Annotated in this window: 91 protein-coding genes, 1 rRNA gene and 2 other RNA genes (1 of these 94 running past the window's edge); 8 read left to right on the forward strand and 86 right to left on the reverse strand. The window is 31.0% G+C overall.

Translation table 11 applies throughout. The features are described from left to right. Positions 1-228, reverse strand: a 16S ribosomal RNA gene (locus tag K8M07_RS02410); the annotation flags it as partial. Between the two features lie 342 nt (positions 229-570). On the opposite strand from K8M07_RS02410, the gene K8M07_RS02415 reads away from it, so the two are divergent. Then, complete coding sequence (locus K8M07_RS02415; RefSeq protein ID WP_223376295.1) at positions 571-1,482, forward strand: selenium metabolism-associated LysR family transcriptional regulator; 912 nt, start codon at positions 571-573, stop codon at positions 1,480-1,482. Between the two features lie 54 nt (positions 1,483-1,536). Here K8M07_RS02415 and K8M07_RS02420 read toward each other — a convergent pair whose 3' ends face one another. The 19 genes from K8M07_RS02420 to K8M07_RS02505 form a co-directional block, all read right to left on the reverse strand. Then, positions 1,537-2,202 (reverse strand): response regulator, encoded by a 666-nt coding sequence (locus K8M07_RS02420; RefSeq protein WP_223376296.1) that lies wholly within the window; start codon positions 2,200-2,202, stop codon positions 1,537-1,539. Beyond that, a complete protein-coding gene (locus K8M07_RS02425; protein WP_223376297.1) occupies positions 2,192-3,370 on the reverse strand; it encodes a sensor histidine kinase in 1,179 nt (392 codons plus the stop codon). Before K8M07_RS02425 ends, K8M07_RS02420 begins: the two co-directional genes overlap by 11 nt. Before the next feature lie 15 nt (positions 3,371-3,385). After that, a complete protein-coding gene (locus K8M07_RS02430) occupies positions 3,386-3,844 on the reverse strand; it encodes a chemotaxis protein CheW (RefSeq protein ID WP_223376298.1) in 459 nt (152 codons plus the stop codon). A gap of 276 nt (positions 3,845-4,120) precedes the next feature. Beyond that, a complete protein-coding gene (gene hutI / locus K8M07_RS02435) occupies positions 4,121-5,395 on the reverse strand; it encodes an imidazolonepropionase (protein ID WP_223376299.1) in 1,275 nt (424 codons plus the stop codon). A gap of 9 nt (positions 5,396-5,404) precedes the next feature. Next, positions 5,405-6,301 (reverse strand): glutamate formimidoyltransferase, encoded by an 897-nt coding sequence (gene ftcD / locus K8M07_RS02440; RefSeq protein ID WP_223376300.1) that lies wholly within the window; start codon positions 6,299-6,301, stop codon positions 5,405-5,407. A gap of 13 nt (positions 6,302-6,314) precedes the next feature. After that, positions 6,315-8,333, reverse strand: a complete 2,019-nt coding sequence (locus K8M07_RS02445; RefSeq protein WP_411741949.1) for a urocanate hydratase — start codon at positions 8,331-8,333, stop codon at positions 6,315-6,317. 43 nt (positions 8,334-8,376) lie between these two features. After that, a complete protein-coding gene (gene hutH / locus K8M07_RS02450; RefSeq protein ID WP_223376302.1) occupies positions 8,377-9,903 on the reverse strand; it encodes a histidine ammonia-lyase in 1,527 nt (508 codons plus the stop codon). A 74-nt stretch (positions 9,904-9,977) separates the two neighbouring features. Next, entirely contained in the window at positions 9,978-10,460 is a 483-nt protein-coding gene (thpR, locus tag K8M07_RS02455) for an RNA 2',3'-cyclic phosphodiesterase (RefSeq protein ID WP_223376303.1), read from the reverse strand. Then, on the reverse strand, positions 10,442-10,564 hold the full coding sequence (locus K8M07_RS12585) for a hypothetical protein (protein WP_263282423.1): 123 nt from the start codon (positions 10,562-10,564) through the stop codon (positions 10,442-10,444). Before K8M07_RS12585 ends, thpR begins: the two co-directional genes overlap by 19 nt. A gap of 30 nt (positions 10,565-10,594) precedes the next feature. After that, positions 10,595-11,608, reverse strand: a complete 1,014-nt coding sequence (locus K8M07_RS02460; protein ID WP_223376304.1) for a LacI family DNA-binding transcriptional regulator — start codon at positions 11,606-11,608, stop codon at positions 10,595-10,597. A gap of 203 nt (positions 11,609-11,811) precedes the next feature. Beyond that, the gene (locus K8M07_RS02465; protein ID WP_223376305.1) at positions 11,812-12,255 is read right to left on the reverse strand and encodes a MarR family transcriptional regulator; all 444 of its coding nucleotides are present in this window, start codon (positions 12,253-12,255) and stop codon (positions 11,812-11,814) included. 45 nt (positions 12,256-12,300) lie between these two features. Continuing rightward, on the reverse strand, positions 12,301-13,194 hold the full coding sequence (locus K8M07_RS02470; protein WP_223376306.1) for a YegS/Rv2252/BmrU family lipid kinase: 894 nt from the start codon (positions 13,192-13,194) through the stop codon (positions 12,301-12,303). Between the two features lie 239 nt (positions 13,195-13,433). After that, positions 13,434-13,886, reverse strand: coding sequence for a DUF948 domain-containing protein (locus K8M07_RS02475; protein ID WP_223376307.1), 453 nt, complete (start codon positions 13,884-13,886; stop codon positions 13,434-13,436). Between the two features lie 12 nt (positions 13,887-13,898). After that, positions 13,899-14,261, reverse strand: a complete 363-nt coding sequence (locus K8M07_RS02480) for a YtxH domain-containing protein (protein ID WP_223376308.1) — start codon at positions 14,259-14,261, stop codon at positions 13,899-13,901. 125 nt (positions 14,262-14,386) lie between these two features. Next, positions 14,387-14,578, reverse strand: a complete 192-nt coding sequence (locus K8M07_RS02485; RefSeq protein ID WP_223376309.1) for a hypothetical protein — start codon at positions 14,576-14,578, stop codon at positions 14,387-14,389. A gap of 145 nt (positions 14,579-14,723) precedes the next feature. Next, entirely contained in the window at positions 14,724-14,966 is a 243-nt protein-coding gene (locus K8M07_RS02490) for a hypothetical protein (RefSeq protein ID WP_223376310.1), read from the reverse strand. 102 nt (positions 14,967-15,068) lie between these two features. Then, a non-coding RNA gene (gene ssrS, locus K8M07_RS02495) (6S RNA) lies at positions 15,069-15,243 on the reverse strand. Between the two features lie 73 nt (positions 15,244-15,316). Then, complete coding sequence (locus K8M07_RS02500; RefSeq protein ID WP_223376311.1) at positions 15,317-17,071, reverse strand: ATP-dependent metallopeptidase FtsH/Yme1/Tma family protein; 1,755 nt, start codon at positions 17,069-17,071, stop codon at positions 15,317-15,319. Positions 17,072-17,667: 596 nt separating this feature from the next. Further along, positions 17,668-17,952 carry a hypothetical protein gene (locus tag K8M07_RS02505; RefSeq protein ID WP_223376312.1) on the reverse strand — a complete coding sequence of 95 codons (285 nt, stop codon included), beginning with the start codon at positions 17,950-17,952 and terminating at the stop codon, positions 17,668-17,670. A 135-nt stretch (positions 17,953-18,087) separates the two neighbouring features. On the opposite strand from K8M07_RS02505, the gene K8M07_RS02510 reads away from it, so the two are divergent. Then, entirely contained in the window at positions 18,088-18,696 is a 609-nt protein-coding gene (locus K8M07_RS02510; protein ID WP_223376313.1) for a hypothetical protein, read from the forward strand. Between the two features lie 16 nt (positions 18,697-18,712). On the opposite strand, the gene K8M07_RS02515 is transcribed toward K8M07_RS02510, so the two are convergent. Further along, on the reverse strand, positions 18,713-19,630 hold the full coding sequence (locus K8M07_RS02515; RefSeq protein WP_223376314.1) for an RluA family pseudouridine synthase: 918 nt from the start codon (positions 19,628-19,630) through the stop codon (positions 18,713-18,715). A gap of 116 nt (positions 19,631-19,746) precedes the next feature. Here K8M07_RS02515 and K8M07_RS02520 point away from each other — a divergent pair, with 116 nt between their 5' ends. Continuing rightward, entirely contained in the window at positions 19,747-20,559 is an 813-nt protein-coding gene (locus K8M07_RS02520; protein ID WP_223376315.1) for an NAD(+)/NADH kinase, read from the forward strand. A gap of 46 nt (positions 20,560-20,605) precedes the next feature. Here K8M07_RS02520 and pepF read toward each other — a convergent pair whose 3' ends face one another. From pepF to K8M07_RS02540, 4 genes are read right to left on the reverse strand one after another with little or no spacing between them, the layout of a single operon-like run. Then, positions 20,606-22,411 (reverse strand): oligoendopeptidase F, encoded by a 1,806-nt coding sequence (gene pepF / locus K8M07_RS02525; RefSeq protein WP_223376316.1) that lies wholly within the window; start codon positions 22,409-22,411, stop codon positions 20,606-20,608. 26 nt (positions 22,412-22,437) lie between these two features. Next, positions 22,438-23,841, reverse strand: a complete 1,404-nt coding sequence (locus tag K8M07_RS02530) for a peptidoglycan D,D-transpeptidase FtsI family protein (RefSeq protein ID WP_223376317.1) — start codon at positions 23,839-23,841, stop codon at positions 22,438-22,440. Between the two features lies 1 nt (position 23,842). Then, positions 23,843-25,072 (reverse strand): FtsW/RodA/SpoVE family cell cycle protein, encoded by a 1,230-nt coding sequence (locus K8M07_RS02535; protein ID WP_223376318.1) that lies wholly within the window; start codon positions 25,070-25,072, stop codon positions 23,843-23,845. Between the two features lie 11 nt (positions 25,073-25,083). Continuing rightward, positions 25,084-25,515 carry an FHA domain-containing protein gene (locus K8M07_RS02540; protein WP_223376319.1) on the reverse strand — a complete coding sequence of 144 codons (432 nt, stop codon included), beginning with the start codon at positions 25,513-25,515 and terminating at the stop codon, positions 25,084-25,086. 138 nt (positions 25,516-25,653) lie between these two features. Between K8M07_RS02540 and K8M07_RS02545 the strand changes: the two genes are divergently transcribed. The 4 genes from K8M07_RS02545 (at position 25,654) to sdaAA (ending at position 28,419) form a co-directional block, all read left to right on the forward strand. After that, complete coding sequence (locus K8M07_RS02545) at positions 25,654-26,049, forward strand: PspC domain-containing protein (RefSeq protein WP_223376320.1); 396 nt, start codon at positions 25,654-25,656, stop codon at positions 26,047-26,049. 115 nt (positions 26,050-26,164) lie between these two features. Continuing rightward, a complete protein-coding gene (locus K8M07_RS02550) occupies positions 26,165-26,809 on the forward strand; it encodes an undecaprenyl diphosphate synthase family protein (protein ID WP_223376321.1) in 645 nt (214 codons plus the stop codon). 70 nt (positions 26,810-26,879) lie between these two features. Continuing rightward, positions 26,880-27,548, forward strand: a complete 669-nt coding sequence (gene sdaAB / locus K8M07_RS02555) for an L-serine ammonia-lyase, iron-sulfur-dependent subunit beta (RefSeq protein WP_223376322.1) — start codon at positions 26,880-26,882, stop codon at positions 27,546-27,548. 4 nt (positions 27,549-27,552) lie between these two features. Next, positions 27,553-28,419, forward strand: coding sequence for an L-serine ammonia-lyase, iron-sulfur-dependent, subunit alpha (sdaAA, locus tag K8M07_RS02560; RefSeq protein WP_223376323.1), 867 nt, complete (start codon positions 27,553-27,555; stop codon positions 28,417-28,419). A gap of 89 nt (positions 28,420-28,508) precedes the next feature. Here the strand turns inward: sdaAA and K8M07_RS02565 are convergent, their stop codons facing one another. The 30 genes from K8M07_RS02565 to K8M07_RS02705 form a co-directional block, all read right to left on the reverse strand. Next, a complete protein-coding gene (locus tag K8M07_RS02565) occupies positions 28,509-29,705 on the reverse strand; it encodes an aconitase family protein (RefSeq protein WP_223376324.1) in 1,197 nt (398 codons plus the stop codon). 57 nt (positions 29,706-29,762) lie between these two features. After that, entirely contained in the window at positions 29,763-31,130 is a 1,368-nt protein-coding gene (locus K8M07_RS02570; RefSeq protein WP_223376325.1) for a GntP family permease, read from the reverse strand. A 207-nt stretch (positions 31,131-31,337) separates the two neighbouring features. Then, the gene (locus K8M07_RS02575; RefSeq protein ID WP_223376326.1) at positions 31,338-32,378 is read right to left on the reverse strand and encodes a threonine aldolase family protein; all 1,041 of its coding nucleotides are present in this window, start codon (positions 32,376-32,378) and stop codon (positions 31,338-31,340) included. Positions 32,379-32,601: 223 nt separating this feature from the next. After that, complete coding sequence (locus K8M07_RS02580; protein ID WP_223376327.1) at positions 32,602-33,243, reverse strand: hypothetical protein; 642 nt, start codon at positions 33,241-33,243, stop codon at positions 32,602-32,604. Beyond that, positions 33,244-33,972: a 4Fe-4S dicluster domain-containing protein gene (locus K8M07_RS02585; RefSeq protein ID WP_223376328.1), complete on the reverse strand. Its 729-nt coding sequence runs from the start codon at positions 33,970-33,972 to the stop codon at positions 33,244-33,246. It lies immediately after the preceding gene. A gap of 108 nt (positions 33,973-34,080) precedes the next feature. After that, entirely contained in the window at positions 34,081-35,160 is a 1,080-nt protein-coding gene (locus K8M07_RS02590) for an Ldh family oxidoreductase (protein ID WP_223376329.1), read from the reverse strand. A 73-nt stretch (positions 35,161-35,233) separates the two neighbouring features. Next, a complete protein-coding gene (locus K8M07_RS02595; protein ID WP_223376330.1) occupies positions 35,234-36,394 on the reverse strand; it encodes a pyridoxal-phosphate-dependent aminotransferase family protein in 1,161 nt (386 codons plus the stop codon). A 227-nt stretch (positions 36,395-36,621) separates the two neighbouring features. Next, positions 36,622-38,550 (reverse strand): sigma 54-interacting transcriptional regulator, encoded by a 1,929-nt coding sequence (locus K8M07_RS02600; protein WP_223376331.1) that lies wholly within the window; start codon positions 38,548-38,550, stop codon positions 36,622-36,624. 230 nt (positions 38,551-38,780) lie between these two features. Next, a complete protein-coding gene (gene gltA / locus K8M07_RS12745) occupies positions 38,781-40,184 on the reverse strand; it encodes an NADPH-dependent glutamate synthase (RefSeq protein WP_317845464.1) in 1,404 nt (467 codons plus the stop codon). Next, on the reverse strand, positions 40,184-41,068 hold the full coding sequence (locus tag K8M07_RS12750) for a sulfide/dihydroorotate dehydrogenase-like FAD/NAD-binding protein (RefSeq protein ID WP_317845465.1): 885 nt from the start codon (positions 41,066-41,068) through the stop codon (positions 40,184-40,186). Before K8M07_RS12750 ends, gltA begins: the two co-directional genes overlap by 1 nt. Positions 41,069-41,392: 324 nt before the next feature. Next, the gene (locus K8M07_RS02610; protein ID WP_223376332.1) at positions 41,393-49,417 is read right to left on the reverse strand and encodes a GH36-type glycosyl hydrolase domain-containing protein; all 8,025 of its coding nucleotides are present in this window, start codon (positions 49,415-49,417) and stop codon (positions 41,393-41,395) included. A 38-nt stretch (positions 49,418-49,455) separates the two neighbouring features. Next, positions 49,456-51,864, reverse strand: coding sequence for a sugar phosphate nucleotidyltransferase (locus K8M07_RS02615; RefSeq protein ID WP_223376333.1), 2,409 nt, complete (start codon positions 51,862-51,864; stop codon positions 49,456-49,458). A gap of 134 nt (positions 51,865-51,998) precedes the next feature. Then, positions 51,999-53,690 carry a phospho-sugar mutase gene (locus K8M07_RS02620; protein ID WP_223376334.1) on the reverse strand — a complete coding sequence of 564 codons (1,692 nt, stop codon included), beginning with the start codon at positions 53,688-53,690 and terminating at the stop codon, positions 51,999-52,001. Between the two features lie 19 nt (positions 53,691-53,709). Continuing rightward, positions 53,710-54,894 (reverse strand): M20 family metallopeptidase, encoded by a 1,185-nt coding sequence (locus tag K8M07_RS02625; RefSeq protein WP_223376335.1) that lies wholly within the window; start codon positions 54,892-54,894, stop codon positions 53,710-53,712. Positions 54,895-54,985: 91 nt separating this feature from the next. Then, entirely contained in the window at positions 54,986-56,194 is a 1,209-nt protein-coding gene (locus tag K8M07_RS02630; protein WP_223376336.1) for a pyridoxal phosphate-dependent aminotransferase, read from the reverse strand. Between the two features lie 216 nt (positions 56,195-56,410). Beyond that, the gene (locus K8M07_RS02635; RefSeq protein WP_223376337.1) at positions 56,411-57,556 is read right to left on the reverse strand and encodes a pyridoxal-phosphate-dependent aminotransferase family protein; all 1,146 of its coding nucleotides are present in this window, start codon (positions 57,554-57,556) and stop codon (positions 56,411-56,413) included. Between the two features lie 351 nt (positions 57,557-57,907). Next, a complete protein-coding gene (locus K8M07_RS02640) occupies positions 57,908-59,272 on the reverse strand; it encodes a GntP family permease (RefSeq protein WP_223376338.1) in 1,365 nt (454 codons plus the stop codon). A 140-nt stretch (positions 59,273-59,412) separates the two neighbouring features. After that, entirely contained in the window at positions 59,413-59,760 is a 348-nt protein-coding gene (locus K8M07_RS02645) for a cupin domain-containing protein (RefSeq protein ID WP_223376339.1), read from the reverse strand. 59 nt (positions 59,761-59,819) lie between these two features. Further along, positions 59,820-61,007: a pyridoxal-phosphate-dependent aminotransferase family protein gene (locus tag K8M07_RS02650; protein ID WP_223376340.1), complete on the reverse strand. Its 1,188-nt coding sequence runs from the start codon at positions 61,005-61,007 to the stop codon at positions 59,820-59,822. Positions 61,008-61,214: 207 nt separating this feature from the next. Next, a complete protein-coding gene (locus K8M07_RS12755; protein ID WP_223376341.1) occupies positions 61,215-62,000 on the reverse strand; it encodes an IclR family transcriptional regulator in 786 nt (261 codons plus the stop codon). Positions 62,001-62,312: 312 nt separating this feature from the next. Next, a complete protein-coding gene (locus tag K8M07_RS02660; protein ID WP_223376342.1) occupies positions 62,313-62,816 on the reverse strand; it encodes a gamma carbonic anhydrase family protein in 504 nt (167 codons plus the stop codon). Positions 62,817-62,893: 77 nt separating this feature from the next. After that, positions 62,894-63,790: a DMT family transporter gene (locus K8M07_RS02665; protein ID WP_223376343.1), complete on the reverse strand. Its 897-nt coding sequence runs from the start codon at positions 63,788-63,790 to the stop codon at positions 62,894-62,896. A gap of 89 nt (positions 63,791-63,879) precedes the next feature. After that, positions 63,880-65,217 carry an amino acid permease gene (locus K8M07_RS02670; protein ID WP_223376344.1) on the reverse strand — a complete coding sequence of 446 codons (1,338 nt, stop codon included), beginning with the start codon at positions 65,215-65,217 and terminating at the stop codon, positions 63,880-63,882. A gap of 123 nt (positions 65,218-65,340) precedes the next feature. Further along, the gene (locus K8M07_RS02675) at positions 65,341-65,853 is read right to left on the reverse strand and encodes a nitroreductase family protein (RefSeq protein WP_223376345.1); all 513 of its coding nucleotides are present in this window, start codon (positions 65,851-65,853) and stop codon (positions 65,341-65,343) included. A 248-nt stretch (positions 65,854-66,101) separates the two neighbouring features. Continuing rightward, positions 66,102-68,132, reverse strand: coding sequence for a protease Lon-related BREX system protein BrxL (gene brxL, locus K8M07_RS02680; protein ID WP_223376346.1), 2,031 nt, complete (start codon positions 68,130-68,132; stop codon positions 66,102-66,104). Positions 68,133-68,149: 17 nt separating this feature from the next. Then, on the reverse strand, positions 68,150-70,705 hold the full coding sequence (gene pglZ, locus K8M07_RS02685; RefSeq protein WP_223376347.1) for a BREX-1 system phosphatase PglZ type A: 2,556 nt from the start codon (positions 70,703-70,705) through the stop codon (positions 68,150-68,152). 16 nt (positions 70,706-70,721) lie between these two features. Beyond that, positions 70,722-74,309 (reverse strand): BREX-1 system adenine-specific DNA-methyltransferase PglX, encoded by a 3,588-nt coding sequence (gene pglX, locus K8M07_RS02690; protein ID WP_223376348.1) that lies wholly within the window; start codon positions 74,307-74,309, stop codon positions 70,722-70,724. A 16-nt stretch (positions 74,310-74,325) separates the two neighbouring features. Then, positions 74,326-77,880, reverse strand: a complete 3,555-nt coding sequence (brxC, locus tag K8M07_RS02695; RefSeq protein WP_223376349.1) for a BREX system P-loop protein BrxC — start codon at positions 77,878-77,880, stop codon at positions 74,326-74,328. Between the two features lie 24 nt (positions 77,881-77,904). Then, positions 77,905-78,480, reverse strand: coding sequence for a DUF1788 domain-containing protein (locus tag K8M07_RS02700; RefSeq protein ID WP_223376350.1), 576 nt, complete (start codon positions 78,478-78,480; stop codon positions 77,905-77,907). Position 78,481: 1 nt separating this feature from the next. Continuing rightward, the gene (locus K8M07_RS02705) at positions 78,482-79,078 is read right to left on the reverse strand and encodes a DUF1819 family protein (RefSeq protein WP_223376351.1); all 597 of its coding nucleotides are present in this window, start codon (positions 79,076-79,078) and stop codon (positions 78,482-78,484) included. A gap of 248 nt (positions 79,079-79,326) precedes the next feature. Between K8M07_RS02705 and K8M07_RS02710 the strand changes: the two genes are divergently transcribed. Further along, on the forward strand, positions 79,327-79,734 hold the full coding sequence (locus tag K8M07_RS02710) for an LAGLIDADG family homing endonuclease (protein ID WP_223376352.1): 408 nt from the start codon (positions 79,327-79,329) through the stop codon (positions 79,732-79,734). Positions 79,735-80,067: 333 nt separating this feature from the next. Here K8M07_RS02710 and ssrA read toward each other — a convergent pair. The 31 genes from ssrA to K8M07_RS02865 form a co-directional block, all read right to left on the reverse strand. Beyond that, positions 80,068-80,407, reverse strand: a transfer-messenger RNA (tmRNA) gene (gene ssrA, locus K8M07_RS02715). Positions 80,408-80,802: 395 nt separating this feature from the next. Next, the gene (locus K8M07_RS02720) at positions 80,803-82,209 is read right to left on the reverse strand and encodes an aldehyde dehydrogenase family protein (RefSeq protein ID WP_223376353.1); all 1,407 of its coding nucleotides are present in this window, start codon (positions 82,207-82,209) and stop codon (positions 80,803-80,805) included. Positions 82,210-82,331: 122 nt separating this feature from the next. Beyond that, positions 82,332-83,159: a 5-dehydro-4-deoxy-D-glucuronate isomerase gene (kduI, locus tag K8M07_RS02725; protein ID WP_223376354.1), complete on the reverse strand. Its 828-nt coding sequence runs from the start codon at positions 83,157-83,159 to the stop codon at positions 82,332-82,334. 139 nt (positions 83,160-83,298) lie between these two features. Continuing rightward, complete coding sequence (gene glyA / locus K8M07_RS02730; protein ID WP_223376355.1) at positions 83,299-84,522, reverse strand: serine hydroxymethyltransferase; 1,224 nt, start codon at positions 84,520-84,522, stop codon at positions 83,299-83,301. A gap of 74 nt (positions 84,523-84,596) precedes the next feature. Next, positions 84,597-84,794: a sulfur carrier protein ThiS gene (gene thiS, locus K8M07_RS02735; RefSeq protein ID WP_223376356.1), complete on the reverse strand. Its 198-nt coding sequence runs from the start codon at positions 84,792-84,794 to the stop codon at positions 84,597-84,599. A 26-nt stretch (positions 84,795-84,820) separates the two neighbouring features. Then, a complete protein-coding gene (locus K8M07_RS02740; protein WP_223376357.1) occupies positions 84,821-86,716 on the reverse strand; it encodes an aldehyde ferredoxin oxidoreductase family protein in 1,896 nt (631 codons plus the stop codon). A gap of 40 nt (positions 86,717-86,756) precedes the next feature. Next, the gene (locus K8M07_RS02745) at positions 86,757-87,815 is read right to left on the reverse strand and encodes a DctP family TRAP transporter solute-binding subunit (protein ID WP_223376358.1); all 1,059 of its coding nucleotides are present in this window, start codon (positions 87,813-87,815) and stop codon (positions 86,757-86,759) included. Between the two features lie 13 nt (positions 87,816-87,828). After that, a complete protein-coding gene (locus K8M07_RS02750; RefSeq protein WP_223376359.1) occupies positions 87,829-89,013 on the reverse strand; it encodes a M20 family metallopeptidase in 1,185 nt (394 codons plus the stop codon). A 19-nt stretch (positions 89,014-89,032) separates the two neighbouring features. Further along, positions 89,033-90,307 carry a TRAP transporter large permease gene (locus tag K8M07_RS02755; protein WP_223376360.1) on the reverse strand — a complete coding sequence of 425 codons (1,275 nt, stop codon included), beginning with the start codon at positions 90,305-90,307 and terminating at the stop codon, positions 89,033-89,035. Between the two features lie 3 nt (positions 90,308-90,310). After that, on the reverse strand, positions 90,311-90,868 hold the full coding sequence (locus K8M07_RS02760) for a TRAP transporter small permease (RefSeq protein WP_223376361.1): 558 nt from the start codon (positions 90,866-90,868) through the stop codon (positions 90,311-90,313). Positions 90,869-90,994: 126 nt separating this feature from the next. Then, on the reverse strand, positions 90,995-92,191 hold the full coding sequence (locus K8M07_RS02765; protein ID WP_223376362.1) for a M24 family metallopeptidase: 1,197 nt from the start codon (positions 92,189-92,191) through the stop codon (positions 90,995-90,997). 111 nt (positions 92,192-92,302) lie between these two features. Next, positions 92,303-92,995, reverse strand: coding sequence for a GntR family transcriptional regulator (locus K8M07_RS02770; protein ID WP_223376363.1), 693 nt, complete (start codon positions 92,993-92,995; stop codon positions 92,303-92,305). 144 nt (positions 92,996-93,139) lie between these two features. Beyond that, complete coding sequence (gene smpB, locus K8M07_RS02775) at positions 93,140-93,607, reverse strand: SsrA-binding protein SmpB (RefSeq protein ID WP_223376364.1); 468 nt, start codon at positions 93,605-93,607, stop codon at positions 93,140-93,142. A gap of 95 nt (positions 93,608-93,702) precedes the next feature. Next, positions 93,703-95,814: a ribonuclease R gene (gene rnr / locus K8M07_RS02780; RefSeq protein WP_223376365.1), complete on the reverse strand. Its 2,112-nt coding sequence runs from the start codon at positions 95,812-95,814 to the stop codon at positions 93,703-93,705. 49 nt (positions 95,815-95,863) lie between these two features. After that, complete coding sequence (locus K8M07_RS02785; RefSeq protein WP_223376366.1) at positions 95,864-97,045, reverse strand: D-alanine--D-alanine ligase family protein; 1,182 nt, start codon at positions 97,043-97,045, stop codon at positions 95,864-95,866. A 15-nt stretch (positions 97,046-97,060) separates the two neighbouring features. Next, complete coding sequence (locus K8M07_RS02790) at positions 97,061-98,710, reverse strand: UDP-N-acetylmuramoyl-tripeptide--D-alanyl-D-alanine ligase (protein WP_223376367.1); 1,650 nt, start codon at positions 98,708-98,710, stop codon at positions 97,061-97,063. 33 nt (positions 98,711-98,743) lie between these two features. Further along, complete coding sequence (locus K8M07_RS02795; protein WP_223376368.1) at positions 98,744-99,514, reverse strand: alpha/beta fold hydrolase; 771 nt, start codon at positions 99,512-99,514, stop codon at positions 98,744-98,746. Between the two features lie 164 nt (positions 99,515-99,678). Beyond that, positions 99,679-101,679: a sodium-translocating pyrophosphatase gene (locus K8M07_RS02800; protein ID WP_223376369.1), complete on the reverse strand. Its 2,001-nt coding sequence runs from the start codon at positions 101,677-101,679 to the stop codon at positions 99,679-99,681. Positions 101,680-101,703: 24 nt separating this feature from the next. Then, positions 101,704-101,931, reverse strand: a complete 228-nt coding sequence (gene secG, locus K8M07_RS02805; protein WP_223376370.1) for a preprotein translocase subunit SecG — start codon at positions 101,929-101,931, stop codon at positions 101,704-101,706. 139 nt (positions 101,932-102,070) lie between these two features. After that, the gene (gene eno, locus K8M07_RS02810) at positions 102,071-103,363 is read right to left on the reverse strand and encodes a phosphopyruvate hydratase (RefSeq protein WP_223376371.1); all 1,293 of its coding nucleotides are present in this window, start codon (positions 103,361-103,363) and stop codon (positions 102,071-102,073) included. Between the two features lie 88 nt (positions 103,364-103,451). After that, on the reverse strand, positions 103,452-104,984 hold the full coding sequence (gpmI, locus tag K8M07_RS02815) for a 2,3-bisphosphoglycerate-independent phosphoglycerate mutase (RefSeq protein WP_223376372.1): 1,533 nt from the start codon (positions 104,982-104,984) through the stop codon (positions 103,452-103,454). A 15-nt stretch (positions 104,985-104,999) separates the two neighbouring features. Next, positions 105,000-105,746, reverse strand: coding sequence for a triose-phosphate isomerase (gene tpiA, locus K8M07_RS02820; RefSeq protein WP_223376373.1), 747 nt, complete (start codon positions 105,744-105,746; stop codon positions 105,000-105,002). A gap of 12 nt (positions 105,747-105,758) precedes the next feature. Continuing rightward, positions 105,759-106,949 carry a phosphoglycerate kinase gene (locus tag K8M07_RS02825; RefSeq protein ID WP_223376590.1) on the reverse strand — a complete coding sequence of 397 codons (1,191 nt, stop codon included), beginning with the start codon at positions 106,947-106,949 and terminating at the stop codon, positions 105,759-105,761. Between the two features lie 147 nt (positions 106,950-107,096). After that, positions 107,097-108,104 carry a type I glyceraldehyde-3-phosphate dehydrogenase gene (gene gap / locus K8M07_RS02830; RefSeq protein ID WP_223376374.1) on the reverse strand — a complete coding sequence of 336 codons (1,008 nt, stop codon included), beginning with the start codon at positions 108,102-108,104 and terminating at the stop codon, positions 107,097-107,099. A 43-nt stretch (positions 108,105-108,147) separates the two neighbouring features. Next, on the reverse strand, positions 108,148-109,182 hold the full coding sequence (locus K8M07_RS02835; RefSeq protein WP_223376375.1) for a sugar-binding transcriptional regulator: 1,035 nt from the start codon (positions 109,180-109,182) through the stop codon (positions 108,148-108,150). A 247-nt stretch (positions 109,183-109,429) separates the two neighbouring features. Next, the gene (locus K8M07_RS02840) at positions 109,430-110,764 is read right to left on the reverse strand and encodes a TRAP transporter large permease subunit (RefSeq protein WP_223376376.1); all 1,335 of its coding nucleotides are present in this window, start codon (positions 110,762-110,764) and stop codon (positions 109,430-109,432) included. A gap of 62 nt (positions 110,765-110,826) precedes the next feature. Next, positions 110,827-111,918 (reverse strand): dipeptide epimerase, encoded by a 1,092-nt coding sequence (locus K8M07_RS02845; RefSeq protein WP_223376377.1) that lies wholly within the window; start codon positions 111,916-111,918, stop codon positions 110,827-110,829. Continuing rightward, positions 111,919-112,260, reverse strand: coding sequence for a DUF3870 domain-containing protein (locus tag K8M07_RS02850; protein ID WP_223376378.1), 342 nt, complete (start codon positions 112,258-112,260; stop codon positions 111,919-111,921). A gap of 24 nt (positions 112,261-112,284) precedes the next feature. Next, entirely contained in the window at positions 112,285-113,730 is a 1,446-nt protein-coding gene (locus K8M07_RS02855; RefSeq protein WP_223376379.1) for an SH3 domain-containing protein, read from the reverse strand. A gap of 238 nt (positions 113,731-113,968) precedes the next feature. Beyond that, positions 113,969-114,766, reverse strand: coding sequence for a serine hydrolase (locus K8M07_RS02860; protein WP_223376380.1), 798 nt, complete (start codon positions 114,764-114,766; stop codon positions 113,969-113,971). A 35-nt stretch (positions 114,767-114,801) separates the two neighbouring features. Then, positions 114,802-115,343, reverse strand: the 3' end of a protein-coding gene (locus K8M07_RS02865) for an SLC13 family permease (RefSeq protein WP_223376381.1). It continues 754 nt past the right edge of the window; only the last 542 of its 1,296 coding nucleotides appear in the window; its start codon lies beyond the right edge, outside the window; it ends in the stop codon at positions 114,802-114,804.

Raw genomic sequence — 115,343 nt, forward strand, 5'->3', positions numbered from 1 at the left:
CTTTAACTTAAATTTCATGCGGATTTTAAGTATCATAGGGTATTAATCCCGGTTTCCCGAGGCTATCCCCTTGTAGAAGGCAGGTTCCTCACGCGTTACTCACCCGTCCGCCGCTAAGATACTTGCATCTTCATCCCGAAGGAATCTGTCGCAAGCACTTCGCTCGACTTGCATGTGTTAGGCACGCCGCCAGCGTTCGTCCTGAGCCAGGATCAAACTCTCATTGAAAATCTTAAGTTTGTCGGCTCTCGCTGACTTTTTTCTTACTCAAAGTACTTCACACTGTTTAGTTTTCTAGGTTCTTTTTCGTCAGCTACTTTTTTTCACCGACTTATATAATATATCATAATTCAACACTGTTGTCAAGGAAATTTTTAAAGTTTTTCTAAAATAATCCTTTAAATAATTAATGTTTCATTTTCTACAGTCTTCCCTGACAGCTATTTTAATATACCAGGATTTTGATCATTTGTCAACAGTTTTTTAGTAAAATTTTTGTTTTCATTTTATCTATATCTCTGATAAAATAGAGTATACAAGTAAAATATTTTAAGAAAGGATTGTTTTTAATTGGATCTAAGACAACTAGAAACTTTTATTCAAGTATCAAATTTACAAAGCTTTTCTAAAGCTGCAAAAAAATTATATATAACTCAACCTACGGTGACTAACCATATCCAAAATTTAGAAAAAGAATTGGGTACTTTACTAATTAATCGTTCAGGCAAGAACATTTCTTTAACAGATGCAGGAAGTTTATTTTATAAATATGCTATTAATATAGTTAATTCCTGTGAGATGGCAAGGTTTGATTTAGAAGCCTATAAGGGACGTATCCAAGGTCATCTTCATATCTATTCTAGCTCAGTACCAAGAAAATATATATTGCCTAAAATATTGGATAATTTTCTACAAGAATATCCTGATGTAACCTTTACCTTATCTGATACAGACTCAAAAAGTGTAATTAATAGTATATTAGATGGTGATACTGACTTTGGTATTGTAGGAGCTAAATACCCCTCAAATAAATTGGATTATATTGAACTTATGATAGATAGATTAGTCACAATTACCCCTAATTCTTCTCATTTTTCAAAACCAAATTATTCGTATTTAACTAAAGACGAAATTGTTAAACAAAAGATATTGTTTAGAGAAAAAGGTTCTGGTACTAGAGATCTATTGGTCAGGGAGTTTGTGAAAAATAAAATTGATATAGACGATTTGAACATAGTAGCTTATATTGAGGATACTGAAGTTATTAAAAAGTTGGTATCTCTAAAAATGGGAATAAGCTTTATATCTCAAAAAGGTATAACTGACGATATCAAATTAGGCAAATATAAGGCTTATTATATTGATGGGATTGATTTAAGTAGAAAGTTTTATTTTGTATATCATAATAAAAGACAACTTTCTCCTTTAAATGAAACTTTTAAATCATTTATATTAAATTATATTAAAAAATATCCATTATAATATGATACTTAAAAATCATATATTTAAAGAAACCAAAGAGATAACCTTGGTTTCTTATATTTTCTTAATGTTATTTTTAAATGCAAATATTGCAGCTTGTATTCTATCATTCACTTCAATTTTCTTAAATATGCTTGAAACATGATTCTTTACAGTCTTTTCACTAATAAAGAGTTTACTCGCAATATCTTTATTGTTTAATCCTTCAGCTATTAACATTAACACCTCGTATTCTCTCTTTGTTAATGATTCAATTTTCTTTACTTCGTCATCTTGTTCGTTATCATCTTTATTCATTCCGTCAACTAACATGGATGCAATACTTGGTTGTATATAAGTTTTACCTTTTATAACATTTCTTATTGCTTTTATTAAACTGTCAGCATCTGAATCCTTTAATACATATCCATTTGCTCCTATTTTCATAGTTTCAAACAAGTATTCTCTATCATCATGAATAGTAAGCATTATAACCTTAGAATTTAATCCTAAATCTTTCATTCTTCTCAAAACATCGATACCAGTCATTTGAGGCATATTTATATCCAATAGTATTACATCTGGCTCATCTTGCAAAATTTTATCTAATGCTTCTTCGCCATTTCCAGCTTGGGATATAACTTCTATATCTTCTTCTAATTCAAGTAACTGTTTTAATCCTTCCCTCATTAAAATATGATCATCAACTACCATCACAAATATTTTATCTCTATTTCTCATTCTCATTTCCCTCCTCAGGTAATACTATATAGATAATTATTTTGGTGCCTTTACCTAAAGTAGATTTCACTTTTAGAACTCCTTCTAAAAGTTCCACCCTTTCCTTCATATTGATTAACCCATAACCCCCAGTATCAATACCTTGTTTTTTGTAAACTTCATTATAATCAAAGCCAATCCCATTGTCAATTATTGATATGTTTAGACGTCTAAAAGAAAATTCAATTATAATTTTAACTTCAGTCGCTTGAGAATGTTTGTTTATATTGCTTAAAGCTTCTTGTATTACCCTGAAAACAGCTATTTCTATTGTTGAATTTAAAGAAATCACCTTGCCTAACACTTCTAAATCAACATATATTCCAGTATATTCAATAAAATTATGTATATATCGTTCTAAAGTAGGAATTAAACCTAAATCATCTAAGGACATCGGCCGTAAATCATATATTATCTTTCTTATATCTTTTAATGTAATCTTGACTAAATCTTTTAAATTTCGTAACTCTTTTTTAGATTTATCCTTATCAATATCCATTAATTTTTCACATAATTCTGCCTTAATAACTAAACTTGCCATAGATTGAGCTGGTCCATCATGTATATCTCTAGCTAATCTTTGTCTTTCTTCTTCTTGTGCTTCAACTATTTTTATACCTAAAGCCTGTCTTTTATTCAAGTGATCTACAGTAAACAATATCTCATCTATATTTCCTCTTAAATATTCTGTGACTACATTTATTGATTTCCAAGCTTTTTCAGCCCTATTGCAAACTTCTATAGCAGATTTCAATCTTAACTCCTGGCTTCTACGTTTTGTTATCAGATTTTTTTCCTCTTCTCTTTTTACGAATAATTCAATTCTTGCGGCATTAGCTTTATCATAAGTTTCTTTTAAATCATCTTCAGAATATATATGAAAATTCTTATTTACATTTGATAGATAAGCTCTACTTTTTTTATCTTTAATTTCCAACATATCTACTTCTTTTATTGTCTTTTCAACTTGTTCGTTAATTTCATTAAGTTCATCCCGGGCTATTTTAACATCAGCTCTTGCCTTCTCAACAATATCAATTATTTCATCTTTACTACTTTCTATAGAAGAAATGGTATTTTGAAATATTTCATTTATCCTTTCAACACGTTGCTTAGTACTTTTTGTCATTTATCCACCCCATCTTTACATTTCCATTTCTCTTATTTTAGATTTTTCCTTATCCGTTAATACATTATGTAAATTTAATAGGATTAATAACCTTTCCTCATCTATCTTCCCTATAGCAGTTATAAACCTTTTATCAATTTGTGAAATTACACCTGGTGCAGGTTCTATATTATCATCATTTAATCTAATAGTTTGAGAAGCTTGATCTACAACAAAACCAATTTCTTTATCTTCTAAGTTGATTACTATTATTCTTGTTTCTTTTGTTATTTCAGTAGTATTCATATCAAATCTTTTCTTTAAATTAATTATCGGAATTACTCCTCCCCTATAGTTGATTATCCCATCAATAAAATCAGGAGTCTTAGGCACATTCGTAGATTCTTTATATGGAATGATTTCCTTTACTTTCATTATATCTATTCCAAATTCCTCTTTACCTAAATTGAAAACCACATATTGTTTTTCTGACATACCAAAACCGCCTCTCTCAATTTTTGTATACTTTATACTATTCTATAAAAGTAAAGTTTCTCCTTCTTTATTTTTATATTTCTGCAATATTTTCGAAAAAAAGTTAAATATATTTAACTTTTTATAAATTAATATAAGAAAAGCTTCTATTGACATATTTAATAATTGAAGATGTTTCTTTAATATAAGCCATAAAAAGACTTTTAGTTTAAAAGGTACCTTTTAAACTAAAAGTCCGTTTCTATATAATCTAATAGAAGTAAGTCAAATATAATTCTATAATATTTTACCAGATTTTTCAAATACTATTCTGCCGTTCTTTATAACTTTATCAGTATGATTTATTCCATAATGATATATTATATATTCAAAATTCGGTGCATCAAATATTACTAAATCTGCATTTTTACCACTTTCTATACTTCCTATTCTATCTTCCAATTTCAAAGAAGCAGCTCCATTAATAGTTGCCCCAGTTATAACCTCTTCAGGAGTCATCTTCATAATGATTGAAGCAAAACTCATAATAAGTTGCATATTTTCTGTAGGACAACTACCTGGATTATAATCTGTCGATAATGCAACTGGCACTCCTTCCTTGATCATCTTTTTAGATTCAGCAAATTTATTTGCTTGTAAGTTGAATGATGTTCCAGGAAGCAAATTAGCTATTACTCCTTTTTCAGCCATCATTTTAATACCTCTATCACTTGCTGCAACTAAATGGTCAGCTGTAACGCACCCTATTTCTGCTGCCAATTCTGCTCCACCAAGCGGTTCTATTTCATCCGCATGTACTTTGGGAAGCAATCCATATTTTAAACCTGTTTCTAATATTTCTCTTGTTTCTTCTATTGTAAAAACTCCTTTTTCACAAAAAACATCACAAAACTTAGCTAATTTTCTATTCGCTACCTCCGGTATCATATCATTGATTATTATATCAACAAATTCTCTTGAATTCTCCTTATATTTTGATGGTATAGCATGAGCTCCTAAAAATGTAGATATCACATCTATGTGATGATCTTTATTTAACTTATTGGCTACTTCTAACTGTTTTATTTCAGTATTAAAATCATCTAATCCATATCCACTTTTTGCTTCTACAGTTGTAACTCCAAATTCCAGCATAGTATCTAAACTCCTGCTGGCTTTTTCATATAACTGCTCAAATTTCGAATTTTTAGTAGCCTCTACAGTACTGTGTATTCCTCCCCCAGCTTCTAATATGTCTAAATATGGAACTCCTTTCAACTTCATAGCTAATTCATTCTCCCTTGAACCTCCATGCACAAGATGTGTATGAGAGTCTACTAAACCTGGAGTTACTATTTTACCTTTACCATCTATAAAAACAGTATTTTCGTGCCTTTTTATATCATCGGGTAATTCTCCTTTTCCTACATAAATTATCTTATCGTTTTTTATTGCAATTATTCCATTCTTTATTAATCCTACTTCCTTCATTTCTTCTTTAATTCTAGGTCTATTTGGTCCCTTTAAAGTCAATAAATTATCTATATTTTTAATTACTAAGTCAGCTTTCATATCATCACCTTATTCAAACATTCTTTTTTCAAGTATCTGATCGGAACTAAATTCTTCTAATCTCAAGTAATAATCAGCTACATCTATTAATGCTTGCATAGGAACTAATCCAATGATTTCACTCCCTATAACATTTACCCCATATCGTCTTGCCTCTCTTTCTATAGTATCGAATACTCTAAATAGAGAAGTTTTCGTATAGTCTACCATATTCATGGATACTTGAACAATATCTCTTTCAGTTATTTCTAATCCTAATGCCTTACAATACGTAAATCCGCCAGTTTTAGCTCTTACCACTTTGGCTATTTTCTTGGCAATTTTTATATTATTTGTATCTAAATTAACATTGAATGCTACCAATGGTGCTCTGGCTCCTACTGCTGTTACTCCTGCTTTTATATTTAATTCTATAGGCCCAAAATCTGGTGTCCATTCTTTTTGTTTTATTTTTTCTTTCATTCCTTCATATTGCCCTCTTCTAACATCAGCTAGATTTTCTCTTAAGACTGATGTTGCAGATTTCTCATATAAAAATACTGGAATATTTAATTGTTCACCTATTCTTTTAGCTAAACTTTTAGAGTAATTTATACATTCTTCTACAGTTACATCTGATATTGGTACTAGAGGTATAACATCCGTTGCTCCCATTCTCGGATGTTCACCAGTATGCTTTGACATATCTATCAACTCAGAAGCAACCTTGGCAGCATTAAACGCTGCCTCTATTACCTTTTCTGGTTCTCCAACAAAGGTCACTACTGAACGATTATGGTCCTTATCCATAGAATAATCCAACAATTTTACTTCATCTACTTTTCTTATTTCATCTACAATTTTTTCTACTACTTCTTTATTTCTTCCCTCACTAAAATTAGGTATACATTCAATTAATCTAGCCATTCGAATCCCCTTTCTATTTTTCTACATCTTCTTCGTATCTTTGATCAACCAATTTCTTAATTAAACCTTCATCAGGTATATATGGAATAGTAATATGGTCTGTATCTTTAAATTTCTTGTTATATTCAATAGACGTTTCTATTGAATTTTCATTTCTTGCCCAAGAACGTCTTGCTACTCCTACCATTACATCCCAAGGCATTGCTGTTCTTATAATGTTGTCCACTCTTTCGCTACCATCTAATGCTAAACCAAACCCACCATTTATGGCTTTTCCTATTCCTACTCCACCACCATTATGAAGAGATACTAAACTCATTCCTCTTGCTGCATTTCCAGCAAAACAGTGAGTTGCCATATCAGCCATAATATTACTACCATCACTTATATTTGCCGTTTCTCTAAATGGTGAATCTGTTCCTCCTGTATCATGATGATCTCTTCCTATCATTACAGGTCCTATTTCTCCATTTCTTACCATTTCATTAAACTTCAACGCTATATTCATTCTTCCTAATGCATCTTGATAGAGTATTCTTGCCTGAGTTCCTACTACCAATTTGTTTTTATCCGCATCTCTTATCCATACCCAATTATCTCTATCTTGGAATCTCCTGTTTGGATCTATACAGTCCATAGCAGCTTTATCTGTCTTCATTAAATCTTCATGTTTGCCACTTAAACATACCCATCTAAATGGTCCATATCCATAATCAAATAACATTGGTCCCATTATATCTTCTACATAGGATGGGAATATAAATCCTTCACTTTCATCTTTTCCATTCCTTGCTATATCCTTAGCTCCTGCATCATATACTGCTTTCATAAAACTATTGCCATAATCGAAGAAATATGTTCCTCTATTTACTAGTTCTTTTATTAACTCAAAGTGATGCACTAACGATCTGTCTACTAATTCTTTAAACTTTTTCTTATCCGTTTTTAACAATTCTGTTCTCTGTTCAAATGTAAGGCCTTGTGGGCAGTATCCTCCATCATATGGTACATGACAGGAGGTTTGATCTGATAATAATTCTATATGTTTGTCATTTTCTACCGCATATTCTAACAGATCTACTATATTGCCATGATATGCTATAGCTATTGGTTCCTCTTTTTCTTGATATTCTTTTGCTTTGTTAAATACTTCTTCTATATCTTCTATTACTGTATCTATCCAACCTTGTTCTAATCTTGTTTGTATTCTTGATGAATCTACTTCGGCAATAATTCCTACTCCTCTAGCAATTTTTACTGCCTTTCCTTGAGCTCCACTCATCCCTCCTAGTCCAGAGCTAACAAATATATGTCCCCTTAAATCTTGATCTCCCTTTATTCCTAATTTGATTCTTCCTGCATTTAATATAGTATTATATGTTCCATGTACTATTCCTTGTGGTCCAATATACATCCATCCACCAGCTGTCATCTGTCCATAGTTTGCTACTCCCATTGCTTGAGCTTTAATCCAATGTTCTTGATTATCAAACATTCCGACCATTAACGCATTTGTTATTATTACTCTTGGACTATTAGGTGTTGACTTAAATAGTCCTAACGGATGTCCAGATGCTACTACAAGTGTTTGTTCTTCTGTTAACTCTTCAAGATATTTTTTTAATAACCTATACTGCATCCAATTTTGACATACCTGCCCTGTTTCTCCATAGGTAACTAGTTCATAGGGATATAAGGCTACATCGAAGTCTAAATTATTATCTATCATCACCTGAAAGGCTTTTCCTTCTATACAATTTCCTTTGTATTCGTCAATTGATTTCCCTTTTATTCTTCCTTCTGGTCTAAATCTGTAGCCATATATCCTTCCTCTTGTAAGTAGTTCTTCTAGAAATTCTGGTGCTAATTTTTCATGCCATTCCTCTGGGATATATCTAAGCGCATTCTTCAGTGCAACTTCTGTCTCTTTCTTTGATAGATTGAACTCCCTTTTTGGAGCACGTCTTATTCCTTTCTCAAACTTTGGCATAGATGGTAATTCAGGAAATATTTCTGCTAGTTTTACTCGCATAGCATTAGAAACTTCAATGTTTTTAACCATAAAATCTCCTCCTTTATAATAATTTATTTAAATTATTTTCAACACTAACAAGTAATTGGTTTGATTTAATTATTTCTTCACATTTGTCTATTTCTTTGTACATTATTTTATCATCTTCAACAGTTGATACATGTTTTCTAACTATATTATAGGCTATTTCCGTACCTTTTCCTAGTTTTTTCTTACCCCTTAAATCAATTGCTTGACAGGCAGCAAAGAGTTCCATTGCAATTACCTTCCTAGTGTTTTGTAGTATTTCTCTAGCTTTTCTTGCGGCAATAGTTCCCATAGATACATGATCTTCTTGATTAGCTGAAGATGGTATTGAATCTACACTAGCTGGATGAGCTAATACTTTATTTTCCGATACTAAAGAAGCTGCTGAATATTGCACTATCATAAAACCTGAATTTAGTCCTCCTTTTTTGGTTAAAAATGCAGGTAGCTCACTTAATGCAGGATTTACTAGTCTTTCTATTCTCCTTTCAGATAAATTTGCTAATTCAGACAATGCAATACCTAAAAAATCAAAGCTTAATGCCATAGGTTGTCCATGGAAATTCCCCCCAGATATAACATCTTTAGAATCTAAGAATATTAATGGATTATCAGTTGCAGAATTAATTTCAATATTTACTTTTTCCAAAACATATTGGAAAGCATCTTTACTAGCCCCATGAATTTGTGGAATACATCTTAAAGAGTATGCATCCTGAACCCTCATCTCTCCTTGTTTAGTCGTCATTTTACTGTTCTGCAATAGTTTTAGTAAATTCTTAGCTGAATTCATTTGCCCTTGATGTGGTCTCACTTTATGAACCTTTTCATCAAATGCATCAACTACTCCATTTAATGCTTCTATGGTAAGAGATGCTGCTATATCTGCCACTCTGCTTAAACAAATACTATCATAGGTTGTTAATGCTCCAATGGCAGTCATTACTTGAGTACCATTTATTAAAGCCAGCCCTTCTTTTGAAGTTAATTCAATAATCGATATTCCAGCCCTCTCCATAGCTTGTTTCCCCGACATAAGCTCTCCGTTATAATTAGCTTCTCCTTCACCAATCATAACTAATACCATATGTGCTAAAGGTGCTAAGTCTCCACTAGAACCTAAAGAACCTTTCTCTGGAACTACTGGGTGAACTCTCTTATTGAGCATTTCTATTAATGTTTTTAATGTGGATAATCTTATGCCAGAATAACCTTTTGCTAATGCATTAGCTCTTAAAAGCATTATCCCCCTTACAATTTCTTCATCTAATGGTCTGCCTACTCCACAAGCATGACTCATTATTAAGTTTCTTTGTAAATCTTTGGTTTCCTCTTTTGAAATTGATACATCACTAAATTTACCAAATCCTGTAGTAATTCCATATACTACTTTTTCTTCTTCTACAAATTCGTCTACAAGTTCTCTTGATCTTTCCACCTTTTCCATTGCTCCTTTTGCCATCTCTACTTCATATCCAAACCTTACAATATTGATAAATTCCTCTAAACTTAAACTATTTCCATCAATTAAAACCTTGTTCATTATTATCTCCTCCATTCTTTAATTATATTTGATTTTATGCATTAACAAATTAAAGTGTAAAAAAACCACAGTGATTATCTGTGGTTATACTCATTATTATGACTATCATATTTGAAATTATAAGATTTTATTGGAGTATACACTCTTTTTCTCATAATTACCTCACTTTTCATAAGAACTAAATTATTTAATAAATAGTGATTACCTAATTCATTCTTAACAAGCTTTTTAAATTGATCGAAATCTAAATTGGATATCACCTTTCTACCTAAAGTTATATGAGGATTAAATCTTCTTTTTTCCATTGTAAAACCAATATCATTCATCTTGTTTTCTATTATATCATAAATTATATTTAATTTCTCTATCTCGCCTCCTAAACCTACCCATATCACATTATATTTATCTTTTCTTTTATTAAAACAACCTAATTTATTAAGATTAACAGTTATAGGTGTATTGTTTAATACTATATCCTTGAGAACTTTATCTATATGATATACATATTTATTATCTATTTCTCTTAAAAATTTTAATGTCAAATGAAAATTAGACATAGATGTCCAGCTTCCATTCTTTGAATTTTTTTTAGAATACTTTGGATCTTAAATAATTTATCTTTTAATTCATCCTCAAAATCAATGCCAATAAACGCTCTCATAAACACACCACCATGTTAAGTAAAAAATTATTATTTAATTTCTCTGCAGCTTTCCCTCTTTATTAGTTGAATTGGAAGATACGTATTTTCTTCCTCTGACTCATCTCCATCTGTTTTCTTTATTATTCTCCTAGCTGCAACAGCTCCTATATCATAATAAGGTTCTTTAATTGTTGTAAGTCTTGGACGATAAATTGATGCTATCTTTATGTCCCCATAACCACAAATAGAAATATCATTTGGCACTTTAATATCACTATCATAACAATAACTCATAAATCCTATAGCTAATTCATCCTGACTGCAAAATACTGCAGTAATATCATTCTCTTTAACAATATTGATTATTGAATCTCCCATATTATATCCATCTTTGATTGAAAATCCTGTTGTAGAATACAAATAATCTTTACATCCATTTTGGGCTTTAATAGCATTACTAAATCCATCTATTTTATACTTTTCTATGGAATTATCTTTATCGTCTTTTGCAGATACAAATAATATATTTTTATGTCCTAACTCTATTAGATATTTAGTCATCTTATTACTTGCTTCGTAATTATCTATAGATACAGAGGGTAAGTTTAAATTATCATAATATTTATTTATATATATGTGTGGAATATTAAAGTTTTTAATCTCATCTATAGCTTGATCATCGTTTTTTTCAGAAATTAATATTATTCCCTCTACTTGCTTACTCATTAAAAGATGTGCAAACTTTGTCTCAGTATCTGAATCTCCATAACTACTTGATAAAAGAATATCATATTTATACATTCTCCCTATTTCTTCTATTCCTCTAACCATTTCAGCTATATAGTGATTACCAATATCCGTTACTATTACTCCAATTAAGTTGGATTTTCTTGTAACAAGGCTCCTGGCTACTTGATTAGGTTTATAACCAAGTTCTTTTATAGCATCCAAGACTCTTTTTTTTGCTTCTGGACTTACTGGCTTAGAGTTATTAATAACTCTTGAAACTGTAGAGATAGATACTTCGGCAAGTCTAGCTACATCTTTTATCGTTACCGTCATGCTTTACCCTCCTCATTATTCACGCTAAGATATTTATATTATATCATATCTTTTTGAACTATAAAACGAAATGCGAAAAATCAACTACTTCATAAAAACTACTATGTTTATTACTTTTCAACATTCTATCTATTTTAAACCTATTATATACCAATTTCATGTTAATTTCTAACCTTTCCATTTTAGATCATAGAATAAATTTACTAATCATCTTTCATAGCATTATATAAAAATTTAAATCCTTCATTTAAAGATATCTTTTGTTCTTCTGTTAATCCTTGCATTTTTAGATCCAAAAATTTTACACGTTTCTCTAAAACTTTTTCTACTATTTTATGTCCTTTAGACAATACCACAACTCTGACTACTCTTTTGTCCTTTTCATCCTTTTTTCTGGCCACAAGTTGGTTTTTTTCCATTCTATCGACTAAATCGGTTATTGTACTACATGCTAATGCCATTCTTTGACTTAATTCTCCTACAGTCAATTCCCCATGACTAATAAGAATTTGTAATGCTGTAAATTGTGGAATTGTAATATTAAAATCACTTAATATCTCTCTTCCTTTTAAACGAATAATATTATCAACTTTTCTTAAATATTTCTCTATACTAATTATATTTTTTGATATATTGTTTTCTTTCAAAGTAACACCTCCTAATCCTATCTATTTAATATAATGGCTTATAATTTAAGGTACGAATATTTCAAAATTCTTTGGTAACACCTTATAAACTGCTGGTAATTTACCTCCATATTCTCCATCAACATCTATAGTAATATCTTCGCTATCAACAGTCTGTACAGATATTTCTTTCGTTTTAAAATACACTACATTAGGATGATTAATATGTTCTCCTTTGAATATATTAATAAATATCTGTGCTAAATCTTGTACTTCAGACTTTTTGATTACAATAACATCTAAGTATCCATCGGTTACCTCTGCATCAGGAGCAATTTTCTTAAATCCACCTATAGAAGCAGTATTGGAAATTAAAAACAATAATACATCATCTTCTTTCGTGTATTCTTTGCTTTTAAATTGTATTCTAATAGTTCTAAATTTATTTTTTGGAATTTCTCTCAGACCTTCCATGTAATAGGCCATCCTACCAAATATACTTTTTATTTCAGAAGACACTTTGTAACCAATATTTGTTAAAAGTCCACTTGCTGCTACATTTATGAAATATTCATCATTTACTTTTCCTAGATCCACATTAATTGTCTTTCCATTTTTTATCATCTTAAAAAAAACATCTATATTTCTAGGCAAGCCCATATAATTTGCAAAATCATTAACTGTTCCAGTTGAAAGAATCCCTACAGGTATTATTCTATTGCCTTTTACTATTCCTTTAGCAACTTCATTTATAGTGCCATCCCCTCCACAAACAATAATAGCATCCCAATCTTCTTGACAAGTTCTTATTGTTTCATACATTGCATCATCTTTTTTCTCTGTATTAAATTTACCGACAATATAACCTTCATTTATCAAAAGATTACATAGATAATCAATCCTTCTCTGCGTTATTTGCCTTCCAGAAGACGGATTATATATAATCTTAACCCTTCGCATCTATATCAACCTCTCCTAATCTATATAATTAATATACTTCCACGTTTATATAATGATTATTGTATGTTTACTCCTTATAGGTTATGAGTATACTATCATAATCTTATAAACCTACTATATATAGTATATCAATAGTAAGTTTTTTGGCAATATGCTAGAGTAAAAGAATACATATATATATTTATATCACTTTCGTTTTAAATTATTGAAGAGGACTCAGCTGAGTCCTCTTCAATAATTTAGTGTTTTTTGAATGCATTCTTAACTATCTCTATTATGTCCATAATTAATTCTACGTAATCACTTAAATTTCTAACATTATCTTCAATTGTAGAAGCTGTTATACTTAAACTATCACTTACTGTATCAATAGCATTAAAGACCTTACCACTGGTATCATCTAATCTCTCTGAAATTTTATTTGCATTGCCGACTAAGCCATTTATTTCTGAATATGTTGATTCAACAAGTTCTTTTGTATCATTGGTTATAGAATTTATATTTTTAGAAATTTCAGGAAGCTGCTTTAAGGTTGTATCAATTTCCTTTTCATTTTTTTGTAATAATCTTCTAGCTTGAGATATTAAACTATTTGCATTTTTTATCATTATTATTAAATAGCTTAATACTCCTATACCTAATAAACATAGAATGAAAATAAATAGGTCTTGAATTGTTAGAGTAGCTGTCATGTCTGTCACCTTCTACTCTTCTTCATCAGTATCAAGTTCTATTTCATCAATATCGACTTCTTTACTTTCTAATTCTACTTCAAACATATCTCTATCCTTTATTTCTTTCACCTTATCCTTTATATCTTCCATTACTTTTTCCTGTACATTTTTAATTGTATCTGCTGAATCCTTAATAGACTTCTTAGCAGTTTCTGCAGCCTCTTTAGTTTTATTTGATATATCTTCTCTAGTTTCCTTACCAGATTTAGGAGCCAAAAGAATTCCAGCTACAGCTCCAATTATAGTTCCTAAAGCTAATTTCCTTACAGTGTCTTTTTGTTGTTGTTTCCTTTCTCTCTTCTTTTTTTCTCTTAATAAATCAGATATCCTCATAAGACATCTCCCCTCTTCGTATTTTCTTTATTAAAGTTATTTTAACATAAAATACCCTAATAATCTTCTTTTAATTAAAATATAGTTCTGTTTTTACTTGGTTAAGGGGAAAAATTTTTAACTATTTAACTATGGTCTAGCTTTTTTAACATATCCTGTAGCTTTCTAGCCTGATACCCTGACTCCTCAGCAAAATTTCTGAATAAATCTGCAACTTCCGTATCTTGAACATTTTTTGCATACATTTCATAATCTCTAACCATTTCTTGAGCATCCAATATCTTCTTCTTTAATACTTCTTTTGCATCTAACTCCATCATAATACCTCCTATAATTCAATATTTAAGTATCCTTTATATTTTTGCCAATATTTTATACAACTATACTGTTGTTATATGAATGTATTTCAAATTTTATAAACATTATAATTATATACTTTAAAATTTCGCATTTTAGTATATATTAATATTCTTTTCTTTCTATGGAATAATTTCCCCTATGACCACAATTAGGACACTGAAATACATGAACACATTCATCTCTTCTAACTCCATCAACTTCATCAGATATTTCATCTAATAAATAGGGACTATAGTCATCATAGTAATTGACCTTAGCCCCTTTATCTTCCATTATTGTGTTACATTTAACGCATTTATATTCTATTTTATATAATCCATTACACAATGGACATACCAATTTCATATTACAACCACCTACTACTCTATAAATTTCTTTACATTTATTATTTCATTAAATAAAACTTAATATACAAAAGCTCCTCAGAATAATATCCCAAGGAGCTTTATTATTCCCGCAATGCCGCTTCCGAACTAATTCACACCCGCCTCTCACAAGGTGGGTGCCCTGTCAACAACTTTGAGCTTCCATCCTATGAAGGCCTGCCCTACACTGCTGAACTCGAACTCCCTTATCTACTATGTCGGTTGAATTAATCGGTCTACGTACATCGCAGAATTATTATCTATGTTTATTATACCCTTAATAAACATAATATTCAAGTTTCAATAATAATCCTAATTAAGAATTTATGGTCAATTAGCCAATATTTGATCTATTTGCTCTTCATTTAATGATTCTTTTACTATTAATTCATTTGCTATTAAATCTAAATATTTTTTATTCTCAATTAAAATATTTTTAGTTTCATTATAAAGATTTTCTAGCATTTCCTTTGCCCTTTCAATCAATGAAACATCTGTAGTTAAATTATTATTTACTACGACATCATAATTTATTAACCCTAATTTTTCATCCATGCCATAAGATCCAATCATTAATATAGTCATTTCCGTAGCTTTTTGAAGGTCAGATGACGCTCCTGTAGTTATATTATCGCTACCAAATATAATATCTTCTGCTACCCTTCCTCCTAATGCAATCATAATATTTGATAAAATATCTTTTTTTGTCTGATACATTCTATCTGGTGGTATATTTAAACTAAAACCACCCATCCCTTTAGTGCTTGGAATAATACTTACCTTTGTAACGCGATTTAGTTTGGATAACTTCTTTGAAACTAAAGCATGTCCAGCTTCATGATAAGCAGTAATTTTTTTATCTTCGATAGAAATACTGCTCCTGTCCTTCTTCTCTTCTCCTACTAATACATTAAAATAAGCTTTGTCTATATGTTTCATAGTTATTTTTTTATCGCGTTCTCTAGCTGCAATCATAGCAGATTCATTCATTAGATTCTCAAGTTTTGCTCCACTAAAATACACCGTTTCACAAGCTATCTTCTGTAAATCCACATCTTCTGACATGGGTTTATTTTGGCTATGAAGTCTTAAAATAGCAAGCCTTGCATTTATATCAGGAAGTCCTACTTCTATCTGTCTATCAAATCTTCCTGGCCTCAATAATGCTTCATCTAATGTATCAATTCTATTCGTTGCCGCTATTACTACTATTCCCTCATTACCTTTAAACCCTGACATTTCAGTTAATAAGGCATTTAAAGTTCTCTCTCCTTCTTCGCTATTACCATTGAAATTTCCGCCTTTTCTAGCTTTTCCTAAAGAATCAAGTTCGTCGATAAAAATTACACTTTTACCATTCGCTTTTGCTCTTTTAAATAGTTCTCTTATTCTACTTGCACCTAATCCAGCATAGACTTGAACAAAATCCGATCCAGATACTGCGTAATAAGGAACATTTGCTTCTGACGCCAACGCTCTAGCTAATAGAGTTTTTCCAGTTCCAGGAGGGCCGTACAATAATACGCCTTTTGGTAATCTGGCTCCATATTTAGCATATTTTTCTGGTTCTTTTATAAAATCAACTAATTCTTTCAAAGATTCTTTAGCTTCTTCATTCCCAGCAATATCATCAAAGGTAACCTTATCTATTGATGATGCTGGTGTATCTAAATTTGCCATATTAGCCATTTCCCTCTGAGCTAGTTTTGAACCATTGTTTACTAAATATGCTACAACCCCTATTCCTCCTATCATAAGAATAATTGGTATTATTTTGCTTGCAATTCCATTACTATCATCATCTTCTACCACATCAATATTATATAAAAGTAATTTTTCTTTAAAATTTTCTACACGAGGATTATCTGTCATAAATTTAGTTCCATCCTTTAATTCCCCGGTAAACTTTGATGAATCACTAATTTCAACTTTTGTAACTAACCCTTTTTCAACTTGATCTAAAAATAATTTATATGACATTTCCTTATATTCTTTATTTTGATTGATTAAAAAGTAAATACTTGAAAACAATACGATGGATATAAATAAAACTATTAATAGCTTTATTCTTCCATTTATTTTCATATCAATTTCCTCCTTAGTTTACATAATACTATCATAAATTATAACATCAATTATTTTGCTTGTCTATTTGATAAATTTTACAGTGAAAAATAAGAGATTCTACACTTTTAATTTTATTTTCAATATTAAATATAAAATTTAAGTGAAGAATCTCTTTTTTAAATTAAAAGCACTAGTAACTAATTATAGGTACAGAACTTAGACTCTTATATTATTTTTTAACCACTAGTGCATAAGTCCCCCATCTTCTAAAAATAGGAGATGTAAACACCGAAAAATTAATGATTCAATATCATTCATTTTATGATATAATAGTTCTTTGATAACTGGATATATAAGGTTGCAAGAAGAATCCAACAATAGCGAAAACCAAGCATTGCCTTTCTTGCGTAAAATATCTAATACACTAAAGAAACCGATAATATCGACATCTACCCTCGATCCGAGGGGAAGTTAAGCCTGTGGAGAGCCATATAAGACCTTGCTAATACAATATAGAAAGGCACAGCTCTAAAAAACAGGAAAAATTCTAGTACATGATATTAGAAGCTTCCACTTCTGCGTGAGTAAGTGGTAAGTAGTTCACTTATATATTATTAATCCCTACCTAACGCTTGTAATATTTTATCTAGCTTATCTTGTTGTTCTTCATTAAGCATTGGTCTTATAGCTTCCAATTTTTCGAAAATTGCCTCATATTCCTCAGGTTCCATTTCAGATTCTATTTTCTCATTGGCTTTAATTATTTCAATAAATATATCATCTTCAGATTTATTGGAGTATTTATCTGCTAATTCTTCAATTTTATCAATTTGTTCTTTCCCTGGTTCAAAATCTTTAAATCCTTCAACTACTTTTTTGATATTGTTTTCTTCATTCATACTTACTACCTCCTTAATACATTCTAATCTAATTTATGAATTAATATCGTTATATATTACAATAAAAACTTGTAACCTTTTTCACAACAAAAGCATAATATAAATTATATCTATTTGCTTTTAGGGGGATTTTAAATGAATAGTGGAATTATTTTATTTCTAATGACAACTCTAATCAATAATGACCAAAGAAAACCTCTTACACATTTAAACTATAATAGAGCTCTTATAGATGTAGATACATCGTATGCAATGGAAAAGATAAGAGTTATTAAGAAAATCGGTCCTTATTTTCCTGAAGAATACATACCAATTATAAACAAAGCTATAATTATTGTAGAGAAAATTATAAAAATGCATGAAACATTAGAATTTATGCAAGCTAAAGAATCCAATTATATTGAAAAGGTTCTTCCTGTTAAGAATAATCAAGAAAGAATAAGTTACATAGCAAATACAATAAAAAAAGATTTTCCCGAAGAAGATATCAAAAAAATGGGTTCAACAATAGAAACAATATTAAAGGTTGATAAATACAATAAATTATTTAACACGTTAAATACTCTATTATCCAATCTAGATAATTTGAATGATACAGATAATCTGATAAAATTAATGAAGCCATTTATGCACGATAAGGATGGAAAAGAATTAAGCAAAATTAAAGATATGAGCAAAATGTTTGAGATCTTGCAAACTTTAGATTCTCCAATAAAAGAAGAGAATAATGATAAAAATCTTTAAAACTTAGTACTAAGTTTTAAAAACCTTTATCATCACCATTTTTTCTCAAATGTTGGACAAGTTTTTTAATATCATCTGGAAGAGGTGCTTTAAATTCCTTTACTTTTTTAATTCTAGGGAGATTTACTTTTAAATAATATGAGTGTAATGCTTGTCTTTCTATATTATTGTCAGGTTTGTAATATAATGTATCTCCAATTATAGGATGTCCTATATGATTTAAATGTACTCTAATTTGATGATTTTTCCCTGTAAATATTTGTACCTCCAAAAGTGTTGCATTCAAATATCTTTCTATTACCTTATACTTAGTTATTGATTCCTTTCCATTTTCTGTTACAATATTTTTTATATTTTTTCCCCCTTTTTCTATAGGCAAATCTATAATATCCTCGTCTTTTTCTACTACTCCTGCTACTAATGCAATGTATTTTTTTTCAACTTCATTTCTTTCAAATTGTAATGCCATCTGTTGATGTGCAAAAGAAGATTTTGCTACAACTAATATTCCCGATGTATTCATGTCTAATCTATTCACAAATCTTATTTTCTTTTTAATTCCATTAGATTTAAAGTAGTAACTAATTCCATTGGCAATAGTATTGTTTTGATTGTTTTTGGTAGGATGGACTATAGTATAGGGATGTTTATTTATTAATATTAAATCAAAGTCTTCATATATAATATCCAAAGGAATAGGCTCTGGGTTTATACTTTCTTCTTCATCTTCCATGACTAATGATATTATATCTCCTTTTTTAAGGGATCTGTTTTTTTTAGCTAGATTTCCATTAACAAATATGTTCTTTTGTTTATATAATCTTCTAAATAGTCTCCCTGATATCTCTTTATTAGATAAGAACTCTTCTAATGATTTTTTATCATTTTTTACATTAAAAATGATTACACTTTCACTTTCTTTAAATAAATTCATAGAACCCTCCAAATATTAAAATTTTTAATGTATAATATATATGTGCATATAACTATAAATAATTATATCAGAATTAATATACATTTAAAGGACTTTACAATTTGGAGGATGATTTTTTGAATCTTGATGAGAAAAGAATTATAAATATAATATCAAATAATGATGAAGCTTCAATAAAAACTTCTAAGTTACTGATAAAGAAATTAAACAATAAAGGGTTTATAGTTCCTCAAAAATACGATAGAAATGCTGAACTGAATATTTGTATTGGTGGAGATGGGGCTTTTCTAAGAACTATACATAAATATAAATTTTCGGATATTCCCTTTACCGGAATTAATACTGGACATCTAGGTTTTTTTCAAGAAATACTTCCTAAAAACATCGATGAATTCATCAATAAATATATTGAACATGATTATGTAATTGAAAATATTTTTTTAGTAAATGCTAATATTTACACTAAAACTAATTGTTTTAAATTATTTGGTGTTAATGAAATAGTCCTTAAAGGAATCAAATCTAAGGTAGTACACTTAGAAATTTTTATTGATGATAATCATTTAGAGAAGTTTTCTGGTGATGGTATAATAATTTCTACTCCTGCAGGTAGTACTGCTTATAATTTTTCAAGTGGTGGCAGTATAGTATATCCTTCTTTAAAAACATTACAGATAACTCCACTATCTCCTATTAGTTCTAGAGTTTATCGTTCTTTACTTAATAGCATAATTGTGCCAGGAGGTTTTACAGTAACTATAAAACCTGAATATCGTTATGAAAATTCCATTTTAGCCGTTGTAGATGGAATAGAATTAAAATATGATGATATAATAAAAGTTGATTTCATTGTTCCCACAAAAACTATATCCAAGTTAAACTTTGATAAAAATATGTATTGGAATAATTTAAAAAGTAAATTTCTATAATGGTATTAGGGCAGGATTTGAATCCTACCCTAATAAAAATGCTCACCTATATTAGTTTATCCATTTCATCTACTAATTGTCTAAATAATTTTAATGCATTATCTACTGGCTCTTCTATTGTCATATCTACTCCTGCAGCTTTAAGTACATTTATTGGGTAATCAGAACTACCACTCTTTAAAAAGTTTAGATATCTTTGAACAGCATTATCCCCTTCTTTAAGAATCTGTTGTGACAAAGTTACTGCAGCTGAAAATCCTGTAGCATATTGGAATACATAAAAATTATAATAGAAATGAGGTATTCTTGCCCATTCTATAGCTATTTCTTCATCAATTTCAACATCTACTCCATAATATTTTTCATTTAATTCCTTATATACCTGGCTTAAATAATCGGCAGTTAATCCTCCACCTTTTTCAGCATATTCATAAATTATCTTCTCAAATTCAGCAAACATTGTTTGCCTAAATACAGTAGTTCTAAATTGTTCTAAATAATGATTTAGCAAATATAGTTTTTCCCTATCATTATTTGTATTCTTAAGCATATAATCTAGCAATAATGATTCATTAGCTGTTGAAGCTACTTCTGCCAAGAAAATACTATATCCACTATATACATACGGTTGCTTTTGTTTCGAAAAATAGCTATGTATTGAGTGTCCCATTTCATGTGCAACAGTAAACACACTATCTAAAGTATCGTGATAATTAGTCAATATGAAAGGTTTTGAATCATATGTACCACCAGAATATGCTCCAGATTTCTTTCCCTTGTTTTCATAAACATCAATCCAGCGATCACTAAAACCTTCTTTAACGACATTTATATATTCATCTTTTAATGGTTGTAACGCCTTTATAATTATATCTCTCCCTTCATCATAAGAAATATTAAAATCGACATCCTTGACTATTGGAGTATATAAATCATACATGTGAAGCTTATCTAGGCCTAGTGCTCTTTTCCTTATTTTCATATATTTATACATACTGTCTAAATTGCTATGAACGGATTTCAATAAATTTTCGTACACCCTTATTGGTATATTATTTTCATTTAAAGAAGCTTCTATAGCCGAATTGTATTTCCTCACTCTTGCATTAAATATATTTGCCTTAGTATTTCCATTTAAAGATTGAGCAAAGGTATTTTTTAAACTGTTATAAGTATTATAAAACCCCTTAAAAGCCTTTTCTCTTACATCTCTATCTTTGCTTTCCATAAGAGGGATAAAATTTCCCTGTGTTATTTCGACATCTGCTCCATTTTTATCTTCAATAGTTGGAAATTTTAAATCAGCATCATTTAACATAGCATAAATTTGTTGTGGAGAGTTGGCTAATTCCTCCATTTGTGCCAATAAATTTTCTTCTTGAGAAGAAAGTGTATGATCTTTCTTTCTTAATAAGTTCTTCAAATAATGTTCATATAGCTGTAAACCCTCATTTTCTTTCAAATAAGTGTCTAAAGTTTTTTTATCAATTTGAAGTATCTCTGGTACCATAAAAGAAGTTTTTTCTTGAATCTTAACATATGCTCCTAAACCCCTGTCAGCTAAAGCTTGAGAGCTACTAACTCTTGTATCTTCATCAAGCTTCATGCTTGCATAAGAATAGACATTGGATACTTTTCTATAAAGTTCTCCCATATCTTCTAAAGTATTCAATAATTTTTCACTGGATTGACTAATATTTCCTTTATGCTTCTTAAACTCCTCAGCCTGTTTTAATACATCTAATAAATCTTTTTCCCAAGTTTCTTCGTTCTCATACATTGACTCTATATCCCAAGTATTTTCAACTGGTACATCCTTTCTTTCTATTGTTTCTACTTTTTCTCTGCCCATAATATATAAGATTCTCCTTTCCATAATTAATTAATGGTATTTAAAGTTTCTAACATTATATTTCTTGCAATTGGTGCTGCAGCTTGCCCGCCTGATGAACCTTCCTCTTCTAGAATAACTGCTATGGCTATCTTAGGCTCTTCTGCTGGAGCAAATCCAATAAACCAAGCGTGGTCTTTTCCTGAAGAATTTTGTGCAGTTCCAGTTTTACCCGCAACTTCAACACTATCTATACTTGCATTTTTAGATGTACCTCTTTTTACCCCTTCTACCATCATATTTTTTATTTTACTGGCAATAGATATTTCAGTTCCTTTAGAAATAATTTGAGTTTTATTAGAATCTATTACTCTACCTTTTGGAGATATAGTTTCCTTAACTAAAATCGGTTTCACAACGTCCCCTCCATTTGCAATGCCTGAAGCTACCATTGCCATGTTTAAAGGAGTCATCAAAACTTCACCTTGCCCAATACTTGCAGCTGCAATATCTGTTTTACCAGCACTACCTTTATAAGGAAATGAAGATTTATCAACTTGAAGGTCAAATGGAATTTTCTTATTTATAAAAAACCTCTCTGCTACTTCTCCTAGTTTTTCCTTACCAATCTCCACTCCTCTTTCAGCAAAATAGGTATTACATGAATAAACTAAAGCATCTTCTAAATCTATATTGCCATGGCCTTTCTCGTTATAATCCTTAAAATTGTATCCATCAATTTTTGTACTTCCAGTACATTTATATTTTTCATCTACATTACCTTTTTCAATTGCCGCAATAGATGTCAATACTTTGAACGTAGAACCAGGCTGGTATAGCCCAGATATAGCTCTATTTAATAATGGACTATTCTCATCTTCTACAATATTATCCCAATCTTCTTTTAATGTAGATGGATTAAAGTCAGGCATACTCACCATAGAGTAAATTTCGCCTGTAGTTGGATTTATTGCCACTATAGAACCTTTCTTCCCCTTTAGAAAATTTCTTGAATATTCTTGTATGTGATGATCTATCGTTAATTGTAATGTATTCCCTTCAGTATTTGGAACTATTATATTCTTTAGCTCATTTAAAGTAGTGGATTCACTAATATTTAATAACGCATTATTGTACTCTAACTCCAATCCTGCCTTTCCGTACTCTCTATGATTATATCCTATAATATGACTGTATAAATTCTCATAATTATAAATCCTATTATAGCTTCCATCTCTTTTTTCACTATAAGCCAATATTTTTCCATTTCTGTCCATTATGGAACCTCTTAATATTTTTTCTTCACCTATCCATAATCTTTTATTATAACTATTCATCTTTACAGATTCAGCTTTAAATATTTGAAAATAGCTAATATAAATAACTAAACTAACAAAAAGGATGCAAATTCCAATCAATATAGTAATTATCCTTTTAACTTCTTTCTCCATACTATTCCTCCTCAAAATCTAACTCTTCTGAAGCAACCTGAAGAATGCCGAGTGCTATAAAACTAGACAGCATTGAACTACCACCATAACTAACAAAAGGTATAGTAATACCAGTAAGAGGAATCATCTTTAATACCCCACCAAATATTATAAATGACTGAATTCCAAATAATATGCTTATCCCTAAAGCCACTATCCTAAAAAACTCATTTCTTTGCTTTATGGATATTTTAAATCCTCTATATACAAGTATTAGAAATAATATGATAATACCTATTCCAGTAAATATACCCATTTCTTCACATATTGCTGAAAAAATAAAATCTGTATGAGCTTCCGGAATAAACTCTGGATGTCCTAAGCCGAGCCCAGTTCCAAAAAATCCTCCTTCTGCTATTGCAAATAATGATTGAGTTATCTGGTATCCTTTAGTATCTATAGTCTTCCATGGGTTTAACCAGATCTCAACTCTACTCATAACATGGGGAAATATAAAATATCCTATTACCGCACTTACTGATAAAATTAGTATATTTAATAATACTAGTTTCCTATTTTCTTCATATATGAATTGAAGGCAAAGAAATATTGCAGAAAATATCAAAACACTTCCCAAGTCCTTTTGTAAAAACAGAAACAAAGTGAATAAATACATTATTCCTATTAAATAATAACTTCCAAACTTCATTTTTTTAAATTTATCATAATTTGTATAATAAGAACTGATCGTAAAGATAGTTGCTATCTTTATGATTTCAGATGGTTGAATGCTAATTCCACCTATTGAAATCCAATTCACAGCTCCCTTTACTCTGCTTCCCAAAATCAAAGTTAAGATAAATAATAAAATAGAACTAATTACATATATTAGGAACCAATTCTCCCATCCTTTAATCTTTTTTATTAAAAAATAAGTAATAAAGAATAATATTATTCCTAATCCAATCCAAAATATCTGTTTCATACCTAAAGTCGAGTCTATTCTATATATCATAATGCCACCAATACTAACTAGCATTGTAACTATTAAGAATATAAAATTATCTCCCGTTGATATACGCAATAACATAAAATTAGAAATATATACTATAAAAACAAGCATTAATCCAGAAAATATAGTAAACTTATCCAAATCATGTCTATAATATATGAAAAGAAGAAATAAAGACATCAACTCAAATATAAATAAAAAATTTCGTGGTAATCTATAATTTATTTTTCTATTAAACATAACTTTTACTCCTATTCTTTATTTACAAATAAAAATTCAACTTGACCTACTCTAATTCTATCACCATTCTCTAATCGCACAACATCCATTATTTTATCTCCATTCAAATAAGTGCCATTAGCACTATTAAAATCCTCCAAATAATAATCTCCTTCATCTTTTACTATCTTTAAATGTCTCTTAGATATATATGGATCTTTTATTACAATTTGATTATTATTATCTCTGCCTAATAAAATTTCATCATCTAAAGGATAATATTCCTTTACTTTAAATGGCAAAGAATCTTTTCTGTTTATAAGCTTAAAATATGAGGTATTATCCAATGATGTTGGGTGTATTCCTCTTATATCAAGATATATCAATCTAATTACACTAAGAATAAATAAATAAAAGATAATAATAAAAACATATTTAAATATTATAGAAATTATATTAAACATATTTGCCTCCTGAGTTTATTCTATCCTTTAAATAATATTATCATAAACATCATCTATTGTGAATAATTTTAATTACAACTCCTATTCAACTTTAATCTTTTATTTGATAAAATAAATATGAGAGGAGGGACCTATTAAATGAGCAATAAATTGAAAAGATCAAAAGCTGATAGAATTATCGCTGGAGTTTGCGGTGGAATAGGCGAATATTTTAATATTGATCCAGTAATTATACGTATAATCTGGGTTGTATTCACTTTAATGCCTGGTACCCCTGGATTATTAGCTTATATAATCTGCATGTTTGTTATTCCTGAAGATGATGGAATAATTTATCATAATAATAATAGCTCTAACATAAACACTAGTAGTACATCAATATTTATAGGTATTGCCCTAGTAGTTATAGGAGGACTTATGTTGCTTAGGATTATATTTCCCAAATTCTATAATATCTTTAATATCTTTAGATATTGGCCAATACTCTTAATTATAGCAGGCATTTATATTATATATAATCAAAGAAAAAGATGACAAATAATTATAGGGAAATACAACTATGTAAATATAATAGTTTATTTGTGTATTTTTTACTTTCTACTGGAAATAATATGAACAACATTGTTAGCCAAAGGAAGGTAGTGATATAGTGAGAATACCTAAGCATATAGGTATCATCCCTGATGGAAATAGAAGATGGGCTGTAAATAAAGGGCTCTCAAAAGAAAAAGGCTATGATAAAGGCTTAAACCCAGGTTTACAATTATTTAAATTATGTGAAGAAATAGGTGTAGAAGAAATAACATATTATGGATTTACTATGGATAATACAAAACGACCGAAAATACAGAGATTATCCTTTACTAAAGCTTGTATAGATGCGGTCAAAATGTTAACATCTGAGAATGCTTCTCTATTAGTTGTAGGAAATACAGAATCTGAAATGTTTCCCAAATCTTTAATACCATTCACTTTAAAAAGACGAGATTTTGGGAAAGGTGGAATCAAAGTTAATTTTCTTGTTAATTATGGATGGCAATGGGATCTAAGAGACTATTTCACTTTAAATAATAAAAATACTAATATAACTAATATGATTAAATCAAGGGATATATCAAGAATTGATCTTGTAATTAGATGGGGAGGAAGAAGAAGATTAAGTGGATTTCCTCCTCTTCAAACAGTATATTCTGATATATATGTCATTGACGATTATTGGCCAGATTTTAAACCAGAACATTTCTACCAAGCACTTGAATGGTACGATAAACAGGATATAACTTTAGGAGGATGATCCTCCTTTTTTGTTGCTTTAATATAAACAAAGTGCTAAAATTAAAAGACATAGATTTAGGAGGTTAGGCATGAAAAATTATGGTGTATTTGACATTATTGGTCCAACTATGATTGGTCCATCTAGTTCTCATACAGCTGGTGCTGTCAGAATTGGGAAAATTGCAAGGAGCTTAGTTGACGATTCCTTTTTTAAAGTTTCATTTCATCTACATGGTTCCTTTGCGAAAACTTATAAAGGTCATGGTACTGATAGAGCCTTAGTAGGAGGAATACTTGGCATGAACCCTTATGACGAAAGAATAAAAAGTTCATTTGATATTGCTGAAAAGAACAATATTCAAATAGAGTTTATTGAAGATGATTTAGGGTATGTACATCCAAATACTGTAAAAATAGTTTTTCAATACAAAGAAAAAGATAATTATTATATAATAGGCTCGTCTATTGGTGGTGGAAATATTCTTATCACCAATATAAATGGAAATGAAGTTGAGTTTTCAGGAAATTATCCAACTATCCTAGTGAAGTATAATGATAGAAAAGGTTCAATAAGTAGAATTAGTTCCATACTTTCAAATAATGATATAAATATAGCTACAATGAAAGTATCAAGAAAAGAGAAGATAGCCACCATGTTAATTGAATTGGACAGTCCTATAGAAAACAAAATAATAAACAAAATATCTTTATTAGATGAAATTATATATATTACTGGAATTAACTCTATTGAGAGGTGAAAAAATGTTTAACAAAGGATCAGAACTTTTAAAATTATGCAAAGATAATGATAAAAAAATTTCTGAAATAGTAATAAAAAGTGAAATGGAAAGTTCCGATATTACGTATGATGAATTGATGAACAAAATGAAAGAAGTACTAAAAACTATGGACAAGTCTGCTAATTCTGCTTTGAATAAAGAAATCATTTCTGTTAGTAAAATTAGTGGTGGTAATGCTAAAAAAATAGAAAATTATAAAGATAATGGTAAAACAATCAGTGGAGATTTAATTAATTCAGCTATGGCAAAAGCATTATCAACTTCAGAAATTAATGCATCCATGGGAAAAATTGTAGCTGCACCAACTGCAGGAGCATCTGGAATACTACCAAGTGCTTTATTAACCGTTAAAGAAAAATTTAATCTTTCAGATGAAAACTTAATCCATGGACTATTTGCAGCAGCAGGAATAGGCGAAATAGTATCTAAAAATGCAACTGTATCGGGTGCAGAAGGAGGCTGTCAAGCAGAATGTGGAGTTGCAAGTGCTATGGCAGCTGCAGCTATTGTAGAATTAGTAGGCGGAGATGTAGAATCTTCTTTTCATGCTGCTTCATTTGCTTTAATTAATATTATGGGTTTGGTTTGTGATCCTATAGCTGGTCTAGTAGAATTTCCCTGTGCATTACGTAATGCTTCTGGAGTAGCGAATGCCTTAATATCCGCAGATTTAGCCATGGCAGGAATCAAATCTATAGTACCATTTGACGAAGTAGTAGATGCTATGTATAAAGTAGGAAAGGCAATGCCTGAATCTTTAAGAGAGACAGCCCTAGGTGGTATAGCAGCAACCTTTACAGGAAATGAGATTAAAAAAAGATTTGAATAAAATTAAAAAGCTGTCTAAAACCTTATAGAAATTCTCTATAAGGTTTTAGATTATGAACAAGATGAATAACCATGAAATCATCTTATTAATTATATTTTAGTTATCTTACCTTTTATTGCAAAGATAGCTGCTACCTTAGGAGAAGCTAGATATATTTGTCCTCGTCTATCACCCATTCTCCCCATCGTATTTCTAGGTGTAGTTGTTACTATAATATCTTCTTTGCTTATAACCCCTTGATGAATACCTGAACAAGCTCCACAGCCAGGGTTAATAATTACACCTCCACTGCTTCTAATTATTTGGCTATATCCTAGCCTATCCATGTCATTTGCTATTTTTCTTGATGCTGGACATATTATTAATGTTATATCGTGATGTATTTTCTTACTTAACAATACTTTTGCTACCTGTTCCATATCATCAAGCCTACCATTTGTACAGCCTCCAATATATACTTGAGATATCTTTACTTCTTCAACATCTTGTACGCTTACTATATTTTCTACAGAACCAGGTAATACAATAAAAGATGTTATTTCACTTACATCAAAACTATATACATCATCATCTATTCTATTCTCTTCAAAAAAATATACTGTTTTAGCCCCTATTTCTCCTAGCATATTTCCTATAACCATTTTTTGGCTCTCACTAAGCTGTTTTAAAACATCTCCACATAGTAGTATAGCATTGTTTTTTAATTCAATACTTCCTAATTTCTTAATTAAAAACAAGCTTATATCTTTTCCGCTAATTTTAGTCTTATTTTCATTATCATAATTAAAATTTCCAGTTAATCCAATCTTTATTACTTTAGGAACCGTAAGAGTATATTTCCCTGTTGTTAATACCGATACCATTTCATTAGCAGTAATAGAAAAAGGAATTGCACCTAATCCAGCTGATGTACACATATGACCATCTACTCCTACTATTATTCTATCTTTAAGTGTATTACCAAATTTCTCAACTATTACTTGATGCAATATCCCTTCACCGTTATCATATAAATGAATTTCGTATTTTTCACAGAATTTTTTTATCATTTGATAATTCTCTCTAGATTTAATATCAGGTGCAGGAAGAAAATGATCGACGGTTACATAAAGTTTATCCCAGCAGATTATATATTGATCAGAAGCTAAATTCTTAAATTCTTCTATAATTTTTAACATAGATCCATCATGAGCCAAACCTAAGTCTACATTAATTTTTATCTCTTGTCCACATTTTATTTTACCTAAGTTGGCCGAACTTGCCAGTAATTCATATATTATGTTCATAATTGTTCCTCCTAAAACATTATAGGGGATGGGTTTTATCCCCTATAATGTTTTACTTTATATAATTCCTATACCCCATAGAATCCAAGTAGCAACAAAGCATACAATTCCACCTACTAATGTAGCTCCACCATAAGATAGTAATGCCTCCTTTAATTTCATCTTAGACAAGGATGTACATACCCAAAAATAACTACTATTGACATATTTAATAATAATTGAACCTGATGCTCCAGCTAACATAGCAGCTTCTGGTGATAAACCTAATTTTGAAAGCATTGGAGCAACAAGTGATGCTGCTGTAATACATCCAACAGTAGTAGAACCTGTTATCATGTTACCGATGATGCCTATAATAAACGGTAATAAGATTGCAGGCATTCCGGTTGATGCAACCCAATTAACAATAGCATCAACCGCTGGAGTTCCCTTAAGAATTTCGCTTAATGAACCTCCCATTCCTGTTACTATTATAATCATTGCAGATGTTCGTAAGCCTTCTTCTACCCATTCATTTTTAGCTGATTCTTTATGAGATTTGCTTGTAATATTAATATAAGATAAACCTACTCCAATAGCTAAAGCAACTACTGGCCATCCGAGAAATTTCATAATTGTCTTAACCATTCCATCTCCTGGTAAGAATAAATCTATCACACTTTGGACAGCAATTAAAACTATTGGTACTATAATAGGTAGATAAGACCTTAATGTAGATGGTAATTTTATATCTTCTTCAGTTGTTGCTGCTTCCTCATCAAGGAAAGTTGTTCCAATAAATTCTTCTGAAGGAGGTGCATCTAGTCTTGGACCCACAACATATTGTCCCCAAGCCCATGATGCAATTGAACCAAATAGGCCACAAACACTTCCCCAAATTATGACTTTGCCAATATCCGCACCAATTAATGCTGCTGCAGCTATAGGTCCAGGTGTAGGAGGTACAATAGCGTGAGTTATTTGTAATGCACCTACTAATCCAGTTGACATAGTAGCCATAGACTCACCCATTGTTGCTGCTGCCGAATGTATCAATGGATTCAATATAACATACGCTACATCTGAAAATACAGCTATACCTAAAACAAATCCAGAAAAAGTTAAAGCCAATGGCATTCTTTTTCTTCCTACAAGATTAATCATAGATTTTGTTATCACTTGAATTGCACCAGTATATTTAAGAGCTTCAGCCATAATTGAGCCAAGCACTATAACAACTGCAATACTTTCTAATGTGCCACCAAAACCTGCTTCAAAAGCATTAATAAATTTATCAATATTAACCTCCGGTAAAAGTGCAAACGCCATTATTGGTAACAACATTGCAAAGAATACATGCCACTTGAATTTTGCTATAAAAAACATTAAGAAAAAGACTATGCCAAGAAAACCGACTAAAGTAATCGTAACATTATCAATAATCATATTTTTATCCCCCTTTATTTCTTTATTTTAAGTTAACCCATTCAATAAGATCCCATTTCTGATTAAACTATTACTTTCCAAACATATATTGTGGTTAATGTTGTATAAACCATTTGTACAACAACTATCATATAAACATCTCTATTATGAATAAACTTAAGTATATCTTATTATGGCGTTAAGAATTTTAGATAAAATTATTTCAAATTATAAATTGTTAATTATATCTTTTACAGATTCTATAACATAGTTAATATGAGATTCATCAATACCCCAATGTGTTACCATTCTGAATGACGTTTTTGAAATCCTTTTAGCCTTAATCCCTTTATTCAATAACTTTGATAAAAAATCTTCAATAGTAATAGGTAACATTTCAATTGAACCAGAAATAATATTAGTGTGTATTCGTGTTATATCCACTATTAATCCTTTTATGTTAGATAATCCATTTCCTAGTAATTTAGCATTATCGTGGTCTATGGAAATTCGTGGTATCATAGTCTTTAATGCAATTATTCCCGATGCTGCAACAAATCCTGCTTGTCTATATCCTCCACCAATACGTTGTTTAATCCATCTTGCCTTTTTAATAAATTTCTTATTACCTAACAATACAGCACCAAAAGGAGCAGCTAAACCTTTGGTTAGTGCAAACATAACTGCATCCACATTTTTAACAATCTCTTTTACATCAATATCTAAAGCTACTGCTGCATTAAATATTCTTGCACCATCCATATAAACAGGAATACCGTTCCCCTCAGCTAAATTACAAACTTCATTAATATTGTGCAAAGGTACTACTAAACCAGCATTTAAATTATTAGTGTTTTCTATACATATTAATCCAGTTTTCGGTGCTTGAATCCCTTCTTCCTGAATTAATTCTTCCATAAATTCTATATCATAAATGCCATTAGGAACAGATATAGGTCTAGTTTGAACTTGAGATAAAGCTGCAAGCCCTCCCACCTCTAAATTGTATATGTGGGATGTGTCTCCAACTATAACTTCTTCTCCCCTATTGGTAAAAGTCATAACTGCTATCTGATTAGCCATAGTTCCAGAGCTAACGAATAATCCATCTTCTTTACCTAACATTTCCGCTGCTAGAGATTCCAATTGCTTTACCGTAGGATCTTCCCCTAATATATCATCACCTACAACAGCATTATAAATTGCTTCTCTCATCTCTTGGGTTGGTTGAGTAACTGTATCTGACCGTAGATCAATAATCTGTTTCATTAAATCACCTCGCACCATTATTAATATTTTGAATATTATGAAAATTTTATGTATTGCTCTAGATGGTTTGTGTGTTTTTTAAATTTTATTAATATAAAATAAGAACCATACGAATGAATTAGCCTTAACTTATACATGATAATATCAACGTTATATTCCAATAATATAATTATTAATCATTATCCATCTTTCTATATGTTTTAATATGTGCGTCATGAATAATTCAGTCTCGTTCTGTAACGCTTAGCTTTGCCATCTCTTCTAAAATTGCAGCAACTCTAACAGGATTGACTATTCCACAATGGCATTGACTAGCTAACTCCTCTGCAGCTTCTTTCGCAGTCTTTTTTCCCATTTTTATCATTTCAGCCATATATTCAATCAAATTAAAAGCAATCATCCCGTGTCCACACATAGTATTGATTTGCAATACTTTTTCAGTAGGCAATTTTTTTGTATTTCCTAATATCCCTAAAGAATTTTCTACTGTATGTCTTTGAATACCCGCTTCACTACAACATTTATCTACGTGTTTTAAAATACCTGAAACTACAATTGAAAGACCTAAATTAGCTTCCTTCAAATCCTTTAATACTTTTACTACTGTTTCTACATCGGTAAATACAGCATGAAATATGGAATTATCCTTAGTACCATTTTCAATTACACTTTTTGATAATGAATACATATTTCCTGTAACCATGTCGCCTATATTTACAGGATCATACTTATTTACGATATTGTAAAAATCTTGAAACAATGGTGCTGTTCCTTTTGCATTAACAGTTTGTGCTGCAATTGCAAATATTACATAATCATTTTTCAAGTTTTCATAAGTTCCACGTCTATGTAATGTATGTGTCATTTATTCTCCCTCCTTAAATAAAGGTCTACCTAATCCTACATTAGTCTTACCTGTAATATAAGGTTCAAATCCTAATTTTTTCGCAATAGATTCTGCAGGAGATGTGTTATCTTGATCTAATCTACATGCTAAATCCACACTAAAAACTGTATCTACATTATTTGCTACTTGTTTTGTTGCTAATAAAACTTTCTCTAGTTTATCTATATCTACATCAAACTCAACTATTGCAGATAATACTTTTTCATTTAATACATCATCTTTGATTTTTCCTGTAGCTTTATTCACCATTAAGTCTGTTACTGGATTAAACATTTCAAAGGTGACTCCAATAAGGGCAACTGCCATAGCAACTTTTTCAACATCTATAAATCGAGTTCCTGTCCCAGGGCGACCCAATTCTATCGCTACTCCTACATGTCCCCTTCTAAATCTACCAGTTACATCATTTGTTTTCATTTCCTCTGTCCCACGGCCGGGTACAGATGTGGTTTTATGAGGAATTAACGGATTGGAAAAGGTTTGTCTTAGTTTTCTCATTTCATCTAGTTCTTGTTGTTTTAATGCATCTGTAGTACATACATTTGAACGCAAACAAATACCACATTCAACACACTCATCTAAATCTATTTCACACTTTCTTTGATTTTCGTTATAGTTGATACATTCCATAGGACAGTAAAGTTGGCAACGTTTGCAGCCAATGCAAATTTCTTTTTCAATTATCATTTTAACCCTCCTCCATAATATTTCAGTAATAAATATTTTAAAATTTACTTATTTATATATCATATGGATAGAGAGCTGTAGGTGAAATTCTACAGCTCTTTTATTTTATTATCTATATCTGTCAAATAATTCATCTATGGTCTTAATATCAGAACCTATTCCAACATCTTTTGCAATCTTTATCATCTTAGCTTGTATTCCTTCTGCAACAGGAATTCCTGTCTCTTTTATCTTTTCGGCTCTTAAGAATTCTATTTCACCTGGAATATATATTTCTTCTACTCCTACAGCTTTTTCCGTATTCTTCATTGTTTCTATATATTCATCCATAGATTTCTTAAATGTATTTAAATCTAAGAACTTAGAAATATCTATAGCAAGCATGAAATGTCCTATTTTTTCTGGTTTTGTACAATCAGGATCAAATTTATTTCCAATATCCAATCCATAAGCTGACTGTGACAAAACTGCCGAAAGGATGTCTATAACCATAGCCAAACCGTAACCTTTATACCCTCCAATTGGTAATAATGAACCATTCAATGCTTCATTTGGATCTTCCGTAGGCTTTCCATCTTTATCAACTGCCCATCCTAAAGGAATCTTTTTACCTTCTTCTGCAGCTTTTCTAATTTTACCAAATGCTACAACGCTAGTAGCCATATCTAAAACTAGAGGATAATGTTTTCCTGCTGGAATTGCTATAGTAACTGGATTTGTACCTATCATAGATACACTTCCTCCAGTTGGAGCTACATTAGGAGTACTATTTGTCATAGTCATCCCTATAAGATTAGCCTCTGCAAACTTCCATCCATAATAATTTCCGACACCGTAGTGGTTACTATTCTTTATTGATACAGCTGCAAATCCATGTTTTTTTGCTGCTTCTATACACATGTTTATAGCTGTTGGTCCTACTACATTCCCTGGACCATTGTCTCCATCTAAAGCTATTAGATTTTCTGATTCATTTGTTTGTCTAATATTTGGAGTTGGATTTACAGCTTTTTGTTGTAATCTTCTTACATACATCGGCATACGAGCCAAACCATGAGTATTAACACCAGTAACATCCGACTGCACTACTACATCTGCAGCTAACTTAGCATCTTCTTCTCTTACTCCTAGATGTTTAAAAACATCTGTAACAAACTTATGTTCAACTTTTTTGTTAGTATAATACATCATAACCCCTCCATTTCGTAACATTTAAAATATTTTTATTATAGTTTTCTTACTTTTAAGCTAACGTTCTAGATTATTGTTCGTTTAAAAAAACTCCTGATACTGTTTTAGCTGCCGTTCCTAATTCTACCTTATATCCTAATTCAAATAATGCTATTTCTACAGCAGACATTATTGCGTAAATATCTGTCTTATGAAGAGAACCTAAATGTCCAATTCTAAATATTTTCCCTTTGAGTTTTTGTAAACCTCCTCCTATAACAACTCCATATTTTGTATTCAATATATCAGCAAATTCTTTGTATTTAATACCTTGTGGTACTTCAATTGCAGTAACAGAATTTGATTGATATCCTTCTTCAGCAAATAAACTTAATCCCATAGCTTTAGCCGCTTCTCTTATTGCTGTAGCTATTAGTTCATGTCTTTTAAATACATTTTCTAAACCTTCCTCTTCTAAAATATCAAGAGCTTCACTTAACCCAAATAACAATGTAGTTGATGGTGTATAAGGGAATTGTTTTATCTCCATCCTTTTTTTAACAGCCTTATAATCCCAATACCATTTTGGCATTGTTGACTTTTCTACTAATTTCCAAGCTTTAGGACTAATTGATACAATTCCCATTCCTGGTGGAAGCATTAATCCTTTTTGAGAACCGGTCACAACAACATCTACTCCCCAAGCATCAGTTTCAAGAGGCATACATGCTAAAGAACTTACTGCATCAACTACTAATATAGCTGGATGGTTGGTTTCCTTTATAGCTTTAGAAACCCCTTCTATATCGTTTACAACGGCAGAGGCAGTTTCATTATGTGGTAAACAAACTCCTTTAACCTTTTTGTCTACATCCTTTTCTAAAACTTCCCTAACATCTTTAGGTTTAACTGATTCTCCCCATTCTTTTGTTATTCTAATTACATTTAACTCATATTTTTCAGCAATGGTGGCTACTCTTTCACTAAATACTCCCATGGAAGATGCTACTATCGTATCTCCTGGTGAAAATAAATTTACTATTGCAGATTCTAATGTACCACTACCTGAGCTTGGAAATATCAGTACATCATTTTCTGTGTTATAGACCTTTTTAAGGCCTTCAACACACCTTGTAACTAACTTTTCAAACTCTTGACCTCTGTGATTGATGACCGGTTGTGCTAAACTCCTTAATATTCTGTCAGGAATATTTGTTGGTCCTGGTATCTGTAGATATGTTCTTCTTTCCATATGAAATCCCTCCTATTTATAAATATGTAAATATATCTTTATAGCCTTACAACATATCCTTTATTTCATTAGATAACCTTATATCAACTACCTTTATATAAAGCAAAAGCCATGCCAACTAATATGGCATAGCTTTAATTCGATAAAATGAACATTGTATATATGCACATTAAATTTATCTATGTTTCACTTATATTTTATTATGTAACACATCAAATGATTAAGTTTCATCTTGAAACCTGAATGTTATATTTTTTCATCTTCCTCCATAAGGTTGTTCTTGATATTCCTAATTCTTTTGCAGCATTCATTATACTTCCGTTAGAATCTCTTAGAGCAAGTTTTATATTTACCTTTTCCATATTATCCAGATTTAAGGTATGTTCAAACAAGTTATTGTTTGCTCTAAATATATCAATAGGTTTATCCCGTTTATTATGGTTAACCTCAATATTCAAAACTTGGTTGGTGATGTCCTCAAGTAAAATCTTTGTCTTTGTTGTCATTACCGTCAATCGTTCACAAAAATTTCTAAGTTCACGAACATTACCTGGCCAACTATACTTTGATAAATATTCTGTGGCTTCAGAAGAAAAAGTCATAGTATTTTTCCCCAATTTGTCGCAATAAATTTTTATAAAATAATTAAGTAGATAAGGTATGTCTTCCCTTCTATTTCTTAAAGGTACCAATTTCATTCTGAGAACATTGAGTCTATAATATAAATCGTCTCTAAATTTTCCAGAACTAACGAGAGTATGTAAATTTTTATTCGTAGCTGCAATAACTCTTACATCAATAGGAATAAGCTTATTATCCCCTACTCTCATTACTTGCTTCTCTTGAAGAACTCTAAGCAATCTTCCTTGTAATAATTGATTCATTTCAGATATTTCATCTAAAAATATAGTACCTGTATGGGCTTGTTCAAACAATCCTCTTTTACCTTTACGATCAGCTCCAGTAAATGCACCAGGAGCATACCCAAATAGTTCAGATTCTAATAAGTTTTCTGGAAGTGCTGCACAATTAACTGCAACAAATGGTTTATTGGATCTATTACTATGTTTATGGATGCTTTGTGCTATAATCTCTTTACCTGTGCCAGTTTCTCCTTCAATTAAAACAGTTGAATTAACTTTTGCATATTCTTTTCCTATTCTGATTGTCTCTTTAGTAGCTTCACTACATCCTATTACATCATCAAAAGTATATTTGGCACAGTGACCTGTTATTGCTATATCCTGTCGTATCTTTTCCTCCGCCTTTTGTATCTCATCTATATCTCTTAGAATAGCTACTGTATTTACTATCTCATTGTCGACAACAATAGGTATTTTAGAAATCATAAATTTGGTACCTTTGAGATTTTTAATAACTTCTGTCTCCGTTATACCACTAAATAGAGTATCTTCAAGTTGAAGTTCAGGTAAAATAAAACCTATCTTCTTCCCTATCAACTTATTATGATGATACTTAAGTAATTTTCGTGCAGAATCATTAAATATGGTTATATAACCTTTCTTATCTATGCATATTATCCCTTCATAAGAATGTTCTATAATAGCTTTAATCCTCTCTTTGCCTTTTTTTTCTTTTCTTGTAGCAATAGTAATTCTCTTAGCTTCCTTAATAGTAGATATAAAAGCTTCTTTACCCGATTTAATCACTATAGGCGTTAAACCATACAAAGGAGCATATTTAGCTATAATGCCTAAACCAACTATTACCTTCTTACCTTCTTCTGCAAGTTTCTTTATCTTCTGTTCAACTTCTAATTCATTTTTAACCTGAAACATTTTAAAATCTCTACCACTAATTCGTATATAACTTTCAATTGCTGAAATCATATTGTCAGACACAACCAATGATATATCTTCACTAATTTTCTCTGCCTCATTAATAGCTTCAAAAACATCCACCGGTGTTATTGGAACTGATAAAATTGGTATATTAATACTAGATTGCATTAGTAAAATCTGAGTCCCACCCCTTGCAATTATAACATCATAGCCAAGATCTTCTAGTTGTTTAGCTAACCTAACTCCTTCAGCCATAGATCCTTGTAAAATAGTTATTTCTTCTTCAAATTTTTCTGCAGCTAATTTAGCAGTACTCACTGTATCTTTAGGAACTATTATAGCAATTTTAATCAAAGTAATCCCCCCATTACTTTAATGCATCCTAACTTGTAACTTAATATCAATTTTGTCTCCTCTTTTTTGTGAACCTGCTGTTGAAAAGGTAAACCATATAATATAATATATTCTATTCTAAATATTATAAATTAATTATTATATATATAAGAAATCCATACTTTCCAAGCATAATAAAACAGACCATAAGTATTAATTAATACTTATGGTCTGTTAATAAACACATTCACCTATGCATTAGATGACTGGCTATTTTTTTCCTTTATATATTTATCGATACTTTCTGCTGCTTTTTTACCTGCTCCCATAGCAAGTATTACAGTTGCAGATCCAGTAACTGCATCTCCACCTGAAAATACACCTTCTCTTGTAGTTTGTCCACTTTCATCAGCTATAATGCATTTACGTTCATTAACTTCTAACCCTTCAGTAGTTGAAGCAATAAGAGGATTTGGTGAAGTACCTAATGCCATTATAACTGTATCTACATCAAATTCAAATTCTGACCCTTCTATAGGTTTAGGTCTTCTTCTTCCAGATTTATCTGGCTCACCTAATTCCATTCTCTGGCATCTAATTGCTTTTACCCATCCATCTTCATTTCCTATAACTTCTACAGGACTAGTTAATAATTCAAATTTAACTCCTTCTTCCATCGCATGGTGCACTTCTTCTACTCTTGCTGGGAGTTCTTTCTCAGTTCTTCTATATACTATCCATACATCTGCTCCAAGTCTTAATGCAGTTCTTGCAGCATCCATTGCAACATTTCCGCCACCTATAACTGCAACTTTATCGCCAACTTTAATTGGTGTATCATGATCTTCTCTAAAAGCTTTCATAAGGTTGTTACGAGTTAAGAATTCGTTTGCAGAAAATACTCCATTTAGATTCTCTCCTGGAATTCCCATGAATTTTGGAAGTCCTGCACCAGAACCTACAAATACTGCATCAAATCCTTCTTCTTCTATAAGAGAATCAATAGTAACAGTTCTACCAATAATTACGTTTGTTTCTATTTTAACTCCTAATTTCTTCAAATTTTCAATTTCAGGTTTTACAACTTTGTCCTTAGGAAGTCTAAACTCAGGGATACCATATACTAAAACTCCACCTGTTTCATGAAGAGCTTCAAATATAGTTACATCATAGCCTTCTTTTGCTAAATCTCCAGCACAGGTAACTCCAGCAGGTCCAGATCCTATAACTGCTACTTTAAATCCATTCTTTTCTTTTGTCTTGCCTACTTCAACATTATGTTCTCTTGCCCAATCTGCAGCAAATCTTTCAAGTTTACCTATAGATACAGCTTCACCCTTTATACCACGTACACATACCTTTTCACATTGTTCTTCTTGAGGGCAAACCCTTCCACAAACTGCAGGTAGAGCACTATATTCTGCTAAAACATGAGCTGCTTGTTCAAATTCACCTTCAGCTATATGCTTAATAAATCTTGGTATATCAATACTTACTGGGCAATTTCCAACACAAGGATGATGTTTACACTGTAGACATCTACTTGCTTCAGCCATAGCCTCTTCTTCAGTATAACCTAAACAAACTTCATCAAAGTTTGTCGCTCTTTCCTTAGGATCTTGTTCAGTAATGGGTACTCTTTTAAACATATCCATTAATTAGCACCTCCATGTTCATGTTGGCAAGTACAAATTTTTTGCTCGCCTCTTTCTGCCAATTCAGCTTCTTCTTTCTTATATTGAGCTTGTCTCTTTAATGCTTCATCAAAATCTACAAGATGACCATCAAACTCTGGTCCATCAACACATGCAAATTTTGTCTCATCTCCTACTGTTACCCTACAAGCACCGCACATACCAGTACCATCTACCATGATTGGGTTAAGGCTAACAATAGTTTTAATTCCAAGTTTTTTAGTAAGCAAGCATACAAATTTCATCATTATCATAGGTCCTATTGATACTATTAGATCATATTCCTTTCCTTGATTTTTAACAAGATCTTCAATAAGTCCAGTTACCATTCCATTAAATCCATAGCTACCATCATCTGTAGCAATATAAAGTTTTCCTGCTACTTTCTTCATTTCATTTTCAAGTATTATTAATTCTTTAGTCTTTGCGCCAATTATTACATCAACATCAATATCATGGTCTCTAAACCATTTTACTTGAGGATATACAGGAGCTGCTCCAACACCACCTGCTACAAATAAAATCTTTTTCTTCTTAACTTCTTCTATATCTTCATTTATATACTCTGATGGTTCTCCAAGAGGGCCTACAACATCTTTAAGGTAGTCTCCTTCATTAAGAACTGCTATTCTCTTTGTAGAAGCACCAGCAGTTTGAACAACAATATTGACTGTCCCTTTTTCTCTGTCATAGTCACAAATAGTTAGGGGAATTCTCTCTCCTATTTCGTCAACTATTACAATTAGAAATTGACCTGGTTGAGCAGAATCCGCAACCCTTGGAGCTAAAATATCCATTGAAAAAATATTAGGGGCTAGGTCTTTTTTCTTAACAATTTTATACAATAGTAACTCCTCCCTTATTAAAAACTTTATCGTTTTAATTTTATACCATTTAAAATGGATATAAAAGTATAATTATTTATACGACTAGCTGAATATATTACTTTAAAAATTTTAATAAGTACTTAATACATTCCTTGTCATATAATTAACGATTTCTTTCAAACTAAATATACCATAAAAGATTTTATAATTCAATAGATTAACAAATTTATTTTCCCTAAACATAGCCTTTTCCATTTATTAATTTGATGTATATATACAAAATAATATACTTTCCCAGATTAAAAAGTTCCTCACTAAATGTACATTTAGTGAGGAACCTTTTTAGTAACCTCCATCTGTCCCCATATCTACTTGAATAAAGTGTTTTAGTCCATCGTTAGTTAATTCTACATATTTTTCGTTAGCAGGAACTCCATCTATTACTATACTATTTATTCCCTTATTCACACTATTTTGATTTCTTATTTCTATATTATATGTGGTATTTTTGTATTTATATTTCATTTTAAACCCTTTCCAACCTTTAGGAATACATGGGTTTATAAATAATTTACCCTCTTCTATTTTAAATCCTAATATATCCTCTAATCCTACTCTAAACATCCATCCTGAAGATCCTGTATACCAGGTCCATCCACCTCTACCTAAATGTTGAGGATTGGTATAGACATCAGCTGCCAAAACATAAGGTTCTACCTTATACTTAACAGATTCTATTGAAGTTCTAGAATGATTTATTGGATTTATTAATCTAAATAAATTATACGCCTTATCTCCTTCTCCTAACATAGCAAAGGCTTTTATAACCCAAGTTGCTGCATGAGTATATTGACCTCCATTTTCTCTTACTCCTGGTACATAGGATTTAATATATCCTGGGTTATGCTCAGTATTATCAAAAGCTGGAGTTAATAGGGATATTATCCCCTCTTTCTCATTTATCAAGTGTTTCTCCACTGACTTTAAAGCTGTTCTAGTTCGTTTATCATCCCCTAATTCAGATATTACAGACCAGGATTGAGCTATAGAATCTATTATACATTCGCTATTTTCTTTTGATCCTAGTGGAGTACCATCATCAAAGAAAGCTCTTTTATACCATTCTCCATCCCAAGCATTTTTTTCCAATGCCTCTTTTAACTGAGATATAATACTTTCATACCTATCAACTCTATTACTATCTCCCATTATCTCACAAACTGGTATAAAATTCTTTAATACTGTTGCTAAAAACCATCCTAACCAAACGGATTCCCCTCTGCCTTTGTATCCTACTTTATTCATACCATCGTTCCAATCTCCTCCACTCATAAGTGGAATATTTTTATCTCCAAATCTTAGAGATCTATCGATAGCTCTGATACAGTGTTCATATACAGTTCCTATATCACTAGAAATATCAGGCACTTCATATCTTTCTTCTTCTGTTTCTTCCAAAGCAGGACTTTCTATAAAGGGAACTTTCTCTTGTAGCACACCATCATCCCCTGTAACCTTAATATATTTAGCTACTCCTAATGGTAACCACAGCGAGTCATCAGAATACTTGCTTCTAATCCCTTTATGAGCTTCACTTCCAGGTATAGGATGCCACCAATGCTGTATATCTCCTTCTCTATATTGGTGAGCACAATTCCTTATTATCTGTTTTCTAGTCATTTCAGGTATATGGTAAATAGCATTTATTACATCTTGCATCTGATCTCTTGCTCCAAAAGCTCCACCTACTTGATAAAAACCTGCTCTCGCCCATATTCTACAGACTATAGTTTGGTACATCAGCCAATTGTTCATCATATAATTCATAGTATCATCTGGAGTTTGTATCTGAATTGTGGATAAAGTTTTTTCCCAAAACTCTTTTACCTTTTGTAATGAATTTTTTGAAATTTGAATATCCTTATATTTATTTATTAAATTACATCCACTTTCTATATCAGTTTGCTCTCCTAAAAGAAAAACCACTTCTTTTTTTTCATTTACTGGTATATTAATCTTAATTTCTATTGCTGAACAAGGATTATACCCTAAGCCAACAGTATTGGACAATCTTTCTCTTCTTATTCCTTCTGGTTCTTCATAATTTGGAATGGCTCCTAAAAATTCTTTTCTGTCTCCCGTATAGGATTGTATCTCTTCAGATGCACTTAAAAACAGTGTGCTATTTTCGAACTCACTATTGGTCGAATTCTTTACAATAAATATATCTTCATCTATATCTGTTTCCAATAGATTTTCAGTTTCTTCATCCGAAACTCCTAATACTGGTCTAATATAATAATATAAGCTTATATTTTTGTCGTTATTGGATAAATTGTTAAGTTTTATTAAATTGATTTTTATATTATCTTCTGTTGGTGTAAAAGTTATAAGCTTTTGTTCTATACCATTGTTATGGTGATAAAATTCTGTATAACCTAGACCATGAGTTACAATATAGTCATTATCATCTCTAATAGGTTTCGGTGTTATATTCCAAATTTCTCCTGTTTCATTATCCCTTAGATAGATTACTTCTCCTGGATTGTTCATGATTGGATCATTATACCAAGGAGTTAATTTATTTTCCCTACTATTTCGAGACCAAGTAAACCCTGTGCCAAGTTCAGTTATTACAAACCCAAATTTTTTATTAGCTATTACATTTGCCCATGGTAATGGAGTATTTAAATCTTTAGAAAGTTTAATGACGTACTCTCTACCATCCTTTGAAAATCCACCGTATTCATTAAAATAGTTTAAATCTACATCTATTTCTTTCAAAGAATATTTTTGTTTTTGTTTATTAAATTGTTTATAAGGTATATCTGTTTTATCAGACTTCTTATTTATAAACCCTTCTTCTGCCTCTATTATTATAGTTGCATATTTATATAATAGGCTTTCATCTTCGTCTAAAAGGGTGTTTTTATTTATTATAAATATTCCACCAGGTTCACCTACTACATTTCCTCTTCTATCATAAATTTCTTCTCTTATGTTTTCATACAGCGGTTGATAATAGGCACTTTCATCTTCATTTACGACAACTAAATCTATTATCAGCCCTTTATATGACCAATATTCATGAGCATTTATTATTTTAGTTAAATTTGTTATGCCTTCCATGGATTTTACGATTACAAGGATTATAGGGTTATCTCCTGATATACCTTTGGACCATAACCCTTCTTTGCCCTTAATATTTTGCTTTAATATACTGTCATATTTATATTTAATATTATCCTCCAAATAGAATAGATTAGGCAATAGTTCTTCATAAGGTTTTATATTTGAATGACTTAAATTCAAATATCCCATTTCAGTCTGTGACTTCGTTTTAGAAAGATCTATTGCAACTTTAATATTATCTTTATTATCATATTTATTTAGAATATTGTAAGCTTCATTTTTGCTATGAGCTATGGATGTTAAATAGTATATATCAGCTTTTTTCTTAGGAGGTATTCTTAATTTTTTAGCTATACTCATTATAGGGTCCAGTACTACTCCTGTAGTATTAGTAAGGCCCTTGATTATTGCTCCTGGATTACTTAACTTATTTCCTCTATCTACAAAATTAAACCTACTTGTTTCATACTGAAACTTTTCTTCTCCATATTCAAAAACCTTTACACCATGAAGTATCCAATTATCCTGTTGTTTATCTTCCCTTTTTCTTCTGCAAGCAAGTAACCCTTCATTTTCTTCTAAAGCTTCTGTCCTTATAAATAGATTACTAAAAACAGGATGAGCTAAATCTGAATTTAGCATTTCCCCTACTACTTCGAAATAACTTATAGTCTCAAGTAATGCTTCTTCTTCACCATCATTTATAAGTCTTATCCTTCTAATCTCTCCTAGCTCTTCAGGTAATAGGTAGATATCCATTTTGGTCTCAATTTCTCCATCTTTTCTCCTGAAACTAGCTTTGTAATTTGAAAACTCGACATTATAAAAGTCTGGTTCTTTATATACTGGAGCATAGGTTGCTGACCATAAATTATTATTCTTTATGTCCTTAATATAGACAAACTGTCCATAAGGATTTAATAGGTAATCCTTACGCCATCTATTGATAAACAGATTTTCATTTTTAGAAAACCCCTCTCCTCTATTGGTAATCATTAATGTGTATGTTCCAGAGGATAATAGATGACACTTAATTTCCGTTAACTGCTCTTTTGAATAAACCTTTTTCTGCCAGTTATCTTTTCTCTTATTTGAAATATCTACCTCCTGTAAATCCTCTCTTTCCTTTGTAATAACCGGATTTAATGGAATCCTTTCTTGTAATAACAGTTCTCCACATTTCATTTGAGGATCCCTATGAAATCTTTCTACAAGTATATCATTGTTTATAAAATTATTTATAGCCGCTAATATCATTCCTTGATGATGACTCATGTAGGATTTTACTATACCTTTATCTAAATGAGATGGTAACCTTTTTATTGAATAATCTATAGCTTCATAAAACCCATATGGTCCTTCTAATCCTTCTTCTTTTAACCTTTTTATATTATTTAAAACTCCCTTATAATCAAATTTCAAAGCCATAAAAGTAGAATAGGGAGATACTACTAATTCTTCCTTAAGTCCTCTTTTAAAACCTAATGCTGGAACTCCAAAGGCTTTATACTGATAATTAAGTTGACTATCGAAGGCAAAAAAACCTGATTCAGAAATTCCCCATGGTACATTATTTTTGCTTCCATAGTTTTTCTGTATGTTTATAGATGTTTTATAAGTCTCATCTAACAACGTATTTTTATAATTTTTCAATACTAATGAAGGCATCAAATATTCAAACATAGTTCCAGACCAAGAAGCAAGACTTATTTGATTATTTGCCATGATTAAAGACTTTCCTAACCTATTCCAGTGCTTTAAAGGTACTTCTTTCCTGGATATAGCAATATAACTTGATACTCTAGCTTCTGATGCTAATAAATCATAATAATTGTTTAAAACTTTATCTTCTCCTACATTATAACCTATATAAAACAGATTCTTTGATTTATCGTATAGAGGTTCAAAATTAGTATTATCAATTATCTTTTTAATTCTATAGATTAAATGCTTAATTCTAGTCTTTTGTTTAGCGTCATCTATATATTCCTTTAATCCCTCCTTAAGTACTATTAAATACGATATAAAATTTCCACTATCTACTGTCGATATAAATATGGGTCTTAAAGGCTCTAGATTTGTCGTATCATACCAATTATATAGATGTCCTTCCCATTTCTTTAATTTTTCAATAGTATTCATTGTCAATTCAATTGAATCTATCATCTCTGATGTAGTTATGAAATCTAAATCTCTACTAGACAATATTGATAATAGGTAAAATCCTATATTTGTAGGGGAAGTTCTATTAGCAACCCCATTATATGGGTACTCCTGGAAATTATCTGGTGGAAGATAATTATTACTAGAGTCTGTGAGTTCTTTGTAATACCTCCATGTTTTCTCAGCTATATTTTTGAGTAACTCTATATCTCTTTCTTCTATCCTTACTGTTTCTCTATATTCTTTACTTATTTTATAAGCTGTGCTTGGTCCTAATAGCCATAACAATCCAATAACTGTACTGATAAGAAAATTATTAGGATTAAAAATTATAGTTAAAGCTATCAATAATATAGATGCAATGATATTTGCCTTCATTAGACTAAAATAACTTGAAATATCATTCTTTAGTTTCTTTTCCATATCAAAAGCAGTGGTCCATTCAAGTAGATTTTTCTTAGATACATATACCCTATAGAGAGTTCTAACTATTGCATCTGCCATCATAAGAGCTTCACTAGGCAAGAACATAAGATATAAAGTCGCTTGATAGAAAATATTTTTATATCCAACTATTATATTTCCATTTAATCTTACATTCTGAATCCTAAACCGTTTATTAAATAAATCATCTATAGCTTTTGTAATAATTGGAAAAAATAAATTTAATAAAACTACTCCAATCCATAATAAAACATTTCCAGGAAAAAAGGCTAATCCAAGAAATAAAGAGAGAAGTAAAAATACTGGCAACATACTTCTTCTCATATTCTCTAATATCTTCCATTTTGATAATGGAGAAATATTTTTCCCATATCCGCCAATTAACCATCTTATTAGTTGCCAATCTCCTCTTACCCATCTATGCTGTCGTTTAATATAAGAACTGTATTTTTCGGGGTAACCATCTACCAATCCAATATTAGTTGCTAATCCAACCCTAGTATAGCTACCCTCTAATAGATCATGACTTAATACAGTATTTTCCGGTATAGAAGTATCTAAACACCTTTGAAATGCTTGTATATCGTATATACCCTTCCCAGTAAATATTCCTTCTCCAAATAAATCCTGATATATATCTGAAACTGCAGTACTATAAGGATCCATTCCTCCTTGACCTGCAAATATTTGAGTAAATATGGATTTATTGCTACTTTCAATATCCACAAGTATTCTTGGTTGAATAATTCCATATCCCTCTTTTACTATGTTCTTTTCCTCATCTATTACAGCTCTGTTTAATGGATGAGAAATTGCACCTATCAATTGTTTAGCACCATCTATTGGCAGCTTAGTATCGGCATCTAGTGTAATTATATACTTTATCTTTTCTTTAACCTCAGAAATATTCCCAGATACTACGTTAAAACTAGTATCTTTATTTCCTAATAATAGATTATTTAACTCTATTAGTGCACCTCTTTTTCTTTCCCATCCCATCCAACTTTCCTGGGTTTCTGAATATACTCTTTTTCTATGAAAATAGTAAAATATATCTTCAGAAGAAGCATACTTTTCGTTTAATTCATCTATTAACTCTATACCTTTATCAATTATCTTATCATCTTCATCAGTAATTTCTTTGTCAGCATCTTTAAAGTCACCAACTATCCCAAAATAAATATTTTTTTCTTTGTTAGCTTGATAATGCACTTCTAATTTTTTTACTAATTCATGGATTCTCTCTTCATTGCTTATAAGAGTAGGAACAACTACTAAAGTAGCAGAATCTTCAGGTATATCTTCATCATATTCTATTTTGGGTATAACCTTTGGTCTAAACCTTTTGGAATAGAAATAGTTAAGCATGTTTATTATAATAGTCTCTATTGGAATAAATGCTACAACAAAAATTAATATATTTAAATAAGTATATCTTTGTCTATATCCATATACACTAAATAGATAAGTTATTAAAATAGACATAAACATTATTGGGAAAAAATAATAACTAAACTTCTCCAAGTAAATGCTAGTATTTTTGTCACTATGTCCAAAAAATTTAAATAATTTTTCTCTTCCTGCATCTATAAGATAATACCCTACATGAGCCCTTTTGTCTCTGCAACCTTTATTCCATTCTTCTTTTGCAAATTCCAATACTTTCTTAGATAATAATATCTCTCGGACGTTAAATTTATTTGCTAGTTTTTGAATATTATATTTGTAATAATCTTTTGATTGAGAGTCCATATTCTCATATACTTCAAGAGGATCCTCTCTTAAAACCTTTTCTATACTTCTTATAGAATCAAATATTGTTTCCCAATTAAAAGCTGAAGTATTCCTTAAAGATGTTACCCCATAACCGAGCGATATCTTGTTTTTGGATTGAAACATATATTCCTTCTCTAAAATATCTTCGATACTTCGACCTATATAATCTAATTTCTTCTTTATTCTTTCTAGTATCTGTTGATAGTCTTCTTTATCCTCCCTTATTTTTCTTATTAGTCTTTCTATCTTGACAGAATCCATAGTATCTATATTTTCTATAATTTGTTCCATATTTTCCTTTAACGATAAATCAGTGCTCTCGACCATATCCCATGCTTTTTTAATTTTTAACAAATTCAAAGAAATATTTTTTATATATTCCATTAAACCTAATGTTAAATATTTAGGGAAATAAGCTATTTCTTCTAATGAAAGAATTTCTTCTTTTTGAAAGTCATTTACAAATCTAATAAGATTTTCTTCTGTAATATTTCCTGTTGAATGATAAATCAACTCTAGAGCTAAAGTATATATTCTAGGATAGCCTTTATACTGACCATCTGTAATAATATTTAAAGTTACTTTTTTTTCTTTCTTAATATCTGCTTTTAGTCGCTTGTATGTTAGCTCAATCAAATAAAAATTGTCTAAAAGCCAATCAGCCCCTTTAGGTAAAGATTTATTTTTAGCTGTATCATTGTTGAGCCTTAAATATACTCTTTCAATTTCTTTAAAGCTTTTATCTAATCTATTCAATATGAATCGTTTTGTATTAGATTTTTTATTGGATTTGTATAGAGTATGGACTTCTTCCCCTTGTACTGGTAATCTATCTATATTTCTCATTCTCATACTCTTAAACCTTCCTTTCATAATTAAGCTTCTAAATTTTAAGTCTTCATCAAGTTCTTTACTTTTTTATCATATTTTGTCCAAAGTTCTTCTGCATATTCTTCATTATAACCTTCTATATATAAGTTAAACTTAGGCTTTTCATCATCTGGTATAACTAAAACCCATCCCTTATCGTCTATAAATCTAACTCCTTGTTTAAGCTCAATTCCTTTCTTCCTATCTTCAGTTAATCTTCTAATTACTTTGCCTTTGTCAGTCCATTTACAGGGAATTTCTTTTTTAAAATAGTAGTATTCTGGTAGCTCCTGTAATAATTCGTTTATTGTAACATCATTACCTATTAAATAATCAATTATCTTTCCTGTAGCCCAGATAGAATCAAAGTTTACTATATATTGAAAATCAATACTTTTATCCATAACAGTTTTAATAATCTCTGAAATATTGGATTTACTATATATGGTTCTTCCCTTATACTCTTTAGCTAATTTCTCCACTATTCTTGGATAATTATAAGGAATTACCACTTCTTTAAGCATGCCAGTTTTAAATCCTATCAATAGAGTTAACAGGTAATATTTATCATCTTCCACAATATTATATCCATCTGTTAAAGCTATTTTTTCACCATCACTACTATATAAAATACCTAAATATCCATCTTCATCTAATACCTTGTTCCTAATATCTTCTATTATCAATTGATTATTAAATTCAACTACCTTAACTTTACAGCCTATATCCATCAAATACTTTTCCGCTAATCTCGATATATTTTTCGATGGAGATGATATAATTAGTTTAGGTTTTTTACTTTTTATTTCTTTTCCATTCTTCAAATGTTGTATTCCTTCTTTTAGGTATATTTGGGAAAAATTATATATATTTACTACATCTTTGATTTCATTTCCCAAACATCTTTTAAAGTTTTCTAAAACAAAACAACTTTCAACTTTTCTTTCTATACCTTTATTTATATTTGCTCCTTTAGCATCAATAAATTCAATATAGACCATATTCTCATTAGAACAATTAGTTCTAATTTGTATACCTCCATCTGCTTTGAAATATTTTACTCCAAATCTACACATTGGCATAGTACTGTTTTTAATATCTATTACCAATGATCCTGTAGATAAAATACCTGATACTATTGAATTTTTCACAGATTTAGAAGTATTATATTCATCACTATTAACAACAAAAGTTCCTTTTTCTTTAATAACCGTAGCAAAAGAAACCCCTAATTTAGTTACAATTTCTGGAGTTATTGTTTCATTAAATTTGCCAGATATATTCCTATATCCAAATAATTTCTTTGTTGCTCTTTCTTCCCATACTAAATTATCTGTTACAATCATATTTTCCTCTATTGTTTTGTATGGCCATATTTTGACTTTTGGTTTAATTGTACTGTTCTTGGATATTTTTGAATGTGCACCAATTGCAACACCTTCGAATATCCTGCTTTGTTTCTCTATATTTACATTGTTACAAATAACCGATTTTCTAATCTCACAATTCTTAGATATATTTACACTATCCCAAAGAATACTTCTCTTTATAGATGACCCTTCTCCAATGAAACAGTTTTTCCCAATTATTGTATATGGTTCTATAATTGTTCCTGCTTTTATTGTAGAATTTTCACCTATAAATATTGGAGGATATATCTTGGTTCCCTTTTCAATAGTACTACCTTCTCCTATCCAAATACCATTACCTTGATTTGCTCCAATTAAATAATGTTTATCCGCATCAGACAATATATCTGTATGGGTTTGTATGTAACTATTTAAATCTCCAACATCACACCAGTATTCGTCTGCTATATATCCATACATAGGTATATTGTCTTCCAATAATTTTGGAAATAAATCTTTACTAAAATCAAAATTTTGGCCTTTCTCATAATAATTAAATACCTCTGGTTCTAAAATATATATACCGGTATTAATAGTATCGCTAAATACCTCTCCCCAACTAGGTTTTTCTAGGAACCTGATTATTTTTCCTTCTTCATCTGTTATAACCACTCCATATTCTAAAGGTACTGATTCTCTTTTTAATATCAAAGTCGCTTTAGAATCTTTCTTCTTATGAAATTCATAAGCTTTTTTCAAATTTATATTAGTAAAAGCATCACCGCTTATAACAATCAAAGTATCATCTAGAAATTCTTGGGCATTTTTTACACTTCCACCAGTACCTAAAGGTTTATCTTCTATATAATAATTGATATCTACATCAAATTTTCTACCATCCTCAAAATAATCTATAATCATATTAGGTAAGTAATGTAATGTAACTGCTATATCTTCTATTTTGTTTTTCTTTAGTAAGTCAACGGCATATTCCATTACAGGCTTGTTAAAAATTGGTACCATTGGCTTAGGAAGATCACAAGTTAAAGGTCTAAGCCTGGTACCAATTCCTCCTGACATTATAATTCCTTTGATGATAACCACTCCTTTACCCTAATATTGATATAGGACTATTTTGTGAATTAGCTTGGTTTTTTATACATATAAAAAGTCTTCACAATAGCTAATGTACTGTAAAGACTTTTCATTCATTATTATTTTACTGATTTAATCTTATTCATAATAGCTTTTTCGATATCCTTAATCTTCTTTTCTGATAAAGTTTTATCATCTGCTTTTGAATATATATATTTTTTTATCTTTGGTTCTGTCCCCGATGGTCTTATAGCATACCATGAACCATCATCAAGGAAATACTTCAATACGTTGGATTTCGGAGTGTCTGTCTTATCCTTTAAATAATCTATAGTATTAGTCAGCTTCATACCTTCTATAGCTATAATTGGATCTTCCCTAAAGGAATCCATGATTCTTTGAATTCTTTTGCTGCCTTCAATTCCTTCTAATACTATAGATATTAAATTGCTCGAATAATATCCATGTTCTTGATAAATTTCTTCTAACACATCTAACAAAGATTTTCCTGCTTTTTTATAATAAGCTGTCATTTCAGCTATCAACATTGATGAGATGACTCCATCTTTATCTCTAACAAAATTACTATATACATATCCTATACTCTCTTCGTAACCAAATATAAACGTATTTTCTTTAGTCCTATCAAATTCATTAGCTTTATTACATATATGTTTAAATCCTGTAAGAGTTTCTATTGTTTTTACATCATATTTATCAGCTATGGCTCTACTTAAATCATCAGTCACTATGCTCTTAACTATAACTCCATTTTCCGGTATATTTTTCTTTTCATATCTTGATGATAATATGTAATTTACCAATAATGCTCCTATTTGATTTCCATTTAATCCTATATAACTTTTATCATTACCCTTTACCATACATGATACTCTATCACAATCTGGATCTGTTGCTATTAATACATCTGCATTTTTTTCCTTTCCTAACTTTTTAGCATATTCAAAAGCTTTTACGTCTTCAGGATTTGGATATCCTACTGTTTTAAAATCTGGATCAGGATTTTCCTGCTCTGGTACTACAAATACATTTGTAAATCCCCTTTCGCTTAATACCCTTCTTACTAATTTATTACCTGTACCATTTAAAGGAGTATATACAATATTTATATCCTTATCTATATCATCATTTAATCTTAAACTTTTTACTCTCTCTATATATTCATCATCTATCTCTTTCGCTATATATGTTATTAAACCTTTATTTAATCCTTCATCTATATCAATTAATTTTATCCTGGAGAAGTCTTCAATCTTATTGATATTATCAAGTATTTCTGAAGCCATATCATCTAAAATTTGAGATCCTTCTTCCCAATACACCTTATATCCATTATAATCTTTGGGATTATGGCTAGCAGTTATTACTATTCCGGATATAGTGTTTAACCTTCTTATAGTATACGATAAAAGAGGTGTAGGTCTAATATCATCAAATAGATAAACTTTTATTCCATTAGCAGCTAAAACTCTTGCAGCTATATGTGCAAATTCTTTAGAAAAATGTCTTACATCATATGCAATTGCAACTCCTCTTTTTATAGCTTCATTACCTTTATCAATAATTGTAGTTGCTAATCCTTGAGTAGCTAAAGATACAGTATATCTATTCATTCTATTAGTTCCTGCTCCAATAATTCCCCTTAACCCTGCTGTTCCAAAGGTAAGATCCTTATAGAATCTACTCTTTATTTCTTCTTCATCATTTTTAATTAATTCTAGTTCTTCTTTAGTATTTACATCAAAATATTCATTATTTGCCCAGTACTTGTATTTTTCTAAATAGTCCATTTTACAGTCCTCCCTAAATCTATTTATTCAAAAATTCTAATGCATTCTTTACTTGTAATAATATTCCTGTAGATAGACAATCTTCATCTATATCAAATAAAGATGTATGTCCAGTATGTATTATACCTTTATTCATATTGCCTGATCCTAATTGAAAAAATGCAGCAGGTCTTGTTTCAGCAAAATATGCAAAATCTTCGACTCCATAGCTTGGATAAGGTATCTTATATATACTATCGTTTCCAAATAGTTCTTTGGCATTTTGTTTTACTATATTCAACATATTATCATCATTTATTAATGCTGGATAACCTTCTGTCCTTATTAATTCTCCCAAACCTTCCATGGATTTAGATATGCCTTCCACTATAGATTGAACTCTATTTAACATTAATCTTCGTGATTCCTTATTTAATGTTCTAATTATACCTTCTATTTCTACTTTATCTGCAATTATATTCCTCCCATATCCTCCTTGTATAGTTCCCAGGGTCAATACAGCTGAACTTCTAGGATCTATATTTCTACTTATTGTCGTTTGCAGAGCTACTATCACTTGTCCGGCTATTGCAATAGCATCTATCCCATTTTGAGGATAAGCCCCATGACTATTTTTCCCATGAATAATTATTTTTATCATATCGGATGCTGCCTTCATCTGGCCATACTTGATGCCAATTTGACCAGTTTGTAAACTATTATCTACATGAAGTCCAAAAACTCCATCTACATAGGGATTCTCCATTACTCCCTCTCTTATCATAGGTTCTGCTCCTCCAACCGTTTCTTCGGCGGGTTGAAAGAACAATTTAATATTTCCCTTTATATTATCCTTCATACTTTTTAATATCTTAGCTGCACCTAATAAAATAGCCATATGGACATCATGACCACAGGCATGCATTTTCCCCTTTATCTTTGATCTATAAGGAACATCCTTTTTATCTTCCATAGGTAATGCATCCATATCTGCTCTTAATCCTACAGTTTTTCCCTTATCTTTTCCTCTAATTATTGCTACTACCCCTGTATTTGCAACTATTTTATTTTCAATTTCCATTTTATTTAAATAATCAATAATCTTATCTCTTGTTCTATATTCTTTCATCCCTAACTCTGGAAACTGATGAAAGTCCCTTCTAATATCTATTACCCAATTTTCTACTTCAGATACTTTAGACTTCAATAAATCATTATCCAGCATAATTTTCCTCCTGATTGACTTTTATATATTATAACATAAAATAAAAACTCCTTTCTAAATACTTTTATGTTTAGAAAGGAGTTTTATTAATTTATAATGCACTAATTTGCTTCTGATTCTTATATACTTTTAAGGCTTTTTCTAGTATTTTCATAGCTTTCTTCAGATCTTCTTCTTTCAACACATAGGATATTCTAACTTCATCTCTTCCAAGGCCTTCTGTAGCATAAAATCCTTCTGCCGGAGCCATCATTACTGTCTCATTGTCAATATCAAAATCTTTTAATAACCAGACAACAAAGTCTTCTGCATTTTCAACAGGTAATTTAGCTACTACATAAAAAGCTCCGTGGGGTTGTTCACATATAACTCCGTCCATTTTACTTAATGAATTATAAACAATATCTCTGCGCTTTTTATATTCTTCAGCTACATCTTCGAAATATTTATCTTGAACATCAACTAAAGCTGCTGCCCCCATTTGCTCAATAGTAGGTACGCAAAGTCTACTTTGGCATAACTTTAATATTTGGGCTATTAAATCTTTATTTTTTGATGCAATACAACCTATTCTAGCACCACAAGCACTATATCTTTTAGATATACTATCCGTAATAATTACCCTATCCTTTATATCATCAATTTGAGCAAAACTCTTATACTCTAATCCATCATATATAAATTCTCTATATACTTCATCTGCTATAATATATAGATTATGTTCCTTTACGATATCCGTTAGCATATTCATTTCGTCCATAGTATATACTGTACCTGTAGGATTGCTTGGATTTGATACTAAAATCGCTCTAGTTTTATCAGTAACTAGCTTTTCTATTTCTTCTTTACTTGGTAGATGGAACCCATCTTCAGCTTTAGTAGTAATAGGAACTACTTTTATTCCTGCTGTGTTCCCAAATCCATTATAATTTGTATAGAATGGTTCAGGAACAAGAATTTCATCTCCATTATCACATATAGCTAATAAAGTAAAAAGTAAAGCTTCACTTCCACCATTTGTTACAAGGATATCATCAACTTCAAAATCGATGCCATATTTTTTATAATATTTACTGAAACTATTTCTTAATTCTGGTATTCCTTCAGAACCTGCATATGCCAAAACTTCTTCATCAAAATTTTTAACTGCATCAAAAAATACTCTTGGTGTAGGAATATCAGGTTGTCCTATATTTAGATGATATACCTTCTTACCACCTTTTTTCGCCTCTGTTGCAATTGGCGTAAGTTTTCTTATAGGTGATTCTTGCATTGATTGAATCCTGTTAGAAAATTTCACTTCACAACCTCCTTTAAACTTTTATATTATTAAAAATTAAATTCTATATATAGGATAACATATTTTTAACTTTTTTGTATCAATATTGTCGGAATATTGTTAAATATTTTTAATTATTTTGTCTTCTAATACCAGTATAAAATATTCTTTCTAATTTCATTATAAATAAATTTTAAAAAAGATAGTCTCAAATTTTGAGACTATCTCTAAGTTAACTTATTTAATTAATTCTCTTGTAAGAGTAATAACTCCTTTACCTAAAACATCTTCAATTCCCAATCTGCGTAATGTCCTTTCAATAGCTGATATAGTTGATATCAGATAGTGAGTATCTATGTTACCCATATGTCCTAATCTGAACATCTTACCTGCATATTCTCCTAACCCGCCAGCTACTACTGCTCCTTCTTCTGCTAATACCTTTCTAAACTCTCCATCGTCTATTCCGTCCATGTATAGTACATTTGATAATGTTACTGCTCTGTGCTCTTTTTCTGCTAATATCTTGAATCCTAACTCTTCTAATGCTGCTTGCATTGCTCTTGCTACTTTTATATGTCTTTCGTATCTGTTTTCTATTCCTTCTTCTTTTATTATTCTTAATGATTCTTGTAATGCCCATATCATATTTACTGCTGGTGTTGCAAAGTATTTAGATGGGTCATTCATAATTGGAATCCATTTTTCAAAGTCTATATAATAATCTCTAATAGTTCCTAATGACTTTCTTCTCTCTATAGCTTTAGGACCAGCTAATACGATTGCGAGTCCTGGAGCCACTCCAAATGCCTTTTGTGATCCTGTAATAAGTACGTCTATTTCCATTTCATCTAAGTACTCTGGTTCTGCTGCTGTTGCACATACTCCGTCTACTATCAATATAGTGTCTTCAAATTTCTTAACCACTTCTCCTATTTCAGCTACTGGAGCACATACTCCTGTTGATGTGTCTACGTGAGTAACTGTAATAGCTTTATAATTTTTTTCACTCAATTTCTTTTCAATCTCACTTGCTGAAACTGTGGTACCCCATTCTGCAGATAATACATCTACATTCAAATCCTTTCTTTCACATAACTCTACATAACGATCTCCAAAGAATCCATTGGAGACTACTAATACATTATCTCCTTCTTTTACAACATTAGATATTCCCATTTCCATTGCAAGAGTACCTGTTCCTGCAACGATAAAAGCTTCACCTTCTGTTTTAAATATTTCCTTTAAACTCTTTATTACTTCTTTAAAATCATTGATAAAATCTGGATCACCAAAAGCAACAGTATCTCTTCCCATCTGGTCTTGTATCGACCGTGTGACGGGTGTTGGACCTGGAATCATGACGAGCTTTTTATTTTTCATATTTATCAATCCCCCTATTATTTTGATAGTATTTATATAATCTTTTATTGTACAAATTCTTGTTTAAATACAATTTACCAATAGTAAATTATACTTCTCTTTGTTAAATTTATTATATTCTACTTAAGATTACAAGTCAATGTGAACTTAAAGTAATAGTAACAAACTGTTTTATAAAAATAATTCAATAACTATTAACTTATAATTCTCTCATACATTTATATCAATAAATTGTCGACTGATTTGTCATCTCAAAAATGACCTCCTACTATTGCGAGAAGCCATTTTTGATAAACTAACATTCCTTGTAATATAGCAACATTTTTTATGATTAACCTCTAAACTATGAAATCAAATGTGAATAAATATGGACATAATCCAAACCACTATCATGGCAGCAACACTACCAAGGGCAGTCGGCACAGAAACAACCTCATAACCTTCATTTATTGGTATATCATCATTACATTTTAATACAACCCAGAAATGACTACCGTTTGCATGGTAGAAGAAGGATGAACCTGCTGCAATCGCTAACGTCGCAATAACTGGTGATAATCCTAGTGAAGGCATCAAAGGTAAAATGATTGCTGAACCAGTTAATAGTGAGACTGTTGCTGAACCATTTGAAACAGATAGCAACAATGATACTAGGAATGGTACAAATACTTCTGGCAATGGAGTCTGCGTGATCAAATTGCCAAGATAAGTTCCAACTCCAGATGCTTTCAATACTCCACCAAAAGCACCAGCGGCACCAGTTGCTAAAATAATAAATCCAGATCTGTCTACAGCATTATTAAACCATTTATTACATTGCACCTTACTAAAACGATCTTTACCCATTATTAGAGCAATCAACACCCCCATGAATAATGCAAAAACAGGATCCCCTATGAATGTCAAATAACGTAATGCTTCAGATGCTGAATCAAGGAACATAGCAGCAAATGAATTAACACAAATCAATATAACTGGTACCAAAATGCTACCAAATGCTAATAATGCACTAGGAAGTGGCTTTCCATCAGGACTAGATAAGGTATAATCATCACCAATAGCTGTTTCTACATTTGCCACTTTAGCTAATCCAGGATATTTATTAGTCATATATTTGCTACCACACCATAAAGTAGCAACATAAGTATATGCCGCAGAACTTATCAGTCCTAAAACTATTAAAAATCCAAGATCAGCACCTAATGTACCTGCAGCAGCAAGAGGACCAGGTGTTGGTGGTACCATAGTATGAGTTGCCAAAATACCACCATTTAATGCTCCTAAAAGTGCAACTAATGGCAAACCACTACGTGCAGATAAAGCACGAGCAACTGGAGACATGATAACGATTGCAGAATCACTGAATACAGGAATAGAAACTAAATATCCTGATAATGCCATGGCTAGTTTAGAATGTCTCTTGCCTACAAACTTAAGAATAGTGTTTGCAAGCACTAATGCTCCACCTGTATCCTCTAATATAACACCAATTGTAGTACCTAATATGATTACAATACCAATACTACCAATAGTACTACCAAATCCCCCTGTAACAAGAGTGAATACTTCTTCTAACGGAAATCCAAATCCAATAGCTCCAAAGATAGCAACAATAATCAAAGTAAACACAGGATGAATTTTGAATTTCATAATCATAACGAGCAAGCCAATAAGACAGGCAATCATAACGATCAAAGAACTAAAGCCAGCTTCCACAATAAATCCCCCTTTTTATATTATTTCTTAGTCTATATTTTAGGTTCTAGCACAATTCCATATGTCTATCAATATATAGCAATCCTCATTTCAAAGTATCAATGTAATACTTAAAAATCTACAGTAACTAAATTTCACATTTAGTTATACAGTATAAGCATAATAAATTCTAAATCTTCCTCTCCAATTACTTCAATAGAATGAGATTCTCCATCCCTACATATAGTTAAATCTCCTGGCTCTAATATTACTTCTTTACCATTATCATTGTACAAAGCTCTTCCATTTAGAATATAATAGGCTTCTTGATCTCCTTCATGAGTATGATATCCTATAGAACTTCCAGGCTTTATAATTGTTTTACCAAACAATCTTCCATTACCAAGAAACTCTTCCATTTCGAAAAAATTTACAATTGTTACATATCCCCTTCCACCCTTTAATCCTTCTACTTTTTCTACTTTATATTTATTAGATTTTCTTATCATATTATCATTCCTCTCTTTAATTAATACTATATATTATTTTGTATCATGAATTTATATTCCTAAATATCGTATATATCCAGAATTGCTTCGATAGCTAACCTAAAATCAACTTTGTACCCTTGTTGCATAAGTGCATCTCCCAATGCATTTAATAAAAGAATCACATTATTTCTTTTAGATGATTCTCCCATTAGCCCTACTCTCCATACTTTTCCTTTAAAATCGCCAAGACCCCCTCCAATTTCAATACCATATTTATCTAGAAGGTAACTTCTTACTTGATAATCATCTATTTCATCAGGTATCTTTACTGCATTAAGAGTTGGCAGTCGATATTCTTTTTCTTCAACTGCCATTTTCATTCCCATAGCTTCTATACCTGCTACAAAAGCATTTGAATTCAGTTGATGTCTTCTAAATCTTTCATCTAATCCTTCTTCATACACCATTAATAACGCTTCTCTCAAAGCATATATCATATTTATTGGTGCTGTATGATGGTATACTCTTTCTTTGCTCCAATAATTCTTTATCATACTCAAATCCAAATACCAACTTTGTACTTTTGTTTTTCTGTTATCAATAACCTCTAATGCTTTGACTCCCATAGTTAATGGAGATAATCCAGGCGGACAGCTTAATGCTTTTTGACTTCCACTATAACAAGCATCAATTCCCCATTCGTCAATTTTTAAATCTACTCCGCCTAAAGAAGTAACTGCATCAACAACCATAAGCGCATCATGTTCCTTAACTATTTGGGAAATTTCTTCAATAGGTTGTTTTACTCCAGTAGAAGTTTCTGCATGTACAATACCTACTAATTTTACCTTTCCTGGTGCTTCCTTAAAAGCTCTTCTAACATCTTCAGGATCTATAACCTTACCCCACGGAGCCTCAACAGATATTACTTCAGCTCCACATCTACTAGCTACATCCCTCATCCTCTCACCAAAAACTCCATTAACACAGATTATAGCCCTATCCCCTTCTTCTAGTAAATTTACCATCACAGTTTCCATGCCTGCACTACCTGTTCCTGACATTGGTAGTGTAAGCTGATTTTCGGTTTGAAATGTATATCTAAGTAGTTTCATAGTTTCGTTTGTAATTTCTAGAAACTTGGGATCTAAATGTCCATATAAAGGATTAGACATAACATTTAGTACACGTGATGCTACTTCTACTGGTCCAGGACCTAATAACAAACGATATTTAGGCGCTAATTTCTCATAATCTTTCCCCATAAAAATACCTCCTATATAATTTTTATAAACAATTTAAATGTTTCTACAACATTTAATATATTTACTCTTATTAAATCTACTTTATTATTGTTAAATATATTATATGTCAATTCTATAACAATATGAATGTAAATTAGAATAAAATAAATAAAGTTTCTTTAAATACTTAAGTATTTAAAGAAACTTTATTTAAATGTATCTCATCATTCATTTAATCGTATTAAGGTAATTTGTAGCTTGTTTAGATATCTTCAAAACATCTTTTAACCATCTTTCTTTATTTTTTTTAGAAAACCTTGATGTTGGCCCTGATATTGTAATACAAGCTATTGTTTCATTGTTTAAGTCGAAAATAGGAGCACCTATACAGCTAACACCTAATTCCCTTTCTTCATTATCAAATCCATATCCCTTACTCCTTATTTCCTTCAATTCTTTAATAAGATCTTCTTTGTTTACTATAGTATTGTCCGTATATTTAGTTAATTCAATCTTACTCAATATTGAATCTTGAACTTCTTTAGGTTTAAAGGCTAAAAACACTTTTCCAGCAGAAGTGCAATGTAGTGGAGCTGTTGCCCCTGTCCTTGTGAACATCTTGACTAGTCTTTCACTTTCTTCTTGAGCAATGTATACAATTTGATAATTGTCCATAATTGTAAGATTAACAGTCTCACCAGTAAGCTCCTTTAACTCCTTTAAGTATGGCCTCAATATAACTGATATATGATTTTGATCATAAGCTAGCATTCCAATTTGCCAAAGTTTCAATCCAAGCTTGAATTTTTTAGTTGCTTTGTTTTGCACTATTATATTGCATTCTTTTAGAGTATTTAATAAATGATAAGTTGCACTAACACCATAATTTAATCCATTGCTAATTTCAGTAACTCCAACTCCTCTCTCTGAATTTGCAATAAATTCTATTACCTCTACCGCTTTAATAACAGACCCTATTGTCTTTTTTTCTTTGTTTGTTTTATTCCGTTCCACTATTGTCCCTCCAACCTGATTACTATAGGTATTGTGGTTTTACTAATAGTAACTATATTTTTATATTATTGTATATTTCATCCTTTTTATTAGTTAAAGTCAATATTTAAAATAGATTAACGAGTATATAATATATTCTAATGATAACATCAGGTTTATATTGTATTTATTCAATATATTCCTTTAATATTTATTATATACTTTCTTTTACCAAAAATAAAAAGGCATCTATTAAAATATTAATATATTTAAGGAAGCCTTTTTTGAAATCCATTTCACAAAAAGTTTATATTATAGTAAAATTAGACTTTGTTATTCTATGTATCGTTTATATCGTTCATTATATTTTAAAACATTAATCTTTGTTGCTTCAATTTCCTCACTATTAACTTCCCTAACTACTTTGCTTGGAATTCCTAATACTAGAGAATTAGAAGGAATAATCTTACCCTCCGTCACGACAGCTCCTGCTCCTATTATACAGTTATCACCAATAATTACATTATTTAAAATAATTGCTCCCATACCGATAAGACAGTTATCGCCAATTTTACATCCATGTAGTATTGCACTATGTCCAATTACAGTATAATCACCAATTATAGTTGGTACACCAGCTTCTGTATGTAAAACAGAATTGTCTTGAATATTAGAGAATTTACCAATAGTAATATTATCTATATCCCCTCTTAACACTGCTCCAAACCATATGCTTGAACCTTCGCCAATGTTTACATTTCCTATTACTGTAGCATTATCCGCTATGAAAGTATCTTCATGTATATTTGGAAGTATTCCATCAAAATTTTTTATCATATGTGCTTCTCCTTTATATGTGTCTTACAAATGTATTATACGCAAAGTTTTATCATAATTTGCATAATAATGTCAACTTACATAAATAGTATAGCTATACCAGCAACTGATATTATTGCTCCAAATATTTCTTTTGGTTTAATCTTTTCCTTAAATATGATTATCGAAAAAGGTATTATAATCACTGGCATTATTGATGTTAAAGTTGATGAAATGCCAGCACTTGTATGTTTTAAAGAAACTAATGATAAAGTTACACCTAAAAATGGCCCAAAAAAGGAACCTACTGCTATATTCCTCATTGCTATTCTGTTTTTAAATGCTAATTTTACATCTCCATATTTTTTAGTCGCAAAAAATAATATTGTAAAACTAATTAATCCTGATATTATCCTTATCTGAGTGGCTGCAAATGGATTATAGTCTCCCATCCCAATTTTACTCACTATAAGACCAAGTGCTTGTCCAAAAGCTCCTAGAAAAGCATATATTAATCCTTTTTTAGAATGGGTTAGCTTAATTTTTTTCTCGTCTTTTTCCTTGTTTAATATAACTATTGCTATGCCTGACACTGTAACAAACATCCCTATTATGCTAATTAAGCCTAACTTTTCTCTTAAAAATATGAATCCAAGCAAAGCTGTAATTGGGGGACTCGATGCCATTATTAATAAAGATATTCTCGCTCCTATTTCTACATAGGATTGAAAAAGAAATAAATCTCCCAAAAAAAAGCCAATAAATCCTGAAAACATAAGCCAAGTCCAATTATTTGTTGTAGCATCCATGGGCAGGAACATTCCTCTAGCAAAGAAACAATATACACTAACAAAAATAAAACCTAAAATTAACTTTAAATAATTTACTACTAGAGAACCTACTCTTTTGCTTGCATCTTCAAAAACTATTCCATTTATTGTCCAACATAACGCTGTAGCCAATGCAGCTAGCTCTCCTAAATTTTGCTTAATCATTACCCTCACCACCTTCTGTCTATACTAGCTGAATATAATATACTACTTTGCTATTATATTGTAAATAGGAGAATTATAATATCCTGTTTTTAATCTATATTTTTAATCAAATACTTTTTTATAAAATACAGTATTATATATATTATTGTTAAACAAACACCTGCTATTAAGCCATAGCCTTGACCTTCTACTAACGGCATACTTAATATTATAATTATTATGCTTATAATCGCTATCCATGAAGAATAAGGATATCCCGGCAATTGGCATTTCCCGCTTGGTGGACAGCCATGTCTTTTTCTAAAACTATAATGCGTAAGCATGATTACTAAATAAGTAAATAACAAGGAATATCCGCCGGAACTAGCTAAAAAAGTATATACTTCTGCAGGTAAAATAAAACTTAAAAACAATGCCACTATCATAGCTGCTCCAGAAAATATGATCCCTTTATAAGGAATATCTCCTTTATCCTTTAGCCATAATGGGGCATGCCCTTTGACTGCAAGGGAACGAACCATCCTTCCAAGACTAAACATTGAAGCTAACATTGTAGAAAAAATAGCTATTATTAATACGATATTCATTATGCCTCCTACCCAACTTAAATTCCACCTGGTCAAAGCCAATACCATAGGACTTCTTTCTTCTGTAAGTATATTTGTAGGAATCAGTAATAAAATTACTATAACAGCTGATATATATAATCCTACAAGCCCTAATACTGTATACATTATCGCTTTTGGAACAGTCTTATGAGGGTCACTAGTTTCGGAAGCTGCTAATCCAATAATTTCAAATCCGGCATATGATAACATTACAAGTAACATGCTTCCAGCAATTCCTCCAATACCACCAGGCAACCAAGGCTCTTCATTTAAAACGCTTAGACCAACACTAGATGTATTCGGAAATAATCCAAATACTAAGATTAATCCTAATATTATAAATCCTACTATTGCTAATAATTTTGCAGCAGCTAAATTACTCTCTAGGCTGCTTAATTTTTCTGCGCCTAGTAAATTCAATAGTGTTGTCACAATTATTATAATTGAACCAATTAGAACAATAGACATATCCGGAACCCATTTCTGCAATAAGGTAGATGCAGCAACTGCTTCACTAGAAATTGCTAATGTAATTCCTGTCCAGTAAACCCATCCTACTATGAAACCTAAACCTGGCCCATATTCCTTTTCAGCAAATGTACGAAAGGATCCTGGATCAGGATCAGCTACAGTCATCTCAGATAATGCAAAAAGAATAAAATATACTAAAATACCAGAAAGTATGTATGAAATAACAACAGCTCGACCAGCAGCATTAATAGGTATACCAGCCCCAAGAAAAAAAGACCCTCCTACTACTGAACCAAGAGCCATCATAGTCAATTGCCATGCCGTTAACCCTTTATGATACTTTTCCATTTACTACACCTCCTAAACTATTTATTGATTAGTATAGACGTATTAATGCTAAACTACTCATAATTTGAAAAGTTTCATATATATAAAATAGCTCTGAATAATATTATTCAGAGCTATTTTATATTATTTATATTTATCATAGCACACTATTTCTTCAAGTTCTTTCCTTGGCGTTGGAATAGGAGATTCATCAGAATATCCTAATGGAGTAATAGAGACTACTCTTACCTTTTCTGGAATTCCTAATATCTCCTTAACCTTATTTTCATCAAAACTTCCAAGCCAGCAAGTACCTAATCCCTGTTCATATGCCTCTAATATCATATATGCAGTTGCAATAGATAAATCTACAGTATAACGTGGCTGACCACATCTCATAATGCTGTCTGGTTTTGTACCGCAGCAGACTAAAATTACTGGTGCTTGACCAACAAAAGGTTGACCAATAGCATATTCAACAAGTTTCTTTCTAATTTCAGAGTCCTTAACAACAACAAATTTCCAGTTTTGCTTATTTATAGCTGATGGTGCAAGTCTAGCTGCTTCTAAAACTTTATGTAGTTTTTCATCTTCTACAGGCTTATCACTGTACTTTCTTATGCTTCTTCTTCCCTTAATTGCAGATAAAACATCCATCGATACCCCTCCTTGAAAATTTTTCTAGATACATTATATCAAATAAACTGAATATTATAAACATATCCATTTTATACAAAGGAGTCTACACAGACTTCATGGCATTATAAAATCCTTGATTAAATTTGTAACTTAAACCATATATTTGTATTACAAAGCTATAATTTTACCTTTTTAAACAAAGTTGCCTTATTAGTAAACTTTAGTAGCTTTTATTTATCATATGTATAATTATTTTAAAGAAATCATCAATCTACACCCAAAGCTTTAAATACCGCATCTTTTGGATCCTGGTAAAATGAAACTTGAAACTTTGAAAATAGATCTGGCGGTACAGTTGATATATCGCTAGCAGAAGACATTGGAAGTAATATCTTTTTTGCTTCTGCGTCAAAACATACTTGCAATGTACTGGCTAATTCCTCTACCTTCTTTATTGTACCTCCTATACTCATCGTTCCTAATACTACCATTTGACTTTGCACAGGTCTTTTCAAAGCACCTGAACACATAGCAATAAATGCTGCTAAAGATAATTCTGAAGTTATTCCTATTCCCTGTAAATCTGCAATGTGCATTAAATAGTCATTGTTCTGTAATGAAATAGTACCGCTAATATTTTTTTTATTAGCTTTAAAATAATTAAATGCTGTGTTGATACTTTCCTTGGCTTCCCTGCTTGAACCAAGTCCAGTTTTCTCAAATTTACCTGAGCCAGATACAACCTCAGTTTCTATTTTAAATACACCTATCATGCCTGTTTGTCCACGGCCTACAACATATATATGTCCTGGGTTGCTCATTCCTTCTGGTATTAGTTTTCCTCCACCTTGTTCTGGTACAGATACAAATTCTTCCTCAAAATCTTCTTTATCTATGTAAGAGAAATGTACATCATAAAATTCCATCCCGCCAATTTTTTTTAGTTGCTCCTTTACTCTCCTTCTACCTATTAAAGCATATCTTAGCATCTCCTCAATACTTTCCTTAGTATATTCTCCATTGGGATATATCAATTTCACAAGTCCAGATACTGTCTTTCTTACTGCGATTACATCTCTTTGATTGAGATTGTTACCAAAGTTAAAATATTTATCTATAACATCAGAAAATGATTTCTTTCTCATCTCTCTAAAAAATTCAGATAGATAATCAGTAATAAATCCATATTCATTAGTAAAAAATTCTGGCCTAAACTTTGGTATCTCCCATCCAGGAATATAATAATGCATTCTATCGAAAAAAGCAGAATCATAAGCTATGGCCTCTGGAAAGGGATCAAAAAGGTGGGAAGTCTTCAACAATACATCTACACTTTGATTTATATTTCCTACAAAAACCATTGATGCTGAAGCGTTCTTTTCTTCTCTACCTCTAGCAAAAGAACCTGAAGCCATATAGTCCTTCATTATTTGTATTCCATCTTTATCCTTAAATGTAATACCTGCAACCTCATCAAATGCAACAGTATCCCACATACCAACCAACCCAATAGTTTTTCTGGCCATATTATAGAATAAATTGGCAACTGTAGTTTGTCCACCAGAAACTAGTATGGAATTAGGAGATATTTCCTTATAAATATGAGATTTACCTGTATTCCTAGGTCCTAATTCGCATAGATTATAATTGTTTTCAACCAAAGGGATCATTCTAGCTAGAAGATGCCATTTAACATTGTTTTCTAATTGAGTTGGTTCCATCCCTATAGACCTTAACAATACATCAATCCATTCATCCTTTGTAAACTGCCTTCTTCCATCAAGTATTTCTTCCATATCTAGATTCGGCATTTGTATAGGAGTCAAATTACTAATATTAAATGGACTCATATCTCTTATTTCCTCATCATAAAAATAGCTCATCTTTAATATACACCAAATACCTCCAGAGAGTAACTTATCATATTCTTTAACATAGTGAGGAGCAATATCAACTCCTTTTAGTCCCAAATTAGAAAACTCTGCTTCATAAATATCCTTTTTTTCATTTAATTTTACAGTTATTTTATCTATAACTGTATAGTGACCAAGTTCCCTTATTTTAGACTTTACCTTTTCTGCCTCATCTGGACGTACAAAATTATCAGAAAGTATCTTCTTAACCCTCTCTACTCCATCATTGATTCCGTCTTCATCATCTGTAGCACAATACATTCCCAATAGATATTCTAATACATATACTGGGACATTGGCTCCCTCTTTTATCTTTTTTGTCAAGTCCTTACGAACTACACGTCCTGCAAAATATTTATTGAGTTTACTGTTTAATTCATCCATTTAAATCCCTCGATTCTTTAAAATCCAAAATCATTTGTAATTGCTAAATCAATTATAAATGGTGTCTTACTATAAATATTTTCTACAGTTTCATTTTCATCTTCCATTACTAGATAATACTTCTTGCCTTTATCATAAGATTGGTCTTTGAGAGTAAACTTTTCTCTAAATGTACGTTCTTCAGGTTTAGATGATCTGCTATCTGCAATAATAATGTTTTCGTTCGATATGCGGTTACCTTCATCATCTTCAAAATATAGTTTTAAGTTTATAGGCAGTTTTTTATCTTCTACTTTTCCAGTTTGGAAAAATTCCAAGTATGTGATTCTATTTGTAATCTTTCTAGAAATATTGGTCAGTTTTACTTCTACTTTAGAAGATTTAAACTCATCTTTTCTTATATTCTTAAACTTAATTACTGGTATTATTATCTCCTGTAATGATGTGCCTCCATGTACATAATTGTCTCCAGCACCTTGAACTTTGAATCTTGTATTGCCTTTAGGAACTATTGCATTTAATTTTGTATTTTCTATTAAATAGTTCAATGGTATATTTAGAATTCCCTTTTCATCAGAAACTTCTTCTGTCAGTATAAATCTTCTACTTTCTTCAATAGATGAAACGTTCATCTTGGATAACTTATTATTCTCCATCAACTTGGATCTTCTATATATGAAGCCATGGTCTGCAGTTATATAAATATTTGTGGCGCTTACATTATTAACTAAGCTTCTAATGATATCGTTTAAATCATTAAATGTCCTTTCTACACCTTCAAACACTTCCCTTTCAGTCAAAGACGTATCTCCTAATGCATCTATTACATTGTGATAAATATAGACTAGTTTCTTACCAGTAAAGACTTCTTTATATTCATCTCTTTTCATATCCTTAATGTCGTTATATTGAATAGCTACTGATTCACTGCTGTAATTTAATATTATCTTCTGCCTATTTTGTGTTCCTTGACTATCAACTCCGTCAACTTTAACTCTTCCTTGATTATCTATATCTATTGCTTTATGAGGCAATAGAGTTGCCATGCCTAGTTTTGTATATGAGGGGATGCTTCCTTGCATATAAGCTAATTCAGTACTTCCTCTTCTCTCTTTATTCAATATATCATTAAACTCTACTGCAGCTTCATATCTAAATGCGTCCGATACTATTACAAATACTCTCTCATTTTTTTCTACATGTGGCCTAATGAAGTTATTGTAAAAGTCCTTCTGCTGAGTGAGACCTTGAACTCTAATGTCGTCTTTTAACTCATCTTCAATAATAGCTGACCATTTGATTGATAGTTCATCTAAATACCAGTTTGTATATGTATTCTCGATAATTTCCAACATGCTATTAAATAATTCTTTATTCTCTCTAATACTGTCATAGGATAAATAAAACTTTCTATAATAGTAATCGAATAGATAATACTTTTCTGCATAATTGTTTACCATTTCAAATGCATTAGAGCCTATCAATGTCTTTTGTAATTGAACTTGTAGCTTTAATATTTCCATTGCATAATAAATTGCATTATATTCTTGTTCAAAGTCATTGTACCAATGAGTAGTCCTTCTTTTATTTATGATTTTTCTATATTTTTCATACTCTCCTACGTTTTCTACTAGATTATTTATTAATCTTGAAATTATCTCTAAATCAAAAGACTTAAATGTGTCACAGGATATATAATCATCTATATCCCATTTTTTGATATAATCTTCTAAATTAAGTCTATCTTCAATTCTATTGGCCAATACATTAAATACTTCTCTGTCATCCTTATGACTCATGAAGTGATCTAGTAGTATGATTGAATTAGCCCTTTCATTGGAAATAAACTTCTCCCATGCCTTAGGTAGTTCAGCATCTAGATTATAACTCAAATTTGTTATCATAAACATTATCATAAGGGACTCTAAATCTCTTTCTTCCATATGATATCCATATCTAGTCTCTATTAACTTCCAAAAAGCATCTATATCTCCGAACTTTTCTATATCTTTTATATACTTGTTTTCTTCTTTTGCTTCTTCCATTAAAACTGACTTAACTACCAATTCAAAATCTAAAACTGATAATTTGCATAAGGTGGATAGCACAGCAATATCAATCTTTTCTTCTGTATAGTTTTCAATATTATATGAAGCAAATTTGTTTAATCTTTCTTTGTTGTTAAAGAACTTTGTGTATTTTTTAAATATAGATTTTAAAGTATCGTCTTCAATTCCTAAACTTCTCATATTTACAGTTGCCTTGTCCGTAAAGAACTCCTCACTGTATTTGAATATATCTAACAACCAATTTTCTCTAGGATTTGGTTTAGGCTTTGATGAGTATATAAGATAATTGGATTCAGTATCTTCTTTTTCTAATGAATATTTAATATAAAAACTATTATTGTCTTCGAGTTTAATTATTTTTGTATTTTCTAATTCCAACTCATCAATATCTTTGATAAATTCTCCTTCATCGTCATACCAAAACACTATATTTCTTTTTTTCCCATCTGATGGTTCTTTGTTTAAGTTTTCTTCTAATATTCTTTTTACTTCATTTGAATTCATCCTATCACCTACTTTTCTACAACTTTGCTAACAAGTCTGCTTTTAGTGGTTTCTTGCCATCTCCCCTTGGTATTTCTACCTTTTGGAACTTAGCATAGTTAACTTTTACTCCATCATCCAAATCTATATCAATTCTTTGGTTGGCAATATGAGCGATCACTTGATCGTATTCTTTGCATTCCTCTAATTGTTTTGACACTTTATCTCTTTGTTTTCTTGCTGCTGATTTTTCCCTTGCTGATACATCAGAATCTATTATTCTTTCTAATCTGCTTATTTCAGCTTCATATTTTTTTTGTAGTTCATGCAAATAATCTGTTCTAACCCTTGCTACAAGTGATGGTTCATATCTATGCAGATATACAAGTGCCTTAAACCCATCTTGTCTACCAGAATCAAACATCCAGTATATTGGTGTTTTACTATATGTTTTTTCATGGTCTTTATAGAAGCCTGATTTCTTAGTGAAATAATTTCTTATTGCTTGTCTCGATGTTTCACTGGATTTTTTGCCTATAGTCTCCGCTATATAATCTAGATTTTCTTCCAATGCTTCTTCTCCAAATGTTATCTTGACGAATTCTACAAACATGCTTACTATGTCCTCTTCAAAATAATCATCAGTTGTTATTGGAATTATGTTATCCTTTACTGGTTTAAACTTATTGTATCTATTTGAATCAAACTCTCCGCCTGCATATATCAATCCTTCTTCATCTAGTGAGTAACGACCAAACATGCAGCCTACTGCGTAGGATATAAAGGATTTGATGTCCCTTTCTCTATCTGCTTTTCTGATTGTGATGTCTTTATCTTCTACTTCTGGTGTTAGTTCGTCTTGAAGTCCATATATCTCTATGAAGATTCTGTTTAGTTCTTCTTCGTTTTGTTTTAGTTGGTTGAATTGGCTTTGTGTGAAGTCTGACCAATTGTCAAATGATTCTTTTATTAGAGTAGAGTCTTTTTTATATTCTATAATAGGATGCTTTTTGAAATCCCATGATGTTTCAAATGAGTCCCAGTCTCTCTTGCTTATATTATAATTATTCATTGTTAAATAATTGATTCTTTCCAGTATTTTATCACTACTAAACAATACTGGAAACTTTGCAACTTGACCTGATTGAAAATTCATAGTTGGATTAAAATTACCAAATATATAATGAAAAACCTTAGAATTTAATAATGAAAGATAATATTTTTTAAATTTAGTATCAGTAAATAGACAACAGCCCCCGTTATCAAAAATAAACCCTTTTCCAAACATTCTTATGCTAAATCTTTTAGAAGAAACAGTAGACCATGTTAACCCATCTTTCATAAAGTAATCATAATTGGCTACTACAGCAGTAGGGATTTCCCTAATTGCTTCTCCATCATTTTTCCAATCTATAACAAATTCGTTATTTCCATACCACTTTCTATATCCTCCACCTTTATTATAAGGAAACCATCTATTAATAACTGTATCTTCTTTTATTATTTTATCTTTATTAAAGTTAATTTTATTTATATTAACTTCAAACCAGTGTTTAAGAAACCTGTCATTGTTAGAAGTTGAATTGCCTTTTCTTGGTGAGGCAATTTCCCCTAATGATTCACCATCTTCAAATATACTTTTAATATCTTTACTAACCCAATATGCTATAGATTTACCCGGTATCCTATTAAAGTCTCTAATATTCGATATATACATATTCTTATTATTACCTTCTATTATTGCTGTTCTTGTCATAATTTCTTTTTGCTTTGCATTATTTATATCTACTAATCGTATATATTTCCCATTATATTTATTAAAGTTACTCTTTCTTATAATAAAAGATGTTGACTGCACAACTTCTCCACTAATTTCTTCAAAAGTGTGAGGTCCTAAATGAATCATATTACATATTACCCTTGTGTTAACAATTTCTTCTCTTAAATTTTCAAAACTAGATAAGAACATCCAAGAGTGTTGGTTTATCATAGCCATAAACCCATTATCTTTTGTATAATATTTGTCAAGTTCCATAAATACAGCAAATAAGTCCGTTTTACAATTAGGATAATTATGTTTAATGAATTTTAGTAGTTTATTATTCATGTTTTTATATCCCATATAAGGAGGATTAGTGCATACCACATCATACTTATCACTCATAATCTTTGCCTGTTTAATTAATGCTGGTAGCTTTTTTAAAATAACATTCTTATGCCCTTGATCAAACATCGCTACCTGTTCTTCTCTTATTCCTTCTAGTCTATCTTCTAGTGCTACAAAGTCTACTCTCTTCACCTCTAATATTGACCCATATTCTTTAGCATCATTAAAAACTTCTACTAAATAGTTACTATCCGTTTTTATTTTCTTATCACCATTAGCAAAGAATTCAATCGCTTCTTTTGAAATTCCGTTGCTCTCTTGTATTGAACGCACGTTTAAATCTATCTTTCTTCTAAAAATTCTTCTATTCTTGCTTCTTGCTTTCATAAGTAAGGCAAAAGTCGCTAATTGTGCTGCTCTATCATCTATATCTAATCCATAAAGGTTCTTTTCTAGTATAAGCTTAGGTATCTTTCTCTCTGGATATCCTGCTTTTAAATAGATATCATAAAGTACATCAAAACAGTATACAAGTATATGGCCTGATCCCATAGCAGGGTCTAATACTTTTATTTCTTCAGGATCTAAGTCAGGGTTTTTTAATTCATCTAATTTCTTCTGTACTTCTGGGTCTTGCTCTGCTTCTTCTAGATAATACTTCCACTGTTCTTTCAATCCATCATCAGGATGTGATTCCAACCATAGTCTTCCTAGTGAATTCTCCACCATATACTTAACTATCCATTTTGGTGTGAATAATTGGGTTGCAGCAGGTATATTTTCTTTAGTAATCTTTTTATTCTTCTTTAATCCAGCAAATACTTCATCTTTCTTTTCGGAAATATAGTATTGATACATCCAACCTATAATTTCTACCTGGTCCTTATAATCTTCTTCATCAATAGATTCTACCAAATCTCTAATTACAGAACCTTCTGCTAGTAAATTATCTGAAAGCAATAATTCAGTGCAATCTGCTATTTTTTCAAAAACTGTAGGCATAATTTCTCCAAGTTTATTGCATTGTTTAATCAATAAGTATTTATATAGTTCATCTGTTTCATTGTTATCTTGAAGGTTATATACTATTTCCTCATCTATGTCTAAATCTACATTTATAGCCTCTTTAATTATATCTGGTTCTGTCTTTTTATCTTCTGAAGACAAAACTCTAACCCCTGTTGGTAAATAGTCATTTACTTCCATGAATCTTAGAGCAATGAATCTATTGAACCAAGTATATGCTACTTCTTCTACTACCTGTTCAAATCCTCTATTCTTTATTTTATTGATTAAATCACTTCTCTTTTCTTTAATTATCTTTTCTACCTTTTCTGGTGGATAATATTTTATAGTTCTCTTTATATCTGTTCCTTCAACTTGAAATCCACCTTCAAAGGTTTCTATATTCTTTATTTCTTTTTCTGTAATTCCTAATTCATAGGCTTTCTGCATTATATCTTCAATTAACTTATTTCTTGCTCTTATTGCAAAGTTCTTAATAGCAGTCTTATTCACTGATGATTCCTCCATTCTATATAAGTCTTATCTCAGTGTCTTCATCCAATTCCTCTTCCAGCCTTTTTCTAATCTGGTCTAGAAGTTCTTCAATATCTTTCTTTGATTCAATAGTTTTGGCTCCGTGTAGAAGATTAGCGATACTAATGTTTCGTGTTTTTTTAGTCTTATACACAGGTATATTTCCAGCCCCTACAGTAATAGGATCATCTTCTGTTGGTTTTCTTTTTCTAGCTAATTCCTTTTTCTTTCTTTCTATTTCATCAAAACAACGGATTTTTATTCTATCGGATTCTTCTTTCATTGCTATTGCTTCATAGAAATCATTAACGCTATCTAATCTATTAAGTAAATCTTTAAACCTTTTGTTAAACGATGCTTTAAACTCATCTTCAAAAGTGTATATTTGTAATTCTTTTAAGACCTTTTGTCGGTCACTTTCGATTACTTCTCTAACCGGTCTACATTCTTCTTCTAATAGTTCTGTAAATTTAATTACAAATTCATCTATTAAATCAGGTAATTTTTGTATATTGTCATAAGGCTCTTTTGATTTTACTATATCTTCTATCCGTTTTATAAGATCAATAGCTTTATTATCTATAACATAGGTTTTGTTTTTTTCATATATATTTAACTGATGTAATCCCTTGTCAAATTGTTCCTGTTGATTTTTGAAAAACATTTTTACATCATAAACATCTTCTTCGTAATCCAACAAATCAGCTTTAAGCTCATATAATCTTTCATAAAAGACTTTAACATCCCTTATATTAATAATCTCCTCAAATAGTTCCTTTCCAGATTCAAGAACATCCTTCCCTGGATATCTATTCCGTTTATATTCTACTAATAATTCTCTAATGTTGGCTAATTCATTTTTAGAAAGGTCAATAAATCTATTCATCAGCCCATCTTCATCGCTAGGCATTGAGCTGAGATTGAATAAATCTTTGCTTAATTCTTTAACATTTTTAATGTATTTTGGTGGAGTCTTTTCTCTTTTTTTGATTACTAGTCTTTCTTTATATTCTCTCCTTGTCAGATAATCTATAAGGTCTTTATCGGATGTATTTAGATATTCATTACCTAATTGTAACTTTATCTCTTGGCTTTTAAAAAGTTTAAGTATAATACCTTCAACATCTAATTCCTTCCAACCATATGGAGCCTTAGTATAATCATCTAGTAATGTTTTCAATGTTATTGGTATATTTCTATCGGTTTTCCTAGTTATTGCTCTATTTACCTCATCTACTGCTAGTTTATTAGGAGTATCATCTATTAATTTCATTTGTACATCTGCTTCTTGTAAAATATCATTTAGTTCCTTTTTACTTTCAATGAAAGTGGTAATGTAATTAAGCTTGTCAAATTTATTGTTTATAAGGGTTTTGAAGCCTTCATTAATTCTCTCCATTGGGTTTTTAGATTTTATATTTAGTTTTTGAGAACTTGCATATATATCTGCATATTTTATAGCCTCAATTAGTAAATTATTAACTCTTTCCTTCCTTTCACTAACTTCTCTTGATTTTCTGATTCTTATTTCCTCTTTTTCAGAAGTAGTTTTGTTTCCTCCCTTTCTTCTCAAGTAAGTCTCTATCTTCAATATTTCTTCTATTTCTTCTAAGAAAGTTGTATCACTAGGTAAATTGACTATTAAATTATCTTCTCTAGTGGAAATCATTTTAAGTTCCTGCTCTGTTATTTCTACACCTGTATCAAAATAAGGAGTAATTATCTTTAATCCAATCTCTCCTTTTTGTGATGAAATAAGCTTATCATCAATGATTTTATTATAATCAAAATTATATATTGCATTGTATCTAAATCTCTTTTCCGTATATATGCCACCAAATATTTCTTCACCTAGTTTTTGAATGATTTCATTAACATCAACGTGAATGTTTTGGATTTCCCTGTTTACATCCTGCTCTTGGTCTGTAAGGAAAATATATTCATCACCATTCTTTTGAATAAGGGTCTCCTTCATTAATCTATTCAAAGATTCTTCTATTTCCTTTTTTATTTCTAACTTATCATCATCTATGTTTTTAACCATTAAAGTAGCAAGATTTTCTATATTAGAAGGCATTTCTTTAACATATTTTACTAGGAATAATAATTTTAATACTTCTACGTCTTTATCAATAAGTCTTTTATTGTCCTGTGCATGAATAATTACAGTACGAATATTTGAGTCAAGAAAAGATTCTATTGTCTCAAAGAATGCTGAAAAGGGTATTAATGTTCCTTCTTCTTTATCAACATATTGCAAAGCTGCTTCTTGGAAGGCTCCTAATAGTGATCTCTCTCCTTCAGCTAAGTGCTTGCCACTCGCTCCATGAAGTCTTATACCTGTGAATACAGATTGTAATAGGTTGAATTGATATGGTATGAAAGGATATACCTTAATAAAATCTTCCTCTGATTCATAAGCCTTCATCTCTGGAGTATCTGACGAAAAGGTTATGAGGTTTTTTATGATGGATTCTTTGTTTTGATAGAGTAATTTTAGAGTATCCATTGCCACATCTTTTTTTCTAAGAATACGTTTTTCTATTACTTCATCTACATTGGCGGATGACAAATTAAGCCTTGTATTGAAACGACCTTGTATCTTAGAGAAGTCACTGCCTTTAACTTTTGTTATTGAATCTATATCCTGTTGTGATGTTACAATTACCCATGCCTTTCCTCCACAATATGTTCCTAAATCTTCTACTACTGTTTGAAGGTTTAGCATTAGACCTACATCCTCTCCTACATATTGCCCTACCTCATCTACTAAGAAAATAACATGGTGGTCTCCACCTTTAGATTCGATATATTCTTTAACTCTATTAGCAAATTTTTCAACACTTAGTGAGTAAGTATCTTCTGCCTTGTCGTACCAATTTCTTGCAGATTCTTCACTCATTTTTGTTGTTTCAGTAAGAGCCTTTATTATATTTTCTTCTTCAAAGAAAAAGTCCTCTCTGCTTTCTTCCCATGTGCTGCCTGACAATTCTTTAAACCTAGTCTTGAAAGCTTCATATCCTCCATTCTTTACCATGCCATGCTCCAATTCAGCCAACCAAGGAATTGATCCACAGAAACCTTGCATTTCGTTGAAGACTTTCATAAATACTTTAACTATAGCATCTTTGTTGGCCTTTGAATCAGAGTCAGATTTTGAATCTATATTAAACAGTATAACATCTGCATTTGTATCTCCAGCTAATTTCATATCTGCTAAAATCATAGGGTCTTTTATTTTATCATCAAAATACTCTATAGCATTTCTATTATCTACTTCTCTATTCTCTAGTAGGTAGGATAATATCTTTAGGAAGTGCGACTTACCAGACCCAAAAAATCCGGATATCCACACACCCATCTTATCTGTATGCTTGTTTATTCCTCTTTTATAGGCTTCAAAGAAGTCATCGAAGTGATTGCCTAATTCTCTAGTTACAACATATTCCCTTAATTCATTTTCAACATTTACTTCATCATCTTGGCCTATTTTTATTACTCCTTTGATATCCCTTTCGATATCTTGATAAAACATCTTTTTTAGCTTCACAGTTAATCTCCCCTCTCCCCTTTATTAATCAACTAATTTAAAAGCTCTATAATAGTTATCATCTTTTATTTCGTTAAACAATTGTAAATCTTGTCCACTGTATGTTCCTGGGAAGAACATAATAAGTGGTACTTGATCAATAACTGCATGAAGTGTATTAAGTACAGTATGAGATCTGATAATTGGCCATGCTTTTCCTACTCCTGTTAAAAATACTATATGATTTTTTTCTACTCTACTTTTTATATAATCTATTAATAAGTCATTCTTTTGAGTTAGTCGTAAGCTTCTTTTTATTGGCATAATTATTTTATCTCTACCTTTTTTCTTTTCCATATCAAATGTTTTCTCGAGATAACCCTTTTCTTCTAGTATTTCTAACATTATTTCATATAGATCAAACTCAATGATTTCTATATCTGAACTGTCGTTATTCACTTTTTCTTTTAAGAATTTAATGTGCTCTCTAACTATCATTTCATGTTTAGGATCATAGTCAAATATATGGTAACCAATTTCATTACCCAAGCCCTTACTTTCTCTGAAACTCTTATCTAATAATTTGGGTAATATTTTATCCAATCTTTTATATATACTCATTCTAAATCTCTCCTAACATAGCCTCAATATATGCTTTATCATTCTTTTCAATCAAGTGATCAATTACCTCTTTTTCAATAATTGGTGGTTTTATTTCTAAACCTTTGTCAATTTTTTTGATAAATCCTGCATCATATAGTATTCTTATATATACTTGTTTCAATTTGTAATATGTATAATCCTTCCAAGACGCAACTCTTTCACTTTGTTCTGATTTCCTTTGGAAAAATAGATTGAAGTCTTTGTCTGTTATATAGTAATCATTTAATAGAATTTTTTCTCTATATACTTCTTGCATAAACTCAAAAAACAACAGATCTGTTTTTAGCAATGTATATAAAGCTATTTGTTTGCTTGTTTCTAATGTTCCATTTGCAATTTTATCCATTAAAAACTCATCTAAAACTTGTATTCTATTTAAAATTGTTGAAGCAATTTCCTTTTTTCTGTTCTCGCTATTCATTGAAAAGATGTTTTCTTCTATCGCTTTTTCTCTTATTTCACTATCATTGAGTCCTTGCAACTTTAGTAATAAAGCCTTTTTTAGTTCTAAGTATAAATATGGTCTTGATTTTATAGTCGATGAATATTTTAACATATTTGCAAGTTTTCCCCTTTCATATTGGCCAGTTCTTTAGATTAATTATATCATTCTTTAGTGTGCATGCAAAAATATTTTCAGTAATACGCTTTATATTTCTATAACATCATATTGAATTGAATTATTATTAAATGGAATTGTGAAAGATAGTGATAATTAAATATAAATTTTCCTTGAATTATATGTTTATTAGACCTATAATATATATAGAACTTATGTTCGTATTAATATAAGGAGGTTTCGTTATGCTTGAAACAGAAAAAGCTTATATCGCAGGTATACTTGATGGTGAAGGTAGCATTATGCTTACAAAGTTCCATAAAAATCAATATCCATCGCCTTGTATTTCTATTTCATCAACAGATATTGAACTACTAACATGGATAAAGAATACTACAAAAATGGGAAAAATCATACATAAAAAAAATTATAATAAAGAAAAACATTTAGATTGTTATGCATATAAAGTAATATATAATGATGCACTTACTCTATTAGAAGAAATACAACCTTATCTCATTATCAAAAGGAAAAAACTAAGAACAGAACATATTTTAGACAATTATAAAAATGTAACTCCTAGAAATGGAAAGTATTCCAATGAGATGAAAAAGAAAAAAGAACAATTTTATATAGACTTCATGGCATTATAAAAGCCTTGACTAGAACTAATCTAATCAAGGCTTTATCCTTATGGTGGAGGCGGTGGGACATGTTATCCAATAGTTTCCTAAAGGCACTGACTATATCTTGAGGTCTATTGACCTCCCTGGCGTATTATGAAAGATATATGGTCAGGGAATGTCCCCTTGCTGTCTTGTCGTCTTCCATCCTAGTACCGCATATCAATTGACTTAGCAGCCTATGAGTCGATACAGGGCTGTTGGATTTCTCCACATACCCCTCGGTATTAGCATAGATTTCTCTTTAGCCTTCACCGATTAAGCCAGATTTTCACCTACAGATCGCTCCATAGGGCGACTCCTTGCGAATCGAACCCACGTCCGAAAATACTCCCACAGAAGTTTCTCCGAGTGCAGTCAGTATTTTTTCATTCCCTCCACTTGACTCCTACTGACAGGATTCAAGCTTTAGTAGCTTCATGTATTCCGTTCCTAGCTCAAAGCTTTGCTAGGCTCGGTTCCCCACTAATTTGGCGCCCTATCCCCAGGCGTGGGATTCTCGGGTAGGACGAGCTACCTTAATTAGGCAGCTAATGCGTAATTATTATCTGCGTTTAATTTAAGTTGCCAATTTTAACGTTGTTTGGCGACAACGACTCGCTACTCCTGTTTCCATATCCCCGTCGATACCAAATTCGCCCCCATATTATTTTTTGTGCAATATTTATTATAACAAAAACGACATATTATGTCAACCATCAGAGATTAACACTAATAACTATAGAATAAAAATATACCCTCGAACTCGTAAATATAAAAATATATTTTTATATTTATTATATATAATAGTACTACATTCATCCTTAAAAAACAACAAACTAAGAAAATTTAAGGTTATCCCAGTTGTTATCACGATTTCCTTGTTCAACTTTAAATTTTATATGAAAAATAGCTCCCTGTAGTGTAGACAAGTTTTCTACCTATACTATAGGGAGCATGTCATAAACATTAAAACGAATATTCAAGTTCTAGATATTTTTTACTAACTTTAATTGTTTGTAGAGTGTTGTGAAACGAACTTTCTTATACTTTATCTCATTAATTATATATAGTCTTAATTTCTAAAAACTCTTCAAACCCCTCAACTCCACCTTCTCTACCTATTCCTGAGTGTTTATATCCACCAAATGGAGCATCCAAATCCCATTCTCCTTCATTTACGTATATAGAACCTGTCCTTATCTTTCTTGCTACTTCATTTGCTTTGTCTTCAGGGCCAAATACAGCACCAGCCAATCCATATATACTATCATTAGCAATCTCTATAGATTCTTCTTCTGTAGAATATGGAATAACAACTAATACTGGCCCAAATATTTCTTCCTGTGCAATAACCATATCATTTGAAACATTTGTAAAGACCACTGGCCCTACATAATACCCATTATCATCATTATCAGGAATTTCTCCAACTAACATTTCTGCACCTTCCTCTAAACCTGTTTCTATATATCTTTTTACTTTATCAAATTGTTTTTTAGATGCCAAAGGTCCTACATCTACACTTTTATCTGATGGATCTCCAAATTTATAGTTTTTAGTCTCTTCAACTATTAATTTTTCTACTTCTTTTAGATCATCTTTTGGTACTAATAACCTTGTATATGCATTACATGTTTGTCCTGTATTTAGATATACCGTATCCAATGTAGATTTAACTGCCAGTTTGTAATCCCCACCTTTCAATATTATTGTTGCAGATTTACCGCCTAATTCCAATACTACTTTTTTAATGCTTTGAGCTGCTAGTTTAGACACTTCTCTTCCGCCTGTTGTAGAACCTGTAAATGATATCATGTCTACATCTTCGTGCGATGCTAATGCATTACCTACTTCTCCACCTTTCCCTGATACTAAATTAAATACTCCTTTTGGAAATCCTGCTTTATCTACTATATCTGATAATATATATGCTGTTAATGGTGTAGTTTGGCTTGGTTTTAAAATTACACAATTACCTGCTAATATTGCTGGTATAACCTTTTTTACTATTTGCTCTAATGGGAAATTCCATGGTGTTAAACATCCAATCACCCCTACTGGTTCTCTTCTTACTACAGATTTACTTAATTTTTTTTCAAAATTATATTCCTTAGCTATCTTTATATAGTTTTCTGCTTCCATAACAAAGTCCTTAATATGAGTTTCTTTTGAAAATTTATAACCACAGCCTAATTCTTTTACTACTGTTTCTGCCATATATTCTATATTGTTCTTTAATCCATCTACTACCTTTTGCATAATAGCTATTCTTTCTTCTAGAGAAGAAAATTGCCAAGTAACAAAAGCATCTTTAGCTGCTTTTACTGCTTTATCAACATCCTCTTTGTTCCCTCTTGGAACCCTTGCTATTATAGTTTTATTAGCTGGGTTTTCAACTTCTATAAACTCTCCACTCGTACTATCAATCCATTCTCCATTAATATAAATTTTATTAAAATCCATTTTTACCCTCCTATTTTTTATAATATTTTCACTATATAATTAAATTTACTTTCCTTCTGCTGATACTATTCTAGATATTTAGCTTCTACTTCCTCTATTTCTTCCATAGGTTACTTAACATCTTATAATAAATCAATACTTTTAATTGAATTGACATCTTTAAAATCCTGATTTTCCCCTACCATTGACCAAATAATATCGTATCTTTTAGTTCCTACTGCGCTGTGAATCGACCAGCTAGGAGAAATAACTGCTTGTTCGTTTTTTACGATAATGTGTCTTGTTTCATTAGGCTCTCCCATTACGTGAAATGCAATATGGTCTTCACACATATTACAATATAGGTATACCTCTGTTCTTCTACTATGTATATGACAAGGCATTGTATTCCAAAGATTATTGGGCTCAAGTACTGTAACTCCCATTACTAATTGACAACTTTGACACATAGTAGGATAAATGTATTTATAGATTTTTCTTTCATTTAATTGAGCAGGATGACCTTGAAACTCAGGTTTGACATTTGATGCGTCTATTTTTACAGTAGGATATTTTTTATGTGCTGGTGCATTATTTATATAAAATTTAGCAGGTTTTTCAGAATTTAAACTTTTAAATATTATTGTATTTGATCCTTTTCCTATATATAGACCATCATTATAACCTAATTCTATAGCTTGTTCATCTATAACAGCTATACCTGAGCCCCCTATATTTATAATTCCTAGTTCCCTATTATCTAATATAGAATCATGTCCTAAACTTTTCTTATCAATTACACATTGGTTTTCTTTAGGACATGCACTTCCTATTATAAGCCTATCCTCATGGCTATAAACTAATTTTAGCTTGTTTTCCTCAAATAAATCATCTATGAGAAAATTTTCTCTCAATCTCTCAGTATCATAGCGTTTTATATCTGTGGGATTTGTACTATAGTATGTTTTCATAACAACCTCCCAGCTTTGATAATGTAATATGGCCATTATTATATACCAGTATATTTTATACATAATATCCAAAACCTGCTATTGTATAGTCTGAAAAGCGGAGAAAATTCTCCGCTATATTAATCATATGTTAACTAAATCAAAATGCATATTTTAGTTCCTGGTATTTTGCAACAAAAGCTTCAACATCTTTCGATATCACATCTACATCTTCGTTGTCTATTAAAACTCTCCTAAATAGTTCTGCTATATAATCCATATCCTCTTCTGTCATTCCTCTTCTTGTAACTTCAGGAGTTCCTACCCTGATTTGAGGACTTGCTCCTGAGAAGTCATCAGAACATAGTATCTTTGCCCTTTCTAAAAGCTTACCTGGCATTTGACTGCAGTATTCTCCTACATCTACCAGAATTAAGTGTGTTTCGGTATATCCTCTATCAGCTCCTAAAACGTTGAACCCCCTTTTAGTCATAGCCTTTGCTAAAGCTTTAGAGTTTTTAATTATTTGAACTCCGTATTCATGTCCATATTCTTTCATTTCCAATAAGGATGCTGCAAATGCTGGAATTCTGTTTAGATGATGGCTTGTTACTAATGAAGGTGACAATGTATTTCCAATCTTTTCAATGAGGTCTTTTCTGTTGGATACTATGAATCCACCTTGAGGACCTGGAAAAGATTTATGTGTACTTCCAAACATTATATCAGCACCTTCATTTAAAGGATTTGGAAATACTTTTCCTGCTATAAGGCCTGTTACATGAGATGCATCATAAGCCAATATTATTCCATACTCATCTGCTATTTGTCTAAGTTCTCTCACTGGCTCTGGGAATAGGGTACCTGAACCTCCAAATATTATTAATTTTGGTTTTAGCTCTTTCGCCATCTTCTTTAATGCTTCAGCATCTACAGCTCTATCCTGATCAAACTTCATATATTCTACCTTTATAGTTTCTCCAAATTGAGATACTTGTCTCATTGGGCCTACTAGGCCATGACCCCAGTCTTCAAGGCTAACTTCTATTACTAATTCATGAGGTTCAAGAATCCCTAAAACTACAGCCATACCTGCCATATGTCCACTAATTGGTCTGAGGTCAGCGTATTTACCTCCAAATACATCCTTAGCCAATTTCTGTGTGTTCATCTCTATTTCATGTATATATTTATTTCCTGTATATTCCCTATCTGATGGATCCTCAGTAGTATAGCATCCATATCTATTACCTAAATCACTAGATAAGTAGCTCCTTACTATTTCACTTGAATAGTTTTCTGAAGCTATTAAGTTTAAACATCCTTTTCTGTATTCCGTATGCTTTTTTAGTAAATTGTCAATATCTTTTATTGTTTTAAACATTATAATAACCCTCCCTGATGTTAATATATTACTATGTTAAATATAAATAAGTATATTAGTCATTAGAAAGAGGTTCAACCTCCTCCTAACGGTCTAATTATCTTGATTTCATCTTCTTCATTTATAATATAAGTTGAGTATTCCTTCTCAAGAAGCTGCTTGTTATTAACCCATACTCCTACCCAGTTGTTGTATCTTTCCATATACAATAAATCCTCTATTGTTGTATTTTCTTTAACTATTTTGGGTTTACCATTGACTATTACATTCATAGGACATTCCCCTTTAAAATAGAATTTTATTTAATCAGCCAACCTAAGGATAACTTCTTTAAAATAGATTCTGTAGGATTTCCTGTATCTTTACCCCATCCTGCAAAAATATAGTATAGTTCTTTAGCTTCATTAAACTTCTCTTCATTTAACTGGATACCTTCTGATGGTCCATCAGGCATTTTTTCAAATATCCTTTTAGGCAATTTATCATCTTCTTTAGTAAATCCTGCCCTAGCATTAAAATATCTCATCATATTAATGCGACGTTCTCCTATTCGCATTAATTCAAATAAAGATGTATTCCATCCTAATCCAAGCTTACATAATTCAAGTAATTCATCAGGACCACAAAGTTCCCAAGATGGCCCCCATACAAACTGGCATAAATTTAGTGTATCCAATATTGAGAAATAACATTGAGTATCAAAGGCAAATCTAACTTTATCATCATCTATAGTAAATGGATCTTTATAAGTCTTATATGTGCCTATTTGCCCTAATCTTTGTATAGGTTGACTATCTTTTGGTAAATTCAAGAACACATCATGTTCACTTGATTGATGATCGGCACCAAAAGGATTAACTGCATATATAAGCCCTACCATAGGTTTATACTGTGGCATATGAGCAGGAAGTTCTTGTCCCTTTACTTCTATTGTAAAACATTCTGTTCCTTTACCTATTATTTGTGCAGCTCTCTTGCTTCCTTCTGCTAACAAATTACCAATGCCTTCTCTATTAGCAATCTTCTCAATTAACTCTGGAAGAATTTTATCATTTCCGAATTTAAGCTCTAATCCATCCGTATCTTTTTTAGTCAACATACCCTTTTCGTAGCACTCCATAGCAAAAGCTATTGTAGCACCACAGGAAATTGTATCTATGCCGTACATATTGCAGAGTTGATTAGCCAAGGAAACTGCCTTTAAATCGTTAATACCGCAATATGACCCAAAAGCTGCAGCAGTTTCATATTCTGGACCACCATATAATGGATTTACTATTCCAGGTACTTCAACTACCCTTTTACATCTTACCGCACAACCATAGCAAGTATCTCTTTTCTTTAATATAGTCTCACTCATAGTAGTTCCTGTAATCTCTGTAGCACCTTCAGGAAAATATCCTGTAGTCCAATTTTTAGTCGGTAAAAATCCTTCATCGCTAAATTCTTCCAAGTCGCCATCAGTACCATGTTCTCCTAATCCTTCAATGTTTGGATTTTCACTTATCATTTTGACTACTTTCTTTGAAAACTGGCTGAATTTTTCTTTATTATATGGTTTTAAAGCCTTCCCTTTTTTCACAACTAGTGCTTTTAAGTTTTTAGAACCCATTACAGCACCAGTTCCATTTCTTCCATTGGCTCTGTTACACATATTTATTATCGATGCATATTTTACTAAGTTTTCACCGCCTGGACCTATTTGTGCAATTTCTACATTTTTTTCTCCTAATTCTTGCCTAACTATTTTTTCAACTTCTCCAGTTACTTTCCCCCATATGTTCTTTGCATCTTTTAGTTCTACATTATCTCCATCTATATATAGATAAACTGGCTTTTCTGATTTTCCTCTGAATAGTACAGAATCCCAATCATTTGCTTTAAGGTGCATAGGGAAGAACCCACCTGCTTGACTATCTCCAATAGTGCCTGTAAGTGGACTTTTAGTAGTTACTGTTACTCTACTAGTTCCACTAATAGGAAGACCTGTTAATGGAGACACAGAAAATATTAACATATTTTCTGAAGACAAAGGTTCTACTTTTGGATCCATATCTTGAAGAATTAAATATAATCCTAATGCTGAACCGCCTGGATAAAGTCTATATATGTCTCCAGGAATTGTCCTAATATTTATCTCACTTTTTGTCAAGTCAACATCTAAAATTCTAGCATTAGAAAATCTATCATACATGTTCCCGCCCCCTTATAATAATTAATTTCATTTATTACTCTTATTCTTTTTTATCTTCTAATTTACCTATTTCTTCTATAAGAGTATTTAATATAACTTCTCCATCTTCTCCAACCATTTGTACGTATTTATCATAAGCTGATTGGCTAGCTTCTCTAAACATTTCTCTTTCTTCATCAGTTAAAGTAACTACCTCTATATCACTTACCTCTTGTATCATTTCTAAAGCTCTTCCATTTAATTCTTCCTGTATCTCAAAAGAATAATCTTGCACTTCATCTGCTGTTTCTAAAATCATCTGTTGATATTCCTCAGGTAAACCATTGAAGAAATCTGGATTTATACATGTACAAGTCATATATAAATTTGAACTTGCTAAAGTTAAATAATCTTGTACCTCATAAAACTTCATCTCTTCAATAGCTGAAATTGGATTTTCCTGACCTTCTATCATATTTAGCTGCAATCCACTATATACCTCCATATATGGGACTGGTGTAGGATTAGCTCCATAGGCCTCATAAGATGCTACAGTTATTGGAGAAGGCATAACTCTAAACTTAACTCCATTCCATTTATCTGGTGTATTAACTGGCCTATTAGTAGTCCATTCCATAGTTCCCTCTGTCCAATAAGATAAAACTTGTATGCTTTTTTCCATATATTTTCCTGATAACATCTCATTTAAAGCTTCACTTTCCTTAAATATCTTTTGATTTATTTCCATATCATTTGAAAATAGAAAATGTAAAGATAATAATTGATTTTCCGGAACGAGCGTTCCTGTATTCCCAGGTGAAACTATAGCGAATTCTATACCACCATTTTGCAACAACTCAGCTTGCTGAGTAGCATCTCCTATTTGTCCGACAGGGTATATATCTACTTTGATTTTTCCATTTGATTTTTCTTCTAGGGTTTCAACGAATTTTTTTACATAAACATCTTGAATACTTCCATTGTTTTCTTCATGTGCAAATCTCCAGTGATAAATCACCTCTTCATTTCCATCAGAGGTTACAGTTTCTTCCTCACTACATCCTGCTAAAAGTGTTATTATTAACATTAAGGATACTACACTCAGAATGATTCTTTTCATTACTTACTCCTCCTTAATTTTGACTATTTAGGAAATTTAAGGCCGTTCTTATATGCATCTCTACACCATATTTTAAAGTATCTTCATCAATATTAAACAGTGAATGATGATGAGGATAATGAGTACCTTTTTCCTTATTACCGTTTCCTATAAAATAAAAAGCACTAGGTACCCTTTGAGAAAACTCTGCAAAATCCTCTCCTGCCATAGATCTATAATCTACAAAATTATCTTCTACTCCGAAAGTTTCATAAGCCGCCTTTTTAACATAGTTAACCATGTTAGAGTTGTTAAGAAGTGAAGGGTTACTAGGAAAATATTTTAATTCATATTTTACATTCATTGCTTCACATATTCCCCTTATAACTCTTTCAAACTTATCTATCAAAAGCTTCTTTTCTCTTTTTTCATCATCAAATAAGAATCTTATAGTTCCTCCCATTTCCACTTTATCAGCTATTATATTACGTCCAGTTCCACCGTGTACCTTACCTATCATAATAGTTATGGGATACAGTGGATTGATCTCTCTTGTTTGAATAGATTGTACAGACTGAATTATATTGGTTGACGCTAAAATAGGATCAATTGCTTCATGCGGGGAACCTGTATGCCCACTTCTACCATAAATAGTCAATTCAAACTCCTCTAATGCAGCCATTACTGCACCTAGGTTTAAACCTATTTCTCCACTCTTCAAGGGAGTCCAAAGGTGAGCAGCAAAAGCACCATCAACTTTTGGGTCCTCAAGTATTCCTTTATTTATCATATCTAGAGCCCCTGCTTCCTCCTCATTTGGTTGAAATATGAATTTTATATTTCCTTTTATTTTATCCTTATGGTTTACTAATACTTTTGCTGCTACAAGCAACATAGCAATATGTCCATCGTGACCACATGCGTGCATTACCCCTTTATTGACAGAAGCATATGATAAACCAGTTTCCTCAGTTACAGGTAAAGCATCTATATCCGCTCTAAGTGCTACAGTTTTCCCTGGATTTTTCCCCCTTAAGAGTCCAACAACTCCGGTTTTCACTACCTTCTTTACTTCCAATCCTAAATTCTCTAAATAATCATATATTATCTGTGATGTTCTATACTCTTCATATCCTAATTCGGGATGCATGTGAAAATCTCTTCTCAATTCTATAACTTCATCTTCAAGTGAGATTACTTCCCTAGATATATCGTCCATAAATACTAGCCCTCCAATCTTATGAAATTAAAAATGTTGATATTTGTGGAAATGCAATAATCAATACTGTTACTACTAACAAAATTACCAAATATATTGGAATCTTTCTTACAACTTTAGCATATGGCTGTTCAAAAACTGCACTTGCAGTAAATATATTACATCCAAATGGTGGACTAACTGATGCTATAGCTGCTTGTAACACAATCAATATACCTAACTGAATTGGATCTACCCCTGCTGCAACTGCTGGTGCATAAAAAATAGGTGTTAATATTACAATTGCAACTAATGAATCTACAAACATTCCAGCTACGAAGAAAAATATTGTTGTAGTGATAAGTACCCTTAAAGCACTAGGATTTGTTCCCAAAACTAACTCTGCAATAAACTGTGGTAACCTAGCATATGATATAACCCATGATAATAAAGCACCTGCTGCTACTAATACGAATACAGCTGTTGTAACAACACCTGATGAAAGTGCAATATCCTTAAAATCTTTAAATTTTACTGATTTAAATAAAAACACTTCACATATTATCGCATATAATACAGATATTGCCGCTGCTTCTGTAGGGCTAAATAATCCTAAAAATATTCCAACAAATATAATAATCGGGAAACCTAATGGAGCCAACCCATTTTTAAATGCTGATTTAATCTCCTTTAATGTTGCTTTTTTTGTTCTTGGAGTATCATTTTTCTTTGCTAGAAAATAACTATATACTGAAAATAAAAATAGCATAATCAATCCTGGTACGACACCTGATATAAATAAATCAGCAACAGATGTACCAGTTACAACACAATACATTATCATAGAAATACTCGGTGGAATCAATAATGCTATTATAGAAGAAGATTCTATCAATGCTAGTGAATCTTCATTTTTATAACCAGATTCATCTAATCTCCCGTACATCGGCCTTCCTATAGCTACTAATGTGGCTTGAGTAGAACCTGATATAGCTCCAAAGAATGTACAAGCTGCAACAGTAGTTATAGCTAATCCTCCACGAATATGACCAACAAATACTTCTACTAAGTCTAATAATCTGCCCGAAATTTGTCCTGATGACATAATGTCCGCAGCAAATATAAACAATGGGACAGCTAACAATACTTGTGTTGAAACTCCTGCAATAAGCTGCTGAATTATTAAATACGGTTCAACATTTGGGAAAAATGTCATTAATACAATTAAAGGTGGCACTATTAATGCTAGATACATAGGAAAATTAAGTGCAAACATCACAACCATTATTACTCCTAAAACGACAAGCATTTCCATACTTTAACCCTCCCTTTCCTGAATGCTACTTCCATCATCAACTTCACTAGTTTTATCAATGTTAACTTCACTAGATAAATACACATCATCTTCATTTTTAATATTCATTATAAATATCCTAAGGTACTCTATTGTTCCAAAGAAGAATCCAATCGTAACAGATATATAAAACCAAAACATAGGTATATTTAACGCTGGGCTTGTCCTCCCAAAATTAAATACCGACATTATATACTGTAACGATAATATTCCCAATACTGCTGTAATGATAGTTGATAAACCGCTTATTAAAATCATCATTTTTCTTTTATTCTTTTTATTAACAGCATCAAAAATGATAGACATGTTAATATGTTTATTCTTTCTAACACAGAAACCTATACCAAAGAAAGATACTATTATCAAAAGAAATTGTCCTAATTCTTCAGAAAAAGTTAAACTATGATTAAAAAAAACTCTCATAATAACACTAACTATCAACAAAATAGCCATAAGAATTACAGATAAACTTATAACCCACTCTTCAATTTTCTCAACAACATTTTCAACCTTTTTAAACACTACTTTCACCATCCCTTAAGAGTAGTTTTTCTCGAAGGGAAAAAGTTTGATAAACTCAACTTTAATACCCTTCGATAATGTTACAAACTTGCCTATTCAATAACAACTTTTAAAAAATGAAGATAACTATATTCCAGCTATAGCACCAGCGCTTTCCCTTACCAGTAATTTTCTAGGATAAGATGTAAACAGCTCAACTCCATCTTCTGTAACTCTAAATGATTCACTAATATCTACACCACAATCATCAAGCCAAATTCCTGGTATCATATGAAATGTCATATTAGGTTTCAATACCGTTTTATCTCCTGGTCTTAAACTTGCAGTATGTTCTCCCCAATCTGGTGGATAATTCAATCCCATCGAATATCCAATTCTTGAATCCTTGATAAATCCACTTTTCTCAATGCTTCTAGCCCATACTCTTTCAAGTTCTTCACAGCTAGCACCTGGTTTAACAGCATCTAGTGCAGCAGTTAGCCCTTCTACTACAACAGCAGCTAAATCCCTTACCTTCTGTGGTGCATCTCCTAGAATTAAAGTTCTTGATAGAGGACAATGATATCTCCTGTAGTTTCCTGCAAGTTCAAGTATTACAGTATCCCCATCCTTATATGGCTCATCTGTCCAACTTAAATGAGGAGTTGAAGTTCTTTCACCAGCTGGCATTAATGGAATGATAGAAGCATAGTCTCCACCAAACTCTTCAGTTCCACTTATGAGAGCATGGAAAACCTTTGCAGCAGCATCACATTGTCTTACTCCTACATCAATCGAATCATAAGCAGTTTGCATGCCCTTTTCTACAATTTTTGCTGCTTTTCTCATGTATTCTATTTCAGCATCTGACTTAATGATTTTAACCCAACTTACTAAAAGATTTCCGTCTTTAAATTTTGCATTTGGTAGACTAGCTTCAAGCCTTTCTTGACATTTAGCTGTGTAGTAATACGCATCCATTTCTGTAGCAATAGTTTTCTTATGATAGCCTTTTCCTTTTATAATGTCAGCTACAAACTCCATAGGATGTTTCACTAAAGAATGAACATAATCATCAGTATAGGACATTATATTATCGTCATCTAGCCAAGTTGTAATTCTTGCTGCATTTGCATCTTGTCCTCTTCCAACCCAAATAGGTTGTTCCCTATCTACCATTACAATTAAACATTGGTGCACATAGAATGACCATCCATCAAATCCTGTTAGATAATTAATATTTGCAGGATCAGTAACTATTAAAACTTCTATCCCTTTTTCATTCATTGATTTTTGGACATTTTTCATCCTTTGTTTATACTCTTCAACAGTAAAATTTAACATTTTAGACCCTCCTTTGTATTTAGTGATAGTCGCAATAAACAATAGTTATGTATACAGTATATTGTCGACATTATTTAATATTCTACTTGTTTCACCTCCTTTTGCTTAATATTATTTTCTATCTTTGAAATAATTCTTTCTCACGCCATCTTGACTATAACTTATTATATGGTTCTTCAATGCTTTTTTACACTTCTCTATATCTTCAGATTTTAAATATTTAATAATATCATAATGATCACTTGCTGTAACTTCTAAATCCCCTGTCATTTCTGTATCAATAATCATTGCAAGCTTAAGTTGATAAAAGAGATCTGTAAGTATCTTTACTCTCCTCAGACTATCAGATTTTTTCCAGATAAATTTATGAAATTCCATATCTTTTTCATTAATATTTATCAATTTTTCTAGGACGGGCTTATCATTTTTCGCTATCGCTACCATTTCATCTACTATTTGAGTTAACTTATCAAAGTCAGTTTGGGTTAGTTTTTTTTCATTTATCAATATTTCAATAATATCATTTTCTAATAATAACCTAATATCAAAAACTTCATTGACGTCATCTTTAGTCATCTCAGTAACAAAATTACCTTTCCTTGGAACATACTTTATTAATCCTTGATTTTGTAGTTCAATTATACCTTCTCTTACTGGAGCCCTACTAATATCCAATTCCATAGCAATTTTAGATTCAAGAATACGATCTCCTTCTTTGTATTCCTTTGTCAATATTTTTTTTGTTACATAGTCTATTACAATTTCACTCAAATTCTTTTTCGAATATTTTTCATTTTGAATCATATTTTAATCTCTCCAATAAACATCTATCTTGTACATTTGACATTATATATTATATGTTGTTGATTGTCAACAATATACATCTTAAATAAATCATAATAAATGTATGATAAAGTAACTATCTAAAGTGATATGACATTATTAATGTCATTCTCTATATTTTTCAATTGAATATCTTTCTATTCTCCTTTGAGCATCCCTTTTAGCTATATCCTGTCTTTTATCATATAGTTTTTTACCTTTAGCTATTGCTAACTCTAATTTTACTAATCCATTGCTTATATACACTCGTAATGGGACTAATGTATATCCTTTTTGCATAATAGATGAATTTAATTTTCTAATCTCCCTTTTATGAAGTAGTAATTTTCTCTTTCTAACTGGATCCACATTATAAATATTTCCTTGTTCATAAGGGCTTATATGCATACCATAAATAAATACTTCTCCATTTTCTATGGTGGCGTAACTTTCTTTTACATTTATCTTACCCTGTCTAATAGATTTAACCTCTGTTCCTTTTAACACTAGTCCCACTTCAATAGTATCATCTATAAAGTATTCATGTTTTGCTTTTCTGTTGGTAGCTACTACTTTCACATTTTCGTTTTTCATAAATAAATCACCACACTTCTTCTTAAGTCTAAACAAAAGTTTATCAACCTTTTTTATGACTGTCAATAGCTTATTAACTTCACTTAGCCAATTTTCTAATGTACTAGCATAAAATCTATTGTTCTCTTGATTAAATTAGTATCTACTACTCGCACTTTTACAACATCCCCTAACCTATACTTCTTTCCAGTATTCTGGCCAATCATATAATAGTTATCTTCATCAAATTCATAATAATCATCTATCATGTTTTCAAAATGGACTAATCCTTCTATTGTGTTTTCTAACTGTACGTACATTCCATAGTGCATTAATGAAGAAATAATACCCTCATATACATTTCCAACTCTTTCAGACATATATTCTGTCATCTTTAAATCATCTACTTCTCTTTCAGCTTCTTCTGCTATTTTTTCTGTTTTTGAAGTATGATCTGCTACTTTAGGTAATATTGAATCTAGCCTAGCTTGCTCTTTAGAACTCAATCTCCCTTTATTAAAACTCTTAATGATTCTATGAATTTGTAAGTCTGGATATCTTCTAATTGGTGAAGTAAAATGTGTATAGTATTGAGCTGCCAATCCAAAATGAGCATTATGTTCGCTGCTATATCGGGCCTTTTTAAGTGACCTTAACATAATAGTGTTAATCAATGTCTCTTCCTTTTTTCCTTTGACTTCTTTTGTAATCCGTTGCAATTCCTTTGGATGAATTTCTTGACTACCTTTGATCATATAGCCAAAGTTATGAATAATTTTATTAAAGCTATTAATTTTCTCATCATCAGGCTCTTCATGAATCCTAAATAAAAATGGTACTTCAGCCCAATACATTTGCTCAGCTACAGTTTCGTTGCAAACCAACATGAATTCTTCTATCATCCTGTTAGCTATTCTCCTATCTTCCTTTACAATATCTATAGGCTTACCTTTATCATCAAGTATTATCCTAGCTTCTGAAAAATCAAAATCAATACTTCCTCTTCTCTCTCTTCTTTCATTTAAAATATTACATAATTCATTCATCAGCTTTAAGTCGTCAACTATCTTTTCTAATCCCTCGAAAGCTTTATTATCATTTTTTTCTAACAAGTCTGATACTTCATCATAAATTAATCTTGCTTTACTTCTTATAACTCCTTCTACTATTTCATGCTTTATTACATTGCCTTCTGAATCAATCTCCATAAATACTGACATAGTCAATCTGTCTACATTTGGATTCAAACTACAGATCCCATTTGATAATTCCTCTGGTAACATAGGTATTACTCTATCTATTAAATATATACTATTTCCTCTTTTATAAGCCTCTCTGTCTAAAGCAGATTTTTCCTTAACATAATGAGAGACATCTGCTATATGTACTCCCAATCTATAATTATTTTCAACTTTTTCTATAGAAACAGCATCATCAAAATCTTTAGCATCTGGTCCATCTATGGTGAAGGTATTTAAATCTCTTAAATCTACTCTGTTTTTGATTTCCTCTTCACTTATCTCTTCCTCAATTATATTTGCCTGTTGTTTAACCTTTGGCGGAAATTCTTCTGGTAGCTTAAATTGTTTTATTATCGATAATATATCTACACCTTTTTCTCCTACACACCCTAATATATCCACTATTTTGCCTTCTGGATTCCTTCTCTTCTCTGGCCATCTCACTATCTCAACTACTACTTTTTGATTGTTTTTGGCTCCATTAATATGCTCTTTTGGTATAAACACATCATAAGCTATTTTTGTATCATCAGGTATTACGAATCCAAAATTTTTACTACTTTCGTAGGTTCCTACTATAGTATTATTTGCTCTCTCTAATATTCTGATGACTTCTCCTTCATCTCTCCTATCTTTAGATCCCATATTTGTTATCTTTACAACAACTCTATCTTCATGCATTGCACCATTAGTTCCTTCAGCTGGTATAAATATATCTTCCATTCCTCTATCATCAGGAATGAAAAAGGCAAAGCCCCTTTCATTTCCTTGTAACTTTCCTACTACTAGGTTCATTTTCGATACAAGGCCATACCTTTCATTCCTAATCTTTATTATACTTCCTTCTCTTTCCATTTCATTTAATATTTTATAAAATTCTTTTGTCTCTCTTTCTTCTATTCCAAACTGAACAGCTAACTCTTCTTTAAGCATAGGTTTATATAGTTTTTCCTCCATAAAATCAATTATATTAGTTTTTATTCTCATGTTTATTTCCTCCATTCTTTATCTCTTTGTTTATTATTTTGTTATAGCTTTAAACCTTCTCACTTCTAATTTTCATGCTTCCTAAGTTTACCTTATTAAATAAATCTGCTTCATAAGTATACATATTTTTATTTTTATCTTCATGTACCTTTATTGCAATATTAATCATTTCATCTATCAATTTTTTCATAGGATATCCTTTATCTTCCCATAAATAAAATGCTATAGAACCAGGTAGAGTATTTATTTCATTGATATAAATATTTTCTTCTTCATCTATTAAAAAATCTACCCTAGAATTTCCTCTTCCATCAATTACTATAAAGGACTTTATGGCTATTTTTTCTATTTTTTCTCTTATATCATCATTGATATCAGCAGGAATGATTCTACGACTATTCTCTTTTCCTGCTCCTTTAACATTACTTCTTATATATTTATCCTCAAATGTTAGTATTTCTTTCCAGCCCAAAGGTTCTTCACATAGTGACGCTAATACATTATCATCATATCCCAATACAGCACAATTAATTTCCCTTGCATTTTCAACTGCCTTTTCAACAATAATTTTTCTATCATATCTTATAGCTACTTCAATGGCATCAATTAAACTATCTCTATCTTTAGCTTTTGAAATCCCTATGCTGGATCCTAAATTAGCAGGCTTTACAAATAATGGGTATCCAAGATCTTCTTCAATTCTTTTTATTATTTCTTCTTGTTTTTCAAACCATTTATTTCTGTAAAACCATGCGTAATCTACTATTGGCAAATCGTTTGCTTTAAAAACATCCTTCATTATTATCTTATCCATACCTACTGATGAAGCTATTATTCCTCCACCTACATATGGTATATTTATTAGTTCAAATACTCCTTGTATTGTTCCATCTTCTCCATTAACACCATGTATTGTAGGAAATACAATATCTATCTCATCAATTACTTTTCTGGAAAGTAGTCTTGCACTACTTGGATTAAGATATAAGTTATATTCATCAGTATTCAATGATAATAATACAGGCTTTAAATCTACAAGATTATTGTTCTTAAAGTTTTTAAATTCTCTTAAACTATCACCAGTAAACCATTTGCCTTTTTTATCTATATAAATAGGTATCGTATCATATTTCTGCTTATCAATATTTTCTAATACTTGTAACCCTGTTATTACTGAAACGTCATGTTCTACACTACGCCCCCCAAAAACAATAGCCACTTTCTTTTTCATTTTTACCCCTCCTGACTACTCATAATAATTATCGGGCAAATCATTTTCAAATAATATTACATCCTTTGGTCTTGCAATTTTCTCAATTTCTAATTTAGCTTCATCCAAATCATTTACAATAAAAATATTTTTCTCATTATAACCTTCTTTTAATAAACCTTCATAAATAGGTATAGTTATATCTTTACCTACCAAGATAACATAATCACATACCTTAGCAATATTCATCCCAAACTCCTTATTTGCTTCTTTTTCTATTTTACCTAGTTCTACCATTCCTGGAGTTACAATTATTTTTCTGCCTTCTTTAAATTGATCTAGTACTTCTAATGCTGCTTTTGCCCCTATGGGATTAGAATTAAAAGCATCGTCAATTATTATAATTCCAGTACCAGGATCTATTATATTAAGTCTATGAGGTATTGGTTTTACCTTTTTTATACCTCTCTTTATCTCTTCTAAATCTAATCCTAATGCAATAGATATACTAACTGCAGCTAATATGTTATATATATTATGTTTACCCAATAATTTTGTCGTACATTGTATACTTCTCCCATATTTATCTTTGATTGTGAAAGTAGATCCATCTTTTGTAACTTCTATGTCTTCAGCATATATGTCTAATTTATCAAAATCATTCATACCATACAAGATTTTTCTCTTAAAGGTTTTATCTGCTAATTTCCTTAAACATTCATTATCATAGTTGAATATTGCCACTCCATCAGCTGAAAGTTCAGCAATCAACTCATACTTTGTCTTCGCTATATTATCTATATTTTTGAATGTATCAAGATGAGTAGGACCTATAGATGTAACAACTCCTATATCAGGCCTAGTTAACTCTGCTAATTCCTTAATATCCCCTATATTCCTAGCACCCATTTCTGCGATAAATACTTGATACTTGTCATTTAGCTGTTCATTTATTATCTTGCTCAATCCCATTGGAGTATTATAACTCTCTGGAGTATTTAATACCTTATATTTTTGCTTTAATATAGTTGCCGTAATAAATTTAGTACTCGTCTTTCCAAGACTTCCTGTAATTCCTATTACCTGCAAATCTTCTAGAGAATTAATTTTTTCTTGTGCTTTTTCAAAAAAATAATTATTTATGCTATTCTCAATAGGTTTAATTATTATATTGGATATATATATAGAATATGATTGAAAATAATAAAGAACAGTCCCCACAAATAATACTATTGGAAAGTAGACTAAGTCATTATCATAGAGGTTTATATAAATAATAAAAACTGCTACTACTAATATTAAATTCAACATAAAATTGGCTATAAAAAGCCTTTTTGCTCTACTTGTGAATATTAAAGGCTTTTTCTTTTTTTTGTTCTTTGTCTTTAATGTTAGTATCATATGGAATAGCCAAAGTATATTATATAAAATCCACATTAATAACTGAATTCCTTTATTATTTATCAATAAGGCAATAACAATTATATATAATATAGTCATTATAAGTATAAAGGTTGAATTCTTTCTAAGCATTCTTGTATACGCCCTGTTACTTTTCTGCAGCCATCTTATATACTGTTCTTGTTTGTATCCTTCTAATTGCATCATATGCAAAAAGAACTTAGATCTTCTTACAATTAAATATAACAGTACTATTATCAAGAACAAAATCATTAAACTATACAAACCTATTCACCTCCTAATCACTACAGCAGCTAATTATTTATCTTCAGTCAATAAAAAAGCTTTTAGTATCATTGAAAATTCATTGAAATTATCTAAATAAGAATAATGTCCAGCACCTTCAAGAATTACCAACCCACTATCTTGTATCTCCCTTTCCATGATTTTTCCCATATAAAGAGGTGTATCAGTATCCTCATTCCCCCATATTAATAATGTTGGAAATTGTATATCTTTAAGCATTGGTTTTAAATCTTCATTTACTACATTAACAAGTATTTTTCTCATTATACCAGTTGAATCTTTATAATCAGTTGAACCAAACTTCTTATAAAATTTCTCTATCTTCATATTATCTTCTATCCAGAAAAAAATTATTTTATATAAAAATTTAAGTGCTTTAAAAGCATAGACTTTTAAGTAATATTTAAGTCCTCTTTTTGGGATCAATCCTGCACTATCTATCAATACTATTTTTTCTATTATTTCAGGATAATGTGTACTCAATATTATAGATATTTTACCACCAAATGAATGTCCTATTAATATAATTTTATCAATCCCCATGGTGTCAATAAATTTTTTAACAACTCTAGCATAATCTTTTGAGTTAAATGCTTGCTTCGGTTCCTGACTTTGCCCAAAACCTGGTAAATCTAAAGCATATACATTAAAATTATGCTTTAAGAGATTTACTATTGGTAGAATTGTAACCATTCTAGCTCCCCAGCCATGGAGCACTAATACATTTCTACCTTCTCCTACATTTATATAGTTAATTTCCATACCTTCAATCTTAATCTTCATCTGATATCTTCCTTCTATCTTCATAATAAATATTATTAACTATATATATGCGAATATAACACTTTATGTTAATTATTTATTATTACTAGCCGGTTATGTCACACATACCTGTGATATTATAATAAAAAAAGCTCTCCATAGGAGAGCTTTTTTATCAGATTCCATTAAAACAATATTCCACCATAATTTACAAATAATTGTGCAAATATTAATGCAACTATAGTCATTAATTTTATTAAAATGTTTAATGAAGGTCCAGATGTATCTTTGAACGGATCACCTACTGTATCTCCGACTACTGCTGCACCATGAGCTTCGCTGCCTTTTCCTCCATGATGTCCTTCTTCTATATATTTTTTAGCATTATCCCAAGCTCCACCTGCATTTGCCATAAATATAGCCATCAACACTCCAGTAACCAATGAACCTGCTAATAAACCACCCAAAGCTTCTGCTCCTAATAGTAATCCAACTAGTACAGGTGCTACTATTGCCATAACTCCCGGTATAATCATTTCTCTTAAAGCTGCTTTTGTACTTATATCAACACATGTCTTATATTCAGGGGTAGTCTTACCTTCCATTATACCTGGAATATCCCTGAACTGTCTTCTTACTTCTTCAATCATATCATTAGCTGCTTTTCCTACTGCATCCATAGTCATAGCTGCAAATAAGAAAGGCAACATTCCACCTATAAATAATCCTGCAATAACTGTAGGCTCAGTTAAATCTATCCCACTTAGATTTACCGCTTGAGTATAGGATGAAAATAATGCTAAAGCAGTTAATGCAGCTGAACCTATTGCAAATCCTTTACCTACAGCTGCAGTAGTGTTACCAACAGCATCTAATTTATCAGTAATATCTCTTACTCCTTCAGGTAACTCACACATCTCAGCGATACCGCCTGCATTATCAGCTATTGGACCATAAGCATCTACTGCTATAGTCATTCCTGCTGTTGAAAGCATTCCTACTGCTGCTAATGCTATACCGTATAATCCTGAAGTTATATCGTTTATTCCACCAGAAGCATAAAAAGCAACTATAATACCTATAGCTATAACTATTATTGGTCCTCCTGTAGATAACATACCTACAGATAAACCACTAATAATATTGGTACTTGAACCTGTTTCAGATTCATCTGCAATCTTCTTTACTGGTTTATAATCAGCAGATGTATAGTACTCTGTAATTCTTCCTATTATCAATCCAACTAGCAATCCAGCTACAATTGCTATAAAAGGTTTAAGTGAACCTAAAATGCTATTGCTTAATATTGCAGCTCCAACCATTGTAATAATTGAGCTTGCTAAAGTCCCATTGTTAAGTGATTTTTGAGGATCTTTGTCTCCTCTTACAAAGAAAACACCTATTATTGAAGCTATTATTCCTACTGCTGCTAATGCTAATGTAAATTTAACACCTTCATCTCCATGAGCCACTAATCCTAATGTAATTGCAGATATTATGGCTCCTACATACGATTCAAATAAATCAGCTCCCATACCTGCTACGTCACCAACATTATCACCAACATTATCTGCTATTACAGCAGGGTTTCTTGGGTCATCCTCTGGTATTCCTGCTTCAACTTTACCTACTAAATCAGCTCCTACGTCAGCAGCCTTAGTATATATTCCACCACCAACACGAGCAAATAAAGCTATTGATGAAGCTCCTAAACTAAATCCTGTAACAATTGATGGATCTTCGAATACTATGTATAGTATTCCAGCACCCAGTAATCCTAATCCAACAACACTCATTCCCATAACTGCTCCACCAGAAAATGCAACATTTAGCGCTTTGTTCATTCCATCTTCTTTTGCGGAATTAGCTGTTCTAACATTTGCTTTTGTAGCTATTTTCATCCCATTATATCCTGCAAGAATTGAGAATATTGCACCTACTAAAAAAGAAACAGCAGTTTGCCAATCTATAGCAAATATTAAGATGACAAATAGAACAACAACAAATATAGATACTGATCTATATTCTCTCTGCAAGAAAGCCATTGCCCCTTCTTCAATGTATGAAGCTATTTCTTTCATCCTATCATTGCCAGAATTTATATTACTTATATAGTTAGATTTATACATAGCAAAAATTAGAGCTATTATACCGACTACTGGAGCAGCTATTAGTATATAGTCCATTTAAACATACCTCCCTTAAATATTTTAAATTGCTACTAGAATTATTGCAGATATCATAAACACAATTGCTGAAATTGTGGTTATTTTACGAAGTATTTCTTCTTTACTTCTATTCCCTGATTTACTGAAAAAGTTATTATTGTCTCCTCCGCTTATAGCGCCTAATCCTTCTGATTTACTTTCTTGTAATAATACAGCAACAATTAAAGATATACTTGATATTAGAAAAATTATTGAAAATAAAATTGTCATTCTTACACCCCCCATATCTTAAATGGAAATATATATTTTTATTATAGCCATAAACAAGAATATTTTAACATAGTACGTGTATAAAATCAATATAATTAATAATTTCAACAGTAATAAAGAAATAGTAAGGTGCACCTTACTATTTCTTTAAATTATAGAATATATCCTTTCCTTTGTATTCACTAGTAAATCCAAGAAAATCTTCTATTCGTAATAACTGATTATACTTAGATACCCTATCAGTTCTTGATGGTGCTCCTGTTTTTATCTGTCCTGCGTTGGTTGCAACTACTAAGTCAGCTATTGTAGTATCTTCTGTCTCTCCAGATCTATGGGATACTACTGCCGTATATCCATTGACCTTTGCCATTTCTATTGTATTTAGTGTTTCTGTTAAAGTACCTATTTGATTTAGTTTAACTAAAACTGAATTAGATACTCCTAACTCTATTCCTTTTTCTAATCGTTTAGTATTGGTTACAAACAAGTCATCTCCTACTAACTGTATCTTATTCCCTAATCTATCAGTAAGCTTTTTCCAGCCACTCCAATCATCTTCTGATAAGCCATCTTCTATAGAAATAATGGGGTATTTTTCTATTAAGTTTGCATAGTAATCTATCATCTCATCAACTGTTAATTCTCTACCTTCGCTTTCAAGTTTATATACATTTTTTTTCTCATCATAAATTTCTGTAGCAGCTACATCTAAAGCTAAAACTACTTCTTCCCCAGGTTTATAGCCTGCCGTTTCAATAGCTTCTATTATTGTCCTAAGAGCTTCTTCATTACTAGATAGATCTGGTGCAAATCCACCTTCATCACCAACAGCAGTATTTAATCCTTTTCCTTTTAATACAGATTTTAAATTATGGAATATCTCAGCTCCCATTCTCAATGCTTCTCTAAAGTTTAAGGCTCCAACAGGCATTATCATAAATTCTTGAATATCAACATTATTATCAGCATGCTTTCCACCATTTAAAATGTTCATCATTGGTACTGGAAGTACTTTTGCATTTACTCCTCCAATATATTGATAAAGAGGCATTCCCAGTTCATCTGCTGCTGCTTTGGCTACCGCTAATGACACTCCTAATATAGCATTCGCCCCTAATTTCCCTTTATTTTTAGTACCATCTAATTCTATAAGCATATTATCTATACCTAATTGATCATATACATCCATTCCAATAAGTTCTTCTGTGATAATATTGTTAACATTTTCAACTGCTTTTAAAACGCCTTTGCCTAAAAATCTTTCTTTATCTCCATCTCTTAATTCTACAGCTTCAAATGCACCAGTACTGGCTCCTGATGGTACCATAGCTTTACCATAAGCATCTAATTCTGTCCAAACTTCAACTTCAACTGTTGGATTACCTCTAGAATCCAATACTTCTCTAGCATATACATCCGTAATTAAACTCATCCTTATTCCTCCTCTTTTATCAATTAATAATTTCTACAGTCTAACAATCCTTCGCCTTCAGCGAAGGATGACAAGGTATAAATGATTGTTAAAATCTTATAAGACTTTCACCTGTCATTTCATTTGGTTTTTCAAGTCCCATCATGTCTAATAGAGTAGGTGCCAAATCCGCTAATATTCCTTCCTTTAATCTAACATTTTCTTCACCAATTAGTATCAATGGTACCTTATTAATTGTATGGGATGTAACTGGACTACCGTTTTTTTCATCTATCAACATTTCAGCATTGCCATGATCTGCTGTGATCAATGCCTTACCATCTTTCTTTAATAATACATCTATTATTTCACCTAAACAGTCATCCACAGTTTCTACTGCTTTTATTGTCGCATCTATTATACCAGTGTGGCCAACCATATCAGGATTTGCAAAGTTTAAGATTATTAAATCATACTTATCCTGATTCAATTTGCTTAACATCTCATTTTTTACTTCTATAGCACTCATTTCAGGTTTTAAATCATAAGTAGTCACCTTAGGTGAAGGTATTAATATTCTATCTTCATTTTTAAAAGACTCTTCTCTTCCTCCATTGAAGAAAAAAGTCACATGAGCATACTTTTCTGTCTCTGCAATTCTTAACTGATTAAGACCTTGATCACTCACATATTCTCCTAAAGTATTGTTTGGTGTTTCAGTCTTAAATGCAACATGAACATTTTCTATGGTCTTATCATATTCAGTCATAGTTACAAAGAACGTATCTACTTCCTTATCTCTAACAAATCCTGTAAAATTCTCATCTACTATTGCTCTTGTAATCTGTCTTGCTCTATCTGGCCTAAAGTTAAAAAATATTATTGAGTCGTTATTATCAATAGTAGTAACGGGTTTCCCATTTTCAGTTATTACAGTAGGAATTACAAATTCATCATTTACACCATCATCATAGGATTTTTGTACTGTATCTGTTGGCGATTCATTCATATTACCTTTTCCTAGTATCATAGCTTCATATGCTAATTTAACTCTATCCCATCTCTTGTCTCTGTCCATAGCATAGTATCTACCAGACACAGTAGCAATCTTTCCAGCACCAATTTCATCTATTTTCTCTCGAAGCTCTAATATATGTTGTTTCCCAACAGTAGGTGGCACATCTCTTCCGTCTAGAAATACATGAATGTATACATCATTAAATTCCTCTTCTGCACAAAGATCTAACAATGCATATAGATGAGTATTATGGCTATGAACTCCTCCATCAGATACCAATCCCATTAAATGAAGTTTAGAATTATTCTCTTTTGCATTATTAATTGCGCATAAAAATTCGTCTTTCTTAAAAAAATTTCCGTCTTCGATTGATTTAGTTATTTTAGTTAGCTCTTGATATATTATTCTACCAGAACCAATATTCAAATGCCCAACTTCCGAATTACCCATTTGCCCCTCAGGTAGCCCAACAGCCAATCCACTTGCTTTTAATTGAGTATTAGGGTATTCCTTCATGAGTCTATCAAAATTGGGTGTATGTGCCAAATAGATAGCATTACCATCATAATCCTTTCCAATACCCCAACCATCTAATACTATTAGCATTACTGGTTTTTTAGTCATATTTAAATCCTCCATTTAATAGTTTACTATCTTAATGAAATCTTCAGCTCTTAAACTAGCTCCACCTACTAATGCACCATCAATATTATCCTTATTCATTAATTCTCTTATATTGTTTGGCTTTACACTTCCTCCATATTGAATTCTTATAGATTCTTTAATCTCTTCGCCATATTTGTCAGCAATAGTTTTTCTAATAAAGCTACACATCTTATTGGCATCATTACTTGACGCTGTTTTGCCCGTACCTATTGCCCAAATAGGTTCATAAGCTATTATAATATCTTTAACACTTTTTTTATCTATATCTTGTAGGCCTTTTAATATTTGTCTTCCAACTATTTCTTCTTCTCTTCCACTTTCTCTTTCTTCTAATGTTTCTCCTACACATACTATAGGTTTAATATTATTGTTTAGAGCCGATTCAATCTTTTTATTTACAGTTTCATCTATTTCATTGAAATACTTTCTTCTTTCAGAATGTCCAATTATACAATAGTCAACTCCAATCTCCTTTAACATCAACGGAGACACTTCACCAGTAAAAGCTCCTTTATCTTCCCAATGCATATTTTGTGCAGCTAATTTTATGTTTGTTCCCTCTAGGACTTTTTTCACTTCACTTAAACTGGTATATGGAACTGCCACTACTGTTTCTACATTTTCATTTAAATTCTGCTCCTTTATTTCACTTATTAATGTAAGGGATTCAGATATAGTATTGTTCATTTTCCAATTTCCAGCAACTATTGGTACACGCATGTTTATCACTCCTTATTTATCGTCGATAGCGGCAATCCCTGGCAACATCTTGCCTTCAAAGAATTCTAAAGATGCTCCTCCACCAGTTGAAATATGGGTCATTTTTTCAGCATATCCTGCCTTTTCAACAGCTGAAGCACTATCTCCACCACCTACTATTGTAGTTGCTTGAGACTCTGCCATTGATTTAGCTATTGCATCTGTACCTTTCTTAAAGTTCTCCATTTCAAATACTCCCATCGGACCATTCCAGATAACAGTTTTGGCATTTATAATCTCTTCTGAAAATGCTCTTATGCTTTCCCCTCCCATGTCCATCCCCATCATATTCTCAGGGATTTCATTTATGGAAACTGTTTTAAACTCAGTATCATTATCAAATTCTTTAGCCACCACAATATCCACTGGTAATAATAGCTTCACATTTTTTTCTTCCGCTTTTTTGAGTAACTCATTGGCTAAATCTAGCTTATCTTCTTCTACTATAGATGTTCCAATCTCAAGCCCTTGAGCTTTTAAAAAAGTATAGGCCATACCTCCACCTATTATTATGGAATCCACTTTATTGAGTAGATTTTCTATCACTCCAATTTTATCTGAAACTTTTGCTCCTCCTAATATTGCAACAAAAGGTCTTTTGGGGTTTTCCAAAGCTTTACCCATCACATCTATTTCTTTTTCTACTAAGTATCCTACTGCAGATGGTAATTGATCTGAAATACCTACATTTGAAGCATGTGATCTATGGCAAGTACCAAATGCATCATTTATAAATAAGTCTCCTAACGAAGCTAATTCTTTAGCAAAAGTTACTTCATTTTTCTTCTCTTCTTTTCTAAATCTGGTATTTTCTAATAAAACTATGTCTCCATCTTTCATATTTGAAACCATTTTTTCTACCTTTTTGCTAACTATTCTATCATCATTTGTAAATGACACTTCTTTGTTTAATAGTTCTGATAATCTTTTAGCTACTGGTTTTAAACTAAATTTAGGACTGGGTTCCCCCTTTGGTCTCCCAAGATGGGACATTAGAATAACTTTTGCTCCATTTTCAATCAAATACTTTATAGTAGGTAATGAACTGATTATTCTTCTGTCATCAGTAATATTTCTATTGTCATCCATAGGAACATTAAAATCACATCTCACTAATACTCTTTTTCCCTTTACATCTAAGTCTTTCAATGTTTTTTTATTCAACATAATATCACCTCTTATAAAAAGTGTATCATAAATTAGTAGAAATTCACGACATATTTGGGAAGAACGCCACCTCCACTCCAAGATTCGAAGATGCCGTTCTTTATAAATATGTCGTAACCTATCACTAAAGTACGACTCATAATCCTACTTATTTGCAACCTTTGTTACAAGATCCACAACTCTTGCTGAATATCCCCATTCATTATCATACCAAGAAACAACCTTAACCATGTTGTCTATTACCATAGTTGAAAGTCCATCAACTATTGAAGAACGCGAATCTCCTCTATAATCTATAGATACTAATGGTTCTTCTGAAAATCCTAGTATACCTTTCATTTCTCCTTCACTTGCTTCTCTTAATGCTTGGTTTACTTCTTCTGCTGTTGTATTGTTTTCAACTTCAAATACTACGTCTACTATTGAAACTGTTGGAGTTGGAACTCTCATAGCAAATCCATTTATTTTCCCTTTTAACTCTGGAATTACAACAGCTGCTGCTTTAGCCGCTCCAGTCGTTGTTGGAATAATTGATTCTGCTGCTGCCCTTGATCTTCTTAAATCTTTATGTCTTTTATCCAATATTTGCTGGTCATTTGTATATGAATGGACAGTTGTCATTAATGCTTTCTTAACTCCAAATTTGTCTACTATAACCTTTGAAACTGGTGCAAGACAATTTGTAGTACAAGAAGCATTTGAAATAATGTTATGTTTTTTTGGGTCATAATCCTTATCATTAACTCCCATTACTATAGTAATATCTCCATTTTTAGCTGGGGCAGTAAGAATTACTTTCTTAGCTCCTGCATCAATATGTTTTGATAAACCCTCTCTATCTCTAAAAGCTCCTGTAGAATCGATTGCAAGTTCCACTCCTAATTCTTTCCATGGAATCTCTGCTGGGTCCCTATGTGCAATTACTTTTATCTTTTTACCATTAATAACAAACCCATCATCTACTACTTCTATAGTTCCATTAAACTTTCCATAAAGAGAATCATATTTGAATAAATGTGCTAAAGTGTTTAAATCTCCTGATGCATTTAATGCTACTATGTCAAAATCTTCTGTATGATTTTCTTCAAAGTAAATTCTTAATACATCTCTTCCAATTCTACCAAATCCACTTAATCCAACTTTCATAGTCATTAATATTCCTCCTTGTTTTAAAATAAATATTATATATTAAAAGCTACTCTGTAGCTTTATCAACAATTTTTATTATTTTTCTCGCAGCTGCTTCATCTGTTATTATAGTAATATCGTTTCTCAAAGAAGCCACTGCCATTATTGCTTCTGATTTATTTTCTCCACCAGCAACCCCTATAATAGTGTCAATACTATTATATGCTTTTAAATTTATACCTACTGTTAATGATTCATATATGTCATTTCCTTCAATATCAAAATAATGACCAAAGGCTTCTCCAACAGCTCCTTTTTCAATCATTCTTTTTTTCTGTTTCTCAGGCAATTGTCTTCTTTCAGCCATTGTATCTGCTCTTCCTATTCCAAATATTAATATGTTCATCTTATCTATTAGCTCTATTACTTCTTTTATATCTGTAATTTTTAATACTGCTTCCAAGGTTTCTCTGTCTATATTATCAGGCACATGGAGAAGTTTATAACTACCTTGTAATTTTTTCGCCAATTTGGCTGCAATACTATTAGATTGAGTTTCTACATCTTTCCCTAAACCACCTCTCGCAGGTATTACTAATATATTATCTGCAACTTTATTGGCAGGAACTTCTTCAGCAATTTTAGCCATTGTTGTTCCTCCAGTAATCCCTATTATAAAATTATCTTGTATTATTTTCCTTAAATACATGGAAGTAGTTTTTCCCATATCCTTTAGTACTAATCCATTTTTATCGGAATTACCTGGAACTATTATTATATTTTCTATATTTAATACTCTTTTTAATCTTTTCTCTAGTTCAGATATGCCTCTCAATTCTCTTATTATATCTTCTAGATTTTCAATAACTCTTTTCCCTTCTTCTGTTACATACATACCCACGCTTTCAACATTTAATAAGCCCTGTTTTTTTAAAATGTTCACTTCGGTTCGTATTGTTCTTTCTCCAATATTTATTTTATTAGAAAGCCCTCTTCTCCCAATAGGCTGGTTATAATAAATATTTCTTAAAATATTGTACCTTATATCCAGAATATCAAAAATTTCAGGGGCTATCTTCTTTTCAATTTCAATTAAATCCATATAAAAGCACCTCTTAAAATCAATTATTTCTTAGTATATGGAAAAACATAATATTTATATATTGAGGGTCTATTACTGTCCCCAATGTATATTTTTTGTCCCGGAATAGATAAAAAAATATATCATTATCTCCTGCAAGTACATTATAAACTATATGTTTTTAATTTTCAAGGACAATTACGATAGAAATTCCTGTCTTTAATTAAAGACAGGAGTTTCTATCTAACTTTCTATATAACTTTTATTTTTATCCAGCAAGTATTGGCCCAACAAGTGACCATATTATAACCCAGATCCATAGTGCAGCAGCACCTATCCAACATACTTTTAAAACTTCCTTCATATTTGTACAACGTGCAATACCCATTTGCCCAGCAAGATTTGCAGTTGGATAGACAGATCCTGTTATTCTTGTAGCAGCTAATAGAGCAGTAGCCCAAATTTCTATTGGTAAACCAACTGAATTAACTAAGTCTATAAACATTTCGTGTACTAAAGTAATTTCAGCAACAGCAGCCGCTTCTATACCAAACCCTCCAATTAAAGATGCTATTATTAAAACTAAAGCCTTTCCTCCGCCTTCTACCAAATTTGTTAAAAGATTGCCTAATGCTTCAAATCCACCACCGAGATTAATTAAAAAAAACATAACTTCAAAGAAAATAAATATAAAAAACATGTTTACCATTTTCATTGCACCTTCAACGAATGTATCAATTGCAGAATCAATTTCCATTCTACTGCTTATTATAAGTACCGCAGATAGAACTAACATAACAATTATAGCATAATTTGTACCTTGTCCTGTAATAACACCAAAGCCAACTAGTAAAAAGAATGCTAAAAGAAATAAAATAGTTGTACGCTTTTGCTCTTTAGTTATGACCATTTCATTGATATCTATCATCTCATCAGTTATCTCATATGTTTCCACACCTTTTAGCTTTTTTTGAATTCTACCTGCTGAAAACATTGTAGAACCGATCCATACAATACTAAATGGAATAACTGCCCATAACATTAACTCGCCATAGGATAAACCAGTAACTCCCATAGTAGCAAGAGTAACTCCAGTCAATGGACCTACCATTAGCCCAACTTCACCACCAACTCTAAGTAACGATGTAACTGCACTTGGTGTTAATCCAACTGTGGCAACAAGAGGAATTACAACAGGAGCTATGATCGCATTTCCACCTGCTAACGTTCCCAACAGTCCACATATTACAATAGAACTAACTACAACTGCTATCATACCTTTTTTTTCACTATCTACACCAATTCCTTTTACTATCCAGTATACAAGCGTTTGACTAACTTTTGTTTTATTCATTAAGTAACCAAGACCACTTCCAAACATAATTATAATTCCAATTATCGCTAAAAAAGAGCCTAGAGAGTTAGCAAAGATACCAGCTAAACTTGCAATTCCTTGTCCAGTTAGAATTGCTCCTACAATCACACCAACTATTAATCCAGCTAAGTTAGATTTATTTTTAAAGACCATAATAAGATAAGCTAATAATGGTAGTAATGCCAATAATGATGATTCTGATACTAATGCGTATTTTCCTAGTTCCATCTTTATCCCCCCTTAATTTAATAACATATAGCTCTGTACCATTTAATTATACTTTTTATATGTTAATGTCTATAAGTTACACCATGTATCTCTCTGAATCCAAAGCCAGGGTCATCTGTTAATGTAATCCTATAATTCTCAAATATGGCACCTCCATCGATTGGATCTTCTTTACATAATACTGGACCATCCAAATCAATTTTAGTAATTATGCTTTTAGCAGCAGCTAAATGGACAGCCGCAGTAACACTTACCTTAGCTTCTAGCATACATCCTAACATACACTCTATTCCATATACTTCAGCCATAGAACATATCTTTAGTGCATTATGTATACCACCTGTTTTCATTAACTTTATATTAACTAAATCAGCTGCATGCATTTGCATGATAGTCATGGCATCCTTAGGTGAAAAAACGCTTTCATCTGCCATCACAGGAATATTAACATTATCAGTTACCAGTTTTAGTCCTTCAAAATCATGAGCTGGTACAGGTTGCTCTACAAGCTCTATATTCAAACCTGCATCTTCCATCTTTCTTAAAGTGTATATAGCTTCTTTAGCATTCCACCCCTGATTTGCATCTATTCTTAAATCCACGTCATATCCAACAGCATCTCTAATAGCTTTCATACGTTTTAAATCTAGTGTTGAATTTTTACCGACTTTAATCTTAAGTGTTTTATATCCTTGATTTACAGCTTCAACACTATCTTGAGCCATTTCTTCCGGATCATTAACACTTATGGTTATATCAGTTACTATTTCCTTACTATAACCTCCTAGTAACTTATAAACTGGCGCTTTGTATAACTGTCCATACAGATCATAAATGGCTATATCCACTGCTGCTTTAGCACTTGTATTTTTCACAATAGAGTTATCTAATTTTAACATTATTTCTTCTATATTTTCTATATCCATACCAATTAAATGTTTCTTTATATGATCTTCTATTGCACCTATTATAGCCCCCGTTGTATCTCCCGTTATTACTCCCGTTGGTGGTGCTTCTCCATATCCAATATAACCAGTATCGGTTTCAATTCTTACTATGATATCGTCCACGCTATTAACTGTTCTCAAAGCAGTCTTGAAGGGCTTTTTAAGTGGAACAGATATATGTCCAAGCTTTATATCCTTAATTTTCATTTAATACTCCCCTTTACAATAATATTTTGATTTAACTTCTAAATATTTTTTTAATGCATCTTTATAGGCTATTACTATTGCTTTTTGTGAAGAACCAAAATATCTTTTCATTATTTCATTTTCTAGATCTTCATAATATTTATCAAATTTCCTATCCATAAATATACTGACAATAAACTCTCTAGTGGTAAATATTGTTGAAGAACATGAAAGATCAATAACCTTATCAGTTTCAGTATCAATAACAAATCCTATAAAAAATATCTTAAATTGTTCTGTAATAGCATTATCTTTATTGGTTTTGCCGTGTCCAATTACATATACAGTATTTTTATCATACATTTTTACCACCTATCCAATTATATACTAATTATTAGGTAATTCATTCTGCAATATAAACTCCCTTGCTCCATATAAAACTTCTAGGTAAGTCTTATAAATATCATCTGAAAGTCTTAATATACTTAGTGGGGTAACTGCAACTTCCCATACATTTTTATAAACTACCTCACCATCAATTTCAGTATAGAAACCTGAAAAATCATGAATCGCATAATATTCTCCTTTATACTCTCCTAGATAAAGCATCGCATGACCATCCATATACAAACCTATTCCAGGTCCTAACTTATCCAATATTTTTTCTCTTTCATCCAATGTCATTTTTTCTGAAAATTCATGGAATACACCTGTTGCTAATTTCCCTTGTTCTGATGCATTTCTAGGAAGTTTTACTCCAAAAGTTCTATATATATCCATCATTAATGCGGAACAATCTCTAGCATTAAACATACCGCCCCATCCATAACGTTCACCTTGGAATTTAAAAGCTTGATTAATAATATTTTCTCTTGTATATGGTAGATAACCTAAATTTATATCTGCTAACCTCGAAATCAAAGCATAATCAAATTCTAAGGTTCCTTCTTTATTCCTAATGGGTAGCTTTACAACAAAATTACCTGCAGGATTTTGTCCATAAAAATCTTCTCGTATTTCATCTTCTATTGCTAATGGAATTCTTACACCCATATCTAATTGAAGTTCTGATATCTGTGGTTTTAAATAATTATAATTTGTATGTATTCTTCTACCTGTAACAACTAGAAAATCTTCTCTGTTTACATAGTTAAATAATGTATCTTTATCAGTTATGGCAACATCCTTAGCAGGTAACCATCCCAAATAATTATATATTTGAGCAAAATACCATTCACCATCTGTACTCTCAGATAAAATCACCATTGGTTCTATAGGATAAACTGCTGTTTCCATTGATCTATCAATATTATAGTCATTAGGAGAACTATACAGTCTATCATAAGTTGGAAAAGTTCTCATTTCAGTTCTTCTTACTGTTATTCCATATCTAACTTCATTAACCGTATCTAAATTTTTTAAATTTAAATTTTTAATCAATTCATCATAATATTCTTTTCCTACTTGCTCCCCCTTATTATTATATCTAGGGCTACTAGAAGGTTTACTTATACCTTCGATTAACTGTGTTAATTCTTCTTTAGTAAAACTTTCTTGGTAATTCTCTAAATTTACAACAGGTTCACATATATCAACGTTTTCTCTATTATAGGCTTCTATTTCCTCAGGCGTATTTAAAACTTTTTTAACCTTTGATGCATTTTTAATCCAAAATTCTGGATATAACATGTCTTCAGTTACTTTGGGTATATTAGATTGAAACTGTTTATACTTTTCATTATCATTACTGTTAGGATTTTTAGCACAACTTATTGAATTGAAATTAAAAGTAAATAATAGTAAAATCACTAAAATCATTTTTAATTTTTTCATATTTCATCCCTCCATAATATTTCTTAGTTTATTTCTTCTTTAATATAAAATAGAAGAATGTTACTAATGAGTTCCAGAAAGCAATCTAATTTTAACAATTACAAATTTATAGCTACTACTACAATTTTAGAATTATTAATTTATATATAGTTATATATTCATCTTGTCTATATTTAATGTCTAATTAGCTTAAAAATTTCCATCTCCAATTACATATACAATTTCCTTATAATACAATTTAGTCACGATGTAATAAAATATTTTTTGAAAATTCCTGATATACTAGTTTTGAAATTTTGCCGATTATTTCTCTTCCATCTTTATTTGATATATTATTATCTGTCAGAACACAAATGATATAGTGATTATTTTCTAAACATACTATACCTGCATCATGTTCTAGATAATCTAAATCACCAGTCTTATGAGCTATTATAATTTCTTCAGGTAGGTATAAATCTAATCTTCCTGTTACTTGTTGTCTTTTTAAAATCTCTATCATAAACCTAGAACTTTCTCTATCAATAAGTATTCCTTTATATAAATAGTCAAAAAATTTCAATACATCTTTTGTACTAGTAAAGTTTTGTTTTCCTGCTTTTGCAGCCTTAAAATCCATCATTTTTCTCTGCAATACAGTAGAATCAAAACCCATTGTTCTTATAAAATCATTGATATTCTCCATTCCTATTAAATCAATAATAATATTGGCAGCAGTATTATCACTAATAATAATCATCAATATTAATAATTCTTCTACAGTAAGTTTATGTCCTGAATTCAGCTCCTTTAGTATTCCATCTCCTCCTACTTTAACTTCATCCGTTAAAAGTATTTTTTGAGAAAGCTTTATTTTATTTTCTTTCATTTGGCGACATGCCTCAGCAAGTGTATATAATTTTATTAAACTAGCGGAAGGAAATATTCTATCCTCATTTATTGATATAATATCTTGATTATTCAACGTTTTTACTGCTACTCCCACATTAGCTTCTGTCGAATTAATAATATTATCTATTTTTTCTCTTAAACCCATTTATTTCACTCCTCAAATCTTTTTATAGAATTTAATTAACTAAAGATAGATCTAATCAATACTAATATTACAGTAGCAATTGTAAGGGTTATACCAAATTTGACCATGTTCTTTAAATCTTTAGATCTTGCAAGTCCCATTTGACCAAGCATATCTGCTTCTGGATAAGCAAAAGAGGTTATTTGAGAGCCTACTAATAAAATTAAAGCCCATAAAGTAGTTGAAATTCCTAAGTTATTAGCTAAAGTGCTGAACATATTATCCATTACAACTGTTTGAGCAGCGGCTGCTCCTCCAATTCCAAATATTCCTGTTAAGGTAGCAATAAAAGAGAATAATATTGAACTTTCTGATGCTAATAGAGGTTGAAGTAACTCTACTAAAGCATCAAATGCTCCAGCTTCTGAAATAAAAGTTATAAATGGATAAAATAGAACAAACATGATAAAAAGCGATACCATTTTGCTAGCACCTTCTACCAAAGTTTCAAATATGACGTTTGGACTTAATTTACCTGCAATACCTGTTAAAATAGCAGTTGTAAACATTACGACTATGGCATAAGATGACCCGCCTT

This window comes from Schnuerera sp. xch1 (genome assembly GCF_019931165.1).
Classification (GTDB): Bacteria; Bacillota; Clostridia; order Tissierellales; family Tepidimicrobiaceae; genus JAIOUP01.

Excerpts from the sequence above, each read along its gene's own strand:
- K8M07_RS02420 (WP_223376296.1), bottom strand. The coding sequence starts at position 2,202 with ATGAGAAATAGAGATAAAATATTTGTGATGGTAGTTGATGATCATATT.
- K8M07_RS02425 (WP_223376297.1), bottom strand. The coding sequence starts at position 3,370 with ATGACAAAAAGTACTAAGCAACGTGTTGAAAGGATAAATGAAATATTT.
- K8M07_RS02430 (WP_223376298.1), bottom strand. The coding sequence starts at position 3,844 with ATGTCAGAAAAACAATATGTGGTTTTCAATTTAGGTAAAGAGGAATTT.
- hutI (WP_223376299.1), bottom strand. The coding sequence starts at position 5,395 with ATGAAAGCTGACTTAGTAATTAAAAATATAGATAATTTATTGACTTTA.
- ftcD (WP_223376300.1), bottom strand. The coding sequence starts at position 6,301 with ATGGCTAGATTAATTGAATGTATACCTAATTTTAGTGAGGGAAGAAAT.
- K8M07_RS02445 (WP_411741949.1), bottom strand. The coding sequence starts at position 8,333 with ATGCGAGTAAAACTAGCAGAAATATTTCCTGAATTACCATCTATGCCA.
- hutH (WP_223376302.1), bottom strand. The coding sequence starts at position 9,903 with ATGAACAAGGTTTTAATTGATGGAAATAGTTTAAGTTTAGAGGAATTT.
- thpR (WP_223376303.1), bottom strand. The coding sequence starts at position 10,460 with ATGTCTAATTTTCATTTGACATTAAAATTTTTAAGAGAAATAGATAAT.
- K8M07_RS12585 (WP_263282423.1), bottom strand. The coding sequence starts at position 10,564 with ATGAGAGCGTTTATTGGCATTGATTTTGAGGATGAATTAAAAGATAAA.
- K8M07_RS02460 (WP_223376304.1), bottom strand. The coding sequence starts at position 11,608 with ATGACGGTAACGATAAAAGATGTAGCTAGACTTGCCGAAGTATCTATC.
- K8M07_RS02470 (WP_223376306.1), bottom strand. The coding sequence starts at position 13,194 with ATGCGAAGGGTTAAGATTATATATAATCCGTCTTCTGGAAGGCAAATA.
- K8M07_RS02475 (WP_223376307.1), bottom strand. The coding sequence starts at position 13,886 with ATGACAGCTACTCTAACAATTCAAGACCTATTTATTTTCATTCTATGT.
- K8M07_RS02480 (WP_223376308.1), bottom strand. The coding sequence starts at position 14,261 with ATGAGGATATCTGATTTATTAAGAGAAAAAAAGAAGAGAGAAAGGAAA.
- K8M07_RS02485 (WP_223376309.1), bottom strand. The coding sequence starts at position 14,578 with ATGGAGTTAGATGCAAAAGAAGTATTAAAGAAGAAGATATTGGATGCT.
- K8M07_RS02490 (WP_223376310.1), bottom strand. The coding sequence starts at position 14,966 with ATGAAATTGGTATGTCCATTGTGTAATGGATTATATAAAATAGAATAT.
- K8M07_RS02500 (WP_223376311.1), bottom strand. The coding sequence starts at position 17,071 with ATGAAAATAAATGGAAGAATAAAGCTATTAATAGTTTTATTTATATCC.
- K8M07_RS02505 (WP_223376312.1), bottom strand. The coding sequence starts at position 17,952 with ATGAATGAAGAAAACAATATCAAAAAAGTAGTTGAAGGATTTAAAGAT.
- K8M07_RS02510 (WP_223376313.1), top strand. The coding sequence starts at position 18,088 with ATGAATAGTGGAATTATTTTATTTCTAATGACAACTCTAATCAATAAT.
- K8M07_RS02515 (WP_223376314.1), bottom strand. The coding sequence starts at position 19,630 with ATGAATTTATTTAAAGAAAGTGAAAGTGTAATCATTTTTAATGTAAAA.
- pepF (WP_223376316.1), bottom strand. The coding sequence starts at position 22,411 with ATGGGCAGAGAAAAAGTAGAAACAATAGAAAGAAAGGATGTACCAGTT.
- K8M07_RS02530 (WP_223376317.1), bottom strand. The coding sequence starts at position 23,841 with ATGGAGAAAGAAGTTAAAAGGATAATTACTATATTGATTGGAATTTGC.
- K8M07_RS02535 (WP_223376318.1), bottom strand. The coding sequence starts at position 25,072 with ATGTTTAATAGAAAAATAAATTATAGATTACCACGAAATTTTTTATTT.
- K8M07_RS02540 (WP_223376319.1), bottom strand. The coding sequence starts at position 25,515 with ATGTTTAATATAATTTCTATAATATTTAAATATGTTTTTATTATTATC.
- K8M07_RS02545 (WP_223376320.1), top strand. The coding sequence starts at position 25,654 with ATGAGCAATAAATTGAAAAGATCAAAAGCTGATAGAATTATCGCTGGA.
- sdaAB (WP_223376322.1), top strand. The coding sequence starts at position 26,880 with ATGAAAAATTATGGTGTATTTGACATTATTGGTCCAACTATGATTGGT.
- sdaAA (WP_223376323.1), top strand. The coding sequence starts at position 27,553 with ATGTTTAACAAAGGATCAGAACTTTTAAAATTATGCAAAGATAATGAT.
- K8M07_RS02565 (WP_223376324.1), bottom strand. The coding sequence starts at position 29,705 with ATGAACATAATATATGAATTACTGGCAAGTTCGGCCAACTTAGGTAAA.
- K8M07_RS02570 (WP_223376325.1), bottom strand. The coding sequence starts at position 31,130 with ATGATTATTGATAATGTTACGATTACTTTAGTCGGTTTTCTTGGCATA.
- K8M07_RS02575 (WP_223376326.1), bottom strand. The coding sequence starts at position 32,378 with ATGAAACAGATTATTGATCTACGGTCAGATACAGTTACTCAACCAACC.
- K8M07_RS02580 (WP_223376327.1), bottom strand. The coding sequence starts at position 33,243 with ATGACACATACATTACATAGACGTGGAACTTATGAAAACTTGAAAAAT.
- K8M07_RS02585 (WP_223376328.1), bottom strand. The coding sequence starts at position 33,972 with ATGATAATTGAAAAAGAAATTTGCATTGGCTGCAAACGTTGCCAACTT.
- K8M07_RS02590 (WP_223376329.1), bottom strand. The coding sequence starts at position 35,160 with ATGTATTATACTAACAAAAAAGTTGAACATAAGTTTGTTACAGATGTT.
- K8M07_RS02595 (WP_223376330.1), bottom strand. The coding sequence starts at position 36,394 with ATGGAAAGAAGAACATATCTACAGATACCAGGACCAACAAATATTCCT.
- gltA (WP_317845464.1), bottom strand. The coding sequence starts at position 40,184 with ATGGATATGTTTAAAAGAGTACCCATTACTGAACAAGATCCTAAGGAA.
- K8M07_RS02610 (WP_223376332.1), bottom strand. The coding sequence starts at position 49,417 with ATGAGAATGAGAAATATAGATAGATTACCAGTACAAGGGGAAGAAGTC.
- K8M07_RS02615 (WP_223376333.1), bottom strand. The coding sequence starts at position 51,864 with ATGTCAGGAGGAATTGGTACCAGGCTTAGACCTTTAACTTGTGATCTT.
- K8M07_RS02620 (WP_223376334.1), bottom strand. The coding sequence starts at position 53,690 with ATGGACTATTTAGAAAAATACAAGTACTGGGCAAATAATGAATATTTT.
- K8M07_RS02625 (WP_223376335.1), bottom strand. The coding sequence starts at position 54,894 with ATGCTGGATAATGATTTATTGAAGTCTAAAGTATCTGAAGTAGAAAAT.
- K8M07_RS02635 (WP_223376337.1), bottom strand. The coding sequence starts at position 57,556 with ATGAAAAATAAAAAGCTCGTCATGATTCCAGGTCCAACACCCGTCACA.
- K8M07_RS02645 (WP_223376339.1), bottom strand. The coding sequence starts at position 59,760 with ATGATAAGAAAATCTAATAAATATAAAGTAGAAAAAGTAGAAGGATTA.
- K8M07_RS02650 (WP_223376340.1), bottom strand. The coding sequence starts at position 61,007 with ATGGGGAAAGATTATGAGAAATTAGCGCCTAAATATCGTTTGTTATTA.
- K8M07_RS02660 (WP_223376342.1), bottom strand. The coding sequence starts at position 62,816 with ATGATAAAAAATTTTGATGGAATACTTCCAAATATACATGAAGATACT.
- K8M07_RS02665 (WP_223376343.1), bottom strand. The coding sequence starts at position 63,790 with ATGATTAAGCAAAATTTAGGAGAGCTAGCTGCATTGGCTACAGCGTTA.
- K8M07_RS02670 (WP_223376344.1), bottom strand. The coding sequence starts at position 65,217 with ATGGAAAAGTATCATAAAGGGTTAACGGCATGGCAATTGACTATGATG.
- K8M07_RS02675 (WP_223376345.1), bottom strand. The coding sequence starts at position 65,853 with ATGGATGTTTTATCTGCAATTAAGGGAAGAAGAAGCATAAGAAAGTAC.
- brxL (WP_223376346.1), bottom strand. The coding sequence starts at position 68,132 with ATGGATGAATTAAACAGTAAACTCAATAAATATTTTGCAGGACGTGTA.
- pglZ (WP_223376347.1), bottom strand. The coding sequence starts at position 70,705 with ATGAATTCAAATGAAGTAAAAAGAATATTAGAAGAAAACTTAAACAAA.
- K8M07_RS02700 (WP_223376350.1), bottom strand. The coding sequence starts at position 78,480 with ATGAGTATATATAAAAGATTGGATAAAATATTACCCAAATTATTAGAT.
- K8M07_RS02705 (WP_223376351.1), bottom strand. The coding sequence starts at position 79,078 with ATGTTAAAATATTCATCGACTATAAAATCAAGACCATATTTATACTTA.
- K8M07_RS02710 (WP_223376352.1), top strand. The coding sequence starts at position 79,327 with ATGCTTGAAACAGAAAAAGCTTATATCGCAGGTATACTTGATGGTGAA.
- K8M07_RS02720 (WP_223376353.1), bottom strand. The coding sequence starts at position 82,209 with ATGGATTTTAATAAAATTTATATTAATGGAGAATGGATTGATAGTACG.
- kduI (WP_223376354.1), bottom strand. The coding sequence starts at position 83,159 with ATGAAAACATACTATAGTACAAATCCCACAGATATAAAACGCTATGAT.
- glyA (WP_223376355.1), bottom strand. The coding sequence starts at position 84,522 with ATGTTTAAAACAATAAAAGATATTGACAATTTACTAAAAAAGCATACG.
- thiS (WP_223376356.1), bottom strand. The coding sequence starts at position 84,794 with ATGAATGTAATAGTCAATGGTAAACCCAAAATAGTTAAAGAAAATACA.
- K8M07_RS02740 (WP_223376357.1), bottom strand. The coding sequence starts at position 86,716 with ATGTATGATAGATTTTCTAATGCTAGAATTTTAGATGTTGACTTGACA.
- K8M07_RS02745 (WP_223376358.1), bottom strand. The coding sequence starts at position 87,815 with ATGAAAAGAATCATTCTGAGTGTAGTATCCTTAATGTTAATAATAACA.
- K8M07_RS02750 (WP_223376359.1), bottom strand. The coding sequence starts at position 89,013 with ATGGACGATATATCTAGGGAAGTAATCTCACTTGAAGATGAAGTTATA.
- K8M07_RS02755 (WP_223376360.1), bottom strand. The coding sequence starts at position 90,307 with ATGGAAATGCTTGTCGTTTTAGGAGTAATAATGGTTGTGATGTTTGCA.
- K8M07_RS02765 (WP_223376362.1), bottom strand. The coding sequence starts at position 92,191 with ATGTTAAATTTTACTGTTGAAGAGTATAAACAAAGGATGAAAAATGTC.
- K8M07_RS02770 (WP_223376363.1), bottom strand. The coding sequence starts at position 92,995 with ATGATTCAAAATGAAAAATATTCGAAAAAGAATTTGAGTGAAATTGTA.
- smpB (WP_223376364.1), bottom strand. The coding sequence starts at position 93,607 with ATGAAAAACGAAAATGTGAAAGTAGTAGCTACCAACAGAAAAGCAAAA.
- rnr (WP_223376365.1), bottom strand. The coding sequence starts at position 95,814 with ATGAGAATAAAAACTAATATAATTGATTTTATGGAGGAAAAACTATAT.
- K8M07_RS02785 (WP_223376366.1), bottom strand. The coding sequence starts at position 97,045 with ATGAAAAAGAAAGTGGCTATTGTTTTTGGGGGGCGTAGTGTAGAACAT.
- K8M07_RS02795 (WP_223376368.1), bottom strand. The coding sequence starts at position 99,514 with ATGAAGATTAAGATTGAAGGTATGGAAATTAACTATATAAATGTAGGA.
- K8M07_RS02800 (WP_223376369.1), bottom strand. The coding sequence starts at position 101,679 with ATGGACTATATACTAATAGCTGCTCCAGTAGTCGGTATAATAGCTCTA.
- secG (WP_223376370.1), bottom strand. The coding sequence starts at position 101,931 with ATGACAATTTTATTTTCAATAATTTTTCTAATATCAAGTATATCTTTA.
- eno (WP_223376371.1), bottom strand. The coding sequence starts at position 103,363 with ATGAGTTTAATTACGGATGTATATGCTAGAGAAGTATTGGATTCTAGA.
- gpmI (WP_223376372.1), bottom strand. The coding sequence starts at position 104,984 with ATGACTAAAAAACCAGTAATGCTAATAGTATTAGATGGTTGGGGTATT.
- tpiA (WP_223376373.1), bottom strand. The coding sequence starts at position 105,746 with ATGCGTGTACCAATAGTTGCTGGAAATTGGAAAATGAACAATACTATA.
- gap (WP_223376374.1), bottom strand. The coding sequence starts at position 108,104 with ATGACTATGAAAGTTGGATTAAGTGGATTTGGTAGAATTGGAAGAGAT.
- K8M07_RS02835 (WP_223376375.1), bottom strand. The coding sequence starts at position 109,182 with ATGGATTTAATTGAAATTGAAAAGAAGATAGCCCCTGAAATTTTTGAT.
- K8M07_RS02840 (WP_223376376.1), bottom strand. The coding sequence starts at position 110,764 with ATGGAACTAGGAAAATACGCATTAGTATCAGAATCATCATTATTGGCA.
- K8M07_RS02845 (WP_223376377.1), bottom strand. The coding sequence starts at position 111,918 with ATGAAAATTAAGGATATAAAGCTTGGACATATATCTGTTCCACTTAAA.
- K8M07_RS02850 (WP_223376378.1), bottom strand. The coding sequence starts at position 112,260 with ATGTATGATAAAAATACTGTATATGTAATTGGACACGGCAAAACCAAT.
- K8M07_RS02855 (WP_223376379.1), bottom strand. The coding sequence starts at position 113,730 with ATGAAAAAATTAAAAATGATTTTAGTGATTTTACTATTATTTACTTTT.
- K8M07_RS02860 (WP_223376380.1), bottom strand. The coding sequence starts at position 114,766 with ATGGGTTTAAGAGAAAAAATAGATAATATTATTAATTCGACAGAAGCT.